This is a genomic window from Arthrobacter sp. 9E16 (assembly GCF_002929435.1).
Classification (GTDB): Bacteria; Actinomycetota; Actinomycetes; order Actinomycetales; family Micrococcaceae; genus Arthrobacter_B; species Arthrobacter_B sunyaminii.
The window spans coordinates 1,054,366-1,167,697 of record NZ_PJIU01000001.1; the positions used below are offsets into that span (position 1 = coordinate 1,054,366).

The following is a 113,332-nucleotide window of genomic DNA, read 5'->3' on the forward strand; positions in this document are numbered from 1 at the left end:
CAGCTCGCCCGATGAGGCGCCTTCCAAGGTTTCCAGTACCCACAATCCGTGCCCATGCTGTTGCCACTCAGCGATGCGGCGTTGGAGGACTGCTTGTGTATGTGTGATCGAGGTGTGAGCGAGCATGGGGTCACATTCAATGAGACGAGTGTCTGAGTACATCCGGAACAGCTCGCCCACATCGCTAGGAACAGGTGGACGCAAGGCCAATCGACCACTTGACGTTTGCATGACCTGTTCGATGATGACTCCCCCTTCAGGCGTTGCTTCTGAAATCTATTCAGTGTCCCAGTATGGTCCGCCAGTGGGTCGCCGCCGCTACCACCTATCCCGCCAACAGATTGTTGCCTCCCAGCGCATGCACCCCTAAGATACCGGGCGGCTTCCTGCTAACGTTCGCGTCGTGGATACCTCATGGCACGTGCCAGCCCCAACCAGCGGAGACACGACTTGGACTCAACTTGCGCAACTAGTCGCAACTAATAACTTTCTGCTGCATGGTTCACAGACGCCAGGCCTCTCAATTCTCGAACCTCGGGCGCCCGTCGACTACAGCCTCGACGAGTTCTCAAAAACGACAGCCGTCTATGCGACCGAAGACCCAACCTGGGCTATCGTATACGCCGTCCGCTCATCATCCTGCCGAGGTTTCTTGAATGCCTGCTTCTACCCGGGCGCAAGTGCCGGGGACCCATCCGAGCGGCGCATTTTTGTCTCATTCGCGGCCAATGAGAACGGCAAGGCTCCTATCAAGGCAGGAGTGGTGACATACTCCCCAGCAAGGGTTTCACCAGGATGCCCAGCTATATGGACCCCATTCTCGGACTGATTACAGAGTGCCAGTTTGTTAGCACCGAGCCTGTCCGTGTCATGGCGGAAATCTCAGTGCAACCCGCGAACTTACCGTTCACTCCGTTACTCCACGATTTCGAAACTGTTTCCAGATGCGCATCTCTGAACCCGCTAGGTTTTCCATGGCTCCATTGAAGGGTTGACCTTCCTCAACGCCTGCCCGCAAGCCAATCCTTCAGCGGGACACTCCGCGCCACGTGTTCCTAGTGGACCTCCCACGGCTAGCCCAAGACCGGACCCCAGAGGGAGAGCTCAACTAAATGTGAAAACGTTCCCAAGCAGACAGCGTCAGTGCCTAAGCCGTGTCCCCCTCAGTCTAGAGAGACAGATTAGATTGAGCGAGCATGTTCCTGGATGGCAAAGCAATTGAGGGTAAACGCACCGTGTTACGGCGCTCCAACGACGAATATACCGGGGTCATCGTCTAAGTTTCTTACCGCAGGCATGATCAGAGGCTCGGGTCTTGGACCTTCGACAAGCCCATCGCGAGAAACATAGGTTTTAGTAGTTTCAGAGAAACCGTCATAGACAATGAGCTGTACTTCTTCAAAAATGTCCGCCCTGTCATCATTGAAAAAACTTACAGCGTTGACATTGCATGCGCTAGTCGATACCCCGCCGGGGTATGCGCTGCTGATAGCAGAAGTTGGAGTGAATCGACCGCCTCGTGGTGATCCGGTTCCGGCAAAATATTCTTCCCTTCCGTACCACCATCGCTTTTCAGCGTGGGCCAGCGCCGTATAGCAATCTACTTCTACGTCGAGAATTTTTAGTTTTTGGTACTCTTTTGCCGCAAGCCAGATGTAATACCGATTGACAAGTTCAGACCACGATAGCGTTCCCTCGATAATGACATTGACCTTGTCCTCTAGCGATCTCCTGACGATGGTGTTATGTAAGTTGGCAGACTCTGTGTGTACAAGTGAAGCCAATTCGTTGGGAAGGAGCGGACGATCATCAGGAAGAATGAGCCCCAGAAACGAATCGTAGATGCCATCGGCAACCGCACGATCGATCAGGACATTCTTAATCTCATCGGCGTCTATCCGACGGTAGCTGGAGAGGTCCTCGCCGAGATGCTCAATTTTGGTTGACTTGCCGGCCCCGGGAGGGCCGGCAGTCACTATTGCAGCTAACCCGTCTTTGCCAACGTGAGCCGAATCTGACAAATAAGAGTCGATAATCTCGTCATGAAATCGCCGCCTGACACGATCCTCGAACTTATAGCGATTTGAAGTCGCGTTCTCCGACGTCCGCGCCATAGGGGCATTCTCGGAGGTCAGCTCGTTTAGACGCCTCTCAGTCTTTCTCCGAGGGGTGTCATGCTCATGCGCTGGGGGGCCGGACGCGCTCGAGGAGGTAGTCATAATCGTCATAGTCTACGAGACCGCGATGCATTGCGTCAGTAACTTCGTCCCACGATCCGGAGGTCCGTACCGTGAGTGGGTTTTCCGGCTCTGCATCTCGAGCAAAGCTGTACGGCCAGTGCGTCAGCTTTTCCATCATTTCGTGATGCCCTATGTCGCCGGCAACAAACTGAAGGATGACCTCACCAGGGGAAAGATCTAGCATCTGAGGGGCGATGCTGACTCGTTTCACGATGCGTGAAACCTCCGCCTGTGACAGACCCGCGTCTTTTGCGATGGCGGTCTGTGACTTGCCTTCTTTCACGTGCGCGCGGTAGACCGCACGCAGCTTGTTGAGGCGCGCGAGTTCCTCTCGAGCGTAGGCGATTTGAAGCGGGTTGGTAGTCCGCTTTGCCTCTGTGCTGGGTGCGCGCGTAGGACGGTTAGCGATCCTGGTCACGATTGCACTCTCTCTGTTGGGAGCTATACCAAATGTATAGGTCCCCCCTAGTCTGTCCGCGCGGAGGCTTCATGTCAATCTCCTATACATGGTCTCTCTCGCCCAAGAGAGTGTAGAGGTCAGCGCGAGTGATGGCAGTAGAGGACCACGGCTGCCACCTCTTGGACGGCCCCTGGCTAGGCGGCGCTACCGGTGACCAGCAGTGGCCACGCCAAGTAAGGGTGGGAGACTTTCTTCACTGACGGGTGGCCACGGCAGGAATACTGGAACCAGTGGCTGTTGCCCCCCGATCCATCGTTCCACTAGCTGAAAGTAACTCCGATGACAGACGACCAGATGAAGAAGTGGCTCCAGGACGGGGACTCACCACAACTACAACCTGGACGCGATCTGTCTGAAGTCCCTCTACAGCGGTTGCGCTTCGCTTTCACTAGGGCCAGCGCCTTCTACGCATCCCAAGTTGCCTGGTTCCAGGAATATATCCCAGATATACGGCACGTTTCGAAGTCTGGCGGCACGATCCATGAGTTCTCCCTCACGGTTCAACCCCCAGTTGAAGAGTGGGCACTGCTTGCGGGCGAGATCCTCAACCAGCTATCGAGCGCAAGGGACAACCTATTTAAAGATGTCGTGAAACGTGCGAGTGATGGAGAAGAGGGAATCACGAAGAACCTCAAAGGGGGAGCTCATCACTGGCCGTCGTACTTTGACGAGCGCCAGTGGGAACCCTTCGTGAGGCGGTATCACTTTATCCCCGAGGTGATCCTAGACCGGATAAAGTCATTCCAGCCGTTCCTCGATCTGCACCCAGATGGAGGGACAACGGACAGAGAGTGGATGAAGGCTGGGGCGTCAACTTGGGCAAGGCAGTTGAACAATCATGACAAACACGATGAACCGATGCGTGTAGCTGCCCACCACTATCTAGGTAGTGGTGTCACAGCTTTGTCGGAGATCACTCTCCGCGGCGAGGTCCAACAGCGTTGGGATCATACGGACCCTCACTCATCTGAGCCGCTGATCTCGATCCATTGCGAACCCGTAGACGACCTTCGCCTCACGGTTCCAACCATTGACATTGTTCTGATGAGCATGGGGCCATCAGAACTCAAGTGGGACCCGCTCAACAGTGGCTTGTGGTCTGCGCTATGGGAAAGCCAGTGCGTGATAAATACGGTGTACTACGGAAGGGAGAGAGCACGGGAGCTCAGCATCCCTTTCATGGAGTACGCGTCACGAGAAAGCTGGACAGATTTTCGATACGTGCTCAAACCTGGAGGCGGGTACGACCTGCTCATACGAGGCAACTACGCTCAAGAGGCTCTGAAGCAATGCTTCGTATAGCGATCTCCAGATCTTTCCACCACAAATGTGGACCGGCCTCGCGCTGCCGATGAGTCATCGAACCCGACCAGCAGCGCCATCCCCTGCAGGTTAGAAACAGCAATAGACGTTTTGTCCCCATTACGACGAGACAGGTTCTCCTGGCACGTCCCATCTCAGTCGCTGGTGTCTCTAATTCCATCGTATTCGTGCACACCCGTGCGGCAGCGTGACATGTAGTTCGTTCTCCGGTTTGCGTTCCAGTCGGAGAGATTGGCCGAGACGGAATTTAGGGCGGTGCTTCGTATCGTTATCCGTGTCCGATTGCCAAGGGGAAGTTCGGAAGGCGTCGCGGTCAGGGATCCCTCACCGTGCATTTCATAGTGAGTATCCAAGAGTTGAATGTCAGACGTCGCCTGTACCTTTGCAAGTATCAGCTCCGAGTAAAGGAAGAACATGATGTTGCCTGATGGCTACCCCAACCCAGTTGCGATCTCGCGGCTCAGTGAGGGCGAGATGTCCCGTGAACCTCAGAACGTGCGCGCGATCAATTGGTTGCTCGCACAACCAGGTGGCCCCGTTGTCGTTGTGACGCCGCGGAAAGACTTTGAAGGAGCGAGCCTGAAGAGGCTGGTGTCACGCCCACGCGTGACACATCGGGCCTGGCGGGGTTTCTCCCGAGGATTACTCTCCGGTGCGCGGGTTATCTACGCTTGGCCTGACCGTCAGCACTTGGACGATCTTTGGGGGTGCGGAGCAGATGCAATCGCGGTCATCGAGTGGAACGAGCGGGACACTGCTGAATGGATTGCTGATGCCAAGCCGGTGCAGCTTTTTCACGAACAGACGGTGGAAGCGAATGGGCTCGCTGAGGGCGAGAAGGAACAAAAGCCGCTTCCGAACGGCGTGGAGGGCATCTTGGAACATATCGCGCACATGGCTGCCGGCTACTCGTCCGGTCTGAAGTGGAATGAAGAAGACAAGCTCAAGGCAGACATGATGAATCGTCCCGATCGATGGATGCCAATCTCAGTCGACCAAGTTCGCAATAAGTGCCGCGAACTTGGGATGAGACCTAGGGATGTAGATACGATCGCAGGCTTCCTTCAGCGCCGCAAAGACGGGCGACGTTTCAACGTGCGCAGCTCTTATCGCGGGTTTCAGTTCAACTCAGAGTCAAACTAGGACCTTCTGGCTTACGGCGATGAGATGACGCAAGGAGACAAAGCGGCCCGTAGCAACGGCACCGAGACGTGGAACGGCAAACTCCCTTTGATGAACGCAGGCGGCGCTCAGGGTGTTTCTCACAGGGTTGCGTCCGCAATCTCTTTGTGCCCGCAAGCCGGTCGCTCAGCGCGACATGCTGCCGCCGATTCCCCTCCGGGGACGTCGCCACGTTCGCGACCGGCGCCGAGCATTTGCATATATCCCGCCCGCAAACGGGTCCGATGAGCGTGGGTCAACGGTACGGCCCGTGCTGTTGCATGCGTTCCCGGAAACGATGCCGGTTGAGACCACCATCGTTTGCGTGCACGTTCTATCACCCTCAACTGTCTGGGACTAAGCAACCGGAGCTACTTGCTGTCACTTCCAAAGTCCCGGCGCCGTTATTGTTGGCCCATGACCGGTTTCCCGCAGCTGCTCCACACCGTTTTGGACACACCCAATGTGCGGGGACTGGCGGAGTTCTACCGCCAGCTGCTAGGGCTGCAGTATCGCCACGGAGATGAACCCGCGCCGGAAGGCGCCCCCGACGACGTCGATTGGCTGGTACTGACCGACGCGCACGGCAACCGAAAACTCGCTTTTCAGCACGTGGAACAGCTTGAGCGGACCACCTGGCCCAGGCCTGATGTGCCCATGCAGATGCACCTTGACCTCACCGTTCCCGACCGCGGGACGCTCGAAGACCAGCACTCCAGGGCAATGGCGCTGGGTGCTGAACTCCTTTTCGACCGGACGGATGATCCCGAGGAGCCGTTATACGTCTACGCCGACCCGGCCGGGCACCCGTTCTGCATCTTCGTAGCCTGAAGCGGACTCAAGGCCCCGCATTTGGGCGGCGGGCCCGTGAAAGGCAGACTGGGCGTCATGGGGTTCATGACTAAGATTCAGCGATACCTCGGCGTGGAGCCGGTAAAGGTACTCGACCAGTATGAGAAAGCAATACGCGCAGCACATTTAACGTGCCGGAGGTGCGGAGCCTTTATCGCAGCTGAGCACCAGATGTTGCACAACAGCTGGCACGCGGCCCACGACGGGTAGGGGGCTGATGCCCCTACCCGCCCACGTGTTTCCGGGTTCCTAGTCCGCGGCAGCCAGCTGGCCGCAGGCGCCGTCGATCTCCTTGCCGCGGGTGTCGCGCAGGGTGGTGGGGATGCCGGCGTCGATCAGGTGGTTGATGAACTCGCGGGTCACGTGCGGTTCCGGCGAGGTCCAGATGGAACCCGGCGTGGGGTTCAGCGGAATCGGATTCACGTGCACCCAGCCGCGGCCGCGGGAGTTCAGCTTCTTGGCCAGCAGGTCCGCGCGCCACGGATGATCGTTCATGTCCTTGATCAGCGCATATTCGATCGAGACGCGGCGGCCGGTGACGCGGTAGTAGTTGTACGCGGCGTCCAGGGCCTCGTCCACCTTCCAGCGGCTGTTCACCGGAATCAGCTCGTCACGCAGTTCGTCATCGGGAGCATGCAGGCTCAGAGCGAACGTCACCGGGATGTTCTCCTCGGCCAGCTTGTTGATTGCCGGCACCAGGCCCACGGTGGAAACGGTGATGTTCCGGGCGCTCATGCCCAGGCCCTCGGGAACCTCTGCGGCCATCCGGTGCACAGCATTCATCACGCGCTTGTAGTTGGCCAGCGGCTCACCCATGCCCATGAAGACAATGTTGGTGACGCGCTCGGCGTCGTGCCCGCCGTCGCGGCGCTTGCCGCCGAGGCCGCCTTCCTTGATCACCCGGTTGGCCTGGACAATCTGGTCCAGGATTTCCGCCGTGGACATGTTCCGGGTCAGACCGGCCTGGCCGGTGGCGCAGAACGGGCAGTTCATGCCGCAGCCGCACTGGCTGGACACGCACAGCGTGATGCGGCCGGGGTAACGCATCAGGACGGACTCCACGAGGGAACCGTCGAAGAGGCGCCACAGGAACTTGATGGTGTCGCCGTTGTCCGTGGTCAGGCGTTTGACCTCGGTGAGCAGCGTCGGGAACATTTCCTTCACCAGGTCATCGCGGCGCTCCTTGGGGAGGTCGCTCATGGCTTCGGGGTCCGTGGTGTAGTGCTGGAAGTAATGCACTGAGAGCTGCTTGGCGCGGAACGCCGGGAGGCCCAGCTCTTTAAGCTTGGCCTGGCGCTCGGGCAGGGTCAGGTCAGCCAGATGGACCGGGGGCTGCGACACCCGCGGGGACTTGAACTGGAGCAGCGGGCGGCCGTCGGGTTCCTTGGCCTGTTCCCAGCCCTCGGTGGCGGGCCGCACCTGCGTCTTCCGTGCCTGCAGCTGGGCCTTGGAGGTGCCAACCGGTCTGGACGGGTTTGCGGGGGAAGTATCGAGGGAAGTCATCCCTTCCATTTTTGCATGCATCCGGATTCTCCGCTTCTCTTAGCCAACTTGCCATGCAGCTGAAACACCGCTGAAACGGCACGCCCCTAGATTGAAGGAAAATCCCGTTCCGGAGCACCCTCAGCAGGAGGCCCTATGCTTGCCGATCAGCCGCCGCACCTCACCATCCGCGAAGTGCCCTGGAGCAACCCCGTGGGCGCTGACCTGCGCGCCGCCCAGCAGGCAGAATTGAACAGCCGTTGGGGAACATCCGCACCCGAACCGGCGCCGCCCACCGCCGAAGACGTGGCCGTTTTCCTCGTCGCGTATGAGAAGAGCTCCGGCCAGCCGCTTGGCTGCGGCGGGCTGCGGCGGCTGGATGACTCGACGGCCGAGATTAAACGGATCTATGTTCTTCCCTACGCCCGGGGTTCCGGGGTGGCCACCGCCGTGCTGACCGCCCTGGAGTACCGGGCGCGGGCCGCCGGATATGCAGTCATCGCCGCCGAATCAGGGTCGGCCCAGCCCGACGGCCAGCGCTTTTACCGGCACGGCGGCTACACCGTGGTGCCCAACTTCGGCCCCTACGCCGAGGTGGCGGACTCGGTGTGCTTCGCGAAGACCATCGGCCCGGGCGTCCAGCCGCCGATTCCTCCGGCGGCCGCTCCCTGGGGCAGGCTCGGCTGAGGCGTGGCCAACCGGCCGAGCGCAACCGTACGTCAGTAGTCGACGCGGTTCTCCGCAACAGTCCAGGCCTCAAACGGGGCGGTTGCCGACACGTCCTGAGCCGCAGCCTGCGTCACCTGAAGCGAGCGCTCCGCAACCGGCTTCTCAAAGTACTCGTAGAACACAGCATCATCGAAGCCTGCGCGGGCCGCATCATGGCGGTCCGCCGCAAAAACCACACGGTCCAAACGAGCCCAGAGTGAAGACGCCAGGCACATGGGGCAGGGTTCGCAGCTGGTGTACAGCACGGCGCCGCTGAGGTCGTGGGTTCCGGTGCCGGCACCGGCGGCCCGGATGGCCGTCACTTCGGCGTGTGCCGTTGGGTCGTTGTTGGCGGTGACCCGGTTGAGGCCCTCAAAAACCGAACCGTCGGCCGTGACGACGATGGCACCGAACGGACCGCCGCCGGCGGCAACGTTGGCGGTGGCCAGGTTGATGGCACGGGCAAGGTACTGAGCGTCACTGGTGGTCATGGATATCTCCTTGAATGCGGATGGCGGCAACAGCTGCCGGATCTGCCAGGTAGATAGCACCATGCGGTGCCCGCCTTCGGCAGCACAAGGCTAACATCGCAGGCCGATAAAGGGCTGCACCGTGATCCGGCTCTGGACGGGGCAGCGCAGCTGTGACAGCGTTCTTAGAGGGGGACGGATGGCTGCACCTTCGAAAGGACATGGCCGTGGAGCGCATGATTTTTCCCAATCTCCCTGTTGCCGACCTTCGCAGATCCACTGAGTTTTATCTGGGTTTGGGATTCAAGCAGAGCCCTCAATTCAGCAACGAGGACTGCGCCGCCGTAATCATTTCCGACACCATTGTCGTCATGCTCCTGCAGCAGGAGTTCTTCTCGGGGTTCCTTCCCGAAGGCGACACCCCGCACCTGCGCGCGGCGGGCAAGGAAGTGCTGAACTGCCTGAGCTGCGACACCCGCGAAGAAGTGGACACTTTCCTGGCGAACGCCGCGAAGAACGGCGGAGCCGTGTTTCAACCCGCGCGCGAACAGATGCCGGGCATGTATTCCGGCGCCGCCACCGACCCGGACGGGCACGTCTGGGAGTTCATGTGGATGGATCCGTCCATCCCCGAGTAGAGACCCGGCAGGACCTGGGAGGGCTTCGCTTGTATCCCGTCATTTATCCGCACCTCCCGGTGTCCGACCTGGACCGGTCCACCGGCTTTTACATGGGCTTGGGCTTTACCCTCAATGAGCGGCTCAGCAATGTTGATCTCTCGGCCCTGAACATTTCTGCCGCCATTGTGCTGGTGCTTTTGCCCAGGCCGGTCAGCCAGGAAGGCCGCACGGCCCTGGCCTTTCCCACCCGCGGCGAGGTGGATGAGATTCTCGCCGCCTGCGCGCCGAGCGGCGGCAGGGTGGTGTCCCGTGCCCGGCTCCGGGACAGGGGCGTCTATCTGGGAACGGCCGCGGATCCGGATGGGCACTTGTGGGATTTTTTATGCCGGGACGGCGAGCCGTGGGAGGGGAACCTGTAGCCTCAGGCGGAAGTACTGACACTTACCGAAGGAACCCACGGGCATGGCCATCAGTCCAGGAACCGCAGCGCAGACCGGCTCCCCGTCTGCGCATGCAGCCGACAGCCAGGACGTGATCCGGGTCTCCGGAGCACGGGAAAACAACCTCCGGGGGATCAGCCTTGAGATCCCCAAGCGCCGCCTCACTGCCTTTACCGGCGTCTCCGGCTCCGGCAAGAGCTCGCTGGTCTTCGGCACGATTGCGGCGGAGTCGCAGCGGCTGATCAACGAAACCTACAGCGCCTTCGTGCAGGGCTTCATGCCCAATCTGGCCCGCCCGGATGTTGATTTGCTGGAGGGGCTGACCACGGCCATCATCGTGGACCAGGAGCGGATGGGAGCCAACCCCCGGTCCACCGTGGGCACCGCTACAGACGCCAACGCCATGCTGCGGATCATCTTCAGCCGGCTCGGCCAGCCGCAGATCGGCTCCCCCAACGCGTATTCGTTCAATGTCCCCTCGGTGAAGGCCAGCGGAGCCATCACCGTGGAACGCGGCGGCCGGACCAAGGCAGAGAAGGCCACCTTCAACCGGCTCGGCGGCATGTGCCCGCGCTGCGAAGGAATGGGGTCTGTGACTGACTTCGATCTGACAGCGCTCTACGATGACAGCAAATCCCTGAATGAAGGCGCGCTCACTATCCCCGGCTACAGCATGGACGGCTGGTACGGCCGCATCTACAGCGGCACCGGCTTCTTCGATCCGGACAAGCCGATCGCCAGGTTCACGAAGCGGGAACTGCACGACCTGCTGTACAAGGAACCCACCAAGATCAAGGTGGACGGCATCAACCTGACCTATGAGGGGCTGATTCCCAAAATACAGAAGTCCATGCTGTCCAAAGACCCGGAGGCCATGCAGCCGCACATCCGCGCGTTTGTGGACAGGGCCATCACGTTCACCACCTGCCCCGAGTGCGGCGGCACCCGGCTCAGCGCCGAGGCCCGTTCCTCGAAAATCAACGGCAAGAACATCGCCGACGCGTGCGCCCTTCAAATCTCCGACCTCGCGGAATGGGTCCGCACCCTTAACGAGCCGTCGGTGGCACCGCTGCTGGCCGGGCTGCAGCACCTGCTGGACTCCTTCGCTGAAATCGGTCTCGGCTACCTCAGCCTGGACCGGCCCTCGGGAACGCTTTCGGGCGGGGAGTCCCAGCGCACCAAGATGATCCGCCACCTAGGATCCTCGCTGACGGACGTGACGTACGTTTTTGATGAACCGACCATCGGCCTGCATCCGCATGACATCGAACGGATGAACCGGCTGCTCCTGCAACTGCGGGACAAGGGCAACACCGTGCTGGTCGTCGAGCACAAACCCGAAACCATCGCCATCGCCGACCATGTCATCGATTTGGGTCCCGGAGCCGGGAGCGACGGCGGAACGGTCTGTTTTGAAGGTACGGTGGCGGACCTTCGCACCAGCGGCACCGTTACCGGAAATCACCTGGACGACCGGGCACGCCTGAAAGACAGTGTCCGCACCCCCGACGGCGTACTGGAGGTCCGCGGCGCCGGAACGAACAACCTCCGGGACGTCGACGTTGATATCCCGCTGGGCGTGTTCTGTGTGCTCACCGGGGTGGCAGGTTCGGGCAAAAGTTCGCTGATCTCCGGATCGGTGGCCCGCCGGGACGGCGTCGTCGTCATTGACCAGGGGGCCATCAAAGGGTCCCGGCGCAGCAACCCGGCCACCTACACCGGACTGCTGGAGCCGATCCGCAAGGCCTTTGCGAAGGCAAATAACGTCAAGCCCGCACTGTTCAGTTCCAATTCAGAAGGTGCCTGCCCAATCTGCAACGGGGCAGGCGTGATCTTCACCGACCTGGGAGTAATGGCCACGGTGGAATCCACCTGTGAAGAATGCGGAGGCAAGCGTTTCCAGGCGGCAGTCCTGGAATACACCTTGGGCGGCAAGAACATTTCCGAAGTGCTCGGCATGTCCGTCACCGACGCCGAGCTCTTCTTTGGCAGCAGCGGTGAAGCCTCCACCCCCGCAGCCCACCGGGTCCTCGTTCGGCTCGCCGACGTCGGCCTGGGTTACCTGCACCTGGGCCAGCCGCTCACCACGCTCTCCGGCGGGGAGCGGCAGCGGCTGAAGCTGGCCGCCCAAATGGCCGAAAAGGGCACTGTCTATGTCCTGGACGAGCCCACCACCGGACTGCACCTCGCGGATGTGGAACAGCTGCTGGGGCTGCTGGACAGGCTGGTTGATTCCGGTAAATCGGTGATTGTCATTGAGCACCACCAGGCCGTAATGGCGCACGCCGACTGGATTATCGATCTGGGGCCGGGCGCCGGGCACGACGGCGGCCGGATAGTTTTCGAGGGCACCCCGGCGGACCTCGTTGCCGGCAAAACCACGCTCACCGGCCAGCATCTGGCGGCTTATGTGGGCGCGTCGGTTTAGCCGGCCGGCTGCACGCAGATGGTGTCCATGGTGACGGTTACCGCGCCGTCGCCCTCTTCTGCGGTGAGCGTGACCTGGATGCCGCCGGTCTCCTTCAGGGAGGCAGCGTGCGTTCCGCCGCAGGGAATGGAAACAGTGCCCCCGGGCAGGTCAACGCTCCAGCGGCGCATGTCGGTGAGGCCGACGCCGTCGCACTCGATCCGAACCTCTGCCCCGGTGGCGGTCCAGTCCGCCAGGATGGCATTGATACCAGCTTCCGCAGCGGGCAGGTCCGCCAGCAGGGTGTCCGGGACAAAGCCCTTGCGGCGCAGGGATTTGCCGAGCCGGTACACATCGGTGGAGCCGTGCTCGGTGATGGTGGAGGTCTCGATGGCCAGGGCGTCGAAGTTCGGGTTGCCGGCGGCATCCGTCAGGACGTCCTTTTTCCAGGCCTTGGCAAGCTGCCGGTTCAGGGCCAGCGACGCCAGGTGGCAGGCCGTGTGTCCCGCAGACAGGGCGCTCCGGTAGGCGGCGTCCACGTCAATCCGCACGGAGTCCCCTTCCCGCACGGCCGCACCGGCCGGGAGCAGGTGGGCAACCGTGAAGGCCCAGCCTTCGGTGCCCTTCTTCACCGGAACATCCGCACCCAGGAACAGATCGGTTCCGTCGGTGGCCGCCACCACGGCGTCGCGGATTTCATGAGAGGTGCCGTCGGCAGTGGTCAGCACCGCACGGTCCGCTCCCTGGTCCGGCCACCCGGCATCCACCGGATGTACGGCGGTGGTGTCCAGCAGGACCACGCGGGCGCCGTCGGCGTCTGAAACGTGCAGCACGGTGCCGGAGGACTCCACGGCGCCGGCGGGATAGGTGACAGTTGTATCTACGGTAGGCAGGCTCACAGCCCCACCCTACCGAGGAAACATTGCCGCCTCGAGCGTGACGGCGGTCACTGGATTCTTCTTCCCGGCTCACATGGGGGTAGAGTTCTAAGTACGACGCGGGGTGGAGCAGTTCGGTAGCTCGCTGGGCTCATAACCCAGAGGTCGCAAGTTCAAATCTTGCCCCCGCAACCAAGAAGATGGTCCCCATCGGTGAAAACCGGTGGGGACCGTTTTGTTTAAGCGGACAGGACGGTTGTCGGCATCACACCGCCTCCGGTAGGTTTCAGCACCAATGGGACTCTACTCAAGGGCGGTACGTAAGTGGATGCTGAAATAACCCTGCAGGTGGACGGCAGTGAACGGACACTGACCGTGGACACCCGCACCACCGTACTGGACGCGCTGCGGGACCGGCTCGGAGTGACATCCCCCAAGAAGGGCTGCGACCACGGGCAGTGCGGGGCCTGCACCGTGCTGCTGGACGGGCGGCGGGCGAATTCCTGCCTGACCCTCGCGGTGGCGCACGACGGCGCGGAGGTCATCACGGCGGAGGGACTGGCCGATGTGGTCCCGGACGGTCATCTGCATCCGGTGCAGCAGGCTTTCCTGGAACAGGACGGTTTCCAGTGCGGTTACTGCACTCCGGGGCAGATCTGTTCCGCGGCCGGAATTATCGAAGAAGCCGCTGCCGGGCATCCCTCCACCGCCACAGATCCGGCAGCCGAGGGCGGCATCGACCTCACCGATGATGAGATCCGCGAGCGCATGAGCGGGAACCTGTGCCGCTGCGGCGCCTACGTCAACATTGTGGCCGCAGTGCGGCAGGCGGCCGAGGCAGCCGCTTCCCTCCGCAAGGGACTGCCCGATCCCGCCGAACCTGCCGTCCCGGATTCCCCCACCGCAGCATCAATGCCCTCCCATCCGGAGGACCGGTCATGATCCCCTTCGACTACCGGCGTGCCCAGGATGCCGCCTCCGCCGTTGCCCTGGTCTCAGCAAATCCCAACGCCGCCTTCCTGGCCGGCGGCACCAACCTCGTGGACCGGATGAAACTCGGGATTGCCTCCCCCGCCCTGCTGGTGGACGTCAGCCGGCTGCCGCTGGACACCGTGGACGTGCTCGACGACGGCCGGGTACGGATCGGCACCAATGTCCGCAACGCCGACCTCGCGGCCAACACCCACATCCGCCGCCGCTATTCCGCGCTGTCCTCCGCACTGCTGTCCGGGGCCTCCGGACAGCTGCGGAATCTGGCCACCACCGGCGGCAACCTCCTGCAGCGCACCCGCTGCGTGTACTTCCAGGACCCCACCACCCCCTGCAACAAGCGCGAACCCGGGACCGGCTGCTCCGCCGTCGACGGCTACACCCGCTACCACGCCATTTTGGGCGCATCGGAGGACTGCGTGGCAACGCACCCCTCGGATATGGCGGTGGCCCTGGCCGCACTGGACGCCGCCGTGGTGGTCCTCGGGCCGGCCGGGGAACGGATCATTCCCCTGAGCGACTTCCACCGGCTGCCCGGGAACGAGCCGCAGCGGGACACGGTGCTGGAACACGGCGAGCTGATCACCGCCGTCGAACTCCCCCCGGCACCCGCCCGGTCCGCCTACCGCAAGGTGCGGGACCGCGCGTCGTACGCCTTCGCACTGGTCTCCGTGGCGGCCGCCCTGGAACTGGAGGACGACGGCGCGAACCCTCCGGTGATCCGTGACGTGCGCATTGCCCTGGGCGGCGTGGCGCACAAGCCCTGGCGCGCACTTCAGGCGGAGGCCGCACTGCGTGGAACGGAGGCAACCGAAGAGAATTTCCGCGCTGCCGCGGACCTCGAGCTGGCGACGGCTGAACCGCTGCGCGAGAACGGCTTCAAGATCCCCATGGTCCGCAACACTCTGGCCGCGGTGCTGCGGGATCTGGCCGGGGCCCCTGCCCCCGACGCAAGCGCTGCAGGAACTGATCATCCCGAAGGCCCTGACGGACCCGGGGACACCGGCTGGGAGGAACTGGATTCATGAGCAACCTGCTGCCCGGGAGGGCCATCGGCACGCCGTATGAACGCCTCGACGGCGAACTAAAGGTCAAAGGCACCGCCCCGTACGCGTATGAGCAGCCGGTTCAGAACCCGCTGTATCTGTATCCCGTGCTTTCGGCCATTGCCCGCGGCGCTGTGGAGCGGGTGGAAACCGCCGCCGCCGAAGCCATCGACGGCGTCTTCACGGTCCTTACCTCCGAGACAACGCCCCGTCTGGAAGACCCGTCCGACCGGGAGCTGGCAGTCCTGCAGGACAAGGCCATCGGCTACCGCGGGCAGATTGTTGCCGCGGTCCTGGCCGAATCCCCGGAAATTGCCCGGGAAGCCGCGGCTGCCGTCACCGTCACCTACACCGAGGAGCCGTTCTCCGCCCAACTGCGCGCAGATCATCCGGAATTGTATGCACCCGAGGAACTCAATGCCGGCACGCCTACGGACAGCAGCGAGGGGGACGTGGATGCCGCCTTTGACACCGCTGCGCTGAAGATCGACCAGACCTATTCCACCCCGGCCGAGCACAACAATCCGCTGGAACCGCACGCCACCGTGGCGCAGTGGGACGGCGCCGTGCTGACCCTGTGGGACTCCACCCAGGGCGTGCATGCCGTGAAGGGCACGCTGGCGCAGGTGCTCGGGCTGGAAGAGGAACAGATCCATGTCATTGCCCCGCATGTGGGCGGCGGTTTCGGTTCCAAGGGCATGCCGCACGTCCATGTGGTGATGGCCGCCCTGGCGGCGCAGGTCACCGACGGGCGGCCGGTGAAGTTTCCGGTCAGCCGCCAGCACATGTACACGCTGACCAGCCACCGCACCCCCACCCTCCAGCGCATCCGGCTGGGAGCCGCCGACGACGGCCGTCTCACCGCCATGTCACTGGACATCGCGGAACACACCTCCCGGATCAAGGAATTCGCCGAGCAAACCCCGGCGCCGTTCCGGATGATGTACGCCGCCCCCAACCGGAGCACCACCACCCGCCTGGCGCCACTGGACATCCCGGTGCCCTCGTGGATGCGCGCACCGGGCGAGTGTCCGGGCATGTTCGGTCCCGAAGTCGCGATGGATGAACTCGCCGCCGCAGCCGGGCTGGATCCCATTGAACTGCGGCGCCGGAATGAGCCGGAGGTGGATCCGGAGACCGGGAATCCCTGGTCCAGCCGGCATTTGCTGGCGTGCTTTGACCTCGGCGCCGATCGCTTTGGCTGGGACCGGCGGGTCACCCGGCCCCGCTCCGTGCAGGAGGACGGCTGGCTGGTGGGCCTGGGCACGGCCAGCGCCGTCTACCCGTTCATGCGCCAGCCGTCCAACACCGCGCGGATCCGCTATGAGCAGGACGGCATCTACTCGGTGCAGATTGGGGCGGCGGACATTGGCACCGGCGCCTGGACGGCCCTGACGCAGATCGCCGCCGACGCGCTCGACGCGCCGATCGACCGGATCCGGCTGGGCATCGGCGACACGGCCTTCCCTGCCGCCTCGGTGGCCGGGGGATCTTCCGGAACGGCCAGCTGGGGCGGAACAATTATTGCCGCCGCGCGTGCGTTCCGGGCCGACCACGGAGAACATCCCTCCCCCGGGGCGCAGACCGAGGCGAACGCTCCGGAGGACCCCGAGGCGGAGAACCTGGCCCTGTATTCCTTCGGCGCGCATTTCGCCGAGGTCCGGATCTCCTCGGACACCGGCGAAATCCGGGTACCCCGCATGCTGGGCGTTTTTTCCGCGGGACGGATCATCAATCCGCGCACCGCGCGGTCCCAGTTCCTGGGGGCGATGACCATGGGGCTGGGCATGGCGCTGCATGAGCAGAGTGTCCTGGATCCGAGGTTCGGGATCTTCGTGAACCATGACCTGGCCGAATACCACATTCCCACCAACGCTGATGTGCTGGACATGGAGGCACTGTGGATTGAGGACGTGGACGAGCATGCCGGCCCGCTGGGCGCCCGCGGCATCGGCGAAATTGGAATTGTGGGCAGCGCGGCGGCGATCGCCAACGCCGCGTACAACGCCTCCGGGATCCGGGTCCGGGACCTGCCGCTGACGCCGGATAAGTTTCTGCTCTGACCGTCCGTCATAAAGGGTGCCGGGAGGAGCCGGCGTCTTAGGCTGACTGCATGACTGCCGTGCGCCCCGCCTCCTCCGTGCTCACCGGCCGGTTTGTCCGGCTTGAACCGCTCACAACCGGTCTGCTTCCGGAGCTGCACCGTGCCATCGCCGTTCCGGAAGTCTTCGCCGGGGGCTACGGCGGCGGCCCCGCGGGACTGCACCCGGAGCCGGACGCCTTCGCCGCCTGGGCGCAGACCTACTACCGGTGGGATGCCCTGCCATTCGCGGTGCGGCTGCTCCAAGACGGCAGGCCCGGTCCCGTGGCGGGCACCAGCACCCTCGCGGACCTGGACCTGCGCCAGGAGACGATTCAGCTGGGGTGGACTGCGTACAGCCCTTCTGTCTGGGGCACTGCCGTCAACGCCGAGACCAAGCTCCTGCTGCTGGAGCATGCCTTTGACGCGGGATTTGGCCGTGTCAGTCTTCAGGCTGATGCTCTTAATGTCCGGTCGAGGGCCGCAATCGAGAAACTCGGCGGGACGTTCGAGGGGATCCTGCGCCGGGACCGGCTCCGAGCGGACGGCAGCTGGCGGGACACTGCGGTTTATTCCATCCTCGCGCCGGAGTGGCCCGGAGTGCGGGTGGCCCTGGAAGACAGGCTTAGCCGTTTCTCCGGCGTGGCGAACGCCGGTCCGACCGTGCAGGGGCAGCGTCAGCGCTGATCCGGGCCCGGTCCACCCGGCGTGGTGGAACCAACTGCCGGCTCAGGCGCGCTCCGGCGGACTCCCGGGTATCCGGACCGAGGCCACCACGGAGGCAGCAGATACACCAGCGAACCCAGCCAGCCGTCGACGTCGTTGTCCCCGGAGACTACCCACTGCTCAATCCATGCCGCATAGGCGCCGCCCAGATACGCGGCCGTTGCTTCAAGATTGACTGCCGGCACCACGCCATGCGCCTTCCAGACGTGCAGCGACAGGAGGAAGCGTTGGGCCAACCCGCCGGCCATGACGCCCAGGAAGGTTTCGGTATGGAACAACGCCCGATAGACCCGCTCCTCCTCCCTGGTGTGCTGGAGGATTCGGCGCACGGAATCAATGTAGAGCACGTTGATTTCCTCCACGGTCCGCCCCGTGCCGCGCTGATCCACGTCCACGGTGCCTAGCCGGTCCACGACGCCGGCGTAAACCGATGCCGCAAAATCGAAAATATTGCGGTGGTGGCCGTAAAACGTGGTGCGGTGCACCCCGGCCCGGCGGCATAGTGCCGCCACGCTGATGTCCGCGAGTTCGTGATCGCGCAGCAATTCCCACAAACCGGCTTCCAGAGCTTCCCGGGTGCGGGCTGTCCGGGGTTCATCGTGAGAAGAACGCCGCTGGGGCTTGGGGTCTTCCGGTTCAGGCATGGAACTTATCTTCTCAGATACACGAAAGGGCCCCGCCGAAGCGAAGCCCTTCCGTGCCGCGGCGCTGGGGGACGCCGCAAGCTTATGTAGTTGCCGTTAGTGGTTGGCCAGGCCGGCCGTTTCGCCGCCGTCCACCACAAATTCGGCTCCGGTGGAGAAGGAGGAATCGTCGCTGGCCAGGAACAGGATCATGTTGGAGACTTCCTCAGCCTCGCCCATGCGGTGAAGCGCAACATGGTTCATGGAATTCTCCATGCCCTCGGTCATCGGCGTCTTGATGACGCCGGGGTGCACCGAGTTAACGCGGATGCCGTACTTGCCCAGATCCAGGGCCACCGACTTCGTCAGGCCGCGCACTGCGTACTTGGTGGCCGTGTAGCCGGGAAGCTCCACAAAGCCCTGCAGGCCGGCGGTGGAGGAGATGTTGATGATGGAACCGCCCTTGGACTCCTTCAGCGCCGGGATGGCCGCCTTGATGCCCAGGAACACACCGGTGAGGTTGATGTTCATGATGGCGTTCCACTGATCCAGCGTGAAGTCCTCGATATGGCCAAAGTTGGCAATACCGGCATTGTTGACCAGTACGTCCAGTCCGCCGAACTCGGTCACTGCTGTCTGGACGGCAGCTTCCCAGTCCTCGGGCTTCGTGACATCCAGGTGGACGTAGCGGGCGTTCTCGCCAAGCTGTTCGGCGGTCTTCTGCCCCTCGTCATCGAGAATGTCGCCGATGACAACCCGGGCGCCCTCGTCCACCAGGCGCTTGGCGTGGGCAGCGCCCATGCCCCGTGCACCGCCGCTGATCAATGCCACTTTTCCGCTGACGCGTTCCATTACAAATCTCCTTAGGTGTGAACACGATGTTCTTTGCTATTCAACACCTGTCGAAAAGATTCTAGTCCCAATTGAACCCGTTTGTGGCACAGGGAACAACGCGGCGTGTCGCGCGCACCTCGCCCGAAAGACCGCTGCCGACCTCTAGCCGGCCTCCGCCGCAGGCCGCAGCCCTTGCCGCGGCGGCAGCGGAATGATGGCGGACGTTCGGTACTGGTACTGCACATAATCCGGGTAACGGGACCGCGAGATGCTCTCCGTGAACACGGTGGATCCCATAAAGAGCAGGGTGAGCAGCAACGCCCCCAGGACGGTCCAGTGCAGCCACGCCCCTGTGGCTGCCACCGCAAAGCCGTAGAACAGCCACCACTGCGCCTGCTCGAAGAAGAAATTCGGATGGCGGGAATACCGGAAGAGCCCGGTTTGCAGGAAGCCCGGCTGCGGAGGGCGGCCCGCCCTGCGCTCGGCGCCCTTCCACTGCTGGAAGTTCCACTGCTGCTGGTCAGCAGCAGTTTCTCCGGCCAGGGCGCCCGCGAACAGCACTGCGAGGATCCAGTCTCCGGCATTGAGCGGGGCAGGGTTCTGGTACACGGTCAGGGCCGGCAGGGTCATCAGGAAGATGATGATGTTCTGGTAAATGCTGATGAACGCGAGGTTGAAGACGGCAAACTGCCACGGTTTCATGCGCTGACGCAGGATCGCCCACCGGTAGTCCTCCCCGCCGGGCGCGTAGCCGCCCTTGCGCGCAAAATTGAAGGTCAGCCGGGCACCCCACAGAGTGACCAGCACAGCCATCAGGACCAGGCGGCCCTCAAAGCCGGAAGCCACCGCAAAGACCCACACATAGGCGAGGGGAACCAGGGACCAGATGCGGTCGGTCCAGGAGTACTCCCGCGTGATGAGCGAGAGCAGCCAGGTCCCGGCGCAGACGGCGGCGAAGATCCACAGACAAACCATGACCGGATTCATCTTTGGAGACTACGCGCGGGAGCAGTAGCGGGGGAACGGTGGATGCCCGTTCACGAGGCGACGGCAGACGGTCCGTTCCGCACGGACCCCTGACGACGGCGGCTGGTAGCCTCGGCGCATGACCTCACTTTTGCTGCGGCCCTGGCGGCAATCCGACGGCGGCGCGCTGGCAGCCGCCTACCGCGCAAGCTCCGACTTGGACCGGCAGCTGGACCCGGACGCGGAAACACCCGCCGGCGCGGAACGGGTCATCGGGGAGGATTTGGGCTGGGATTCACAGACGGCCTACAATCTGGCCATCGTGGCCGATGGTACGGCGGTGGGCAATGTGGGCCTCAGCCGTATCGATCCTTGTCACGGCACGGCATGGACCTATTACTGGTTGGCGGCACCGGCCCGGGGACGGGGATTGGCGGCACGCGCAACGGCAACCCTTGCCCACTGGGCAGCGGAGGAACTGCAGCTTCACCGGTTGGAGCTCGGACACCGCACCAACAACCCTGCGTCCTGTCGAGTCGCCCGGTCCGCTGGGTTTGCCGCCGAGGGAATTCAGCGGGACAAGCTGCACTATGACGGGGAACGGTTTGATGTGGAGATCCACGCCCGGCTGGCGACCGATCCGGTTCCGGCGCTTCAGCTGCTCGAGTTGAGGCTGCCGTGAGCGGAGAAGGGCGTAGGCACGAAGCCTCGCCGACCGACAGACCGGGCCTGATCGCGGTCTCCTACGTCATCTTCCGCAATGGACCTTCAGTGCTGCTGCAGCGGCGCGGCACCACCGGATATCTGGACGGTTTCTGGGCGACGGCGGCAGCCGGGCATGTGGAGGCGGGTGAGTCCGCCGTCGGCTGCGCTGTGCGCGAGACGCGGGAGGAACTGGGACTCACCGTGGGCGCCGATCAGCTGGCACCGCTGACAACCCTGCACCGCAAAGACCCCGGCCGCCCGGACCGGGTGGACTTCTTCTTCCTCTGTACCGGATGGACCGGGCAGCCAGAGCTGCAGGAACCGGAGAGGGCTACCGATCTGCACTGGTTTCCTCTCGCAGCACTTCCCACTTTGATGGTTCCGCACGAGCGGATGGTCTTTGAAGCCCTGTCACAGGATGCGGTGACGCCGCTGCTCACCCTCGGGTTCTCGCAGGACACCGGGACGGGTGATGCAGCGCTGACCTGCTAGCCTGTCCAGACCGGCGGCTGGGGAACTGCACGGAGCACTGTCCCACTCCTTACACGTTCCGCACGTACAGCAGTGAAAGGGCAGCATGCAGACAGGGCTTTTCCGTTTCCGCCGCAGGACAACCACCGGGCGGTTTCGCAGGCGCGGACTCGTGGCCGGATTGGCCGCCGCCCTGGCACTCTCGGTGACTGCCTGTTCCAGTACCGGGGCGCAGGCAGAACCGGAATCCCAACCCACCGAAACCAAAAACGCCACCGAAGCAGCTCTGCAGCCTGCGGTAGGGCTTCCCGATACGCCTGCGGGTCTCCAGGCACAGTGGGTCCTGACACTGATCAACAGTGAAACGGCGGTCGCAACTGATGGCTTTGCGGACAAGTTCGCGGACGTGATCCTCTCCGAACTGTCTGCAGAGCAACTGGCGGAGGTGCTGGAACAGGTGCGCTCCCAGGGCCCCTGGACGCCCATCACTGTCAACGCGACGGACGCCCAGGGCGTCTTCACGATGGAAAGCACCCCCGGTGACCTCATGGACCTGCAGCTTTCGGTCGATGAGGCAGGACTGATCAACGGCATTTTCTTCGGTCCCGGCACCCCGGCCCGCACGCCCGCTGCCAGCTGGGAAGAAGTGGAAACCAATATGGCAGCCCTGCCGGACGGCTCCGCCATGGCGGTTTACCGCAGAGCGGACGGCTCTGCGGACGGCACCTCAATCCTGGATATCGATGCCGACACCGCCAAGCCCGTCGGCTCCATCTTCAAGCTCTACGTGCTGGTGGCGGTCAGCGATGCGGTGGCTGCCGGCACGCTGTCCTGGGATGCCAAGCTCACCGTCACCGATGACCTGCGCAGCCTGCCCTCCGGGGAACTGCAGGACGCACCGGCCGGGACCACCGTCACCGTCCGGGACGCGGCGCAGAAGATGATCTCCATCAGTGACAACACCGCCACCGACCTGCTGATGCACGCCGTCGGCCGTCCCGCCGTCGAGCAGGCGCTCAGCGATGCCGGACACGCGGATCCGGACCGCAACACCCCGTTCCTGAACACCCGGGAACTTTTCCAGCTGGGCTGGGGCGTGGAGGATTCCGTGCGCGGGCAGTGGGCGGAGGCCGACGACGACGCCCGCCGGGAGCTGCTGCAGACCCTGCCGGGCGGCGTGCTGGACATTCCGGCCGCGGCGGTCACCACCCCGGTATGGCAGCAGGACCTGGACTGGTTTGCCACCGCGGAGGATCTGATGCGGGCGCATCTGGCTCTGCAGGAGCGGGCCGCAACCGACGCTGGTGCGCCGCTGCGGGACATCCTCGGCGCCAACAACGGACTCAACCTGGAAATCGGCGGCGACTGGACCTATATCGGGTTCAAGGGCGGCAGCGCACCGGGCGTGATGGCCGGTTCCTGGTACCTGGAACGCAGCGACGGCGAGCGCTTTGTCGTGGTGCAGCAGGGTGCTTCCTCATCTCCGGCAGAGGTAGCTGATCCCCTGACGTTCTTCGGACCGGCGCAGGACGCCATTGCCCTGCTGGCGACGGAGGGCAGGGACTGATCCCGAGCGGTGCTTCGGTTCATAAGCCACGGTCCGGATCCCCTTACCCGTGGCCACTGTCATTCTCCTCCAGACGCTCCCTGCGGCCGGCGGACACCACTTCAACGTCGCCGCGGACGGAGAATCGGCCCAGCGCTGCCGCCGCACCAATGCTGAGGATCCATCCCATGACCGGCAGGTCGGTGCTGAACCCGGTCCAGGCCCACAGCATGGCCGCCGGCACCGCGAAGAACACGACCACGTGGATCCACTGCCCGCGCACCGGGCGCAGCAGAAGACCTAGGACCACGGCCAGGGGACCGCCCAGCAACAGGGCTCCGCCGGCTCCCCACGTCATCAGCGCCAGCCAAAACATGAAGGCTTCCATGTCCCACGCAGGCTCGTCCCGCCCCGCGAGGATGGCCGCCACGATGTACACGACCGTTACCAGCCCCAGCCACAGCGCGGTGGCAACGAACCACCCCTTGATCAAGGCAAGGTTGCCCAGCACAATCCGGGTTCTTTGCGTGGACAGGTTCCTTTCGCCCATCATGTTCCCCCCGTCCCGTCACAGTCCCGTTTCCCCTGAACCTACACGGTGCATTGCCTACACCGTGCGTCGCGGGCCGGGGTCGTAAAGTGTGCCGTTGGAGAAGCGGTCGCTGAAATTGCCCAGGGCAAAGTCGCGCAGTTCCCCGTCTCCGGCAAGCTCAGCAGCCGCCGCCACCTGAAGCGACAGGGACGCGCGGTGCAGCTGCGCCCGGGACACCAGGTCCGGATCAGCAATGTCAGTAACCGCAGCAGCGCCAAAGGCGCCGATCAACGGCGCCAGGTCCATCGCGGGATCCCCGAGGCAGGCGTTGTCAAAGTCCACCAACCCTGAAACCCCGGGGCCGTTCCACAGCACGTTGTGCAGGCCCAGGTCGCCGTGCACGACGGCGGGAATCACCATTTCCTCGGCTGCCAGGACGTCCGCCACCACGCGGCCGGCTGCTTTGGCTTCACGGCCCGGCAGGGCCACGGTGATGCCGGCAACTATGGCGGGCCACTCCCCCGCACCGCACCATTCCCGGACCGGGCGGAGGCTGCCTCCGGACCGCGGAATGACGTCGGCCAGCGCCGCCAAGATCCGCGCAAGGGGCTCGCGCACCGCGGTCCATGCTTCAAGCGGCCGGTGGTCGCCGGGAACATAGCTGTTGAGCTGTGCGGACCAGCCGGAGCCGTGAAACGGTGTCCGCAGCACGGCCGGGATGAGAAACGGCAGCCCCGTATGGGTAAATGCGGCCAGGTTGCCCGCTTCACCCTCTGTGCTCTGCACATGGCGTGGCCCGTAGACAACGCGGACAACTGCGGCTTCTCCGAGCACCGCCACGTGATGAAAGGCTCCGCGCCGAAACTGCGCCGCGTCCCAGGGAAGATCCGGCCAAATGGAGCGGAGCGCTGTCCAGGGGTCGGACGGTCGGCTGTCCCTTCCGGGCAGGCTGGCATCAGCGCTGTGCACGGGACCGGGGACCCCGGAGCTAATCTTCAGCGCCGGTCAGGCTCACTTCAAGGCGGCCCTCGCGGACCCGGGTCCGGAACACCGGCTGCGGCGCAGTAGCCGGACCGTGCACCACTTCCCCGCTCTCCACAGAGAAGACACTGCCGTGCCAGGGACACACCACGCATAGCTGGCCGCGGTCTTCCTGCAGGTGTCCTTCATGCAGCGGTCCGCCCAAATGGGAGCAGGTATCGGCCAGCACCGAGATGATGCCGGTTCCGTCTTCGCCGTCCGTGCCCTCACGGCGCAGCACTATCAGCGGAACGCCGCCCAGTTGTGCCGGGCGCGGCCGCCCGTCGGGGAATCCCTCCACCGGGCCCAGCGAATGCCATCCGGACGGAACCTCCTCAGGAAGGTCTTCGTTGCGGTTCACGCCCGCTCCCTGCCGGTAGGAAAGGTGTCCGCCCAGGAAGCCTCCGATGCCTGCGACCGCCAGTCCGGCGAACCCGAGCAGCTTTCCGCTGCCGTGGTTGCCCCGGTTCCTCGCCAGCCACGATGCTGCGTACAGCACGGTGGCAACGGCGGTGCTGGCCTCGTGGACCACGCCCGTCCGTTGCTGCTGCGTGTCGAGCTGCGAGAAGTCAGTGACGCCGGTCAGCGCGGTGGGCATCGCCGACAGCACGCCCAGGGCCACCAGGGTTTTGGCGGCCCGTTCGTTGCCCGGCAGCACATCCAGGACGGCCGCTGAAACCCAGGCCCCCAGCGGCACGGTCACCATCAGCGGATGCACCGGGTGCCCCAGCGGAACGCCGTGAAGCGCATCGGTGACGCTCCCTTGCGGCAGCACCCTCTTCACGATGCGGGACACTGTGCCGGCGGCGGGATCCAGCCAGGCTGCGCCTTCCAGCTTGTCAACGGTACTGACCAAAGGCAGACGCGGCATGATTTTCTCCTCAGACGTGCTGGCGGAATGGTCATCAGGCTAGCCACCGCACCGGCCGGGCACCACCCGTAAGCTGGATTTCATTCTCGGCAGGACAGGAGCAGGAATGGGGCACATCGGATCCTATGTATGGGAACTGCGGCAGAAAGTCGGAAAACGCCAGCTTCTGCTGCCGGGCGCGCAGGTCCTGGTGCTGCGCACCGACGGCACAGCTCTGCTTCAGCGGCGTGTGGACAACGGCGTGTGGGAACTTCCTGCCGGTGCCTGCGAACCGGGCCAGAGCTTTGCCGGAGCTGCCGTGGCCGAGCTCTTTGAAGAGACCGGCATCCGCACCGATCCCGCCGATCTGGTGGCTTTTGCCAGTCTTTCCGACCCGGACCTGCATCAGCTGGAGTATCCCAACGGAGACCGGGTGCACGCCTTCGCGCTCTGCTTCTGCCTGACCGGCTGGGAAGGATCAGTGACCCCGGAAAAGTCCGAGGTTTCCGAAATTGGCTTCTTTCCGCTGAGCAGGGTTCCTGACCCGCTCCATCCCCCCACCCGCGAAGTCCTCCAGCTCTACGCGCAGTACCTGCAGACGGGGATCTTTCAGGCCCGGTAACTGCGGGAACATGGGAATTCGCGACCACTTTGGGCATTCACCGCCGTTTTGGGATTTCGCTGCCGGTACGCACCGGCAGCGAAATCCCAACACGGCAGCGAAAGGACAAACCGGGCACTAATCCGGCAGACTGGCCCCATGACTTCGGGGGAAGAAACTCAACCAAGAACGTTCCGCACGGCCATACCGCTGCGCTACCGGCTGGTCCTGGGACTCCTGGGGCTTTCGGGCGCGGCCGCCTGTGTGCTGGCCGTCGCCGAGGGCGGACGGGCCGCCGTCATCACCGGTGTGCTGGTGGCCGTCCTCTTTCTCGCCGTCATTATGATCACCGTTCGCCTCCACGTCGGTGAAGAGGGCCTGCGGATCCGTGTGGCCGGAATCTTCTCGACCGAGGTTCCCTACCGGGAGATGACGGCCGTCTCCCGGGGCCCCGTGACCGGCATGCGGCACGGAATGGGCCTGCGGATCCTGCCGGATGGCACCGGCTACCTCGTCGGCGGACCTTCGGTCCGGATCGAGTGCCGGACCGGGAACCTGCTCGTGTCCTGCAGCCGCCCCGATGAGCTGCTCGCCGCCCTGGCTCCGCGGCTTTCGGCCAATCAGGCGGCGGAGTAGTTCAGGCAGCGGAGTAGTTCAGGCGGCGGAGTAGCTAGTAGCGGCCGCCCGATGCCGCCGGCGCGCTGTCCAGCATCATCAGGTCCTCGCCGCTGAGCATCAAATCCCCGGCGGCCACGTTGTCCCGCAGATACTTGGGGGTCTTGGTGCCCGGAATGGGAATGATCCGCTGTCCCTGGGCCACCACCCAGGCCAGCGCCACCTGGGCCGGCGTCGCACCCACCCGTTCGGCGACGTCGTGCACCCGCTGCACAATGGCCAGGTTCGCCTTGAGGTTGTCCTGCTGGAAGCGGGGAAGCCTGCGGCGCATGTCATCGGCGGGCAGCTGGTCAAAGGAGGTGAACCGCCCGGTGAGGAAGCCGCGGCCCAGCGGCGAGAACGGCAGGAACGCCATCCCGTGCTCCTCACAGTAGGGCACGACGTCGGACAGACGGTCCCGCGTCCACAGTGACAGTTCGGATTGCACCGCGGTCACCGGATGCACCGACTGCGCCAGTTCAATCTCCTCCACACTCGCCTCCGAGATCCCGATCGCGCGGGCCTTGCCGTCCGTGACCGTCTGCGCCATGGCCGCCCAGGAATCCTCCAGCGGCACCTCCGGATCCACCCGGTGCAGGATGTACAGGTCAACGTGGTCGGTGCCCAGCCGGCGCAGACTGGCATCAATGGACGTGCGGATGTGCTCGGGACTGCCGTTTTTCACCAGCCCGGGCATGGTTCCGGCCGCGGGAGCGGCGCTGCTGACTTCCAAGCCGACCTTGGTGGAAAGCACGGCCCGGTCCCGGTAACCGTTACTCAATGCCCGGCCCACCAGCTCCTCATTGGTGTACGGCCCGTACACATCCGCCGTGTCAATCAGGGTGGCACCAAGTTCAATGGCGCCGCGGATTACCGAGATGGACGTTTCCTCGTCCCGTTCGGCGTTCATGTCGTAGGCGTAGGTCATGCCCATGCAGCCCAGGCCGATGACACCGACCTCCGGTCCGTTGATTCCCAGCGTGGTGGTGCGCATAGCAGGCTCCTCTGGTGGTTTGGCCTGAGGCCGTTTGGGCCGCGGAACACGGGCCACTTCAAGGCTAGGAGGGCGAACCGGTCCGCGGGAAGGGTCCGCGGCCACCCGGGCGGGCACGCGCCGGGGAGGTTAAGCGAAGGTGCCGCCCTCCTCCGACCGGAGAAGAGCGGCACCTTGGCACTGCAGCGGGTGAGGCAGATCAGCTGCGGGCAGTCACGCCGTCGGCCTTCGCGGAAGGAGTATCTTCCCCTGCTTCCCCCGTCTCATGCGGGTGGCGTCGTTCCAGGGACGCGCCCTCGACGTCAACATCCGGCAGGATCTTGTCCAGCCACTTCGGCAACCACCAGGCCTTGTCTCCGGCCAGGTGCATCAGGGCCGGGATCAGCAGCATCCGCACCACAAAGGCGTCCACAAGGACACCGAAGGCCAGCGCGAAGCCGATGGGCCGGATCATGGTGCTGTGCGAGAAGATGAAGCCGCCGAACACCGACACCATGATGATCGCGGCCGCGGTGACCACGGAGCGTCCGTTGCGGAAGCCCTGCATCACGGCCACGCGCGCCGGCGAGCCGTGCACGAAGGCTTCGCGCATGCCCGAGCCCAGGAAGAGCATGTAGTCCATGGCCAGGCCGAACAGGATGCCCACCAGGATGGTCGGCAGGAAGTTCAGTACCGGGCCGGGGGTCTCCACGCCGAAGATGCCGGCCAGCCAGCCCCACTGGTAGATGGCCACCACGCCGCCGATGGCTGCGAAGTAGGACAGGATGAAGCCCAGCGTCGCGATCACCGGGACAAAGATGGACCGGAAGACCAGGATCAGGATCAGCAGGGACAGGCCCACCACCACGCCCAGGTAGATGGGCAGCGCTTCGGAGAGCTTCTCGGAAATGTCGATGTTGCCGCTGGCGGTGCCTGCCACGCCCAGCTCCACCTCACCGTTCTCGGTGTCGATCGGGGACAGGTCACGCAGCGTGTGCACCAGTTCCTGGGTGGACTCGCTGGTGGGACCTTCAGTCGGGATGACCTGGAAGGCGGTGACGGTGCGGTCCTCGGAAGAGCCGATGGGAGCCACCGCCGCCACGTCCTGCTGGTCGAACAGCGTACGGGCGATCTCGCCCTGTGCCACCAGTGCTTCTTCCTCGCTAGGGTTGCCGGGCAGGTCCGCTACCACCAGCAGCGAGCCGTTCTGGCCCTCGCCGAACTTCTGCGAGACGGCTTCGTACGCCTGGTACTGGGTGGAGTCGTGGGCCTCGGAAGATCCGTCGGGCAGGTTGGTGCGCAGGTCCATCGCCGGGATGGCAATAACGAGCAGCCCCGCGATGGACACCACCACGGTGAGCACGGCGCGCAGGGTGGACATCTGCTTCACCGGGATGGATTCCGGCTTGCCGGCGGAGGCGGAGGCCTCCTGGTCCTTGTCCAGTGCCGCGCGCTCCTTGCGGCTGAGGATCCTCATGCCGGCCAGCTTGAGCAGCGCCGGAGTCAGTGTCGTGGCGATCATGACCGCAATGGCCACACAGGCCGCACCCACCGTTCCCATCAGGCCCAGGAAGGGGATGCCGGTGATATTCAGCGCCAGCAGGGCGATGAAGACCGTAGCGCCGGCAAACACCACTGCGTTGCCGGAGGTGCCGTTGGCCAGGGCAATGGATTCCTCCAGGCCGTAGCCGGCCTTCAGCTGGCGGCGGTGCCGGTTGACGATGAACAGGGCGTAGTCGATGCCAACGGCCAGACCGAGCATGACACCCAGGATGGGGGTGACGGACGCCATTTCGACGACGCCGGAGAAGGCCAGCGCGCCGGCGGCCCCGATGCCCACACCGATCAGTGCGGTCACCAGCGGCAGGCCGGCACCGATGAAGGTGCCCAGCATTACCACCAGCACGACGGCGGCAACCGCGAGGCCTACCACCTCGCCGACACCCAGGATGCTGGGGACGCCGGCGGAAACCTCGGAGGAGAAGTCCACCTTGACGCCGTCGATCGGCTCATCCTCAAAGGCTGCGACCAGGGCGTCCTTGGTGTCCTGTTCGACCTCCATCTGCGTTTCGCTGAAGACCACGTTGACCACTGCCGCACTTCCGTCCTCGGACACGGTACGGATTTCAGTGGCCATCTCCAACAGAGCGGCGCCCTGTTCGGCCTGCACGGCACCGGCTTCCAGCTCGGCGCTCTGCGCGTCAAGCTCGGCACGGTTGGCGTCCAGGACCTCCTGCTGAGCATCCAGCTCGGCAATCATCGGCGCCGGGGCACCGGCCGCTTCGGCCTGCTCCCGCGCGGCGTCGAGCTGGGTTTGTCCGGCCTCCAACTGGGCCCGGCCGGCGTCGATCTGGGCTCGGCCGGCCTCGATCTGGGCCAGCCCGTCCTGAAGCTGCTTAGCCTGCGCGGCACGCTCCGCCTCGGTGGCGAACGGGTCGACGACGGTTTCCACGCCGTCCACGTCACCGGCCTTGGCTACCAGCGCGGAGATGTCCTCACGCTGGGCATCGGTGAACGCCGAACCGTCCTCGGTCTGGACCACCACGGAGCCGGAACCGCCGGAAGCCTGCGGAAGTTTCTCCTGCAGGTGGTCAGTGACCTGAGTGGTGGGGGTATTGGGAATCGAGAAGCCGGTGGCAAGCGTGCCGCCGAAGAGGGCGAAGGCCGCTCCGGCAAGCACCAGCACTCCGATCCATGCCGCGAGCACGGTTTTCGCGCGGCGGGCGGCCGCGGCTCCGAGGCGGTAGAGGAATTCAGCCATTTGAGGGTCTGTCCTTATATGGGAATGGGTGGGAACTACGGGTGGAGTGTTTGTGGGGAGGCCGGGTCGGAGACATAGCCCGATCGCACCTTTTCCAGGAGCGCATCAAGCAGGTCCGACCAGACCCGGCGCGCTTCGGGGGTATCCACGGCCCCGGTGGCACAGTGCCAGTGATGATAAAGAACGCCCAACCCGCTGGTCAGTGAACCAACGAGCAGGTCGACTCCCAGCCGGTCCGCTTCCGGATACCGGCTAAGCATCGCGACGGACAGCCGGTCATTCAGTTCGGTGAACGCACGCAGGGCGATGGGATGGGCCTGCGCCTGGCGCGGTGTGGAGTCCGGAACTGCGCCCGGGCCAAGCAGGCGGGTGAGATACGCCATGGGCGCTACAAGGTCGGCGGCACGGAAGGCTTCGGCAATCTCGGCGAACATGCCTGGGCGGGCAGCATCCACCGGTGATACCGCGGTGAGGCTTTCCACTGCGGAGCTGAGGACGCCGCTGCACACCTCGGACACAATGTCACGGATGGAAGCGAAGTGATTGAACACGGTGCGGCGGGAAACGTCCGCACGCTGCGCCAGTTCGTCAACGGAGAAATCCGTGGTTTGACCCTCGTGCATCAGCGCCGCCGCAGCCGTTATGATCGCCTGCCGGTGGCGGTCCTTGAGCGCCTGGCGGCGGTCTTCTGCGGGCACGGAAGTCTGCACGTTTCATACACTACGTGCAACGATGCACCAAGTGCAATTTGCCTTCGATACCCTCGGTGCGACGTTTATTCGACGCCGTTGACCACCCTGGCAACACCATCCAGTGCAGCCCGGGCTTCGGGGGTGAAGGTGGCGGCAACGTAGACATGGAATCCGTCGGGGGCGACCTGCAGCTCCACCGGCGATGACGCCGCGGCCGCTTTGACCGCGAAGCGTTCTGCATCCGGCAACAGCAGATCCCGTCCTCCCTGGAACAGATACACCGGCGCCAGCCCTGCCAGGGTGTCGTTAATCGGGCTGACCCGCCAGGAGTCCAGCGGAAGGCCGCGGGCCCAAAGTTGGGCGCAGTACACCAGCCCGGGGATGTCCAGCATGGGATCCCGCCGTTCCAGCACGGGGATGCCCGGGTTGGACATGGTGCAGTCCACCCAGGGGGCGAACAGAAACACAGCCTGTGGCTGGCTTTCGCTCCGGTTGCGCCGGTCGATCACGTGCGCCAGAGCCAGTCCGCCGCCGGCTGAATCACCCGCCAGGAAGACGCGGGCGCCGGCTGCCCGGCGGGCAACGGCCCGGTGCACGGCCTCGACGAACGGCAGGGCCTCTGCCACCGAGTGCCACGGTGCCAGCCCGTACAGCGGCACCGTAACCGTGGCTCCGGTACGGCGGATGAGGGCGGTGATGATCCACCAGTGGGCCTCCCGCAGCGGGAAGACGTAAGCACCGCCGTGAAGGTAAATCAGCTCCCGTCCCGACGGTTTTCTGGGGGTCAGCGTCATCACCGGAAACCCGGCCACGACTTCCTCCCGCACCCGGCACAAACGGCGAAGAGTGAGCGGAACGGAAGGCCGGCGCCGCCGTGCAGCGGTGCGCCGGACCACCTCCGGTGTCCGGAAGGCCCGCGGCGCCGCACGCAGGGCCAGCCCGGCCAACCTCATTGAAAGCGACATGGAAACTCCGGTTTTGCCGTTGCTCGTCTGAGTGGATTCAGCCTAGGGCACCGACAAAGGAATCCCCCACCCCTAGTGCTGACGAAACCTCTCCCAGGCGGATTGCCGGGACATCCCCAGGGCCGAACCAATGCTGGCCCAGCTGATTCCGCGCACCCGGGCGGCTTCGACCCAGCGCCGGAGATGGGCTTCGACCTGCTCCCGCGCCTCGGCAACCTGCGGCAGCCGGGCCATCAGTTCGTCATCGGAGAGCCCGCCCCAAGGAGTATCCGGAAGCGTTTCCCCGGAAACCGGGGCGGCATCGAGCAGAGCGGTGGCGCGAGCGGCGCAGTCACGGCAGATGGAGGCTGTAGGCGCCCCGGCCAACAGTCCCGTTTCCTTCCTGGAACGCAGACAGAAAGAACACATGAACGGTGCCGCGGTGGATGCCGGCACTAATGCATCTCTGGAGGAGTCGGGCATAGAGGTCAGTCTATTCGTTTGCCGGATGCTGAAAATGACCCCTTGTTCTGTCAGGAATTACCTGACAGTATATCGGACGTCAGGAGTGGCCTGACAGAACGCTTCGGGGGAACCATGGCACGACAACAAGCAATCAGCACCGACCTACCGGGCAGACAAAAGGCTTCGTTCCGGTTCCTGCTCGGGTCAAACACTGTCGAGGGGTTCGCGGACGCCCTCACCCGAACCCTGCTGCCAATCCTCGCGGTGACCGCGCTTGGGCTGGGCTCGGAATTTCTGGGTGTGCTCAACGCAGCAGGGCTGGCCGCCTTTCTGCTTCTGGGCGTGCCGGCGGGTGCCGTAATCGATCGGTTGAAGGACCGCCGGCGCGTCATGACCGCAGCCACATGCCTGCGTATCCTTGTCACGGCAACGCTGGCCATCTCCACTTTCACCGGCTGGCTCAGCGGCCCGCTGCTGCTCGGGGCAGCCGTCACGGTGGGGATCGCCGATGTTGTCTTCACCACCGCTCTCAGCACCGTGATTCCGCGGGTGACACCCGCCGGCACATTGAAACATGCCTACTCGCAACTGGCTGTTGCCACCCAGACCGCGTCAACGGCGGCCGCCGCCGGCACCGCAGCACTGTTGGGCATCCTGGGCATGGGCGCGGCCCTGGCTGCCGCCGCAGCTTCCTACGGCATGTCTGCGATGCTGCAACTGGGCATCAGGCTCGGCGCTGCACCGGCTCCTGCCAAGGGAGGGACAGCAAAAATCCGCCGGGATTTGGGCAGCGGCTTCCGCACACTTCGGGCCACGCCCGCACTTTGGGCACTGACAGTTTCGGGGGCACTTACCAATGCCGGAGCAATGCTGGGCAACACCGTGTTGCCGGTGTTTATTCTCCGGGACCTGAACATAGCCCCTCCCCTATTCGCGGGGTTGGGCGCATTGGCTGCCGCAGGAGCCATCGGCGGCGCCGCAGCGGCACCGTTTCTAACGGCTGCATGGGGTTTGCGTAACCTGCGGACAGGCGCCGCGGCGGCGTCGGCGCTGTGCGTCTCCGGAGCAGCCCTCTGCCCCTGGCTCCCCGGGCCGGAACTGGCCTGGCTGGTGGTTCAGTCACTGGGCTGGAGTTTTCTCGTGTCAGTGTCAGGCGTGGCAGGAGCCGAGGTGCTTCCGCGGAGCGTTGCGCCCGGCAAACTGGCGTCCGTGGCCGCGGCGCAGCGGACAATCACGCTGGGGGTGATGCCGGCCGCCGCCCTGCTGGGAGGAGCTGCGGCCGGGCTGGCTGGCACCCTCCCGCTGCTGGGTGTGTGGATCGTACTTGCCGGCGCCGCCGCTGTTCCGGTGATTCGCTCGCGGGAACTGGCGGAGTATCGGTGAGCGATATGCAAGGGTGGAGGGTACTGAAAGTCTCATCCTTTGACTTCACGATCAAACCATCGGCAGGAGAACACCATGAGCAACCAGGACCAGCCCATCAATTTCGGAGCCGACGCCACCGAGAACAACCTCGCCGGCACCCGGGACGAGTTTAATGACGAGGTGACTGCTCAGCTTCTCGACGAAGTGAAGGCGGAGAAGCAGGCAAAGGCGGAGGACAACAACGAGGAGTCCCCCAGCCGGGAGGCTGAAGAGCGCGAAGAACGCGAGGAGCAGCCGGCTCTGGAAATTGATGAGGAAAGCCCCGCCTCCGAGGCGAAGCCTGCCTCCTGATTCCCCGTGCATGAGGCGTTTCCGGGTTGCGGGGCCTGGATCTGCTGATCGGCTGTTCGAATGAGTTAGTAAGCGCCCTGTGTTTTGGGCCTCATTCTTTCTATTCTTGAGAGAGGGGTTCTCGGAGGCGCCCATATACCCAGCAACCGCAAGGAGTCCTCCCATGAGTACCAGCGCAGGAGCGGCGGGGCAGCCTGCCCGCAAACCAAACCGGGCCGGCACGGGCCAGGGGGCAGCAAACCCGGCTGCCCGTGACGGCGGAACCGAAAGCCGCGAACGGGTAGTCGGCCGGGAGAAGGAACAATTTGGCGGCGTCAAGATCGGCTCCGCCTTCTTCGGCTGGCTAGCAGCAGCGGGAACCACTGTGCTGCTGAGCGCGATAGCCACCGCTTTTGGGGCGGCACTGCTCGCCAACAACGTTGATGCCGCCGGGGAGGCCGCAGCGAACCCTCAGGGCGCAGGCGTGGCCGGAGTCATCCTCCTCATGGTCATCCTGTTTGTGGCCTATTTCTGCGGCGGCTACGTCGCTGGGCGGATGGCCCGGTTTAACGGCGTTATGCAGGGCGTGGCCGTGTGGATTTGGGGAATCGTGATCGCCCTTGTGCTGGCCCTCATCGGCGCTGTGGCGAGCAGCGAACTGGACATCAACGCCCAACTCAACACCTACCCCCAGCTCTCCGGCGACAACACGGCAGCGGCTGTCATCTCCGCGGTCATTGCTGCCCTTGTTGCCCTGGGCGGCGCCATCCTCGGAGGCTTGGCCGGCATGCGCTTCCACCGCCGCGTCGACAAGGCCGGGCTGGGCGACTGAACACAATGCACCCACCACAGCGTTCAGCACAGCACTGCCCATTTTCGGCGGACCGGTGAAATCAGACAGTTTTCCGCCATGGATACGCCGGACAGGGATCGAAGTTGCGGGCTGGCTGCTGATCGCCTTCGGGCTTGTCGCCCTGGTACTGCCCGGCCCCGGGCTCCTGGGCCTGGTCGCCGGCCTGGCCGTCCTGTCGCTGCGGTACCGGTGGGCCAACCGCCTCCTGCGTCCCGTTAAGGCCAAGGCATTCAAAGCGGCGGAGCAGGGTGTGCAGACCTGGCTGAGGATCAGCGCCAGCATCACCGGCGCACTCCTGGTTATGGCCGCCGGCGTTGTCTGGGGCGTGTGGGCCAGGCCGCCGCACTGGTGGCCCTACAGCCAGAGCCTGTGGCTGCCCGGCGGCTGGGGCACAGGGACGGGCCTGATTCTTTCAGGGCTCATTGCACTGGCACTGATTGCGTACAGCTACCGCCGGTTCCGCGGGACAGGATCGCCGCAGCGGGCGAAATCCAAAGATCTTAGCTAGAACCCGGGAAGGTCTGGTCTGACCGCAGCCGGGAGTTCAGCGCCTGAAGCGCCTGTACGGCATCATCCAGCGCGGCGGCCTGCGCAGCATCCAACCCCGCCAGCGCCTTTCGGATGGGCCCTGCCCATGCATCCCCAATGGCCTCATCCTGGGCCATTGCTTTGTCCGTCGGAAACAACCGGCTGATACGCCGGTCACTTGCACTGCTCTCTTTGGTCACCAGTCCGCGGTCGGCGAGTGTCCGGACAGCCGCACTGGTGTTGCTCTGCTTCAGTGCCATGTGCCGCGACAGTTCAGTCACCGTCATCCCGGGCGCCTCCAGCACATGCTTCAGCACGGCAAGATCCGTCGAGGTCAGCGGCTCGATCCCCGTGACATCGGGAACCCGCCGATGGATGGTCCAGGAAAGGTCCCGCAGGAGCATGGCCAATTCGCGCCGTCGCGCCGCAGCCTCCGTGTTGTCCACCATGCGCCAATCCTAGCTCATATCTTGACATACATATGTGCACATATGTATAGTTGAGCGCTCCCCCACCGCCCCCTCGAAAGAAACCATGCCTGATTCCAGCACCACTCCTCCCTCCGCCGTGCACCGCACGAGCGGACAACTCATTCTTCTCCTGGCCCTGCTGACCGCGCTGGGCCCGCTGTCCATTGACCTATACCTCCCCGCATTCCCGGGCATGGCAGCTGATCTGGACACCACCGCAGCCGGCGTCCAGCTGACCATGACAACCTTCCTGGTAGGCCTTGGCCTGGGGCAACTGTTTATTGGTCCGCTGTCGGACGGCATCGGACGGCGCAAGCCGCTGCTGGTGGGCACCTTTGTCTGCGCCGCGGCCAGCGTTGTCTGTGCGGTTGCTCCGAACGCGGAAATCCTGGCCGGCGCACGGTTCCTCCAGGGGCTGGGCGGTGCTGCCGGCGTCGTCCTCGCCAGGGCCATTGTCTCCGACACCGCCCGCGGTGCCGCCGCTGCCAAGCTGCTGGGCGTACTGACCATCATCTGCGTCATCGCCCCCGTCATTGCACCTCTGGCCGGCGGTGCGATCATTGCCGCCGCAGGATGGCGTGCGGTGTTCTGGACCCTGGCCGCCCTGATCCTGCTGCTCTCCGTCTGGGGCCTGTTTGGAGTCAAGGAGACTCTGGCCGCCGAAGACCGCAACCGCGGCGGCATCAAGACCACTCTGCACGTTGCCGGCGTCGTCCTTAGCAACCGCAACTACACCGGCTACCTGCTGACCTTCTGCTTCGCCTTTGCCGGGCTGTTTGCCTACATTTCCGCCTCCCCGTTCATCATCCAGAACATCATGGGCCTGTCGGAAACCCGGTTCTCCCTGGTCTTCGCCATGAACGCCCTGTGCATCACGATTGTCAGCGTCATCGCCGCTGCGCTTGCCGGCAAGGTCGCCTACCGCACAATGATCTCAATCGGCCTGGTGGTGGCTGTGCTGGCGGCTGCCGGACTGCTGATTTTCGCGCTTTCCGGGACACCCATGGTTCCGATGCTGGTCCTGTTCGCTGTGTTCCAGGGATCCCTGGGCTTCATTTTTGGCAATGCCACAGCCCTGGCCCTCGAAGAAGCCGGCCATCATGCCGGAACGGGCTCAGCCTTCCTGGGCTGCCTGCAGTACGTGCTGGCAGCTGCAGTGGCACCCCTGGTGGGTCTCGGCGGAGAGGAAACGGCCGTGCCGATGGGCATCGCCATGGTCAGCTTTGCCCTGCTGGCGGCCATCTCCTATGTAACACTGACCCGCAAAACCAGCACAGCCCCCGCCGGTGATGAATCCGATCTGCCGGTCAAGGATGCCCTCCGGTCCGCCTCCTAGTTAGTGCCTGCACGTGGGCTAACCTGCCGGACGCCCGCGTCCGCACCTCGCTGATTCCCTTCCGGACGCCGTCAAGGCAACCGGAAGGGAATCTGTTTAACCGGCCACCCGGCCGGCCGCGACGGTCATGCACACAGGACGGTCATGCACACAGGAGGCACCGGCACGGCAGCGAGTCCGAACTGCCGCCTCCCCCGGACATTTGCCCCACGCCGCTGAGACTGGTCGATTCGAAGAGCCGGTCCAGGAATTCACCCACTAAGCCTTTGGCACAGCACCGGGACGGAGCCAGAACCGGAGGCAGCGGATACATCCGCTGCATGTCGAGGTCTTCCACGTCGGTGTTCAGGTCTGCTGCCAGCACTTTCAACAACCTGCCCTCGACCCCCGGACTCATGGTTCGCCGCTTGGAAATCCGGTCAATCCTGGGGCCGAGCCCGCCTGCTGCGGCGCAGAGGTCCACGTGCAGGCGCAGTACGTACTCCATAGCGATCAGATCCACCTCGTGGAGCGCGGGACCGTCGGTCCAAGCCACGTCGATGGTGGCAACGTCGTAGGCCACGAGAGGGAGGACCTCGAACTGCACTCCGGAGAAGGCACCCTCCAAAAAGGTGCTGAGCCTGCCGGCAACTTCCGCCGCCCACCAGTGGTCTTTCATGTGCCTTGCCGATCCGTAAATGTTGGCTGACCAGCTGCGGGCCGCGGTTGTATCAGCCTTGCCGGCGAAAATGTCGTCGTCGGCAACGTATTGGATTGTAAGGCTCGGCAACCGTCCGCAAAAGAGGGACCGGACACATGCCGGTTCTCCACCCGCTCCCCGTGCCACGAGAAATCGACTTCCGCTGTGACGGTGTCGAGCCGGCATCAGGCAGCGCGCTCCGCGCATGTCTCCTGCGGGTGTTGTACCCCTTTTTTCCGCAGGTGCAACTAGTTTCTCGGTTTTGAAGATAATTTGAAAAAGTCTCTGGTGGTTACGGCGTGGCTGCTGGAAGGATGTGAGCCTGACGGCATCACATCTTCATCCAGCCGGCAGACATTTTGTATCCGTATCCAAGCACCCGTCTAGTTTCCACCCTCCGGCCGGCGCGGCAAGTGAAATCTTCTGATTCATGGCGCAGGCGCCGGATCCCGCCCGATGGCGACCCCCACCCCAACAGTGGTTCGACAGCGCCACCACTGTGTCCGCACCGCCGCCCGACTTGCCCCAGGCCGGACGGGCAGCGGTTTTCAATCTCTTTTCTCCAAAGGCCGGAAATCACCTTCGGCATGACGCAAACGGGAGGATCTCCAATGAGCCAGTTAGCAGCAGCACAACAGGTTAAGCCGCTGACCAACGGAGCCGAGTGGTGGTCACTGACCATCCAGCCTACAGATACGGACTTGTGCGACGCCGTCCTTGCTGACGTTGTCATCCCGCTGGCAGCTCAGGGCAGGTCCTGGGGCGCCCAGCGGTGGTTCCATACGCGGTGCATGGATCCGGCGCACCCCTTCATTCAGGTCCGGATCCTTGGTTCTCCCCGGGTCCTGGACCGGCTGGAATCCCTGATGCGCGCACTCGTTGACCAGGCCGCCCCCCGCCTCGGGGAGCTGCAGACTTCCGAATACCGGGAGGATGCCGTACCCACCCGGTGGGACTACGGGCCCGTCTCCCCACGAGCCGAATCCGATCTGGCAAAGTACGGCGGGGCCGAAGGACTGGCTCTGGCGGAAGAGGTCTTCGAGCTGTCCTCTGATCTGGCAGCTTGGGCAACATCCCGCTTTCCGAAGGTAAACAGCCGGTCTTCCCTGGCCGCCCTGCTTCTCTTTGATGCCGGCTACGCCATGATGCGCGGGCCGCGGTCCCCGGTTTGGGCGGACCGCCGGGCCATTTCGTGGGACTTCTACTGGGACAGCCATCTTCGCAGCTGCACGGCGGGATCCGGCCCCCAGGCTGCCCACATGCGCAACGCCCTGACGTCCCAGTTGGCGCCGCGGATCCTTCCGGCCCACCGACTGATGGCCGCAACAGCTTCGGAGCCGGCCGTGGACAATTGGCGCAAGCGCTGGTCCCGGGCCATCGACACCTACCTGTACCGGGCGGACAAGGTCAGGGCCAGCCGAAGCGCCCAGCAGCTGACCGTGTATCAAAGCCGCCTCATGCTCAACCGGCTGGGCATATCCGTCCGGGACGAGGCCGGGCTGGGACTATATGCACGGTCCTGGAGCAAGGAACGTGAAGCGGACTTCCTTCGGATGGCCCCCTAGGGAAAAGCCTGCGGCGCCCGCCGTTACCGCAGCACTTTCAGGATCTTCACAGGTCAATTGGTAATACTAATAGGGCAACGCGAGGGGCGCTTCCGGAAGTGAGACCACCGGAGGCGCCCCGCCTCTTTAACCCGTCCTTTAACCGGTGAACTAACCGGTGAACGCCGGTTTCCGCCCCGTTTTTCCCCGTCTGTTCACTTTGACAAAATATGAAGGGACGAAGCGGCGTGCCCTCCAGCGGCACGCAACACGGTAAACGGGAATCTGAAAGGCGGCCCCGGGCATGCACTTCTCCTGCACCTGCATTTACCATCCCCATCCGGTGACTGCCCGGCTGGAGATTGAGGTCTACGACCCCTTCTGCACTCAGCGGGTGCACCGCGTCTCCGGCTCCACCAAATACGAGCCCAACTACATCTTCCGCGGTTAGCCTTTCACACACTGCCGGGCCGGTCAGCGGCCGGCGACATCTGCGCCTCAACCGGCTCAGGAGGCTGCGGCTGAGGTCCGTGAACCTCGTCCGCCCCGGCCGCAGCGGGCACCTCACCCGACACGGCGGCGTTGGCCGGGGTCAGCGACTGGTCCCGCAGATACCGCAGCACCACAATGCCGACGGCGGTAGCCGGGACCGCCAGGAACGCGCCGACGATGCCAAAGAGTGTGCTTCCGACGGTGACGGCTCCCAGCACGACGGCGGGATGCAGCTTCAGGGTCTTGCCCACGAGGAAGGGCTGCAGGATGTTGGACTCCAGCTGCTGCACCACCAGCACCAGACCAAGGACAATCAGCGCTGTCACCCATCCGTGCGCCACCAGGGTGACCATGGTGGCCAGGACCCCGGTGGCCACGGCTCCGACAATGGGTATGAAGCTGGCAAAGAAGATCAGCACCATCAGGGCCAGGGCCAGCGGCACGTCCAGGAACCACAGGCCGAGGCCAATTAAGACGGCATCTGCCAGAGCTACGGTTGCCTGGGCAAAGATGTAGGCGGACAGGGTTTTCCATGCCTCTTCGGACACCCGGACCGCGTGCACAAAGGCTTGGTTGTTGGTCCAGCGGCTGGCCCAGGGCAGGAATTTGTCCCCGTCCTTCAGGCAGAAGAACGTGAACACCAGGGTCAGCAGGAACACCACGGTGACAGAGGTGACGGTTCCCAGCCCGGCGGTAATACCGGAAATGATGTCGCTGCTGTGTTCCTGCAGCTGTGCCAGACCGGCGTCGAGCAGTTCATTGAAGTCAACCGTCTGGACGGCGAAGGGAAGCCCGGCAACGAAGTCGCTGAGATCCTGAAGATTCTCCCCTGCCCGCCGGACCAGTTCTTTCGAGCCGGACGAGATTGAGGGAAGCACCAGAACGGCCACGGCGGCGACGGCAGCCAGCAGGCCCACGAGGGAGAGCAGTGCGGCAATCCCCTTGGGCAGCGCCTTTCGCAGAACCCGGTTCACCGGCCACAGGATTGAGGACAGCAGCAGGGCCAGCAGGCCGGGAAGGGCGATGGACCACAGCGACCGGATACCGAACCACACCACCACCAGCCCGGCCAGCACGATCAGCCCCCGGGCAACCCATACCGATGATGCGGCGAGGCCGCGGGCAAAGGTGCCGCGGGGCTTCAACCTGCCGCTGCCGGAAACCGCACCGGCCGCAGATGACGCTTCGACAGAAGATTTTTGGGGCGGCGAGGCTGGAGAATCGGTCGTAGTCACCGTTCCATCTTGCCTCACCCGGCAGGGGAAGTTATTCCGTCAGCTGCGGCTGGGTTTCGATGAAGACCCAGTCCCGTTCCCCAAGAATCGGCTCAATCACCGGGCCGCCCGCTTCCGCGATGCGGTCCTGCACCTTTCGTGGGAGGCCTTCGTCACGAAGGTTCTCCCGCAGCCACATTTTGGCCGAACCGTCTAGATACGGCCACCAGCGCTCGATCTGGATCGGTTGCATTGCTGCCCCCTTAAACTCGCGGTGAAACAACGTTGCCACCGCGGTCCGGACCGCGCAAGGGGGGTTGCCTAAGTGGCGGCCGCCCAAGGTGACAGGCGGCCGATGCGCCCAGCTAGGGCAGGGTGCCGATGCTTTCGATGGACTCGCGGGCCTGTTCCGCCAGGGTTGCCGGGATGGGAGCACTCTTGGCAGCGTCCTCCGAGGCCGCCTGTCCTTCGTCGCTGACCACGTACAGCCCAAACGCCTTTACCAGCTCCACCGTGTTCGGATCCTCATAGCCGCTGCAGTAGATCTGGTAGGAAACAAGAACCAGCGGATAGGCGCCGGGGACCGTGGTGGTGCGGTCCAGGTGGAGGGCAATGTCATGGGGGCCGCGGTCCGGAACGCGGCTGGCCTGTTCGACGGCGATTGACGCGCCCTCTGCACTGATCGGGACGTACTCCTCCCCGACCAGCAGATTGACGGTGCCCATGGAGTCGTCGATAACGGAATCGTCCGCGTAGGTCACGGCACCCTCGGTGCGGGTCACCGTGCTGACCACACCGGCGTTCCCCTGTGCGTTTTCACCGCCCAAACCGCCCGGCCATGTCCCCGAAGGGCTGTCCTGCCAGGCATCAGGAGCGGCGTCATGCAAATACTCGGTGAAGTTCTCGGTGGTGCCGGAGTCATCGGCCCGGCTGACCGGAGTTACCGGGAGGTCAGGGAGATCAACCCCGGGATTCTGCCCGGCAATGGCGGGATCATTCCACCTGACAATTTCGCCGCGGAAGATCCGCGCGATGGTTGCGGCGTCCAGGTTGAGGGAATCGATGCCCGGCAAATTGAAGGCCACGGCAATCGGTGAAATGTAGGCCGGAATATCCAGGGCGCCTCCCGGGCCGCAGACTTCGCGGGCCTGCTCCAATTCCTCCTCCTGCAGATAGGCATCCGAGCCGGCAAAATCCACGGCCCCGGCCAAGAGGGCGCTGCGGCCGGCACCGGAGCCGTCCGGGGAATACTGCAGCTGAACCTTCGGGTGTAGGAGGCCGAAGCCTCCAATCCAGGCGTCCATGGCCGGTCCCTGGGCGCTGGACCCGGAGCCGGAAAGAATGCCGGAGAGAGTGGAGGTGCTGTTTTCCGCTGCTTCGCGCTGCGCGTCGCCCAGTGGATAGTCCGATCCGCAGGCGGACAACGCCAGCGCGGCGGCGGCAACCACGGCAAGAGTGCGGGCGGGACGGGGTTTCGGCACGGAGGCTGTCCTTCCGGGGACTGTGACTGTGGGCCGGTTTAAGTGCCCACACGAGCTCCCGGAGGAAAGACCGGGCGCCTCTTCAAGGCTAGCGGCCATTCCCGCTCCTCCGCCAACCGAAAGACCTTCCGGCCCTTGGCCGCCCGCAGTGCCGGTGAAACGATGGAAAGACCGCGACGGCTGCCTCTTTGGTTCCCGGACGGAAATCCGGACCCGGAATCAGCTGTCACCGGCCCAGGAGGAGTCAAAGTGCTCATTACCGCAGCCGTCTTTGCCGTGATTGCCGCGGCTATTCATCTGTACATCTTTGTGCTGGAGTCCCTGCGCTGGACTGCGCCGGCAACCATGGCGGTGTTTAGAATCTCCACTCCGCAGGAAGCTGCCTACACCCAGGGCCTGGCCTATAACCAGGGCTTCTACAACCTCTTCCTGGCCGTGGGAGCGATGCTGGGTGTGGTTCTGCTCGGGGCCGGCAGTCGTGTGGCCGGGCTGACCCTGATGAGTTTTGCCGCTGCGTCAATGGTGCTGGCCGCTTTGGTCCTGGTGTTCAGCAACCGCCGGATGATCCGTCCGGCCCTTATTCAGGGCGGGCCGGCCCTTGTCTGCCTCGCGTTCACCCTGCTCGGTGCCTGACGGTGCTCTTATCGCTTGGCTTTTCCGTTCGGGCAGCCCCGTAGGCAGCTGCAGTCCACAGGTGGAACAGGGCATAGGCACGCCACGGCCGCCAAGGTTCGGAGAGCGCCGCCGCCGCACGCGCCGTCGCAACTCCCAGCGCCCGCTTAAGCACCAGGTCGTCGGCCGGATACGCGTCCCGGTCACCGAAGACACGCACCGCAAGATAATCGGCGGTCCAGGGCCCAACTCCCGGCAGCGCCAGCAGCGCGCTCCTGGTTGATCCGGCGTCAGCTTCCGGGCTGATCTCCAGCCCGGAAGCAACTGCTCCGGCCAGCGCGGTGACGGTGCGTGCCCGGGCGTGTGTCAGCCCCACGGCCAGCTGCAGTTCCGACGGCGGCACGGCAGCCAGCTCTTCAGGCGAGGGGAAGGCACGCAGCCCGTCCCGTTCGGCACCGCCGTAGGATGCCGCGAGCCGGGCGCCGAAAGTACGGGCAGCCGCCAGCGAGACCTGCTGGCCCAGCACCGTCTGGACTGCGGTCTCGAAGCCGTCCACCGATCCCGGCACCCGCAAACCCCGGGACACCGCCACCAGCGGAGCCAGAAGGTCAAAACCGGAGAGAAACGGATCGATGACGGCCGGATCCGCCTCCAGATCCAGCCAGCGCCGAACCAATGCGAGCACCGCGGCTTCTTCCTGCCCCCGGGCCTTCGCCGGAGTCGCCCCATCCAGGGAAAGCTCTGCCTCCACGGCGCCCGGATGGCCGAACCGGACGCGGACCAGAGCCGGCCCGGACGGCGCGGGCACCAGGCGCTCCACCCAGGCCCCGCCGTCGTCGTATTCCGCCCGCTCCACCCCGGGCACTGCGTGGGCCGCAAGAGCGCGGAACAGCGGCTGCCAGGCGAACGGTTCGGCGCAGGGCAGAACGTGCCGGACACTCCGGGTCAGCGCCGGCATCAGGACAAACCGGTCATGCGCAGGGTGATGTTGATCCGGCCCCGGGCAAGTCCGGAAGCGGGGTCGGCTGTGTCCGGAAAGGTCTTCGGCACACCGTGGTATGCAAACCGGGAGGGGCCGCCAAACACGAAAAGATCGCCGGAATTCAGCTCGATATCGGTGAACGGCCGGGTCCTGGTCAATGTATTCCCAAAGCGGAATATACAGGTGTCGCCGATGCTCAGGGAAACCACAGGGGCGCTGGATTTCTCATCCTTGTCCTGGTGCATGCCCATGTGGGCGCCGTGCGCGTAGTAATTGATCAGCGCCGTGTCCGGGGTGTAATCCTCGGGTTTCCACAGCTCCGGGGCGTATCCGGGCCGGCCGGGGGTGGCGTACGCTTCGGCCAACGCCCGCCGGCCCAGGGTGATCAGCCAGTCGGGCACGTCGGCCACCCGTCCGCCGCCGGCGTCGTCCGCAGTGCGGGTGTACTTGTACGGCTGCCAGTGCCAGCCCAGGCATACCGTCTGCACCGACATCGGATGCCCGCCCGGCATGACGGCGGCGCGCATGGGCACCGGTCCCACCGCCCACTGCCGGCAGGCCCGGACAATCTCCCGCTGGGCCGCCAGGTCCAGCCACCCGGGTACGTGGACGGCGCCCGGCCCCGGTTCGGTACGTTCGGGCGGAAAGAGTGCACTGTTCATGCGGCTGCCTCCAAGTTCAGCAGAAGCCGTTTGGCAGCAGGGCCGCCGCGGTAGCCGCCCGTGCTGCCGTCCGAGCGCACCACCCGGTGGCAGGGCACCACCACGGGCAGCGGGTTCAGGGCGCAGGCGGTCCCGACGGCTCGGACCGCGCCGGGGCTTCCTGCCAGGGCGGCAACGGCCGAATATGTTGCAGTGGATCCGTAACCAATGTCCCGCAGATGCTCCACGACGGAGCGGCGGAACCCTGCCGTTAGCCGCAGGTCCAGGGGCAGGTCGAAAGTGCGGCGGGTTCCGTCAAAGTACTCGGTGATCTGAGCGGCGGCGGCTTGGAGCCGGTCCGGTGCGGCCAGGATCCGGGGGCTGATGCGTTCGGCCAGCAGGGCCAGCACGGCGTCATGGTCTTCGCAGTCAAAGGCCACCCGTACCAGGCCTGCATGCGTGGCGGCCAGCAGCAGCTTCCCCACCGGGGTCTCAACAACTGTGTACCCCACATCCAGCAGCCCGGCTTGCTCGGCGGCAGCCCCCAGACGTTTCTGCAGCCGGTCCAGGGTGTCGCGGTCGGCCATCTCCCGTCCGGGTCCCGGCGCCTGAATCAGTCGTTCCAGCGGGCTTTCCTGCATTGGGTTGTCCTGCAGCGGGATCATCGGGACTCCTCCAGGTTCAGGCTGCGCAGTTTCTTCATGCCGTCCGCTGCCGACCGGCGGCACGCTGCCTCCGTTCCACCCAGCAGCACTGCCACCTCGGCATAGGGCAGGCCCGCCAGGTGGTGGTAGGCAAGGGCTTCACGCTGGCGCTGCGGCAGAGTTTTGAGTGCCTCCCACAACGGGTCAAAGCACTCGGAGCCCTCCGGTGCACTGCCGTTTCCAGGGGCACGGGCAACGGGCCCCGGGCGGAACGCGGTCTCGGGCAGTTCACCGACGGGCACAGGCCGCCGGCCGGCGGCACGGTGGACGTCTATGGTCTTGTGCTTGGCGATCGTCACCAGCCAGGCCTGGATGTTGGCCCCCGGCGGCAGCCCGGGATAAGCGCGCAGCGCGGCCAGGAACGTTTCCGACCAGGCGTCCTCGGCGTCCTGCGGGCCCAGCACGGCACGGCAGACCCGCAGCACGGCCGGGCCGTGCTCCCTGACAATGGCTTCGAACGGTTTCACTTCCACACCCGGTAGACGTTTCCGAAACAGCTTTTGTGAGCCGGCTCCGGTTTCAGCTCCCATGGTCTCACCGCACGGGCTCCCCGGCCTGCGCCCGCGGATTTCAGAACAGCACGTCCTGGACCTGCCGGGGATCCTCCAGCCCCAGCAGAAAGTGCTTGCGCTGCAGCCCGCCGGCATAGCCGGTCAGCGCACCGGCCGCGCCGACGACCCGGTGGCAGGGAATGATGACGGAAACCGGATTGCGCGCATTGGCTGAACCGACGGCCTGAGCCAGGTTTTTATCGCCCAGCTCGCGGGCCAGGTCGCCGTAGGACCGCGTTGCGCCAAAGGGAATCTCCTGCAGGAGGGCCCAGACCCGCTGCCGGAACGGATTTCCCGCCGGGGCGAGCGGCAGGTCGAACTCCCGCCGGTCACCGGCGAAGTACTCGCCCAGCTGGTCCCGCGTCCGCGCCAGGACAGCGGCAGCGTCCAGGGGTACCTGCGCGCCCAGCGTGTCCGGCGCAGGTCCGCGCCGGTGGTTCTCCATGTACACCGCCGTGAGGGCACCGCCGTCGGCCACCAGGGTCAGTAACCCGATGGGCGAAGGGATGACGGCATGCACGGCACTCATGAGCCGAGCGTAGCGCCTTAGTCGCCCAGCTGGCCGCTGAGCCGGGAACGGATGGCGTCGGAGGAGTCATTCAAACCGGTGATGCGGACGGTCTTGCCCCGGCTCCGGTACTTTTCCGTGATGGCGTCCAGCGCGGCTACGGTCGAGGCATCCCAAACATGCGAGGCGCTGAGGTCAATCAGCACGTCATCCGGATCCAGGGCGTATTCAAACTGGGTGTAGAGGTCATTGGAGGAGGCAAAGAACAACTCGCCGCGCACCGTGTAGGTGACTGTGCCGCCGTCGTCCGCCGCTGCCCGCTGCACGGTGACGAAGTGCGCCACCCGGCGCGCGAACAGCACCATGGCGGCGAGGGTTCCCGCTCCGACGCCGATGGCCAGGTTGTGGGTGAACACCGTGGCCACGACGGTGATGGCCATGACGGCTGTTTCGGACTTGGGCATGCGGCGCAGGGTGGAGGGCCGGATGCTGTGCCAGTCAAAGGCCGCCCAGGCGACGAAGATCATCACGGCCACGAGTGCCGCCATGGGGATCAGCGCCACGATGTCCCCGAGTGCCACCACCAGGATGAGCAGGAACACTCCGGCCAGGAAAGTGGAAATCCGGGTGCGGGCACCCGAGGCCTTGACGTTCATCATGGTCTGCCCGACGACGGCGCAGCCGCCCATGCCGCCGAAGAAGCCGGTGACGATGTTGGCGATGCCCTGACCGGCCGCCTCACGCGGCTTGGAGGACCGGGTGTCGGTGATGTCATCGACCAGTTTGGCGGTCAGGAGGGATTCCAGCAGGCCCACAAAGGCCATGGCGAGGGCGTACGGAGCGATGATTTGCAGCGTCTCGAGGGTCAGCGGCACGTCGGGAAACAGCAGGGCGGGGAGACTGTCGGGCAGCGCACCCTTGTCCCCGACCGTGGGGATCTCCCAGCCCGCGGCAACGGCGGCAACGGTCAGCACCACAATCGCCACCAGCGGTGCGGGCACCGCCGTCGTCAGCCGGGGCAGGCCGAAAACAATCACCAGCCCGACGGCGACCACCGGGTAAACCAGCCAGGGCACGCCGATCAGCTCGGGCAGCTGGGAGGAGAAGACCAGGATGGCCAGGGCGTTGACGAAGCCCACCATCACGGAGCGCGGGATGAAGCGCATGAGCTTGGCGACGCCGGCAAGCGCCAGCAGGATCTGCAGGATGCCGGCCAGGATGACCGTTGGCACCAGATACTGCACGCCGTGGCTGGCCACCACCGGGGCGATGACCAGGGCGACGGCGCCGGTGGCAGCGGAGATCATGGCCGGGCGGCCGCCCACGAAAGCGATGGTGACTGCCATGGTGAAGGACGCGAAAAGACCCATCCGCGGATCCACGCCGGCGATCACGGAGAACGCGATTGCTTCGGGGATCAACGCCAGGGCCACCACGAGTCCGGCCAGGACCTCGGTTTTCAGCAGCCGCGGCGAGCGCAGCGTGGACAGGACAGACTGCCGGGCGGCCGGGGCAGGTGCACTTGGTGTCATTGCGGGCAAGGCTGTTCCGTTCGGATGTGCTGGGAGGATCCGGTGGCCGGGACGGGGTGTGCGGGGCCGTGCGTCGAATCCGCTTCCAGATTACCGCCGCGCAGGCACCCTCCGATCCGGCTCCGCGGCGCGGGCGGCCGATGTCACACTGGCCCGGGCTCTGCGAGGAGGGCGGTGATGTTCTGCTGACAGGACCTGACCTATCCGGAACGTCTTTGTCTGGGAACATAATGCATACTAATGCGCAGAGGAAAGTGTGTTCGCTGCACATAATCGGAGGGAGCGTGCATTGTTTACCGGCCTGAGCGCTTTTCCCCTGACACCGCTGCACAATGACGCCGTGGATGAAAGTGCTTTTGTCCGCCTGATGGTGCGGCTGGCCGAGTCCGACGTCGATTCGATCGCAGTGCTGGGCTCCACCGGCTCCTACCCCTATCTGAGCGCCGGGGAGCGCCGGCGCGTGGTGCAGCTGGCCGCGGCAAGTGCTGGATCGAAGCCGCTGATCGTCGGGGTCGGGGCGCTGCGCACTTCCGAGGTCCTGACCCATGTCCGGGCTGCGGAAGAAGCAGGCGCCGCAGGGATCCTGCTGGCTCCGGTGAGTTACCAGGCCCTGACGGACGACGACGTTTACGGCCTTTTCCGGGAAGTCACGGACTCCTCCAATGTGCCGGTCATTGTTTATGACAATCCCGGCACGACCCATTTCACTTTCAGCACCGCACTTTACGGCAGAATTGCGGAGCTGCCCGGAATAGCGTCGATCAAGATCCCTCCGGTATCCGCCGCAGCCGCACCGGAAAGGGTCAGCGCCGTCCGTGCCGTGATTCCGGACCATGTAACCGTCGGTATCTCCGGGGATGCTGCTGCCGCCGGCGGACTCGCCGCCGGGTGCGACGCGTGGTACTCAGCCGCGGCGGGCACCCTGCCCGGCGAGATGGTGCGGATCATGCGTGCCGCACAGGAAGGCCGGCACGCAGACGCGGCAGCCGAGTCTGCACGGATGGCTCCGCTGTGGGAGCTCTTTGCCGAACACGGGAGCCTGCGCGTCATTGCGGCCGTCGCCGAGCAGCTGGGCCTGGCTCACCGAAACTGCCTCCCCCTGCCGGTGCGCGGGCTGGGGGTAGGGGAACGCAGGCACCTTGCCGCCGTCGTCGAGAATCTGGAACTCGCGTAACCGCCCCGCAGTCTTATACCTTCCGGGCCAGGTCGTACAGCTGCTGCAGCGCCGCGGCTTCGGTCTTTTCCAGCACTTCCGTCGGGTCTCCGTCAAACAAGTACTCGGAGTGACCTGTTTTCCCGTGCAGGCTCCAGCCGATGAAAACGGTTCCGGCCGGTTTCCCTTCCAACGGTCCCGGTCCGCCCGCCCCCGTAGTGGAGACGGTCAAATCGGCGTTGAACAACCGGGCAGCTCCCGCGGCCATTTCTTCAGCACACCGCGCACTCACAACAGGGCCTTCACTGACACCCAGCACGGTCTGCTTGATTTCCGTCAGGTAGGCAACGATCCCGCCGCTCAGCCACTCGCCGGTGCCCCCTCCGCGGCCCAGGGCGCCGGTAAGGTTGCCGCAGGTCAGCGACTCGGCGGTTGCCACCGTCAGGCCGGCCCGCTCCACTTCATCAGCGATCAGCTGCGGGAGTTCCTCCAGGGGGTTTGTCACCGCGTCCATATACAGCTTTGCCACCTTCCAGCGTCCGTATGCTATTGATTACTAACGGTACTTACTATTTCATCTCCCGCGCCGCTCCCGGTTCTTACCGGGCACGGCGCCTTGAAGAAGCGGGGTCACAGATTGCAGCCGCGGAACTCCATACGGGTGGCGAGTATTCCTTCCGGACACGTCTACGTCCGCCATCTGGACCCCCTGCCGGGAACTGCGCCGGAAACCCCCGAGATTGTCCGCCTCCCGGATCCGGACCCGGACTCACCGGACAACCCGGCCACGGGCAAATGGTGGCCCCCGGTGATGCTCTCCGCCCAGTGGATTGACGCCAACGCGGATCTCTTCGATGTGTTCCACATCCACTTCGGCTTCGACGCCCTGGACCCCCGGGACCTGCAGGAGGTGGTGGCGGCGCTCCGGCGGAACGGCAAGCCGCTGGTCTACACCGTGCATGATCTGCGCAACCCGCACCACGAGTCCCCCGCCGCCCACGACGCCCACCTGGATGTCCTGATTCCCGGCGCTGACGCGCTGATTACCCTGACCGAGGGTGCCGCGGCGGAAATTGAACACCGCTGGGGCCGCCGCCCGGACGTCATTGCCCACCCGCACGTCGTCGAACCCCAAACCATGGCGCATTATGCCCGGCGCGCCGAGGAGGCCGGGAGCGGCGGCCCCTACCGCGTGGGCGTGCACGTCAAGAGCCTCAGGGCCAGCATGGACCCCCTTCCGGTGATCCGGGTGCTGCTGGAACTCGCCCGGGAAGACGGCGGCATGGTGGTTCAGGTGAACGGGCACTGCGATGTCCTGGAGCCCGGCGGCGCACGGTACGACGCCGAGCTGGCGCAGTTCCTGGAACGAAAGTCCCGTTCCGGCGAACTCGAACTGCACATCCACGACTTCCTGCCGGATGATCAGCTCTGGGACTATCTCGCCGGGCTGGATCTGTCAGTGCTCCCCTACCGCTTCGGCACCCATTCGGGCTGGCTGGAAGCCTGCCGGGACCTCGGCACCGCGGTGGCCGCACCCGACTGCGGTTTCTATGCAGATCAAGGTCCGGTGTTCGGTTACTCCCACAATGAGGACGGACTGGATGCCGCCTCCCTGAAAGCAGCCGTCCGGGCCGCACGGCACGCCGGCCCGCCCGCGCCGCTTAAGCCCCGCGCCCGGGCCGAGCAGCGGAACGCCATTGCCGCCCGTCACGCGGAACTCTACGCGGAGCTCCTCGAGCGCAGCGGTGTGCTGCAATGAGGCTCTGCATCATCGGCCCCTCCCGCTTCCCCATCAGCGAACCGTTCGCTGGCGGCCTGGAGGCGCACACCCACGCCCTGGTCTCCGCCCTGACGGCCCGCGGGCATGAAATCACCCTCTTCGCAGCGGCCGGTTCCGACCCGGAGCTCCGGGTAAACTTCCTCGACATCCCGGTCTTCGAAATGAGCCAGACGGCGCGGAACGACGTCGGAGCCCTCCCCGAGCAGTGGATGGCAGAACACCATGCGTATCTCTCGCTCATGCTCGATCTGGCCGAACACGGGCATGAAAAGTACGACGCCGTCCTGAATACCAGCATCCACCACCTGCCCATTGCCATGTCCCGAATGCTCCGCGTTCCGCTGATCACCACCCTGCACACGCCTCCGGTGGGATGGATCGAGTCGGCAATCCGTGTGCGCGGCGACGCCACACGGTTTATTGCCGTTAGTTCCCACACCCGAAATGCCTGGGCGGACCTGGTGGACAGCACGGCCATCCTGAACGGTATCGACACCGGGCGCTGGCAGCAGGGCCCCGGCGGCGGCTCCGCCATCTGGTTTGGCCGGATTGTGCCGGAGAAGGGAACGGCCCTTGCCATCCAAGCGGCCAAAGCGGCGGGAATCCCCCTGGATCTGGCCGGCCCCGTCTTCGACAGCAGCTACTTCGAATCCGAAGTCCGCCCGCATCTTGGCACGGACATCCGCTACTTGGGACACCTGGACCATTCCCATCTGCGCCGGGCCGTCCAGGGCGCCTGCGCAGCGCTCGTAACCCCGCGCTGGGATGAGCCGTACGGCCTGGTGGCGGCCGAAGCCCTTGCGGCAGGCACCCCGGTTGCCGCCTTCGAGCGGGGCGCCCTGCCCGAAATCCTCACTCCGGACTGCGGTCGCCTTGCACCGGCGGATGACGTCGGCGCCCTCGCCGTGGCCCTGCGCGAGGCGTCAGCTCTGGACCGGAATGCCGCGCGGCGCCGGGCTGAGACGTTCTGCTCCCATGAGCGGATGGTGGACGAGTACGAAGCACTGCTTCTTGAAGCCAGCCGGCAGATGGTCACAGCATGATCGGCTACTACATCCATCATCAGGGCATGGGGCACCTGCGCCGGGCCCAGGCAATCGCAGCGCATCTGCCGGCCGGAAGTGTGACGGCTCTGTCCTCCCTCCCCCGGCCCGGCGGCTGGGACAACCCGTGGATCCAGCTGGACCGGGATGACACCGGTTCGGAACCGGCATCCGTGGATGCCAACGGCCGGCTGCACTGGGTGCCGCTGCACGACGCCGGGCTGCGCGAACGCATGGGACAGCTTTCGGCCTGGCTGCGGGAGGCTGCTCCGGCTGTTCTTGTTGCCGACGTCTCGGTTGAAGCCGCCGTGCTGGCACGGCTGCACGGCGTTCCCGTGGTCTCCGTGGCGCTGCCCGGGCTGCGCAGGGACCCTGCCCACACGCTTGGTTTTGGAATTTCGGACGCCGTGATTTCGGCCTGGCCACCTGAAGCACCGGACATGCTCGCCGTCTCAGATGACTGCCTCAGCGGAAAACTGGTCCCTGTCGGCGCGATCTCCGGCATCCCGGTCCGGCCCGGACGCCCGCCCGGGCCTGTCACCCGGGTCCTGGTGCTGGGCGGCGCCGGCGGCGGCGGGATGAATGACGCCGACATCGAGGACGCCCGGCGCCAGACACCCGGTGTGGACTGGGTTGCGCTGGGGACAAACCCCGGAAACCGGACCGCGGATCCTCTCCCGCATCTCAGGGATGCTTCCCTGGTGGTTACCCACGCGGGGCAGGGCGCCGTTGCGGATGCCGCCGCTGCCGGTGTACCCGCAGTGGTCGTCCCCCTGGAACGGCCCCATCAGGAACAGTTCACCACCGGCCGGGCACTGTCCCGGATGCCCGGACTCCCCGTCATCGTCTCGCGCAGTTTCGCCCGGGGTGACTGGGCCCAGGTACTGGCAGCTGCCGAAAAACTGGACGGCCGCGGCTGGGCTGTCTGGAACGACGGTCAGGGAGCGGCCCGCGCCGCGCAGGTCATCGCGGACGTGGCCGCACCAAGACCCGTCCCGGCGGGAGCGGCGCCGTGAAGGTCACTGTCATCACCTTGGTGCACGGCCGGCACGCACATCTGGCGGCCCAGCAGCAGGCGCTGCTTCGCTCCTCGCAGCTGCCCGATGACTATGTAATCGTCGCCATGGATGACCCCGGAGTTGCAGCTTCCTTCCCCGACCCGCGTCTGCCCGGAACCGTCGTCGAACTCCCCCGGACGGGCACGGCGCTGCCGCTGGCCAAGGCCCGGAACGCCGGGGCGCGTGCAGCACTGCAGCGCGGCGCTGACCTGCTGCTCTTCCTGGACGTCGACTGTCTCCCGGGAACGGACCTGGTGGCTGGCTACGCAGCGGCAGCCAAGGATGACGCCGTCGCAGCGCGGCTGCTCTGCGGCCCGGTCACCTATCTGGAGCCGCCCGGGCCTGAGGGCTACTGCCTGGACCGGCTCCAGGATTTGGACTCGCCGCACCCCGCCCGGCCTGCCCCGCAGCCGGACGAGATCATCCCTGAGGACAATCCGGATCTGTTTTGGTCCCTGTCCTTTGCCGTCACGGCGGCAACATGGGACCGGATCGGCGGGTTCTGCGAGGACTACACCGGCTACGGCGGCGAGGACACCGACTATGCACGCCTGGCCGGACGCGCCGGTGCCGGCCTGGCCTGGGTCGGAGCGGCTCGGGCCTACCACCAGTTCCACCCCACTCAGGATCCACCCGTCCAGCACCTGGCGGACATTGTGCGGAACGCCAACCTGTTCCATGCCCGCTGGGGCGCCTGGCCGATGGGCGGCTGGCTGCAGGGATTCCGTGAACGGGGACTCATCAAGGGCGGGCACGGGACAACGCCCTGCACCCTCACCGATCAGATGGGACAACCAGCCTGAACGGAGCGTGTTCCGGCGGCGGAAATTTTCGCCGCACCACCCCGTCGGAAGATGTCCGGGCAGGTTACACTGCGTACATACCGCTCAGTATGTGATGCTGGTCACCCATTTGGCCAGTTGGATGCTGACCTGCGTTCCATGTCTGATCAAAGGAGATCTTCATGCAAAACCTCGCCGGAATTCTCACCGATACGGCAGCCCGGATTCCGGACCGCCCGGTCCTGAAACTCGATGACACCTCGGTCACGTATTCGCTGCTCGATGCCATGAGCGCAAAAGTCGCCGGCGTCCTCGCAGACCGCGGGATTGAACCGGGAGACCGGGTGGCCCTGATCATGCCCAACATTCCCCAGATGGCTTTCGCATACTACGGGGTGCTTCGCTACGGCGCCGTGGTGGTGCCCATGAATCCGCTTCTCAAAGCACGCGAAGTGGCTTATCACCTGCAGGATTCCGGCGCGAAGCTGGTTTTTGCCTGGGAGGGTATTGCCGCCGAAGCAGTGGGCGGCGCCGAGGAGGCCGGCGGCATCGAGGTTATCCCCGTGGACGGCGGCGGCTTTCTGCAGCTGCTGGCTGAGGCTGACCCGGTGATTGAGGTGCAGGACGTGGACGGGGAGGACATCGCCGTCATTCTCTACACCTCGGGCACCACGGGACGGCCGAAGGGCGCCGCTCTGACACACAACAATCTGGTCAGCAACGCCGAGATCTCACGGAACCTGCTGCACACCCTGGAATCGGACGTCATCTTCGGCGGACTGCCGTTCTTCCATGTGTTCGGTCAGACGTCAGCGCTGAACTCCGCGGTCATGGCCGGAGCCTCGATCAGCCTGCTCCCGCGGTTCGATGCCGGAAAGGCACTGGAGATCATTGAGCGCGACGGCGTCACCATCTTTGAGGGCGTCCCCACCATGTACGTGGGCATGCTGCGTCATCCGAACCTGGCTGCGACTGATGTTTCCACTCTCCGCGGAGCGATAACGGGCGGCTCGGCCATGCCGCTGGAGGTGCTGCATGAGTTCGAACGGGTTTTCGGCACTCAGCTGCTGGAAGGCTACGGCCTCTCCGAAACCTCACCCGTGGTCTCCTTCAATCTGCCGGGCCCGGACCGCATGGCCGGCTCCATCGGCAAGGCGGTGGACGGCATGCTGGTGCGCGTGGTGGACCATGACGGCGCTGATCTGCCGGTGGGGGAAGTGGGTGAGCTTGCTGTCCAGGGCACCGGCGTGATGAAGGGGTACTGGAACAACCCCGAAGCAACGCAGGCGGCCATTCCGGACGGCTGGTTCCGCACCGGAGACCTGGGCCGGGTCGACGGGGCCGGAAACATCTACATTGTGGACCGCAAGAAGGACGTCATTCTGCGCGGAGGTTACAACGTCTATCCCCGCGAGGTTGAGGAGGTGCTGTACGAGCATCCCGCCGTCGCGGAAGCTGCCGTCATTGGTGTCCCCGATGAACTGCACGGTGAGGAAATTGTGGCAGTGGTGGGCCTGAAGGAGGACGTCCTGCCTGCCGACGACGGTGCCCGGGCAGCGTTGCTCGCTGAGATCCGTGACTTCGCCAAGGACCGACTGGCTGCCTACAAGTATCCCCGGCGGGTCCTGCTGACCGACGCCCTGCCCAAGGGGCCCACGGGCAAGATCCTTAAGCGCGAGATCCGGGTGGATGCGGCAGCGGGTGCGAACGAGGCGCAGGTCGAACCGCAGGTTTAGTTGACGGGCCCGCCGCAGCGTGCAACCGGGCGGCGGGCCTCAGGCCGACGGGTCCGGCTCCGGCAAAGCCTCCCCGGGCATACCGGCGGTTTTGTCGGAGCGAACCAGCACCACACCCAGCACAATCAGGGCACCGCCGATCAGCTGCACGGTGCCGGGCAGTTCGGACAGGAACAGCCAGGCCCAGAGCACCGCAAAAAGCACTTCGGTCAGCGACACAAAGGAGGCCACGCGGGATCCGAGGGTCCGTGCTGCCACAATCCCGGTGACATAGGCCAGCACCGTCGAGAACAACACCAGACCCGCCAGCGGAACCCACCACGGGGCCACCCGGCCGGCCAGCACCACGTCGCCGGTGCTGAAACCGGTGGGAAGAATGCCCACGGCGCCCAGCACCACCATGGTGGCCGCCCCCACGATCATCCCTCCGGTGGCCAGCACGAGCGGCGGCAGGGAGTCGTTCTGCCTGGCGGTAAGGAAGAAGTAGATGGCAAGGCACACTGCCGCCGCCAGGCCCCAGAGGACACCCACCGGATCCAATTGCACCTCCCCGCCGATGTCCAGTACGAGCACAAGTCCGGCGATTGCCGCCAGGGCTCCGCCGATGGTCTTCAGCCCGGGCCGCCGCCGCGTGGCGGCCCAGATCCACAACACCATGAGCACGGGTGCCAGGAACTCCAGGAGCAGCGCCACACCTACTGACAACCTTTCCACTGCATTGAAGTAGAAGAATTGACAGCCCGCGACGCCAATGAATCCGAACGCAAGGATGGTTTTCCAGTTCTCATGGACCTGATGCCAGCGGCCGTGCAGCACAAGCAGCGCCGGGATGAACAGCACCAGGGCGGCACCGCCCATGCGGACAGCAACGGCCGAAGTGGACGTCCACCCCGTTTCCAGCAGAGATTTGGCAAACGACCCCGAGAGACCAAAGACGGCAGAGGACAAGAGGGCAACCGCAATGCCCGTGCTGCCCGGCTTCCCTCCGGTGCTCCCGGAACTGTCAGCCATCGTGGGCTCCTTGCCCGCGTAACGTTTCACGATGCCTCCAAGAGAGCAGAAGAGAGTCCCTCGGGACCTGTCAGGTTCATTCTGACCCCTAGACCATTACACTGAGAAGACCTGTTACCAACATGTCAGGAATCATAATGGCTTTAGGACATGACACTGCGGACTCGCTCAGCACGGCGGCAGCGCTTATCAACACCGCAGCAACCGGTCCCGATGCCCTGCTCACCCCTGCCGATTTGGACGTGTTCCTGGCCCGGGAGCGTTTCAGCGGGTCCCGCACGCACACCGCTGCGGAACTGCGAGCGGTCCGGCATCTCCGGACCGGACTGCGTCAGCTGTGGACCGCGGACGAAGAGCGCCTGGCAGTCGGCGTGAACCAATTGCTGCGCAACGCCCGCGCTTTGCCGCAGGTGGTTCGCCACGACGAGTGGGGATGGCATCTGCACTGCACCTCGCCCGCGGCGCCCCTGGAGGAACGGCTGGCCACAGAGGCTGCCATGGCGCTGGCGGACGTCCTGCGCGGCGGCGAGCTGGACCGGCTCGGAACCTGTGCCGCTCCGGATTGCACGGCGGTCATCCTCGACCTGACCCGCAACCGGTCCAAGCGTTACTGCGACACGGGAAACTGTGGAAACCGAGAGCATGTTCGCTCCTACCGCAGCCGGCGGGCGGCAACACAGAAGGCCGCCCGCTGACGCCCGCAGCTTTCTTGCCTCCACTCTCCCCAAAACTGGTAAGTGCTCTTGTTAGTTTAGTCACCTGAAGCTATGATCACGTTGAGCTTCGTCCGCCGTCTCGGCGAACGGCTATTCAACACAGTCTCGATTCCGCGATGTTCCGGCCAGGGTTACCCCTGTGCCAATTACGGAGATGCGGTCTGTGCCAGTACAAAATGGGGGTTTCAATTGCAGGACAACTCGAGCGCGTTTTACAAACGCGTGGGCGCCTTGGGCGCCGCAACAGCACTGGCGGTGAGCGGAGCGTTTATCGCTTCGCCGGCCATCGCCTCTCCGGCCGCAGAGCCGGACATCACACCAGCCACCGCAACCGCCGAAGCGCCGGTTGACGAGACCGTCGTTGAAGAAACGGTTGTCGAAGAGGCCGCACCCGCTGAAGAAGCTCCCGCCGAAGAGGCAGGAACCCTGGCTCCCGGCCTGGCCGAAGCCCTTCTGCGCGACCTCGGCATGACAGTCGAGGAATTCGAGGCAGCCGGCGAGCTGGGCCAAAAGGCAGCAGATGCCCTTCCCAAGCTCCAGGCCACCGAAGGCTTCGTAAGCGTTGTCATCGAAGACGGCAAGATTGTCATCACCGGTTCGGGAGAGGCCCTCGAGGCCCTCGCCCTCGAGCTGGATGCCACTCTGGTGGCCCCCGCAGCCAAAGAAGGCGACGTTGAGGCCGCCGAGCCGGAGGCCGAGGCCACCGAGGCAGCCACCGGGGCTCCCAGTGCCGAGCCGACCGAAGCTGCCGAAGAACCGGCGGCAGAGGAAGAAATCGCTGCTCCGGTAAGCCTCTCGGGCGACCCCCGCGAAGTCATTAGGAACCTTCGCACCGAATACATCTCCAGCGTCGGTGTGGAAGGCCTGCAGTCCATCATGCTGACGGCTGACGGCTATGTCATCAAGGCGAAGAAAGCTGCGCCCGCTGTTGTTGATGGTTCGCTGCTCGCCGAGCGCCTTGCCAAAGCAGCCGGAACCACTCCGGCCGACGCCTTCGCCAAGAACAATCCCAGCGTTACAGTCATCGACGCGTCCGGTCCGGCCAATGCCCTGGAGGACGTTGTCAACGGTCACGGCTACGCCACCTTCACCGGCAACTCCGGCGGATCGTGCTCTATTGGCTTCAACGCCTTCAATGCCGAAGGTGCTCCCGCCGTGATCAGCGCCGGACACTGCGCCGATGACGGCCAGGCCACGGACACCATCCTTACGAATCCGGCAGACGACCCCGCAGGCAACGGCACCCAGCCTTCGCTGGGTTCCGATCTGGGCACCTGGGGATTCTCTCAGTTCGGCGGCGAGAACAATTCACCCACCGAGCTCGGCTCCACGGAGAACATCGGCACCGATATTGGTGTCATCAACGGCATCAACAGTGACCTTGACCTGCTGCCCGAGGTCACCCAGTGGACCAATCCGCAGGACCTGACGGCCGACACCGTCAAGGTCACCGGAACCACCGACCCCGTTGTCGGCGCTCCGATGTGCAAGTCCGGCCGCACCACCGGCTGGAGCTGCGGTGACGTCTCCGCCATCGGCGAGTTCTACGTGGGCGCCGCAGATGGAGCCCGCGGCGTATGGGGTTTTGAATCGACGCTTGAGAAGAACGCCGCCCCGGGTGACTCCGGCGGCTCCGTGATTTCCGGTTCCAATGCCATGGGCCTCGTCAGTGCCGGCCCCGAGGATGGAAACTACTTCTTCTCCACCACTCTTTCCGACGGCATGTTGCGCCTGCCCGGCTACTCCGTTGCCGTGTTCGTTGACGCGCCGGCTCTGACTTCGCATGAGGACAAGGGCACCGTTCTGACCGACGCGGCCATCAGCGGCACGGCTCCGGCCGGCAGCACGGTCAAGCTCACCGTCAACGGTGAGACCGCGGACCTCGACGTCGTGAACGGAACCTGGAGCTTCCCGGCTCCGGCCACCGTTCCTGACGGCGGAAAGCTGGAATTCACGGTTCAGGCAGTGAACGGCTTCAACGAGTCCAAGACCGTCTCTTACGAACTGACGGTCAAGGAAGCTCCGCTGCCTGCTCCGGTTATCACCAACCCGGCTGCCGGCGATAGAATCATCGATTCACTCACGACCATCAAGGGCACCGGCGCCCCCGGCGCCACGGTAACTGTAGAGGTCGCAGGTGCGTCCGCCGCTGACACTGTAGACGCTGCGGAGGAAGCTGCTGCGGACGCGAAACCTGGCACCGCCACCGTCGATACCAAGGGAAACTGGGAGTACACGCTTGAGGACGCACTGTCCTACGGCAACTACACGGTAACCGCACGTCAGGATGGCATCGAGGGCAAAAATGTGTCACCGAAGGCAACCTCCAAGTTTGCGGTCATTCCGAACAAGCCGATCATCACCTCACTTAATGACGGCCAGGACTTCGCTGAGGATTCAACACCCGAAAAGATCTCCGGCACCGGCGTTGCAGGCGCCGAGCTTTCAGTCATGATCGGTGATTTCAAGGCCAACGCTGAGGTTACAGAAGACGGAAGCTGGACCGTTGGTCTTCCGGCCCTCTCTCCAGGAAGCTACTCGGTACGGGCGTCACAGACCCTCAACGGAGCAACCTCTGAGGACGCATATTTGGTCTTCACGGTCACTAAAGTCGTCGTCGAAGAGCAGGCACCGCCCGTAGCTCCCCAGCCGGGCGACCCCACACCGGTACCCGCACCGGACAACAACGGTGACGGCCTGCCCGACACCGGCGCTGCCGGCATGGGCCTCTTTGCCGGAGCAGGCGCACTGCTCACCATCGGTGGCATCAGCGCCCTGCTGATGAACCGCCGCCGGATGCAGGACGCCTAATCTGCGGCTAGCGTGAAAAGACCAAAGCGGGTCCCGGCCTTGTGCCGGGGCCCGCTTTGGTATTTCGTACTTGGAAACCCAGGAGGCAAGATGTCCATCCCGAAAAAGACCCGCGGCGCGGCTGCGGCACCGGTTGCGGCGCTGGCCACCGCTGTCCTGTTGCTCCTCAGCGGCTGCGGGCAGGATCCACAGTCTCAGGGGCCCTCTGCATCCCCGGCTTCCGCGGGCGCAGACTCATCAGCGAATCCCAAAACCCCGGCAACCGCTGCCGCACCGGACAGCACCGCCGCCGGGACGACGGGCGCCGTTCCGGCCACTCCCTCTGGCCCCGACACAGCAATGGATGAAAACATGACCCAGCTCCTGCAGCTGCACACACAGCTGAAAACCGATCTTGGTTCCGCATACTCCGATGCCTGGATCGAGGACAACCAACTCCACGTGGCCGTTACCACCCCGGAAGCCGAGGCGGCAGTGACGGAAGCCGGAGCCGTTCCCTACCTGACCCAGTTCACGGCTGACCAGCTCAAGGATGCTGTGGATGCGTTCAAGACCTGGCTGGGCACGGACTCAGCTCCGCAGGTCCAGCTGCACTGGCTCGGCACCAGCGGACGGACCGGAAGCATCACGGTCCGAGTTCCGGCAGACCAGGTCCAGCCCCTGACCGATGCCGTAGCTACCCAGCAGCCTACCGGGGCGGTAAAGGTCATTGTGGAGGAGTCCAGCGGCCCCGCAACCCCCCTCGCCACAAACGGACCGTAAACGGGCAACTGGCTGGTCCGGTCCGGTTGGGCCTGCCTAGACTTGAGGGCGTCGAGCAGACGGCACCACGGCCTCTTCCTAGGACCTGTTCATGGATCAGAAGCTGCAGAACCTGTTCTTGTCCCTTCCATCCCGGACCGCCTGGATCATCATCGGCAGCTGCGCAGCGTACTGGCTCGCCTGCCTTACCGGCCTTTTGACGCCTCCCCTATCGGCGCCTCCGAACCTCGCGCTCTATTGGTTTTACGCCATGCTGATGCTGGCCCTGGCCTCCGGCCTTGCCGCCGTCGCGCTTGGAGGCCTGCTTGTCATACGGGGCCGGCGCGGCACTGTTGTATCCGCCGCCGCACAGCCCGGGTCAGGGGTGACGGATCGCGAGGACCGGGACCAGCTCGCCGGACTCGGCCGGATGCTTGATGGTCCCGAGAACCTGCGGGCATCTGAAAGTCCCGCTCCCCCGGTTAAAGACCCCGGAGGAAAGCAGCGTAAGCGGCGCCGCTAAGGGCGGCGACTGACTAGGCGGTGGGGTCAGCAGGCCGGGATTCGCCGCCGGCTTCCGGCTGCGTGCTTTTGCTGCTCTCCCGGGCGGTGCCCTCCCCGGCCTTTGGCCCGGTGGCTGAGCCGGGGGCGCCGATGGAACCGGCCCCACCGGGAATCTTGGCGGAGCTGCGGTGTACGCCGGATCCTTCGCTGAGGTGGTCCGGGTTCGGCTTTTCCGTCATGAGGAGCAGCGAACAGATCAGGAGCGAGGCGATGAACGCGATTCCGGCAGCCGTGAGACCCAGATCCACCCGCAGTTCCTTCTCGGCGCCGCCGGTGGCAAAGATCATGGTGGCAACACCCGCAATCACAGCCAGCACGGCAGAGAAAATGAGCGGGGCCTTCACGGAGTTCCGCTTCTGCGGCCTTCCGGATGAGCTGTTCGCCACTGTTGTTCCTCCTGCTGCGTTGAATGTTCTCAGTTCTACAGTAGGTAGAACCGGAGTTGTCTAGTTTACGGCTTTTGTCGGACGGCGGGCGACTGGCTCGGCTGGCCGCTGCCCTGTGACCGGGCATCCCACCGGGCACCGAGTCCCGACGTTGCCAGCATCACGGCAATGATGATCGCCGAACCGCCGGTGACCCCCAGCATTGCGTGTGCCCCGAGGCCCATCAGCTGGACGACAGCCAGGATCAGGGCCGTTCCCAGGCTCACTGCCCCGGTGATCAGCCAGTCCCGTGCGGGCAGGAACGTTTTGCGGGACTTGGCCCAGAGGTAGAGTTCGACGACGCCCCCCACCACCAGGGCCAGGCCGGCAGCTGCAAGGAACGCTTCAACGGACCGAAGTGCCAGGACGGCCAGGCCTGCCAGTGCGTAGCCGGCGGCTTCCAGCAGCTGCAGGCTGCGGATCCGCGGTTCACCGCTGGTGCCCGCGAGGACGGCCATCCGCCAGACGGACACCCCCGTCAACAGCAGGTACAGGCCGCCGGCAACGGAGAGTACGCCCACGCCGGGTGACTGCCAAAAAACCGTAAGGATGGCAAAGGCAGCCGCCGTTGCGGACCGTAGGAGGATTGGTACCCACGGGGTGCCGTGGTTGGAATCGCCCACTGCCGAGCCTCCGCTTTCATGTCTGCGCATCGTATGGCCGGTTGGCCATCCACAAGCTTAGTCGCTTACGGCGCCCGGTGCCGCCCCGGTGACCATCCACGCATCCTGGCGCACCCGCCAGGTCAGGGTCACGGCACGTGCACTCATGTAGCCGAGGGCAAAGGCCGCCCACAGCCAGGCAATCCCGCCCGGGCCCTCCAGCCCCGACGCGTGGACCCACCACAGCAGCGGCAGGTAGGCCACAAGATTCAGCACACCCGTGACCGCCAGGTACCGGGCGTCACCGGCACCGATGAGTACGCCGTCGAGCACAAAAACCAGCCCGCAGATTGGTTGGGACGCGGCCAGCACCCACAATCCCGCGGTGAGCGCGGACTGCACCCCGGCGTCGGGCGTGAAAATCCATCCGGCAAAGGGAGCGGCGGCCGCCAGCAGCGCTCCGGTGATGATGCCGAAGCCCACACCCCAGCGGATCATCCGGCGGGTCATCTCCCGTGCCAGTGCCCGGTTGCCGGCGCCAAGTTCCTTGCCGATGAGCGCCTGCGCGGCTATCGCGAGGGCATCCAGGGCAAAGGCCAGGAACGTGAACATGGTCATGACCAGCTGGTGGGCGGCGAGGGACTGTGGCCCCTGGGCGGTGGCGACGAGCACAGCGGCCAGCACGGCCAGGCGCAGGCTAAGCGTGCGCAGCATCAGCCAGGAGCCAACGTGGGCGGTAGCCCGGATGCCGGCGGCCGAGGGACGCAGCGGCACCCCGGCCCGGCGCACCATCCGTCCCACCAGAAGCAGATAGACGCCGGCCATTCCCCACTGGGTGATGCTGGTGCCCAGCGCGGACCCGGCCACTGAAAGGTTGAAGCCGTACACCAGCAGATAGTTCAGCCCGATGTTGACGCCGAAGCCCACGGCGGCGACCGCCAGCGGAGTGCGGGTGTCCTGCAGGCCGCGGAGCACTCCGGTGGCGGCCAGGACGACGAGCATTGCTGTCAGGCCCGGCATCGAATACTGCAGGTAATCCACGGCGAAAGCGTGCACTTCCCCGGTGGCCCCCAACGCGGTGGCGAGGGCGGGCGCAGCCAGGATGCCGGCGGCGGAGAGCAGCACCCCCAGGATGAGGGCCAGCCCGATGCCGTCCCGGCCGGCGGCCACGGCCTCGCGGTGGCGGTTGCCGCCCAGATGCCGGGCCACGGTGCCGGTGGTGGAGTAGGCCAGGAAAACCATGAGGCCGACGGCGGTCTGCAGCACGGTGGATGCCAGGCCCACGCCGGCCAGCTCATTGACGCCCAGGTGGCCCACGATGGCGGAATCCGCGATCAGGAACAGCGGCTCGGCGATCAGCGCACCGAGTGCGGGTACGGCCAAGGCAAGGATGCGCCGGCCCAGGGAGGAGCCGGAGGTTTGTGCTGGAGTGCCCACCTTCAAAGTTTACGGTCCTCCGGGTGGCCCGGCCGCGCCGGCTGAATCAGCAGTGGAACCCGTGCCTGACTCCGGCGTGAGCACCACGGCAGCGGTTCCGGCTGCGAGAGCCATCAGGGCGCCCACAAATCCACTGAGTCCGGCCCAGCCCCAGGTCTGAAAGAAGATGCCGCCGACCCAGCCCAGCAGGCTCGATCCGGCGTAGTAAAAGAGGTTGTACAGCGACGAGGATTGGGCCCGGCCCGCAGTGGCGAGGAACGGCGCCCAGCCGGAGGCAATGGAGTGGGCAGCGAAGAATCCGCCCGTGAACACCACCAACCCGGCAATCACTGCGGGCAGCCACGCAGTGAGCGTGAAGGCCAGCCCGGCGGCCATGACGGCAATGGAACCCAGCAGCACCGTTTTGCGGCCGCCGCGGCTGGAAAGCCGGCCGGCGAGAACTCCGGCGGACCGCGAGGACCAGGTACCGGCAAGGTAGGCCAGGAACAGGAAACTGGCCACACTCTGCGGCAGCGAAAACGGTGCGGCACCGAGCCGGAAGCCCAGATAGTTGTAGACCGCCACAAAGCCGCCCATCAGGAGGAACCCCTGCAGGTACAGGCTCAGCTGCCGCGGGTTGCGCAGATTGGCCAGTAGACGCCCGCCCAGTCCCGGACCCGGATCGGACCGGCGAAGCGGAGCAAATCCCTGCTGTTTCGGTGCGGTGAGCATGAACACGACACCGGCGCCGGCGGCCAGGAGGCTGACGACGCCGACGCCGACGCGCCAGTCCGCCGCATCGGCCACCGGAGCGGCAACCAGTCGCCCGGCCAGCCCGCCGATGGTGGTGCCGGAAACGTAGCTTCCGGCCGCAACGGCGGCGTGGACGCGTGATACTTCCTCGTTAAGGTAAGCCAGGGCAACAGCGGGAATCCCGCCCATGGCCGCACCTTCGGCGAACCGCAGCACCAAAAGCACGGGCAGATCGGGGCTGAACGGCACCACCAGACCCAGCACCACCGCCGCGATGATCGCCAGCCGCATCACGGGCAACCGGCCAAACCTGTCCGCTGCAGCTGACCAGGGAATGACTGCTGCAGCCAGGCCCAAAGTTGCAGCCGAGACCGTAAGCGCGGCGGACGATGCGGTGATGTCCAGGTCCCGGGCCATTCCGGGCAGGATCCCCTGCACCGAGTACAGCTGCGCGAAGGTGGCCATGCCGGCCGCGGCCAGACCAATCAGCACACCCCGGTAACCCCGGCTGCCTTTGGCGTGCCCGGCCCACGGCTGGTCCCTGCTGCTTCCCGCTCCTGTTTCTGTCCCCTTGCGCACCATCAAACTGTAGGCCCTCCCCCTCCCAGCCTGCACCGCGGTCAGACCCGCTGCGGCAGTTGTTCCCCTTCGGACATGAGGTTGCTGCGCGCCTGCTCTTCCCAGCGGGCGCGGGCAACGGGTGCGGAAAAGATCGGATCGAGTTTCAGCAGGTCGGCCACCACGCGGCGGCGGCCCGCTTCGAAGGCTGCATCATTCAGATGCGGATACTCCAGCCGAACATCAGCCAGATACCGGCGGTAAGCCTCCGGGCTTCGGCCCAGGACCGACAGATCTGCATCGCAGAGCAGCGCACCCGACACATCCCCGGGTTCCGGGCGGTGGCCGGCCGTCAGCCGGACCAGGCGCTGGACCTCACGGATTTCCCGCGCCGGGCTTCCGGCTTCAGCGAGCAGGCTTCCGGCGAGGGAAGCTGAGTTCTCCTCGTCGTCGGCGGCGCCGCGGTACACGGCGTCGTGGAACCAGGCGGCCAGCAGCACCGTCCGCGGCGGCTCCCCGGAGAGCTGTTCCGCTGCTTCCAGCACCGCGAGCAGGTGCCGCCGGTCATGGTAGCGGCGGTGCGGTTCGCCCCAGCGGTTGAGCAGTTCCATGCCGATCTCGCGCGCACCCGGAACCAGCACGTCCCAGCGGGCCAGAAGCGGATGCACGAGTGAGGCATTGCGCTCCCGCGCCTTGATCCGCAGACCGCTGCGGATGAGCACGCGCACCAGCATGCCGCCGTCGACCTCCACCGCCCCGCTGGCCACCAGATCCCGGTAGCGGTGCCGCGGTACGTCATAGTGGTCCAGGTCGAAGGCACGGGTGCTGATCCCGGCGGCTGCGGCGAAGGCGTGGAGCTCAGACAGCGACGTGTCCGACACCAGATGTGAAAACACCGTGCCATGGGCGGGCCACCGCGGCGGATCAATATAGATCATCGCGCTGCGGGCCGGGACGGAGACAGGAAAGCCATATCCCATACCTACCGGACCCCCGCCCGGATTTCCACGCGAACCTTTCGGCATGCCCTTGTCCATGCCGCGGGTCCATGGTCCAATACCTGCATGAATGAAGGGGACACTGCCGTCCTAGCCATCGGAACACGCAAGGGTTTGTGGCTGGCGACCAGTACCGACAGGCGTGATTGGAACCTGACCGGGCCGCACTTTTTGATGGAAGAGGTTGCTTCCGTGGCCCTGGATACCCGGGGTCCGGTTCCGCGGATCCTCGCGGGCATCATGGACTGGCACTGGGGCCCGTGCGTGGTCCACTCCGATGACCTTGGGCAGACCTGGAGTGAGCCGGAGGACGGCGCGGTCCGGTTCCCGCCGGACACCGGAGAAGGGCTCACGCGGGTCTGGCAGCTGCAGCCGGACAGTGCCGGGCGCCCCGGCGTGGTCTGGGCAGGTGCCGAACCCATTTCCGTGTGGAAATCCACCGATGGCGGAGAGCACTTCGAGATGAACCAGCCCTTCTGGGACCACCCGCACCGCAGCGGGTGGGGGGCCGGGTTCGGCGGAGCAGCCGCGCACACCGTTCTGCCCAGCCCGGACGATGACACCGTCCACGTGGCGATCAGCGTCGCGGGCGTCTACCGGACCGACGACGGCGGAGCGTCCTGGATACCGCGCAACACCGGCATCGGCGCCTATTTTCTTCCCGACCCTAATCCGGAGTACGGCCAGTGCGTGCATAAAGTGGCTCGTGATGCAGGTAATCCTGACCGGCTGTACGCCCAGAACCACCACGGCGTGTACCGCACTGACAACTCGGGCGATTCGTGGCAATCCATTGCGGACGGGCTGCCGGCGGATTTCGGTTTTGTCATGTTGGCGCATCCCACCAGGTCCGGCACCATCTGGACTATCCCCTTGAAGGCCGACGGCGAGCGCATTGCCCCTGAGGGACATCTGGCGGTGTACCGCAGCACGGACTCCGGGGATTCCTGGACGCGGCTCGACGACGGTCTTCCCGAGACCGATTTCAACGCGGTGCTGCGTGATGCCGCCGCTGTGGACAGCGCCGATCCTGCCGGAGTGTACTTCGGCACCCGCGGCGGGCAGGTGTTCGGCAGCGCCGACGAAGGGGACAGCTTCTCTCTCATTGCCGGCAATCTTCCGGACGTGCTCTGTGTCCGGGCCGGCATTGTGCCGGCGGGTTCCTTGAGATGACAGCGCCGCCGGTCCGCGTGGTTCTTCCTGCCGCACTCTCAGCCGATGCCGGAGGGCAGCGCGAACTCGTCCGCCCCGCGGGCCCGGAACTGACCGCAGCCGCCCTGCTGGACGGGCTGGCCGCCGATTATCCGCGGTTGGAACGCCGGATCCGGGATGAGGCAGGGAAGCTTCGCCGCTACGTGAACGTGTATCTCGACGGCGAAGAACTGCGTGCCCTCAACGGCCTGGACAGCCAGGTGCCCCCGGGCTGCGAGGTTTTGATCCTGGCGTCCGTGGCCGGTGGCTGAACGGCGGAGACATCCCTGATGCATCATCCCTATTTAACGTGTGAAGGCGCCCCGCCGATGGCGGAGCGCCTTCACACTGTCATTTTCCGGTTCCCTGGCGATGCCGGGAACCCGGCTTAGACCTTCATTAGGCCGGCAACTGCAGGACCTGGCCGGTGAGGATCAGGTCTTGGTGGATGAGCGAGTCGGCGTTGGCGTTGTACAGCGCCTGCCATCCACCTTCAATACCCAGCTTCTCGGCGATGGCGGAGAGCGTGTCACCGGGCTGGATGGTGTAGGTCTCACCGCTCACCGCCGGAGCAGGGGTCTGCACCGGTGCGAGCTCCTGGACCTGGGCTTCCGGCAGCACCGGAGTCTCAGGCACGACAGCCTCAGGGGCAACCTGGGTTTCCGGCTGGACCGGAGCTTCGGCTACGTATTCCTGCGTGGTCTGCGGCGCGGTGTACTGCTGGGTCTGCTCCGGAACGGTGGTCTGACTCTGGGTGCTCACCGAGCCGGTGGCACCGCCGGACAGGCCGAGCTTGGCGGAGCAGGCGGGCCATGCACCCCAGCCCTGGCCGGCGAGAACGCGCTCTGCCACGGCGATCTGCTGTTCGCGGCTGGCGGAGGCGGGGTCACCCGTGCCGCCGTAGGCTGCCCAGGTGCTCGGAAGGAACTGGAGGCCCCCGGAGAATCCGTTACCGGTGCTGATGCCCCAGTTACCGCCGCTCTCGCACTGTGCCAGTGCATCCCATGTACTTGCGTCGGCAGCCTGGGACGGTGCTGCGGTCAGTGCTACGCCTGCACCTGAGATGGCTGCTACTGCGAGTCCCCGGCGCACGGTTCGGCTGATCTTAGACTTGGTCATTGGTATTGGCTGCTCCTAGGGCCCACCTGCGTTCCACCCTTCCCAGGGCTTCCTTACGCCGTCGCCAACCCCCTGACGAATCGAGGTCATGGTACGGTGCCTGACGATGTGGCGACGTGAGATGGCTCGAGGCACCGAGCGCTGCGGCGGCACCTGGAACGGCGCCCGCCTGATGCCGGGACTTGGATGCCCGGCGGGGTTCGTTTTTTGAACCGTTAACCACGTTAGGGCAACTGCCCTTAGATAACAAATTGATATCGGTCACGCAAAACTGTCTGACCCGGGGCACCGCGATCGACGGCTGATCGCCTGCTTCAGGCCGCTCCACCTGCCGTTTCTAGACAGCGTGCCAGCGGCAGGTCTAGGGTTTGACCTCGTGCTGACATTCTTCAATGCGCTCAAACGCGTTCTGGTCGGGCGCCCCTACGGCAATGAACGGCTGGCGCACACCCTGCTTCCCAAGCGCATCGCACTGCCGGTCTACGCCTCCGATGCCCTCTCTTCCGCAGCTTACGCTCCGGACGAAATTCTGCTTACCCTGGCCCTCGCCGGTGTCACTGCGGTAACGCTCTCACCGTGGGTCGGTCTTGCTGTGATCATCGTCCTACTGACGGTAGTGGCGTCTTACCGGCAAAACGTCCATGCCTACCCCTCCGGCGGCGGGGACTACGAAATTGCCAGCACCAACCTGGGCAAGCCCGCCGGATTGACAGTTGCTTCGGCACTGCTGGTGGATTACGTGCTGACGGTCGCCGTCTCGATGTCCTCGGCCTCCCACTATCTGATAACGGCGGTGCCTGCCCTGAACGGACTCCAGGCACCGATTGCCGCCGTTGGCGTGGCCGTCCTGGTCCTGGTCAACCTGCGCGGCATCCGTGAAGCGGGAGCGGTATTCGCGGTGCCCACCTACGTTTTCATGGCCTCGGTGCTGGGCATGTGCGCTATTGGCGCGTTTCAGGCAGCCACCGGCAGCCTGGGCCAGGCGCCGTCGGCAGGCTTTGACCTGGTGCCGGAATCGGGACTGGACAGCGGCCTGGTGGGACTGGCCGGCGCGTTCCTGCTTCTGCGGGCCTTCTCCTCGGGGGCGGCGGCCCTGACCGGGGTGGAAGCAATCAGCAACGGAGTTCCCACCTTCCGCAAGCCCAAAAGCACCAATGCGGCCAGTACCCTGCTGCTCCTGGGTGGAATCTCGGCGGCAATGCTGGCGGGAATCCTGGCGCTGGCCAACGCCACCAACGTCCGCGTCGTACAGGATCCGGCCACCCAGCTGATCTATGACGGCAGCCCGGTCGGTTCTGAATACGTGCAGCATCCGGTCATCAGCCAACTCGCGGAAACGATCTTCGGTGACGGCAGCCTCGCCTTCTACATCGTGATTGCCGCCACCGGACTGATCCTGGTCTTTGCCTCAAACACCGCCTTCAACGGATTTCCCGTACTGGCCTCCATCCTTGCCAAGGACGGCTTCCTGCCGCGTCAGATGCGCACCCGCGGAGACCGGCTCGCCTTCAGCAACGGCATCGTGGCCCTGGGATTGGGTGCACTGGTTCTGATCCTGCTTTTTGACGCCGATGTCACCCGGCTGATCCAGCTCTACATTGTCGGAGTGTTCGTCTCATTCACAGCCAGCCAGCTGGGCATGATCCGGCATTGGACGGCCCGGCTGCGTACGGAACGAAGCCGGGACGCGCGGCGCGGCATGAAGCGCTCCCGCATCATTAACGCCGTCGGGTTCGGCATGACCGCGCTGGTTCTGGTGATTGTCCTGGTCACGAAGTTCACCCACGGCGCCTGGATTGCCCTGCTGGCCATGGGCATGCTGTACCTGCTGATGTTCCTCATCCGGTCCCACTATGACTCGGTAGCCCGGGAACTGGCCGTGGATGACGACGTGCAGGGCCTCGCACTGCCGTCGCGGGTCAATGCCGTGATCCTGGTGTCCAAGGTCCACAAACCCGCCCTGCGGGCGCTGGCCTACGCTCGCGCGTCGCGCCCTTCAAGCCTGAACGCCATCATTGTGGACATCGACCCCGAAGACACCAAGCGGGTGATGGAGCAGTGGGACCGGATGCAGATCCCGGTGCCGCTGACCGTGCTGTCGTCCCCGTACCGCGAGACTGTGTCCCCCGTACTCACGTATCTTCGCGAGGCCCGGCGGAATTCTCCCCGTGAACTCTTTGTGGTCTACATCCCCGAGTACGTCGTAGGGCGCTGGTGGGAGCAGCTGGTACACAACCAGACCGCGCTGCGCATGAAGGCCCGCCTGCACTTTGAACCGGGCATCATGGTGGCCAGCGTTCCCTGGCAGCTGGCGTCCAGCCGGGATCGGAACGCTACGCCCACACCGGGTTCCGGGCTGTAACGCCCCCGGAAACCGGGCGTCCCGCAGCCTCTGCGGTTCCTGCGGACGTCAGCTGTCAGCGCCGGGGGCGGACAATCCCCTGCCGGCGAGGACCGACTGGTAGGCATAGTCCGTGAGCCGGCTCTCTGCGTGTGCCTGCACCACGTTCTCGAAGGACCGCGGCTCGGATTCGGCCGTGTACGGGAAGTGGATCAGCTCAGCGATCAGCTCCCACTCTTCGGCAATGGTGTCGATAAGGTCATCGGGGGTTTCCTCCGGGCCGGGGCCGCCGCCAAGGACAGTCCATGTTCCCTCCGGAACGCGGTAGGCCTCCAGCCGGTCCAGGTCGGCAACGAGTTCTTCCAGGGACCCGTATTCGGTCTGGGCCTCGGGCGGGACGGAACCGTCCGGCGTCGCCAGCTGGCTCACGAATCCGGTTTCCAGCGGGAAGACGGACGTCGGCACGGGCTCGCCCTCCTCCAGATAGGCGGGCAGCTGCGACGGCATCCAGTACCAGGCGTCGCCGTCGAGCGCGCCGCCGGGCTGGTTCCGCTCGCTGATCCAGCCGCGGGACGTCAGCAGAGCCTCACCCTCGTCACTGGTAAAGGATTCGGTGTTGCCGAAAATCCGGTTCGTTTCATGCTCGGCGCGGCGGGCCTGCTTCTTCTTGGCGACTGCCTTCTTGCGGGGCTTGGACTTGGGCACGGAACTCCTTGGATACGGCTGGTCGGGGGTGGCACCGTGAGCGGACACGGGGCCGACCGGCAGCACCAATTCTAGTCGGGCGGCGGCTAGAAGCCTGAGCCGCCCTCCACCGCCATGTTGGAGAAGCGGGAGTAATGGCCCTGAAAGCCCACCACGATGGTTTTGGTGGGCCCGTTGCGGTGCTTGGCCACAATGACGTCTGCCTCGCCGGCGCGCGGGGATTCCTTGTCATAGATGTCTTCACGGTGCAGCAGGATGACCATGTCGGCGTCCTGCTCAATGGAGCCGGATTCACGGAGGTCGGACACCATGGGTTTCTTGTCGGTGCGCTGCTCAGAGCCTCGGTTCAGCTGGGAGAGCGCAATCACCGGCACTTCCAACTCCTTGGCCAGCAGTTTCAGCGCACGGGAGAACTCCGAAACTTCCTGCTGCCGGGACTCCACCTTTTTGCCCGAGGACATCAGCTGCAGGTAATCCAACACCACCAGCTTGAGATCATGGCGCTGCTTCAGACGGCGGCACTTGGCCCGGATCTCCATCAGGGACATGTTCGGGCTGTCATCGATGAACAGCGGGGCGTCATTCATCCGGCCCATGGTGGTGGCAATCTTGCCCCACTGCTCGTCCTTGATGGTTCCCTTGCGCAGGTCCTGCAGCCCGATGGTTGCCTCGGCCGAAAGCAGGCGCATGGCAATCTCGTTGCGGCCCATTTCCAGCGAGAAGAAGACAGTGGTCATGTTGTTCTTGATGGCCGCGGACCTGGCGAAGTCCAGCGCGAACGTGGACTTACCGACAGCCGGACGGGCGGCAATGACGATCATTTGTCCGGGGTGCAGCCCCTGGGTCAGCTCGTCGAGTTCGTAGAAGCCGGTGGGCACACCGGTCATGCCTTCGCCGCGGTGGCCGGCCGACTCAATCTCGTCCACCGTTCCTTCGATGATGTCCTTGAGCGGTACGTAGTCCTCGGCCGTGCGGCGCTCAGCCACGGCGTATACCTCGGCCTGGGCGGCGTTGACGATGTCGTCGACTTCCATGCCGTCGCTGGAGTAGCCCAGTTGGACGATCTTGGTGCCGGCGTCCACGAGCCGGCGGAGGACCGCACGTTCACGCACAATCTCCGCGTAGAAACCGGCGTTGGCAGCGGTGGGAACCGACTGGATCAGGGTGTGCAGATACGCGGGCCCGCCGATGCGGCCAATCTCACCGCGCTTGGTGAGTTCATCCGACACGGTGACGGCGTCCGCAGGCTCGCCGCGGCCGTACAGGTCAATGATGGCTTCGAAAATGGACTCGTGCGCAGGGCGGTAGAAGTCAATGCCGCGCAGGACCTCAACGACGTCGGCGATGGCGTCCTTGGAGAGCATCATGCCGCCCAGCACCGACTGCTCGGCAACCAGGTCCTGCGGCGGTGTCCGCGCAAAGTCGGAGCCCGAACTCGATGCCGGTGAGTCAGTATGCGTGAGCGACACTGTGTAACCCTTTCCCAAGGTACTGCTGTGGTGCGATCCCTGCCCGGTGGGCAGCTGCTTCAGGTCTATCCCGCCGCGGTGACACTTTCGTGTGCGGCGGCTGCCGGTCCAACGGCACCGTCCCGGTAAGGGGCAAGGAGTCGAATAGGAGGGATTCACCCGCAACCGTAGTCCTGAAACCGCCTGCTCCCAAACGAGTTATCCACAAGCCTTGTGGACAAGGTGTTCATAACTGGGCGTGTCTTGTGCACAGGTTGGGTATAAGGGTGTGGATAAACTATTAATTTCTCTCAAAACATGGCTCTGACATGGGGAAACGTTCATCCACACCTGTGTATAGAAGGTATTTTTCGTCAACATTCATCACCTGGTTTCAGGTTGACAGATGATAAAAACAGGCCTATGGGGTGAAGTTATCCCCGGCGGGCAGGCAATTTTCCACAGCCGATATCCACAGACACGCCGCGGTGACGCCGCCCAGGGGTGCACAACGTCCGCTGAGGCTTCCGGGCATGCAAAAGCGCCCCCCGCTAACGCGGAGGGCGCTGACGCTCTACACGCCCTCAGGGCGTGTTGACGGCCGAATTACTAGCTGGCTACGACGTTGAGGTCGATGACAGCAGCAACGTCGTCGTGCAGACGAACGTTGGCCTGGAAGGAGCCAACCGACTTGATGTGAGTCGGCAGTTCAACCTTGCGCTTGTCGATGGTGCCGAGACCGGCAGCCTCGACAGCAGCAGCAACGTCGGCGGGCTTGACCGTGCCGAAGAGGCGTCCGGACTCGCCGGCCTTGACGGTCAGGGTGACCGGCTTGGCGGAGAGTGCAGCAGCCTGCTTCTGAGCATCTTCCAGGGAAGCGTGCTCGCGGGCAGCGCGGGCAGCCTTGATGGACTCAACCTGCTTCTCGCCACCCTTGGTCCAGGTCAGAGCGAAGCCACGGGGCAGCAGGAAGTTACGTGCGTAACCGTCCTTTACCTCGATGACGTCGCCGGCAGCGCCGAGACCGGTTACTTCGTGGGTCAGAATGAGCTTTGCCATGTGTTTAGGTTCCTTTCCTTAGCCGCGGCCAGCGCCGGAGTACGGCAGGAGAGCAACTTCACGGGCATTCTTGATTGCCTGTGCAATTTTGCGCTGTTCCTGCACGGTTACGCCAGTTACGCGACGGGCGCGGATCTTTCCGCGGTCGGAAATGAACTTGCGCAGCAATGCTACGTCCTTGTAGTCGATGACAGTGATGTCAGCGGCCTTCAAGGGATTGGACTTTGGTTTGGGCTTGCGAAGTTCAGCCTTAGCCATCGTGGAGCTCCTTATGTCTGGTGGAGCCCGTGGATCATTCCACGGGATGGGCTCGACGGCGAATGCCGTCTGAGGTTGCGCCCGAAGGCGCAGGGGTGAAGTGCTGCACGCTTACCGCGAGGCAAACGTGCCGCTCCTCGGTTGAGATTAGAAGGGAGGATCGTTGGAATCCGGTCCGTTGCCCCAGCCGCCGGCGTTTCCGCCGCCTGCAGGAGCACCCCAGGGATCGTCAGCCGGCGCAGCCTGTGGCTGCTGCTGGCCGCCGCCCCATGCGGGGTTGGAATTGCCGCCGAAGCCGCTGTTTCCGGAGTTTCCGCTGTTGCCGCCAAAGCCGCCGCCACCGCCGCCGGAGCGCTGGGTGCGGGTAACCTTCGCGGAAGCGTACCGAAGCGAGGGGCCGATCTCGTCGACCTCAAGCTCCATTACGGTGCGCTTTTCGCCTTCTTTGGTTTCATACGAACGCGACTTCAGGCGGCCCTGGCAAACAACACGCGTCCCCTTGGTCAGGGATTCGGCCACGTTCTCAGCAGCTTCGCGCCACACAGATGCCCGGAGGAACAGCGTTTCGCCGTCCTTCCAGTCATTTGACGTGCGGTCGAAGGTCCGCGGAGTCGAGGCAATGGTGAAGTTGGCCACTGCCGAACCTGACGGCGTGAACCGGAGTTCCGGATCATTCGTTAGGTTGCCGACGACGGTAATAGTTGTCTCGCCTGCCATGTTGCCTCCTGATATCGGTTTGGTTTGCAGAAATTACTCTGCGGAAACCTTTGCAGCTTCAGCCTTAGCGGCCTTCTTGGCATCCTTCTTCGAGATCTTCTGCTCTTCCGGGCGGATGATCTTGGTGCGCATGATGGTCTCGTTCAGGCTCAGCTGGCGATCCAGTTCAGCAGCAGCTGCAGGCGTCGCGGTGAAGTTAACCACTGCGTAGATGCCTTCAGTCTTCTTCTGGATTTCGTAGGCGAGGCGGCGACGGCCCCAGATGTCGACCTTGTCGATGGTTCCACCATCGTTGCGGACAACATTGAGGAACTTGTCGAGCGAAGGCTCGACTGTACGCTCTTCTACCTCGGGGTCGATGATAACCATCAGTTCATAAGCACGCATTTGTGAACCCACCTCCTTTGGGCTATACGGTCACGGCATTTCCGTAACAGGAGGTTCTTTTGCGTTGTCGTCCCGCCGGGCCTGGGTGACCAGGGGGCAGGAAAAGCGTCGGCGAGGCCGACAGCACAGACTTAGCTAGTCTACCGGACGGCGACAGGTGTTTCTGACGCCGCGCACCCGGAGCCGGCATCTGCGCCGGTTGGCGTCAGCGGATAAAGAACACTTCACTCACCCGTGAAAGGTAGAAGGGATCCTGCACACCGGCCATCTCCCGGGCCGAATGCATGGACAGCAGCGGAATACCGACGTCGACGGTACGGATCCCCAGACGGGTGGCGGTCAGCGGCCCGATGGTGGACCCGCAGGGCATCGAGTTATGGGAAACGAACTCCTGGTAGGGAATTCCGGCGTCCCGGCATAGCCGGGCCCAGCGGGCGGCACCGGGAGCATCTGTGGTGTAGCGCTGGTTGGCATTGATTTTGAGCAGCGGACCGCCGTTGAGCACGGGATGGTTGGCCGGATCATGGCGCTCGGCATAGTTGGGATGCACGGCGTGGCCGGCATCCGCGGAGATGCAGAACGACGCCGCGAAAGCCTGCTGCCGCTCCGCCTCCGACGCGCCCAGCCCGGCCGTAATCCGGTTCAGCACATCTTCCAGGAAGGGGCCTGCAGCACCGGACCGGCTCCCGCTGCCCACCTCCTCGTGGTCGAAAGCAGCCAGCACGGCGATGGAGCCGTCCGTCTTGTTCTCCGCGGCGGCAATCAGCGCCGCCAAACCGGCATGGACCGAGGACAGGTTATCCAGCCGTCCCGAGGCGAAGAACTCATTCTCGGCGCCAAAGGTCCGCGGCTCCTGGGTGTCTGCGGCCACGATGTCGTAGCCGCCGATCTCCTCCGGCGCCAGGCCTGCTTTCGCGGCCAAAAGGCCCACCAGGTCTGCGGCGGAGGGGTCCCCCAGGCCCCAGACCGGGTTCATATGCTGCTGCTTATCCAGCTTCAGGCCCTCATTTACGGCGCGGTCCAGATGGATGGCCAGCTGTGGAAAACGCATCAGTGGTCCGGTTTCCACCAGCCGCTCCTCGCCGTCGAAGGTGACCAGACGCCCGGCGAGCTGGAGTTCGCGGTCCAGCCAGGAATTCAGCAGCGGTCCCCCGTACACCTCCACGCCGGCCTGCAGCCACCCCAGCCGTCCGGTGGTGGGGCGGGGCTTGAGCTTGAAGGACGGCGAGTCAGTGTGGGTGCCCAGGATCGAGAATCCCGTTCCGGGTCCGGCTCCTTCCGGAACGATCCAGGCGATCAGGGCACCGTCCCGCACCACGAGGTACTTCCCGGGCCCGGCCGGCCAGGACCGGTCCTCGCCGAGTTCGGTGAACCCGGCAGCCGCGAGGCGGCGCGCGCCCTCACGGGCCGCATGGAAGCTGGAGGGGGAGGCGCTGACAAAAGCGCCAAGGTCATGAATGTGATCCAATGCATCAGGCATACTCCGATTCAACCAGAGCCTGCTCCGCGCGCGTAATGGCTGCCCGAAACCGTGGACCGCCAACTTGTTAAACACAAAAACTCCCCGCTGTGGAGGAGTTTGAGTGCCCGGCAACGGGGATCCGGGGAAAGAGGCTGCGGCCGTTCTTCCGCATCCTCCGTCCCCGAAGAATTCAGTCCCTAGACGTCGCGGCGTTTGGCCACGAGCAGGGAGATGATCAACAGCGCCACAGCCCAGGCCGCCATAACCAGGCCGCCTTCGAGGGCGGTGAGCTGCCCGGCTTCATCAGCTGGAATCAGGAGCATCCGGTCCCCGGCGTTGGTGGGGAGGAAGCGGGCGGCGTCAGGGATCCAGTCGGCCAGCCCCTGAATGAGGTTCACGATGATCACGGGGAAGACGAAGAACAAGCCAATGGCCGTCACCACGCCGCCGGCAGTGTTGCGCAGGAGCGTGCCGATCCCCATGGAGATCACTGCGATGAACGCCAGATAGGTTCCGGTGTTCAGGATGGAGCGCAGCACCCCGTCTGCAGCCAGGTCGAACTCCAGATTTTCCGCGGCGAGGATTGGCTGGGCCAGGAAATAGGAGATGAATGCCGCGCCGGCACCCAGGACAAAGGCGATGAGGGCAATCACAAGGTTCTTGGCCAGCAGGGCAGGAATGCGGGTGGGAACGGCCACCATGGTGGACCGGATCATGCCGGTGCCCCACTCAGAGGCGATCAGGACAACCGCCAGTGAGGCAATCAGCAGTTGGCCGAAGATGTAGCCGCTGGCCGGTGCCATCAGCGCCTGCTCCCGGAGCATGTCCATGCCTCCACCCATCTGGGCCTGCATTTCCGGAGAAGCGTCCGCCATGAACTCAACGGACATTGCTATCTGCCAGGCATAAAGGGCGCTGAGTCCCACCATGACGACGAGCGTGATGCCCAGGAGGATCACGGTGGAGGGCACGGTGGTGACCTTGATCCACTCCGAGCGCAGGATGCGCCCGAAACTCAGGCCCGAGCCGTCCCGGCTTCGAGCCGGAGCAGGTGTTGGTGCTGTTTGGATGCTCATGCTTACTTTCCTCCGCCGCTGATCAAAGTGGCTTCGGCTGCGGGGGCCTGTGCCTCTGGCTGCTCGATGGCCTGTGACTGGTATTCGATCTGGTCCCGGGTCAGTTCCATGTACGCCTCTTCGAGGGAGGACTGGCGGGGTGTCAGTTCATAGATCAGGATCTGCCGGGCCAGGGCGGCCTCGGCGATGCTGCGCGGATCCCGGCCGGTAATCTCCAGGAGGTCCGGTTCCAGCTGCGTGAACGTGGTTTCACGGTTCTCGAGTTCACGGCGCAGTTCTTCCGGCTGGTCTGTGCGCACCAGCGTGCGGATCTTGTCCTGCCCGGCAATGATCTCGGTAATCGGTGCATCAGCAATGATCCGGCCGCGCCCGATCACGATCAGGTGATCGGCGGTGACGGCCATTTCGCTCATCAGGTGCGAGGAAAGGAACACCGTGCGTCCCTCAGAAGCCAGTCCCTTGGCCAGGTTGCGGACCCACAGGACCCCCTCCGGGTCCAGTCCGTTGACCGGCTCGTCGAAGATCAGGGTCTGGGGGTCGCCCAGCAGTGCGACGGCGATGCCCAGCCGCTGCCCCATGCCCAGCGAGAAGCCGCCCACCCGCCTCTTTGCCACCGGACCCAGCCCGGTCAGTTCAATGACTTCGTTGACCCGCTTGTTGGAGATGCCGTGGGTGGCAGCCAGGGCGCGCAGGTGGTTGTACGCAGAGCGCTTGGTGTGGACGGCCTTCGCATCCAGCAGGGCCCCCACCTCATGCAGGGGCGCCTTGTGCTGCTTGTAGGGCTTGCCGTTGACGGTGACGGCACCGCCGGTGGGACGGTCCAGTCCCACGATCATGCGCATGGTGGTTGACTTGCCGGCGCCGTTCGGGCCGAGAAAGCCGGTGACTTTGCCCGGCTGGACGGTAAATGAAACGTTGTCCACGGCGGTTTTGGCACCGTAGCGTTTCGAGAGGCCGAGTGCCTCAATCATGGTGATCCTCACATTGGGCGGAAATACATTGGGCGGAAGAAAATCTTGGGGGGCTTCCCCCACCCTAGAGGAGCGGACGGCAGCCCGCACCGTCCTAGAGGATGATTTCGGTGCTTTTCCGGGTCCCCCCGGAGGATGACTCAGGGAAGACCCTGAGTCCGTTCAGGCGCCCGCCCCTGGTCCCGCTTAGACGTCCCGTTTCTTGAGAACGACGACGGCGGCGGCGAGCAGCACCACGGCCCAGCCGGCAAGAATGAGGCCGCCTTCCGCCTGGTTGAACGCATCCGGCTGGACCCGTGTGGCTACCAGCGCGGCAGAGGCGCTGCTGGGCAGGAAGCGCTCGGCGTCTTCCACCCAGTCCGCAAGGCCGGAGAGCAGTCCGGTGATAATCGGCAGGACAAATAGTGCTCCGACGAGGGTCACCACTCCCCCGGCCGTATTGCGGAGCAGGGCACCGATGGCCACGCCCATGACGGCGATCAGGGCCAGCACCGTGCCGGTGTTGATGATGGACGGCAACACCCCTTCAGCATCCAGCCCAAAATCCAGGTCGGAACCGGACAGTATCGGCTGGGCCACCAGATAGGTGGTGAACGCCGCCAGGACACCAAGAACGAAGGAAATGACAGCGATCACGAGGGTCTTGGCCAGCAGTGCGGGGGTGCGGGTGGGCACGGCCACCATGGTGGAGCGGATCATGCCCGTGGTGTATTCGGATCCGATCAGCACCACGGCCAGCGCGGCGATCAGCAGCTGGCCGAAGGGCAGCCCCGATGCCGGGATGTCATAGGCCAGGCTCTGCGCTGAGGTGCCGAATCCTTCGGGAGGGCCGGCCGCCGGGTCATTCACCAGCTGAACCGTTCCCCAGGCGACCAGGGCGCCCAGCCCAACCATCACCGCGAAGCTCACCGCCAGCAGGATAACGGTGGAGGGGACCGTGGCGGTCTTGATCAGCTCGGAATGCAGCACCCGGGCGAAAGTGACACGGCCGGCGGCGGAACTCCGGGGCCCCCGTGCGGCCGCTGCTGCTGTGCTCATGATTGTTGTCCTTCTCCGGCCGGCAGATAGGGGGCGGTCCTCTGCTGTGACTGGTACTCAACCTCGCCGCCGGTCAGCTCCATGTAGGCGTCCTCCAGGGAGACCTGCTGCGGGGTGAGCTCGGTGATGAGGATCCCCCGGGAAAACGCCGTTTCAGCGATGCTGCGGGTGCTCAGACCAAGGATCTCCAACTGATCCGCCTCCTGTCTGCGCACTTCCACTCCCGGCGAGCCGAGGGCGGCGGCCAGGGCACCTGTGTCGTCCGTGCGCACCAGGACACGCTCCTGCTTGCTGCCGGCGATTACCTCGTCGATGGGAGCATCGGCCAGGATCCGGCCGCGGCCAATCACTATCAAATGGTCGGCGGTCACCGCCATCTCGCTCATCAGGTGGGAGGAGATGAAGACGGTGCGGCCTTCGGCTGCCAGTCCCCGGACCAGGAAGCGCACCCATTTCACGCCTTCCGGGTCCAGTCCGTTAACCGGCTCATCCAGGATCAGGGTTTGCGGGTCCCCCAGCAATGCCGCTGCCAGACCCAGCCGCTGTCCCATGCCCAGCGAGTACCCGCCGACCCTTTTCCGCGCCGCGGATCCGAGGCCCGTGAGCTCGATGACTTCGTTGACGCGGGCCGCGGAAATGCCTTCGGTGGCGGCCATGGCCCGCAGATGGTTGTAGGCGGTGCGTTTGGGATGTGCTGCCTTAGCCTCCAGCAGGGAGCCCACCTCATGGAGCGGAGACCGGTGCCCGGCGTACGGTTTTCCGTTGACGGTCACGGTGCCGGCGGTGGGATGGTCCAATCCGACGATCATCCTCATGGTGGTTGATTTTCCGGCACCGTTCGGCCCAAGGAATCCGGTGACCTTGCCCGGCGGAACCGAAAAGGTAATGCCGTCGACGGCGGTTTTGTCGCCAAAGCGCTTGGTGAGTTCGCGTGCCTCGATCATGGTGTGTCCTCACACTTGGTGTTTCCATCTTGCAGCCTGGGGTTCCTACCGGGAACTCACGGACTCAAACTTCCTCACGGCAAGCGGAACAAAGATGAGCAGCATTACCGCCGATCCGATCAGCACCGTGGCCACCGCGTGCTGCATGGGCCAGGTGTCGGGCACCGGGGTGGTTCCCAGGTTTCCGAACAGCTCCCGGACGGCCTGGACCAGGGCTGAGACGGGGTTCCAGTCCGCGAAAATGCGCAGCGGCGTGGGCAGCGTGGAGCTTTGCACAAACGCATTGGAAATGAAGGTGATGGGAAACAGGATCATGAAGGAGGCATTGTTGATGGTTTCGGGGGTGCGCACGGTCATGCCGAGCAGCGCCATGACCCAGCTGAAGGAGTAGGAGAAAAGCAGCAGGAGCCCCACGGCGGCCAGGAAGGACGCAAAGGACGTATTGACCCGCCAGCCCACCAGTAACCCCGTGCCCATCATGATCAGCACCGAAATCGCGTTGAGCACCAGGTCCGAGTTGGTCCGTCCGATCAGTACTGCGGAGGGGCTCATGGGCAGGGTGCGGAATCTGTCGATGATTCCCTCCTTCAAGTCCTGGGCCATGGCGGCACCGGAGAAGGTGGAGCCGAAGACCACGGTCTGCGCAAAGATCCCGGCCATCAGGTACTGCGTATAGTCCGTGCCGGCGACGTTGATGGATCCGCCGTAAACCTGGCTGAACAGCAGCACGAACATGACCGGCTGCAGGACGGCGAAAATGATCATGTCCGGGGAGCGCTTGATCTTGATCAGGTTCCGTTTGGTGACCGTCCAGCCGTCACCGGCCCAGTTGGCCGCGGCCGAGTTACCGCGGGCGGCGGCTGCAGGAAGCCTGGTTGCGGCGGCACTCATCGGCGCGCTCCTTCCCTGTGCCGGGCTGCCTTGCCGTGTCCTTCAGCGGTGACAGGGGCCTCCGGTTCCTGTTCCTCCTCCGCCGGCCGGCCGGTCAGCTGCAGGAACACGTCATCGAGGGTGGGCCGTCGGATGCCGGCGTCGTGCAGTCCAATGTCCTGGGTTTGAAGGTCCGCCAGAACCAGCTGCAGGGAGGCCGGACCGTTCTGAACCGCCACCTCCAGGGTCCTGCCGTCATCAGCGGTGTGGGGTGCAGCGGATCCGTGCCGGGCGAGTATCTCCCGTGCCGCGCCGGCGTCGTTCCCGTCCATCAGGGCCACCGCAACACTGTGACCGCCAATCCGGGACTTCAGCTGGTCCGAGGTGCCCTCGGCGATCACTACACCGCGGTCGATCACGGCCACGGCGTCGGCAAGCTGGTCCGCCTCCTCCAAATACTGAGTGGTCAGCAGCAGCGTGGTGCCGGCGGCAACGAGGTCCTTGATGACCTGCCACAGAGCCAGTCGGCTGCGCGGGTCCAGCCCGGTGGTCGGTTCATCCAGGAACAGGACCCGGGGGCTGTTGACCAGGGCGCCGGCCAGGTCCAGGCGGCGGCGCATGCCGCCGGAATAGCCTTTCACCGGCCGGTTGCCGGCATCCGTCAGTTCGAACATGTCGATCAATTCCGCGGCCCGTGTCCGGGCCTCTTTGGCGGACAGGTGGTAGAGCCGGCCCACCATCCGCAGGTTTTCCTGGCCGGTGAGGTTTTCATCGACGGCGGCGTACTGGCCTGAGACGCCGATGATGCGGCGCACTTCCTTGGGGTCGGCCAGCACGTCGATACCGTCAATGCTCAGTGTGCCGGCGTCGGGTTTGATCAGGGTGGTGAGGACTTTGACGGCCGTGGTTTTCCCGGCACCGTTGGGGCCCAGCAGGGCCATGACGGTACCTTCCGGCACGGAGATATCCAGGCCGTCCAGCGCACGGACCGGACCCGATTTGGAGGAATAAACCTTCGTGACTCCCTGTGCCTGGATCAGGCCCTGAACGGGGCCGGGCAGCCCCGAAGAAGAATTGGGGGTAGTGGACATCGTCCGAAGGTAAACCGTGCGGTCAGCGTTCGGAACCCCTATTGCGGACAGCTCCGGTCCGCTGGAGCAAGACCCGACCGGCTGATCAGGGCTCCTGGATCGAGACCTTTTTTTGCTCGGCGGCGGCAGGCGCAAAAATGATGGAAAGCAGCATGGCTGCGCCCACCACCAGCAGGGAATTACGGATTCCCCAGTGTTCGCCCAGGAAGCCGAGCACCGGCGGGCCGATGAAGAAGGCCGAGTAGCCGATGGTGGAGACAACGGACACCCGGGCCGCAGCGTGCGCCGGGTCCTCGCCGGCGGCCGACATGCCCATCGGGAAGCCCAGCGCTGCGCCGATTCCCCACAGGACGGCGCCAAGCGCGGCCAGGGGAAGGTTGGGTGCCAGGACAAAGAGCAGCAGGCCCACGAGGGACGCGCCCATGCAGATCCGCAATGCCGGCACGCGGCCCATCCGGTCGATCAGCCGGGCGCCGAACCAGCGCGTCAGAGTCATGGCGGCCACAAAGGTTGCGAACATTACGGCGCCGGCGGACTCACTGCTTCCCAGCCCGTCCACGGTCGCCTTGGCCACCCAGTCATTGGCGGCGCCTTCGGTCAGCGCCGCGCCCAGAACCACGACGCCGATCAGCAGCGTGCGTCCTTCTTTCCAGGCGCCGAAGCGGGAGGGTTTCACAGCCGCGCCGGTACCGTCGGTGCCGTGGACGGCATGGGACAGCTGCAGGAAGTTGCGCGGCACGATCAGCACCGCAATGCAGACCACGGTCAGGATGGCCAGCAGATGCAGGGACAGCGAGATACCCAGAGCGGACAGGCCGGCGCCGATCAGGGCGCCCACAAAGGAACCACCGGAGAACGCCCCGTGGAATTTAGGCATGATGTTCCGGCCAAGCCGGCGCTCCACGTCCGCGCCCTCCAGGTTCATCGCGACGTCCCAGCCGGCAATGCCGACGCCAAAGATCAGCAAACCCACGGCCGTCAGCGGAATCGACCCCAGGTACAGTCCCGCGGCGATGATCAGGGATGCGGCCGACGTCGTGATCCCGCCGGCACGCACAGTGCCGGCGGTGCCGATCCGCTGTGCCACCGAACCGGCCAGCGGAAGGGCCGTTACCGAGCCGATCGCGGAGAACAGCAGCAGCAGCCCCACGCCGGCCGCACCAATACCGAGGTCCTGGGCCGCGGCGGGAATGCGGGCCGCCCAGCTGGCAAAGACAAGGCCGTTGAGGCCGAAAACTACGAAAACGGCAATGAGTGCCTTGTTGAGGGCAGTCTCTCTTTGGGCAGTGTCAATCGGGTTCTTTTCGGTCACGGCAATATTGTCCCCTACCGCGCGCGGACCACGCGTTTCTCATCCCAGACCGGAGTCTCGGATTCATAGACCTTCCCGTCGGAACCAAACACCAGGAACCGGTCGAAGCTGCGGGCGAACCAGCGGTCGTGTGTGACGGCCAGAACGGTTCCTTCGAACGCCTCGATGGCCTTTTCCAGGGCTTCGGCGGAGTGCAGGTCCAGGTTGTCGGTGGGCTCATCCAGCAGCAGCAGCGTGGCACCGGAGAGTTCCAGCAGCAGGATCTGCAGCCGCGCCTGCTGCCCGCCGGAAAGCGAGTCGTATTTCTGCTCGGAGGACGCCGCCAGGCCGTAGCGGTCCAGGGCTCCGGCGGCGGCTTCGCGGCCGAGGCCGGAGCGGTGTTCATCACCGCGGTGCAGGATGTCCAGCAGGGTTTTTCCGAGCAGGTCCGGGCGCATCATGGTCTGGGCGAAGAACCCCGGCCGGATGCGGGCGCCGAGCTTGACGGAACCCTCGTGCGGAACAGGAGAGATTTCCACCTCGGACACCGGCTCGTGTTCCTTGTCCGGGTCGGTGCCGCCCAGGGCCAGCAGGCGCAGGAAGTGGGACTTTCCGGACCCGTTGGAGCCGAGCACGCCCACCCGGTCGCCAAACCAGATTTCCGTGCTGAACGGCTTCATCAGCCCGGTCAGCTCCAGTTTCTGCGCGACGACGGCCCGTTTGGCGGTGCGTCCGCCGCGCAGGCGCATCTTGACGTTCTGTTCAATCGGCAGGGCCTCCGGCGGACCCGCTTCGAGGAACTTGGCCAGCCGGGTCTGGGCGGCCTGGTACCGGTTGGCCATGTCGGACCGGAACGCCGCCTTGTTCTTGTACATGTTCACGAGCTCTTTGAGCTTGAGGTGCTCCTCGTCCCAGCGCCGGCGCAGTTCCTCGAACCGGGCGTTGCGGTCCTCGCGCGCCGTGACATAGCTGCTGAAGCCGCCGCCGTGGATCCAGGCCGACGCGCCGTTGATGCCCGGTTCCAGGGTGACGATGCGGGTGGCGGCGTTATCGAGCAGCTCCCGGTCGTGGCTGACAAACAGGACGGATTTCTTGGACTCAGCGAGTTTGGCTTCCAGCCAGCGCTTGCCGGGAACATCCAGATAGTTGTCCGGCTCATCCAGCAGCAGCAGCTCATCCGGGCCGGAGAACAGTGCCTCCAGGACCAGGCGTTTCTGTTCGCCGCCGGACAGGGTGGAGGCCTTGCGGTACTGGGCGCGGTCAAAGGGCATGCCCAGGGCCGCCATGGTGACCTCGTCCCAGACGGTTTCCTGCTCGTAGCCGCCGGCGTCTCCCCAGTCGGCAATGGCGGTGGCGTAGCGCATCTGGGTGGGCTCGTCGTCGTGCTCCATCATCGCCAGCTCCGCATCATCCACGGCTTTGGCGGCCGCGGCGAGCGCTGGCGGGGCGGCAGAGACCAAAAGGTCCCGGACCGTGCTGTCATCGCGGACCTGGCCCACGAACTGGCGCATGATGCCCATGGATCCGGATTTGGACACGGTGCCCTCGTCGGCCCTGATGTCCTCGGCGATGATGCGCAGCAGGGTGGTCTTGCCGGTGCCGTTGGGTCCGATCAGGGCCGTCTTGTGCCCGTCCCCCACCTTGAAGCTGACGCCGTTGAGCAGCTGCCTGCCGTCGGAGAGGAAATAGTCAATGTTGGATACGTCGAGGTGTGCCACACTTCCATCCTCCCATCCCGCCGGGATGGACAGCCGCGGCCCTGACGTGCCTAGGATGAAGGCCGCGTGTCTCCGCCCGGGACACGCCGGAAATACCCCGCTAAGGAGCGAAGATGATCTTCATTACCGTCAAGTTCAACGTCAAGCCGGAATGGGTGGAGCGCTGGCCGGAACTGACCAAAGATTTCACCGCCGCCACCCGTGCCGAGCCCGGCAACCTGTGGTTCGACTGGTCACGCAGCCTGGAAAACCCCAACGAGTTTGTCCTCGTGGAAGCCTTCAAGGACGACGCCGCCGAGGCTCACGTGGGCAGCGACCACTTCCAGCAGGCCATGAAGGATATGGTCCAGGCGCTGGTCGAGACTCCGAAGATCATCAACACGGTCATCGAGGGCGAAGACTGGTCCCGGATGGGTGAACTGACCGTCGAGTAGCCACCGGCCACGGGCCGGCGGATCCTACTTGGTGTCCAGCGTGTATCCGGCCCGGGTCAGCATTTTGCGCAGGTCCACAACGGTCTGCTCGTCAATGTCCTTGCCCCGCGGAGGCTCCAGATAGTCGGTTTCACCGGCGAGGGTAACCTCATACTTGCCGTTGTGTTCCCGCGTGGTGTCGGCCACGGCCTCCAGCAGGGAGCGGACTCGCTTCCACTCAATGTTGGAACTGGTGGGATGCCGCAGGATCTCGTCCAGGGTGTCCCGGTGGTGGTTGTTCAGGTGCACGGTCATCGGTAAACCTCCTGGTTCCAGTTGCCCATGCCGGGGTCCTGAGCGCAAGGGATGCAGGCCAGGTCACGGGCGGACGGTGTCAGTTCCCGGGGGTCCCGCTGAAGAATGCGGCCATCCGCCGCGGCACCAGGTGCCCCAGCTGGGGGGCCAGTGTCCGCGAGCCCGCTTCGATCACCAAACCCCAGGCGGCCATGACCAGGAACGTCCACCAGGCGGGGCCAACGGTTCCTGCTCCCGGGCCGAAGCCGCTGCCCCCGGCGGTGCCTTGTCCCGCCGCCACGAGGCTGATGACGGACAGCACCGCGCCGCCCAGACCGAAAACCGCCGGCAGGGTCAGCCATGATTCCCGCCCTGCCGGCTCCCCCCGGTTACGGCCCCGGCTGAGGGACCAGAGGACTGCCGCCGCCGTGGCCAGCAGCAGCACCAGGACTCCGACGGCGGCACTGGCCCAGACGGGCAGGTCGCCCACGGTCAGCGGAAAGAGTCCCGACAGCGGCAACCCCAGGTTCGCCACTGCGGACAGATGGCCGGTGGCGAAGGCCCAGGCCGACGCTGTCGGCAGCCAGAGCGGTGCGGCGAAGGCCACCGCAGCCCCGCCGTGCACCAGGGCCGTGACGAGCAGCGCCAGGCCGATCACGCAGGTGTAGGCCAGATAGTGGCAGCCGGCCAGGCGCAGCGCCGGCCGAAGTCCCGGCAGCGCTGCTTCAGCCCGCCTGAACCAGCGAAGCTCCGTACCGGCCTCGCGTTTCCGTCCCGCCCAGCTGGCCGCCGTCCCCAGCAGCACGGCGCCGGCCACCAGGCTCGGTGAGGCAGCGGTCAGGAACGCGTCACCCGTGTCAGTGGTTCCGCGCAGTGAAACCAGGAGGCTCAGCAGCACGGAGAAGGCAGCCAGCGCCAGTCCCGTGAGTCCTGCGTAAAGCCAGCGGGCCCCGTCTGATTCCAGTGCCGCCTTACGTTCCGCGCGGCGGCCAAGACGCCAGAGTGCTGCCGTTGCCACAGCTGTCAGCGCCAGGGGAAGGACCCCCACCCACACGCTGACCAGCGGCGCGCCGAAGTCAGTTACGGTGGAGGACACTGTCAGGACCGTTGTTCCGCCCAGCGCCATCGCGGCCAGGAAAAAGGGATAGATCGCCAGGGCCGAGGGGCCGTCAAGCCTGGCCCCCATGCTGCCGGCCGAATCATTCATGGCGTTCAGGGCACCTGCCCCGCCCAGGAAGAATCCCAGGACCAGCAGCGCCATGGTCACCAGGGCGGCGCCCAGGGTCAGGCCGTAGGCAATCAGTGCCGACTGCACTGCCAGCCACCAGCGCGGGCTCAGGGGCCCGGTTACGGGAGGCGGGACGAGGGTGTCCGGATTCGCCGGCTCCCCGTTGTCCTGGTTGTGCATGGTCCATTCCCTCTGCAGAGCGTGAGCGGGGTTCCGCTGGATTTAAACATACAAGCTTGCAGCGGCGTCAGCTGTTTACCCCTAGGTCCGGCATCGGCAGGGCATGCCGCCGGCGCAGTGCCAGCCCGGCGGCATGAAAGCCTCCCATACCGTGGACCCCGGGTCCCGGCGGCGTGGACGCCGAGCAGAGATAGATCCCCGGAAGCGGCGTTTGCCATGGATTCACTGCCGGTACGGGGCGCGCCGCCATCTGCCACAGGTTCACTGCGCCGCCGCCAAAGTCACCGCCCACATAGTTCTCGTTGTAGCGCTCCAGGTCCGCCGCCGTCGTCACCTGCGAGCGCACGACGACGTCGCGGAAGCCGGGTGCGAACCGTTCAATCTGCGCGGTGACGGCTTCGGTCATGTCCACCGTGGAACCGGCCGGAACGTGGCAGTAGGTCCACAGGATATGGCGGCCCGCCGGTGCCCGGGAGGAATCGAAGGTGCTGGGCTGGGACAGCAGGACGTAGGGCTTGTGCGGATGCTTTCCCGCTGCGACCTGCGCCTCCGCGGCTGCAAGTTCGGCGCGGCGCCCGCCCAGGTGCACCGTTCCGGCCCGTCCCACTTCCCGGTTGGCCCACGGCACCGGGCCGGAGAGGATGAAGTCCACCTTGCAGGCCGCGTTGCCGTACCGGAACCGCTGCAGCGCTCCCGCATACCGTCCCGGCAGCTCCGGTCCGGCGAGCTCCAGCAGGGTCTTGGGGGAAACGTCGAGCAGGACGGTCCTGGCGCCGCGGACCTCATCGAGTGAGGACACCCGATGGTCCGTGACCAGCTCTCCTCCGTGTGCCTGCAGGTCCTTCACCATGGCATCGGCAATTGCCTGGGATCCGCCGTCGGGCACCGGCCAGCCCACGGTGTGGGCGAGCAGGGCCAGGAGCAGGCCGCCGCCGGCCGACGGCAGGGAGGGCATGCGTCCCACCGGGTGGGCGGCGACGCCGGTGAGCAGGGCCGGCGCCTTGTCGGCGGTGAACCGCGTGTTCCACAACGGGGTGCCCTGGTCCAGGGCGGCGCGGCCGAACGCCAGTGCCGCACCGGGCTGCCGGTAGCCCCGGATCAGCGGGGACATCAACAGCTCGGTGATGGCTTCGCTGCGCCGGACCAGCGGCGACATCAGCTTGCGGAAGGCAGGCCCGTCCGCCCCCAGCCCCTCGACGGTGCGTTCCAGGTCCTTGTAGGCCAGTCCGGCGTCGCCCCCGTCCAAAGGATGCGCATAGGAGATCTCCGGCACCGTGAGCTTGATGCGGTCCGCCAGTTCAAACCGGCGGAAGAAGGGGGACGCCAGGGCCATGGGATGCACGGCCGAGCACACGTCGTACCGGTGGCCGGGCTCCAGCAGTTCCTTGGTGCGGCTGCCGCCGCCGGCCGTTGGCCCCGCTTCGAAAACCTGCACCGACAGCCCCGCACGGGCCATGATGACCGCAGCCGCCAGACCGTTGGGCCCGGAACCGACCACCGCGACATCGTTCATGGTGTTCCTGCTTCCTTCGGAGTGGATGTCCGGGGGCCGGCTTCCCCAGCTGCCGTGCCGCTGATCCTGCGGCGAAGCCGGAACCGGTCGGGTGCGTGGTCGAAGGGCCCGCCCTGCGGATCATCGATGTTCAGCCGACGCACCGGATCGCGGGCGGGCACCAGGATGTCCCTGACCACCTGGGACATCAGCCAGGCCGTGGCCAGCACGTGCCCGGCCACGGCCCACACGTAGTAGGCGGCGTCGATATTGTTCTGGGCGGAGCCGCCGGAGGTTTGCGCGCCCAGATACATCCAGATGGCCCACCAGTGGAGCACTTCGAAGAACTGCCAGATCAAAAAGTCTCTCCACCGGGGACGGGCAAGCGCCACCAGCGGAATCAGCCACAGGACAAACTGGGGCGAATACACCTTGTTGGTCAGGATGAAGGCGGCAACAATCAGGAACGCCAGCTGCGCCAGCCGGGGCCGCCTCGGAGCGGCAAGTCCCAGCAGTGCAATGCCCGCGCAGGCCGCGGCGAACAGGAAATAGGCCCAAAAATTGATGAACCCTGAATCCGCCTGCGGCTGCCCCCACCGCTCCGCCAGCACGTTCCACGCAAACCATACGGAGGAATACCCCGCAGGCCGCTCCCCGGTGAAGGTCAGGAAGAACTTCCAGCCGGTGAAGTCGGCAACCATGAACGGAACGTTCACCACCAGCCATGCGGCCGCAGCTGCGCCCGTTGCCTGGAAGGCCGGGCGCAGCCGCCCGGTCCGCAGTGCCAGAACCAGCACTGCGCCGAGGATCAGCACCGGATAGAGCTTCAGCGCCGCCCCCAGACCCAGCAGCACTCCGGCGAGGACCGGGCGGCTGCGCGCAAAAGCCAGCATGCCCAGCGCCGCCAGCAGCACGGCCCAAATGTCCCAGTTAATGAACACCGACAGGATCATGGCGGGGGCCAGCGCCACCATGGCAGCGTCCCAGGGCCTGCGGTTGGCCATCCGCATGGTCGCGATAACCGTGCCGATCCAGGCCAGGACCGCCAGGACCGCATTGATGTCAAAGTAGGCCAGCGCGCGTTCCTGCGATCCGCCGTCGGGCACCAGCAGGGCAACGGCGCCCGCCAGCAGCCCCAGCAGCACGGGGTATTCGAAGGCGGCGTCCGGGGTCAGGAAGGGAAAAACGCCCTGCGCCAGACCGCGGGAGTCGAACAGGATCGGCCAGTCCGAGTAACAGGCCTGATAGAAGTGGGTCGGTGCGGTCCAGCCGCCGGTGCGGCACGGCATTTTCACCAGCACCGCCACCAGAGCTGCTGCCGTGGTGAGCAGGATCAGGACCCGCTCCACGGTAAAGAACCCGGGCGTCACGATGCCCGGGGCGGTGTGGCGGCCCAACGGACCGCCAATGCCCTCGGTGAGTTCCCGCAGCAGCGGGTCATTGCGGCTGGGCACCACTATCCGCAGCGGCTGGCGTCGGGGCTTGGGCTCCATGGTTACCAGTATGCCGCTCCGCCCCGGCTTCTCCGGGTGCCGGACGGCACCGCAGTCTCCGCTGCTGCGCGAAGCTGTGATGCCAAACACTAATTGCTTGGGTAGAGGCCGTAGACTGGGCCCGGTCTTGCCGCCGCAGGTGCGGCGGTTGATAACTCGTCTTCAAAGGAGAACCGTGGCTAAGAACCCCATTCGGGTCGCAATCGTTGGTGTGGGAAACTGTGCGGCATCGCTGGTGCAGGGCGTGCAGTATTACCGCGATGCAGATCCGGACCTGACGGTCCCTGGTTTGATGCATGTGGAGTTCGGAAGCTACCACGTCAATGACGTGCAGTTTGTCGCCGCCTTTGACGTCGACAGCAAGAAGGTTGGCCTGGACCTGGCCGACGCCATCGGCGCCAGCGAGAACAACACCATCAAGATCGCTGATGTTCCGGAAACCGGCGTCACCGTGCAGCGCGGCCACACCCTCGACGGCCTGGGCAAGTACTACCGCGAGACCATCGTCGAGTCCGACGCCGAAGCCGTGGACATTGTTGCCGCGCTGAAGGACAACGCCGTTGACGTGATGGTCTGCTACCTGCCCGTGGGCTCCGAGCAGGCTGCCAAGTTCTACGCCCAGTGCGCCATCGACGCCGGTGTTGCCTTCGTGAATGCCCTGCCCGTTTTCATTGCCGGTACCAAGGAGTGGGCGGATAAATTCACTGCCGCCGGCGTGCCGATCATCGGTGACGACATCAAGAGCCAGATCGGCGCCACCATTACGCACCGCGTGATGGCCAAGCTGTTCGAGGACCGCGGTGTGGTGCTGGACCGCACCTACCAGCTGAACGTCGGCGGCAACATGGACTTCAAGAACATGCTTGAGCGTGAGCGCCTGGAGTCCAAGAAGATTTCCAAGACGCAGGCCGTCACCTCCAATACCTCAGCCGATTTGAAGGCCGACGACGTCCACATCGGCCCCTCGGACTACGTTGCCTGGCTCGATGACCGCAAGTGGGCCTTTGTGCGCCTTGAGGGCCGCAACTTCGGCGATGCTCCGGTGTCCCTGGAATACAAGCTGGAGGTCTGGGACTCCCCCAACTCCGCCGGTGTCATCATCGATGCCATCCGGGCCGCCAAGATTGCGCTGGACCGGGGTGTTGGCGGACCGATCCTCTCGGCGTCGAGCTACTTCATGAAGTCCCCGCCGGAGCAGTACAACGATGACATTGCCAAGGAAAAAGTGGAGCAGTTCATCCGCGGCGAGGTGGAGCGCTAAGCCCGGCGCTTCCCCGCCTCGGCACGCCCGCCGGTTATGACAGGCCGGAGGGCGTGCCGTCCGCGGCAACGTCCATGCGCATTGCTGCCGGAGCCTTCGGCAGTCCGGGCATGGTCATTACGGCACCGGTGAGTGCGACGACGAATCCGGCTCCGGTCTTCAGGATCAGGTCCCGCACGTGCACGGTGAAACCGGTCGGTGCTCCGAGCAGGTCCGCGTTGTCCGAGAAGGAGTACTGGGTCTTGGCCATGCACACCGGCAGCGAGTCCCATCCCCCGGCCTTGATTTCCTCCAGCCGGCGCAGGGCCGGCAGGGAAAATTCAACGTCGTCGGCTCCGTAAATGTCCCGGACCACTGTCCGGATCTTCTCCTCGACCGGCATGTCCAACGGGTACAGATGGTGGAAATCCGCCGGTTCCTCCAGGGCTTCCAGGACCTTGGCGGCCAGCGCATCACCCCCGCTTTCCCCTCCGCCGTTGGCCCAGACATCGGCTGCGGCCGCGGCGACGCCTTCGCCTGCACACCACTGCAGCAGCCAGTCCACCTCTTCCTGCGTGTCCGTGGTGAAGGTGTTCACCGCCACGACGGGGCTCAGGCCGAACCTGGCGATGTTGCGGATGTGCCGGCGCAGGTTGGCCGTTCCCGCCTCCAGGGCGGCGAAGTCCGGCTCACTCAGCCGGTCCTTCGGCACGCCGCCGTGCATCTTCAGGGCACGGATCGTTGCCACCAGGACGACGGCGTCCGGGGCCACGTCCGCGGCCCGCGAGGTGATGTCCATGTACTTTTCGGCGCCCAGGTCGGCTCCGAAGCCCGCCTCGGTGACCACGATGTCGCCGACGGTGCGGGCCAGTTCGGTGGCAATCACGGAGTTGCAGCCGTGTGCGATATTGGCGAACGGGCCGCCGTGGACCAGCGCCGGCGTCCCGGCGAGGGTTTGGACCAGGTTCGGTTTCACGGCGTCTTTGAGCAGCAGTGTCAGTGCGCCCTCCACGCCCAGATCCCGCACCGTGACCGGCCGCCGGTCGTAGGTGTATCCCACCGTGATCCGGGCCAGCCGCTCCTTGAGGTCGGCGAGGTCGCGGGCCAGGCAGAAGACGGCCATGATTTCCGAAGCCACGGTGATGTCGAAACCATCCTGGCGCGGCACACCCTGCACCGGGCCGCCCAGGCCGATCACGATGTCCCGCAGCGAGCGGTCATTCATGTCCATGACGCGGCGGAAGGTGATCCGGCGCGGATCGATCCCCAGCTCGTTGCCCTGGTAGATGTGGTTGTCCAGCAACGCCGTCAACGCGTTGTTGGCGGTGGTGATGGCGTGGAAGTCGCCGGTGAAGTGCAGGTTGATGTCCTCCATGGGCACCACCTGCGACCAGCCGCCGCCCGTGGCTCCGCCCTTCATGCCCAGTACCGGCCCCAGTGAAGGTTCGCGCAGGGCTATGACGGTGTTTGCTCCGGCTTTGGCCAGTGCATCGCCCAGTCCGACGGTGACCGTGGACTTGCCTTCTCCGGCCGGGGTGGGGCTCATGGCGGTGACCAGCACCACCTTCCCGCGGGTGCTGCGTGCGGGCACCAGTGCCGGGTCAATCTTGGCTTTGTACCGTCCGTACAGTTCCAGGGCTTCTTCGGGGATGCCGGCTGCACGGGCGATGTCCGTAATGGGCTTCATCACGGCCCGGCGGGAGATTTCCAAATCGCTGGTCATGTCAGCGGCTGCGCGCATCATTGCGGTCCTTCCGGTTCCCGCCGGTGGTCTTCATCGACGGTGGTGGCGTATCACCAAGCTATCAGCGCACGGAGTGCGCCGAGAACTGTTCGGCGGCCTGCAGGTAGCTCTGCGCCGTGAGTGTGGCTGTGCGTTTCCAGCCAAACGCGGCAGCGTGCACTGCGGCGCCGTAGCCCAGCGCCCGCCGCATACCCTCGTCGTCGTACAGCCGTTCCAGCTCGGCGGACCAGCGCCCGCTCTCATGGCCGTCCACCAGAAGCCCGGTGCGGCCGTGTTCCACAGCCTTGGGCAGCCCGCCCACGTTGGCAGCCAGCACTGGAGTGCCGCAGGCCTGGGCTTCAAGGGCCACGAGGCCGAAGGATTCGCTGAAGGAGGGCACGGCAACCACGTCGGCGGCCCTAAACCAGTCGGCCAGCACGGCGGCCTCCACGGGCGGATGAAGGGTCACCTGTCCGTGCAGCCCCAGCGAATCCGCCAGCGGCGCCAGGTCCAAAACATCGGCGCCGCTGCCGGCGCCGAGCACGGTGACGTGCAGCGGGATGTCCGGACGGCGGGCGTGCAGTTCCGCGGCGGCCCGGATCAGCACCTGGGGGCCTTTCATCCGCTGGATACGGCCGGCAAAGACGACGTGGAACACGCCGCGGGGCACGCCCAGCCGGGCGCGGGCCGCGCCGGAGTTCCGGCTCGAGAAAACCTGCAGGTCCACTCCCGGCGCGACGACGTCCACGGCGCGGGGGTTGGCTCCGTACAGCGATTCCAGCTCGGCGGCTTCAGTGCTTGTATTGGCTATCAGGCGGGTGGCACCGCCCACGATGTCCTGTTCCCCGTCAATCCGCACCCGGGGCTCCGGCTTCTCTCCGGCCTGCAGACGCAGGTTCTTCACCCGGGCCATGGTGTGCATGGTGTGCACCAGGGGAAGGTCCCAGGCACGGGCCACAGCCAGGCCGGCTGTGCCGGAGATCCAGTAGTGCGTATGGATGACGTCAAAGTGCCGGTGGGAAGGGAATGGATGGCTGCCCGTCACGGATGCTGCCAGGGCAGCTTCCAGCCCGGGGAGAGCTTCTTTGGCAATCTTTCGGCGCGGTCCCGCTTCAACGTGGCGCACCGTCACACCGGGAACAAGTTCCACGGACGGACGCTGGTGCCGGTCGGTTGCCCGGGTGAAAATCTCCACCTCTACGCCTGTGGCAGCCAACTCCACGGCCACGGAGCGCACATAAACATTCATGCCGCCGGCATCACCGGAGCCTGGCTGCTCCAACGGTGACGTATGCAGGGAGAGCATGGCGACACGCTTTACCTGAAGCAACAGCTCTCCCTTCCTGGCCGGCCGCTGTCCTTGTCCCCTACTGACTTTATAACGACACTGCGCAGAGCATGGTTTCCAGGCAGGCTGCGCCCACCACATAAAACGGGTGAGTCCGCACTGCAGGACAGCGCGGACTCCCCCGGTTTTGTTCCCGTCGGTTCGGGTGGCTACTTCGCCGACCAGGTGTTGTGGGCCATCAGATACCGGTGCGGACCGTTCCAGCACTGGTCCAGGCGTGCCTGATGAACGGCGTCGGAACGGGCGAAGGACGCTAACAGTCGGAAAAACATGGCGGACACCTCCTTTCGCAGCGGTGTTGGGACGCGGGCCGGACCGGATGATTCGCGCACCCCGGTGGGGTTAGGGGCGTCGGTGGCATCGAGTGCTTGAACTGCTTCGCGTGCTTCAGGCGAAGCGAAGGGTTTTATCGGAACTGAAAAGGGCAGGCTGGATTTAGGCACAGTAAACTCCGGAAAAGGCGCATGTTTTTGGGTGCGCAAAAGGAAACAATGGAACAAGGAATGACCCAATGAGGCCGCAGGGAAATGAAGAGAATTACCCTGAAAAAGAACGTGCGGGAAATGGGAGTCCATACACGGGAACACTGCCTCCCCGGCCGGCCGGGCACCTGCGGTTCCTCACAGCGAGCGCATCACTTGAAGCTTCACGGCAGGGCCGCACCACGAGCACCGCGCAGCGGACGCCGGGAAGTTCAGTGAGTTGTCGAAGGAAGGATCAGCGCCGCACACCGTCCGGCGCAAAGCCAGGGCGGTGGCGTGCACACGCTTGGAGCCGCCGAACTGCGGCTACCAAAGACTCGGCAGCCAGCGGCGGGGCAGTCAGCCCGCGGTTACCCGCCGGATGATCGGCCAGGGATTACCCGCGGCCACCGTCGAACGGGGGCCGTCGCCAGGAGACTCCAAAACCCGCCGTGCCGGTGCCGGCCACCCGCCGTCCAAGGGGCCGCATCAGCGGCCCTGCAGTCGAAGGGATGGACGTGCGGGCCTGCGGGCAGGCAACCGTCGTGGCAGTGAGGAATTTGTGGATGTTCATTACCCCACCTCCCTTTCATGAGTGCATGGACTTGCGGATGGACCGGTCACAGAGCTGCGGACCGGAATAACACGTATTCACTGGCTGGTGCGGTATCAACCTGTAAGAAAGGTGGCCGCAGGAAAAACATACAACAGGTTTCCGTTCCCTGCCAAGACATTTACGGAAACTTTTTTACATTCTTTTTGCGACTAATAGTCCCAGCGCACTATCGCGGGAGTGTGCTTGTCCCAGCCCAGTGTGCAAACCGCAGCGGTTCCGAGGACAAAATGCCGTCCCTGGTCCGCCCGAAGACCGAGCCAGCGGGCGGCGAGGATTCGCAGGAAATGTCCGTGCGCCACGAGGAGGACCTTCTCCACCGGGGTGGCGTCCGGAGTGCGGTCCATCGGTGTTCCGCAGCCGGCCTGGACGAGCGAGATGATGCGGTCGGCCCGCTCCGCCACCTGGTCCAGGGTTTCACCGTTGGGTACGCCGTCATTCCAGATGAGGTACCCGGGGTTCTCGGCACGGACCTGGGTGCTCTTTCGGCCCTCATTGTCTCCGTAGTCCCATTCATGGGCGTGCGGAAGGATCTGAGGATTGGGGTAGCCCACCAGTTCGGCGGTGCGCCGCGCCCGGGCCAGCGGAGAGGACAGGACAAGATCAAAGTCCACGGCCCCGATCTTTTCCCTGGCGGCCCTGGCCTGGGCCTCGCCCGCCTCCGTCAGGGGGATGTCCGTCAGACCGGTGTAGTTGCCCTCCCGGGACCACTCCGTTTCACCGTGGCGCAGCAGCCACAGGCGCGGCAGCCGGGTACCTGCCGGCGTCGTATCCGGAACCGCGGGACCGAAGTCCTCAGCGTTACTCATTTACTTCCTTCCGCTTGTCAGGACGGATTTCCGTCCGACTCCATTTTGGCACCGCCGCGGGCGGCGGCATTGCCGGAGCTGTCAGCGGAAGGCTCTGCGGGCGCCGCGGGAGTATCGGCGTCTCCGGCGGCGGCGGCAGCGGAATTGTCGGGATTCTCGGGCTGGGAAGCCCACCAGCTGCGCAGCAGATCCGCCGCTTCAGCCTCGCTGGAGGGCCCCTTTTCCATCCGCTCTTCCAGCAGGAACCGGTAGGCGCGGCCCACCACGGGGCCCGGCCGGATGCCCAGCAGGGCCATGATCTGCTGGCCGTCCAGATCGGGCCGGATCGCGGCGAGTTCCTCCTGCTCGGCGAGCGCAGTGATGCGGGCTTCCAGGTCGTCATAGGCGAAGGCCAGGCGTTCGGCCTTGCGCCGGTTGCGGGTGGTGACGTCGGAGCGGGTCAACCGGTGCAGCCGCTGCAGCAGGGGGCCGGCGTCGTTGACGTAGCGGCGGACGGCGGAATCGGTCCAGCCCGCATCGCCGTACCCGTAGAACCTCATGTGCAGCTCCACCAGCCGCGAGACCGCTTTGATGGTGTCATTATCGAAGCGCAGCGCTTTCATCCGCTTGGCGGTGAGCTTGGACCCGACGGCGTCGTGGTGCAGGAAACTGACGGAACCGTTCGGTTCGAAACGGCGGGTGGCGGGTTTGCCGACGTCGTGCATCAGCGCAGCGAAACGAAGGACAAAATCCGGACCCGGCACTGCGCCGTCGGCGTCCGTCTCCTGGCCGCAGGCCTGCCGGAGCACCGTCAGCGAGTGCTGGTAAACGTCCTTATGGCGGTGGTGCTCGTCGATCTCCAGCTTCAGCGCGGACACCTCCGGCAGGACATGCTCGGCCAGTCCGCTTTCCACCAGCAGGTCAATGCCGGCCCACGGCGCCTTGCCGTTAATGAGTTTGACCAGTTCGTCGCGGACGCGTTCGGCGGAAATAATGGTGATCCGCCCGGCCATGTCCTTCATTGCCTCGAAGACCTCGGGCGCCACGTCCACTTCCAGCTGGGAGGCAAAGCGTGCGGCACGCATCATCCGCAGCGGGTCGTCGGAGAACGACGTCGAGGGGGCGCCGGGAGTGCGTACGAGGCCCGCGTGCAGGTCCTTCGCTCCGCCGAACGGATCGACCAGTTCCATGGAAGGCAGCCGCAGAGCCATCGCGTTCATGGTGAAGTCGCGGCGGAAGAGATCGTCTTCGAGCTTGTCTCCGAACGCCACGGCCGGTTTGCGCGAATCCGGATCGTAGGCGTCGGCCCGGTACGTGGTGATTTCAATCTGGAAGCCGGCCTTGCGCATACCGATCGTTCCGAACGCACGCCCGATCTCCCAGTAGGTGTCACACCAGCGGCGAATCACGCTGATGATGTCATCGGGGCGGGCGTTGGTGGTGAAATCCAGGTCCGGGGATACGCGCCCCAGAAAGAGGTCCCGCACCGGACCGCCCACGAGGGAAAGCTCGTAACCGGCGTCGTGGAACAACTGCCCGAGGTCGCCGACAACGGAGGGAAGGGGAGTTTTCAGGGCCGAGCTGTCAGAAAGGTGCGCCATAGTGCTTTAAGCGTGCCAGATAAAAGGTCCGGGGGTGCACATCCGGCTCCTTCCGGAACCCGGACACGCCGGGCATTCCCGCTTCCTCGCCGGGGTACCGCTGCCCAGTCATCATCCCCGGACAAAGATCGTTAGAGTGGTCCTATGGCCCATCCCGTACCGAGCGCACCCAAGCGAACCCCGTTGACGGCGTCAATGGGCAATGCCGCCGCGCATCCGGTGCATGCTTCCCTTCCAACAGTGGAAGAGGTCTCCGCGGGGGGAATCGTGGTGGATGCCGCTTCAGCGGACCTGCCCGTGGCCATTATTGCCCGTCTGAACCGCGGCGGGCGGCTGGAATGGTGCCTTCCCAAAGGCCATCCGGAAAATGATGAAGACAGCCGGGAAGCAGCCATCCGGGAAATCGCCGAGGAGACCGGCATCGACGGGCGGATCCTGACAGCCCTGGGAAGCATCGACTACTGGTTTACGGTGAGTGGTCACCGCGTGCATAAAACCGTGCACCACTTCCTGCTGGCTGCCACGGGCGGTCACCTGACCATCGAAAATGATCCGGACCACGAAGCCGTGGATGTCGCCTGGGTTCCGCTGGCGGAACTGGGCAAGCGGCTTTCCTTTCCCAATGAACGGCGCATCGCTGACCTGGCGCGGGAAATCCTGCCCCGGTACCTCTGACGGCACCGGTCCGGCATGCCGTGTTCCAGTGCTGGTGCAGTGCTGCGTTTTATCGGCTGCCGCACTGAAGTGAGAGCATAGGGACACCATGGCCGAAAACAATATTGCTCCCAGCACGGCGCGTTCCAGCGCCGTCATGGCAGCCGGAACCCTCGTCTCCCGTGTCCTCGGCCTCGTCCGAACCGCTCTTTTGGCCGTGGCCATTGGCAACACGGGCCTGGTAACGGACATCTTCAGCTCTGCCAACGTGCTGCCCAACTTTATCTACCTGCTGCTGGCCGGCGGCGTTTTCAACGCCGTGCTGGTTCCGCAAATCATCAAGGCCAGCAAGCGGCCGGACCGGGGCCGGGAATACGTCTCGTCGATCATGACCCTGAGCCTGCTCGGGCTGGGCGTCCTGGCGCTGGTTGCAACCCTTGCCGCCCCGTGGATCCTGCCATTGGTGACACAGCTGGACGAAACGCAGCTTCCGCTGGCCACAACCTTCGCCTACTGGCTCTTTCCGCAGATCTTCTTCTACGGCGCGTATGCGGTCATCGGACAGACGCTCAATGCCAACGGCCGCTTCGGAGCTTATATGTGGGCTCCGGTCGTCAACAATGTGGTGGCCATCGCCGGAATCGTGCTGTTCATCGCGCTGATCGGACGGGAAGAGACCAGCGCCTTCTCGCCGGAGAACTGGACCACGTCCGCCACCGTGCTGCTGGCCGGCAGCACCACCCTCGGCATCGTTGTCCAGGCCCTCGTCCTCTTAATTCCGCTGCGCAAACTCGGCCTGGGCCTGCGCCCCAACCTGCGGATGCGCGGCATCGGCCTGCGACAGACCGGAAAAGTGGCCAAGTGGACGATCATCACCATGCTGGTGGGCAACGGCGCCTATCTCGTTTACACCAACATTGCCACCATCGCCACGGCCGCACGCCCGGCCTATGCGGCGATGAACCCGCCCGAGGTCATTGCCGGGCACCTGAACCTTGAGACGGCTTCCATGTTCTACATGATCCCGCACTCCGTCATCACGCTTTCGCTGGCCACGGTGCTGTTCAACCAGATGTCCCACGCCTTCACCGAGGGAAACCTGAAGGCAGTACGGGACACCGTTTCCTCCGGCCTCCGCGCCATCGGTGTGGCAACCGTCTTCTGTTCCGCCGTGCTGGTGGTGCTGGCCGGTCCCCTGAGCATGTGGTTCAGCGGCGGATCCATTGCCTCCGCCGTGGTCCAGGGCCAGGTGCTGATGCTGCTGGCGATCAGTGCACCTTTCCTCAGCGCCACTTTCCTCATGAACCGTGCCTTTTACGCCGATGAGGACGGCAAGACACCGATGATCATGCAGATCATCCTGTCCGTTTTCGGCATCGCGCTGGCACTCGGTGCCGCCGCTCTTCCGCCCAACCGGATTGTCTTCGGTCTTGCCGTTGCATATTCGCTCGGCAATGTTGCCGGCGTGATCATCAGCCATATCTTCCTGACCCGGAAGCTGGGTTACTACGGAGCCGGCGAAATCTTCGATGTCCACGTCCGGCTGACGGTCGCTGCCCTGGGCAGCGCCGTCCTCGGATCAGCGGCGCTGGGACTGCTGGGCGGCTATTCCGCTGACGGTTTCGCCTGGTCGTCCCTCACCGGTTCGCTGGTGGCTTTGCTGGTCTGCGGATCGCTGATGGCCGGGTCCTACTTCTTCATGCTGCGTGCCCTGAAGGTGAAGGAGCTCGATGCCTTCCTCGCACCGATTCTGGCAAAGGTGCGCCGCTAGGCAGGCATGCCGCGCCCGGGAACCGGCGTTGCCTTCTGAAGGATTTCCCATTGCCCGCGGGTAGCATGGGTACAAAGCATGCGATGCAGTCTCGTCACGAATAATCAGCAGGTCAGTCCGCAGCAAAAATGAACGCAGTAATTTGCCGTTTCCATGGGAGGAACACGTGCCACAGCCGGTAGACGTTGGCTCAACGCTGGGAGGCCGCTACAAAGTGACCGCCTGGGTCCTGGCCTCTGCAGAAGATGATCTGGTCCTCGACGGCGTGGACCAGGTGCTGAACCGTGCCGTAAGCATCCTCCTGGCTGCACCCGAAAACACCTCCCAGGTCAGTGCCAGTGCCCGTGAAATTGCCACGGGTGAACGTGCCAGCAATGTGCAGGTCCTGGATCTCGGCGTGAGCGACGGCCGCACCTATCTGGTGACCAACAATGCAAATGCAGCGGATTTGCTGGACCTGGTCATTGAGCGGGACGCACCGTATGTTGAACCCTTCTTTACCGACACCCTCGGCTCCGAAATTTTCGGCATGCCCCGTTCGCGGGAACCAGAGAACGAGGAAGAGGACAGGTACGTCGAGGAACCTGCCGAACGTGCACCGCGCAAACCACTGATGTCCGGCCGTCCGCTGCCCAGGCTTCCCAAGTTTGGGCGAGGGGCTGCCGCGGCAGGAACCGGTGCCATGGTCTCCGGCGCCGAAGAAGCCGCCGCCGCACGCGACCTGGAGTTCGGCGAAGCCGAAGACGCTCCCGCAGAAGCAGCCACCGGTGCAGCCACGCTGCCGCCGCCGCCTTCCGCACGCCCCAAGGGTCCCCGCGTCCAGGAACGCGGCACGGCACCGGCCACCGGCCAGACACCCAAAGTTTCACGCTGGACGGACACCGACTACTCCGAGGAAACCGCTTCCGACGACGATGACACCGCCGCGGGCCGCATGTCGGAGACAAATCATCCGGTGCAGGATTCCGGCCGCCGGCCCTCCAACTTCCCCAGGTCCGCCGTGGCTGCGACCGCCGCAGGATCCGGCAATGATTACAGTGAGAACTACCCGGACGACGGCAGTTACGACGAAGACGAGGATGACGCCCCGCCGCGCACCAACCGCACCATGGGGCGTGTCCTCGTGGGGACCCTCCTGACGCTGGTCCTGATCGTCGCCGTCGTCCTGTCCGTCAGCACCCTCGGCAGTCTCAAGGACCCGGATCCCCTGGCCGGCTCCGACACAACGCCTACGGCAGCCGCGCCGGAGCAGGCACCGGCTGCCGAAGCCCCTGCTGAGGAACCCGCAGCCCCGGCTCCGGTACCTGCAGGGGTCAGCCGGCTTGTCCCCGCCAACCCCGCACTGGATGCTGAACATGACGGCGAACTTCCCCAGATCCTTGACGGCAATCCGGCAAGCTACTGGTCCAGCTACGAATACGCTAATGACACCTTCGGCGGGTACGCTCCCAATCTGGCCCTCGTCGTCGAGCTGGAGGAGGAATCCGCGATCAACAAGATCGACATCACCCAGCTCAACGGCACCGGCGGCAGCTTCTCCGTGCTGCTCAACGATTCTCCGACTCTGGACGGTGCCGTCACCGTAGCCGAGACCGGGTTCACCGGCCCGACCACCAGCATTCCGGTACCCAAGACGAACGGTGAAACAGCCACCGCACAGTACGTGATTGTGAACTTCACGCAGCTGCCGCGTCTGACCGGGGTGCAGACCGCCTTTCCGTGGGGCCTGCGGATCGCCGAAATCGGCGTCTCCTAACCCCGGCATCGTCACGGATCGGGCCGGGAGGCACCCGGCCCGCTCTCCTGACATGTGCGGGACGCGCTGCCCGGAATAAGCTGGAGCCTGGAACGGTTGTGCCCAGTGATCCCGGAGTAAGCACACAGAACATGATTCGTCAGGACTACTGCAGGATCGCTGAAGTTTTCAACAGGAAGAGGAACACCTAACCGTGAGCATCGAAACCCCCGCAGCCGCCGACGGCGTACGCGACGTCATCATTGTCGGTTCCGGTCCGTCCGGTTACACCGCCGCCGTTTACACGGCGCGCGCCAACCTCAAGCCGCTGCTGATTGCCAGCTCGGTTACCGCCGGCGGTGAGCTGATGAACACCACGGACGTGGAGAATTTCCCCGGCTTCCCCGAAGGCGTCATGGGTCCGGACCTGATGGCCCAGTTCGAGAAGCAGGCAGCGCGCTTCGGTACGGAAATCCTTTTCGAGGACGTCACCTCCCTGGAGCTCGACGGCGACATCAAGAAGGTCACCATCGGCACCGGAGAAACCTTCCTGGCGCGGGCCGTCATCATCTCCACCGGCTCCGCCTACCGCGAGCTGGGCCTCGAGGACGAGAAGCGCCTGTCCGGCCGCGGCGTCAGCTGGTGTGCCACCTGCGACGGTTTCTTCTTCAAGGGCCAGGACATCGCCGTCATCGGCGGCGGCGATTCCGCTCTGGAAGAGGCCCTGTTCCTGACGAAGTTTGCCTCCAGCGTGACCGTGGTCCACCGCCGCTCCACTCTGCGTGCGTCCAAGATCATGCAGGACCGCGCCCTGTCCCACGAGAAGATCCGCTTTGTCTGGGATTCGGAAGTGGCTGGCATCCACGGTGAAGACAAGGTCACCGGTCTGCGCCTGCGCAGCACGGTGGACGGCTCCGAGTCCGACCTGGCCGTCACCGGCGTCTTCGTCGCCATCGGCAACGACCCGCGGACCGACCTCGTCAAGGACCAGCTGGAGCTGACCAGCGAAGGCACCATCGCCGTCGCCGGCCGCACCTCCAAGACCTCCCTGCCCGGCGTGTTCGCCGCCGGCGACGTCATTGACCCCACCTACCGCCAGGCGATCACCGCTTCGGGTTCGGGCTGCGTGGCTGCCATCGACGTTGAGCATTACCTGGCTGACCTGGGCGATTCGGTGGCCACCGCTGCCGAAGTGCCTACCCCGCCGGCTGAAGCCGTATCCGAACACGCCGCCCTCTAAGTTCGCAGAAATCTGTAAGGAGCACCACATGAGCAACGCTAAAGATGTCACCGACGCTTCCTTCGGCGCCGACGTCCTCACCGCCGACAAGCCCGTCATTGTTGACTTCTGGGCAGAGTGGTGCGGCCCGTGCCGCATGCTCTCCCCCATCCTCGACGACATTGCCGCGCAGTACGCGGACAAGGTGGACGTCGTGAAGGTGAACGTGGATGACAACCCCGCCATCGCCGCCAAGTACGGCATCACGTCCATTCCCGCTGTCTACGTTTTCCAGGGCGGTGAAGTGGCTGCCACGTCCATCGGCGCCAAGCCCAAGCAGGTCCTGGAACAGGAATTTGCGGCCTTCCTGAAGTAAGTCACCGACCATGCACCCGGCAGGAGAAACCCTGCGGAGAATGGACGCCGGCCGGCGTGTCAGGGCGCTTCGCGAAGCGCTGCTGAGCGCCGGCATCTCCATGTCCTATTTGGCTCCGGACTCCGTCAACAACCCCGATCTCTTTGACGATCACGTGGACGCCGCCGTCCGTTCCTTCCAGCAAAGCCGCGGGCTCATCGTGGACGGCGTGGCCGGACCCGACACCCTGCGTGCCCTGGCTGAAGCACAGTTCCGCTTCGGGGACCGTGTCTTGGCCCTGGTCGAAGGCCAGCAGCCAATACGGGGCGATGACGTTGCAGAACTCCAGCGGCACCTCTCGCACCTGGGGTTCTACTACGGCCACATCGACGGCGAATTCAACGTCCGTACCCGTTATGCCGTTGCCGAACTGCAGAACAACCTCGGCATTCCCGGCACCGGCGTCTGCGACCAGGACACTATTCGGGCCATGGCCCGGGTTAACCGCGCCATCACGCCCAGCCAGGCATTTGCCCTGCGTGACTATGAGCGGCTGGACCGTTCCACCGCTGCGCTGCGCGGCCGTTTGATCGCCCTCAGCACCGGAAGCTCCGAGCTGGCCTCGCCCCACGCCGTCGACCGGCTGACATCCCGGCCACTGACCGAAGCCATGGTTGCCGCCGACATCGGGCAGCGCGTGGAGCGTATTCTGCGCGAGTTCGGTGCCGGAGTTGTTTCCCGTGCCTCCGCCTTCGCCGGTGTGGACGGCGGCGGCGAGAGGGTCCCCAGCCTCAGCCTGGATCTCCACTGTGACTGGCTGGACCAGCAGGCAGCTTCCGGAATCGCCGCCTTTTACTGGGGCTTGCCCGGAACCGGTGAAGCACGATCGCCCATCGGTCACCGCGCCGCCATCCTGCTGATGAAGGAACTGGCCGCCCGGACCGGTATGGACAGCCTAGGCGTCCACGGCCGCACGTGGGACACCCTCAAGCTCTCCGGAATCCCCTCCGTCGGCCTGGACCTTGGTTACCTCAGCAACCGCGGCGACGCGGAACGGCTGGCAGATCCGGTTTTCCGGCAAACGGTGGCCGATTCCATCGTTATCGGCATTCAGCGCCTCTACCTGCTCGAAGAAGAGGACCAGCCCACGGGAACCTTGGCTCTGGACGATGTGTTCCGTTTTAATCCGGCGGAAGTTCCGGAGGAACGGCGCGTAGCCGGACTCTAACAGGCATCCACCGCACAATACGACGGCGGCGTCCCCTTCGCGGGGGACGCCGCCGTCGTTGTTTAGGCGGCTACTGGCAAGTGCCCGGCTAGGAGGTGCCGGCTGTAGACCCCATAGTCGGTACGCATGCCGTTGCGCTGCCAACCATCCAACGCGTCCGCAGCCTCATTCCCGAGGCGTTAGCCGTGGTGAAAAGTATCCTCGCGAAAAGCCGCTGTTCGTTCGAATTGCACGTTGCGGTGGTGGGCATGGGCTACGTCTACGTCGGGCTGCCGACTTCCCTGGCTTTCCGGAGGCCGGCTACCGGGTGCTGGGGATTGACGTCAACTCCCGCCGGCTGCAGGCCATTCTGGGCCAGCGCGCCGACCTGCTCGAAGGCGACCGCGACCGTTCGGACCGTGCGTTGGTGGACCCGGCGTTCGATCTGACGTGCGATCCGCCGCGGCTCTCCAGCGCCGCTGCTGTTGTCGTGGCCGTTCCCACGCCGGTCGACACATGTCTGGTGCCGGACCTTTCCATCCTGTCCAGCGCCTGCCGCACGGTGGTGGAACACGCCGTTCCGCGCCAGCTGCTCGTCCTGGCGTCATCAACCTACGTGGGCAGCACCCGGGCTCTTTGTGGGCCCCTTGGCAACCCGCGGGTTGGATACAGGAAGGCACCTGCATGTGGCGTTCAGGCCGGAACGCATCAATCCGGACGTGGATGATTTCAGCCAGGAGGATGTCCCCCGGGCTGAACAAATACGTGCCCGCCGTGCATCTGGTGCCAGCGGCCGAGGCCGCGGAAATGACAAAGCTGTTGGAGAACACCTTCTGTGCCGTGGCTATCGCCCTGGCCAACAAGTTCGCCGATATCTGTGGGGCTCTGGATATCCCGGTGATGGATGTCATCGACGCCGCAGACACCAAACCGTTCGGGTTCATGCGGTTCAATTCGGTGCCCGGGGTGGGCGGGCACTGCATCCACACGCCGCACACCGACTTCGACCCGTCATGGCTGGCCTCGGTACCCGCCGTCCTGGGCGCCGCCTACAGACTTTCCGCAGGCCCCATCATCATTGCGCTGTGATTCTCAGCCGCACCACTTCTTTGCAGGGAATACACCTCCATGAAAACAGCAGTAGCGGGCGGCGCCTGCTTTATCGGCAGCCATCTTTCTGAATACCTACTGGCCGCCAGCGACCACGTGACGGTTCTTGATGATCTGTCCACCGGCTCCCTGGAAAACCTCCGCGGAGTGCCGGACCACCCCGGCGTCCGCCTTGTCGAGGGAACCATTTTGGACCGGACCGCCGCTGACAGTGTGATCGCCGGTGCGGACCGATTGTTCCATCTGGCCGCCGCCGTCGGCGTCATACTCATTGTCGAAGACCCGCTCACAAGCCTGCGCCAATTTCCAGGAACCGAAGTGGTGCTGGACGTCACCCTAGCTGCCGGTGCGTGCGGCTATTGCGTGGCTTTTCAACCGCCAATGTTGCTGCCGGAACCCCGGACGGTGGCCAGGATGGTCTCCTCGCCGTCGCGTGCCAACGTTTAGGAAGGAGGCTGAACCTGCCACCGGTGGGCTGGTTCAGTTCGAGGGTCTTTGAATATGGGCACCAAGTCTGCTCGTCGACTGCCGTCGCACCGCAAACATAAACGGTCCCTGCAAACCTTTGCCGCTCTCCTGGTGCTGTCTCTTCCCATGGCCTTCCTGATCTTCGAGGCCAATGGCTGGCAGCGGCCGACTGGGGTTCCCCGGACAACACACGTGCCGTCGCGTCAGCACAGCCCCTTCCGGCTTACATACCCTCCAAGTCGCTCCCCTTCGCCCCCGGGCAAACGCTAGTGAGCCTGACGTTCGACGACGGGGTCAGCGGTGCGGCACGTGCGGCTGAAATCCTCAACACCGTGGACATGAAGGGAACCTTCTACATGAAGTCAGGTTTGCTGGACGAAACCGGATTCATGGCCCTCCGGCAGGAGGCGTGGCCGGCCCATTGATATAGAGGAGCCCCTGCTTTATGCAGTTTGTCGCCTGGCTGGCAATACGGGAAACCATCAGTCCGACTGTGGTCCTCTCAGTGCAGGAGGTTATGGGCGGGCCTTTGCTGGTCCCGGGCCACTGCGGAAGCAACACCACGGAGTTGACCAGGGCACCGGGCCCCGCGGGGAGGCACGGGTGCGCTGGTGTGACCGTGCGAGGCTATGAAAGAGGTGATGCCAAACTGACACAGACGCAGGATCTGGGTACGTTTTCCCCTGCCGTCCAACCTGGTCGCCGTTACTTGTTGAGACTCTCCTGCACTGCCGATGTGCCAACCCAGCTCAGTCTTTACTATCGGGCCAATTTGGGTGAATGGCAGAATGGACGGCCGGTCCCTTCTTGGAACCCTCCGGAGACTTCACTCCCACGGCATGGACAACCCCTCCGGTTCCCGAAGGCGCAGCCGGCCTGACGCATGGTCCGTCATTGAGCGTCCGGGAGTCCTGTGGATGCATCTACGGAGGGTGTGACGGAGCGGTGATCGACAATAGCTGCGAAGCCGAGCTGCGGGCAGAAGACGAGGGTTGGTTGCATGGGTATATGCTCCCCGCCGCGAAAATCCGTTCTGCCTTGATCTCCCGTTCGACGACGTCAACGTTCCCCGGGCCTTCGCCATGAGGGGTTCCGTCATCCCATGGGCGGACGAGCCGGAATACTACAGCCAGATCCATGACGCGGGGCCAGCCCTCTACGACGACGTCGCTTACGTTTTCGGGGATGACGACGTCCGTCCCGCCAACACCCTTCACAACGGTGCCGGCCTGGACGTCTCACCCGCTCTCAATGGCTGCCTGGGTTTTGAATCTCTGAACGCCGCTGACCGTGTGAGTCGGTAATTGCTGGACCAGACGCACGTTTCGGCCGGCCCCTGGCGGGAAGTCGTCACCGCCAGCCAGGTGCAGCATGAGTGAACCAGCAGCCACGCCGTCCGCAGTTCGAAGTTCATCTAAAAAGTCTTCGGGGGTAGGAACGTGGAACCATGGGCAATATTGGTCATTGCACTGCTGATGCTGGGGATCGCCACTCCCCTATCGAGCACGGTCGGCCTGCTTCGCCGAATCGGGGAATTACATAACCCAAGCATCCCGAACCAAGTTGGCCGCCCACAGACTGACACTGTCTTCCCGAATCAGGTTGCCGTCAGATAGCAGCACACCATGAAGAACTCGTGATCGCGGAAACCATCGCCTGAGCCAAAGTGCTCGTCCTTACCTCCAACCTTCACGTTGTTTCGGATGGTTCCACCGGCGCAACTTCGGTAATCGCCGAAGCCGAAGGGGTGAACTGTCTGGAACCGCATCCGAACCGGGGAAAGGCCGGTGCGCTTGCCGCCGGAATTGAGTACTACGCTCTGGCGTCCAATTATGAAGGCATGCTCCTTCTCGATGCTGATACACGGTTGATGCCGGATTACGTCAAGACCAGGCTGCCTCGGTTCGCCGCACCTGACGTCGTCCGCAATCGCCGGCCGGGCGAAGTCCCTCCCTGCAGCGGATGCCGGAAACCAGTGGGTTGGGTTTTGCTCTCATGCCGGGAGCGCACTAAACAGCATTACTCGACGGAACCGGGAGTGAACTGGACATCCCTCTCGGACTAACTCACTCGGTTCGTTGGCTTGCACACAAACAGCGGTACTACTCAGGTAGTTACTCATGCACTGCATCGAAGCTACCTACGGACACCCCCACGAGATACGCCCGACGCAAACATTGACGATGGTCATCCATCCACGATGCCTCAGCACTCAGGCTAGCCAGATCGCCGCTCGACTGAGGTGAAAGTGCCGCTACCACCGGTACCCGACGCCCGGTCACCGCCTTCAATATCGTGAAGACCGCAGTCTTCCGTAAACTCGACGGTTCACTGCCGGGCTCGCGCCAGGTGACAGCGTTTCACGTGAAACAAGGAACTGTGGTGGGGGTCGCCGAATTGCCATAGCTACGGCGGAGGACGGCGAGCACGTCGAAGTTCATCTAAACCGGTTGGAAGCGGCATGCAACACCTGGGTAGGACGGTGGCCGCGGACAACAATGGCATCTCCGGAATTCATAACGGACTCCACGCGTGCGGCTACCCGGAGAGAAGCTCGACACTTGTTTCACGTGAAACAGACATAGAGACCTAAGGGATTCGTCCCCTGGCAGGTGTCGAGCGGCGATGTCAGGACCGGGGACCGGAGCCAGCGACGAGTCAGATAGCCTGCCAGACCCCGGCCTTCACCCGGCACGCGTCCGCGGCATACCAGCTACACGTACACCGACAGGCCAGCGGACGGGGGGCGATGAGTACCGTGAAAGACAGAGGCATGCAGTCGAGCCGACACGATCCATGCCCAGACCGCACGCGGGGACCCAGCGGAGTTTGGGGCCTTCCGACACGGCCGAGACCAGAGGCGCCCGCCAAGCGGACCGTATCTCCACACCCCGTGGCCTACCACTCCGGGATGAGGCCCCCGACAGTGCAGGTCGCCACTGGCGCACATTCTTCGGGGGCACTTCCTACCAGGGTGTGCTGCTTCAAGGCCAGCAAGGAAAGTGCGGCGTGTGCCGGCCGCGGATGGGGACGGGCGCCGTGGCACGGGCAGTCAATGACGTTTCACGTGAAACAAAAGGATCTCATGGCGGCCAGTACAAATGGTGCGGTCCCTTTGTAGTAAATCGGGTGGTCCGTATTCGCTGAGCCTCGGACATCCGCCGGAGCCGAACATGGGAAGCCGACGGGTAAGCAGGGTCTGCTTGTTGATACCCCAGAGACTGACGAGACACCTCCGGCTCGTGAGCCACTGTGACACGGATTTATTTCTGCGCCCAGGAACCGACCGGACGTCGACCATGCGTCACCCAGCAGCCAGAACTCACGTGGTCGTACCGTTTCACGTGAAACGGATGAACAGACGGCTACGGACCTTGCTGTGGGCGACTACGCATTATGTCGGGAGCTGGGATCAAGCGCTCACGGACGACAGCACATCTAACGTACTTCTGTTGTTCGCGGGTCTGTTCTCCATCCACACATGGCCTGAATCAGAGGTAGCCGCGAAGCGAAGAGGTTAATTGCCTATCCAGGAGCAGCACTACCCTGAGACCCTGACCCACTGGGCAAAGCGGATAACTGGCGGCGACGCAGCCGCCCAAAAGAGCATGTTCCACGTGAAACACGGGCGCCGGCACATCCCAAACCCGCTAGGGCGAGAGGGATGGGGCAGGGATGCAACGAGCGAACAAAAGAAAAGTCGGCTGTAGAGCGCACCCAGAAACTGGATCATGCCGGTGTTCAGGACTGGCAGGCGGCAACCAGCCTTCTAGTCATCTCCAACCGATCCTGCTGCTCTATGAGCCACGACTCGCTGCGCGGAACAAAAGCTTTCCGTCGCACCACCTGCTTACCGTGCGTCCGGCAAACGATTTCGTTCCGCGATCAGCGTGCAGTCCTCGGATGCCGTGTCGCCATTACCTCGATATCAGACGTGCAGTACTGACGCCGCGAAGGCGGTACAGAACAGCTGACCTGGCGGGTGTTTCACGTGAAACACCTCATTGGCCCTAGTTCGCCGGCGGGGCCAGCACTCCCATAATCCGGTTCAGATCATCAACACTGGCGAACTCAATGCTGACTTTGCCCTTGCGCGCACCCAGCGTGATTTTCACATTGGTATCCAGCCGGTCTGAAAGGGAGGTGGCAAGGTAGTCAAGGCGTTCATGCCGCGCGCCGGTTTTCGGTTTTGCAGCCTTGGCGGGACGCCGAAGCCCGTCGCTCAGAGCCACGATCTCCTCAGTTGCACGGACGGAAAGACCCTCAGCGACAATACGCTGCGCCAGCTTTTCCATCTCCGCCGCATCGGCCAGTCCCAGCAGTGCTCGTGAATGCCCGGCGGATAGTATCCCGGCTGCAAGCCGGCGCTGTACAAGAGGAGGAAGTTTCATCAACCGCAATGTGTTGGTAACCTGCGGCCGCGACCGCCCAATGCGGTCCGCCAATTCCTCGTGCGAGCATTCAAAGTCGTCCAGAAGCTGCTGGTACGCTGCCGCTTCTTCCAGCGGATTGAGCTGGCTCCGGTGAAGGTTCTCCAGCAGGGCATCCCGGAGCAGATCCACGTCCTGGGTGGAGCGGATAATTGCCGGAACAGCTTCCAGTCCAGCCTCACGGCTGGCCCGCCATCTGCGTTCACCCATGACCAGTTCATAAGGGTGCTCGGGATCATCTTCAGCGGAGGGCCGGACCACGATCGGCTGAAGAACACCGATCTCGCGGATCGAGTGAACCAGCTCGGCCATGTCCTCTTCATCGAAGACCGACCGAGGCTGTTTTCTGTTCGGGTGGATGGAGTCCACCGGAATCTCGGCAAAGGTCGCTCCGGGCACCTCCACGAGTGTTTCACGTGAAACGCCGCTGCCCTCAGTGCCCTGTGCGGCGTCCTGAGTAGGCTCGACACCCTGGGAGTCGCCGTTGCTCTGGGAAGCGCCGTCGGGGGCCTTCACGGCCTTCGCAGCACGCTTGGCAGCACCGGACGTGGCGGATCCCGTGGGCGAAGTTTCTTCGCCGGCACCCCCCAAGCCGTCCTCATGACCCGACGGCTGTGTGCGGTTCTGCTGGCGCGGCGACGACGCAGCCGAGCTCTTGGAAGCGGGGCCCCGGAGGGCATCCTTGTTGATGCCGCTGCCTCTCCGGACGCCCTGGGCGGCCGGCCGAGAAGGCGTTACGTTGTCTGCGGCGGACGGGAAGAACACATCGACGGGACGCCCGGCACGTGTAGGCACTGAAGATGTGGATGCAGGTTCCTCGGGTGCTGCACTGCTGGGGATTAGTGCCCCCAGGCCTCTTCCCAAACCACGACGCTTTTCGGTCATGGGTATGTCCTTCCCTTATGCACACAAGCGGCATGGATTGTTTGTGACTGTATTCTACGATTCATCGCGTCCGTAACGGCGCAAGGACCCGGGGATGTCTAACCGCGCTGGGCGATCTCTGCTGCGGCCTCAAGGTAAGACAAGGCGCCGCTGGAAGACGGATCATATGTCATGACCGTCTGCTGGTAACTCGGGGCTTCAGAAATACGGACCGACCGCGGCACCACTGCACCCAAAACCTGATCCGGGAAATGTTCCCGCACTTCGGCTGCCACCTGCGCCGCCAGGTTGGTGCGTCCGTCGTACATGGTCAGCAGAATCGTGGAGACAACCAAGTCAGCGTTCAAGTGCTTCTGAATCATCTCAATGTTCTTCAGGAGCTGACTCAGGCCTTCGAGTGCGTAGTACTCGCACTGGATAGGAATAAGGACCTCCCGCGCCGCGACAAA

The 113,332-nt window shown here is 64.8% G+C and carries 114 protein-coding genes and 1 tRNA gene (2 of these 115 running past the window's edge); 52 read left to right on the plus strand and 63 right to left on the minus strand.

The window, feature by feature from the left end:
• From CXR00_RS05045 to CXR00_RS05055, 3 genes are all read right to left on the minus strand, one after another.
• Positions 1-231 carry the start of a GNAT family N-acetyltransferase gene (locus CXR00_RS05045; RefSeq protein WP_104053378.1) on the minus strand. It extends 321 nt beyond the left edge of the window, so 231 of the gene's 552 nt are visible here — the first part of the coding sequence; it begins with the start codon at positions 229-231; the stop codon falls past the left edge of the window.
• A 1,007-nt stretch (positions 232-1,238) separates the two neighbouring features.
• Positions 1,239-2,114: a zeta toxin family protein gene (locus tag CXR00_RS05050; protein ID WP_181032476.1), complete on the minus strand. Its 876-nt coding sequence runs from the start codon at positions 2,112-2,114 to the stop codon at positions 1,239-1,241.
• 64 nt (positions 2,115-2,178) lie between these two features.
• Positions 2,179-2,658 (minus strand): hypothetical protein, encoded by a 480-nt coding sequence (locus CXR00_RS05055; RefSeq protein WP_104053380.1) that lies wholly within the window; start codon positions 2,656-2,658, stop codon positions 2,179-2,181.
• Between the two features lie 321 nt (positions 2,659-2,979).
• Between CXR00_RS05055 and CXR00_RS05060 the strand changes: the two genes are divergently transcribed.
• The 3 genes from CXR00_RS05060 to CXR00_RS05070 all read left to right on the plus strand — a co-directional run bounded on the left by CXR00_RS05060 (position 2,980) and on the right by CXR00_RS05070 (position 6,015).
• On the plus strand, positions 2,980-4,002 hold the full coding sequence (locus CXR00_RS05060) for a hypothetical protein (protein WP_104053381.1): 1,023 nt from the start codon (positions 2,980-2,982) through the stop codon (positions 4,000-4,002).
• A gap of 435 nt (positions 4,003-4,437) precedes the next feature.
• Positions 4,438-5,166, plus strand: coding sequence for a hypothetical protein (locus CXR00_RS05065; protein WP_219815981.1), 729 nt, complete (start codon positions 4,438-4,440; stop codon positions 5,164-5,166).
• A gap of 435 nt (positions 5,167-5,601) precedes the next feature.
• Positions 5,602-6,015, plus strand: coding sequence for a VOC family protein (locus CXR00_RS05070; RefSeq protein ID WP_104053382.1), 414 nt, complete (start codon positions 5,602-5,604; stop codon positions 6,013-6,015).
• Positions 6,016-6,285: 270 nt separating this feature from the next.
• Here CXR00_RS05070 and rlmN read toward each other — a convergent pair whose 3' ends face one another.
• Entirely contained in the window at positions 6,286-7,539 is a 1,254-nt protein-coding gene (rlmN, locus tag CXR00_RS05075) for a 23S rRNA (adenine(2503)-C(2))-methyltransferase RlmN (RefSeq protein ID WP_237685545.1), read from the minus strand.
• 135 nt (positions 7,540-7,674) lie between these two features.
• Between rlmN and CXR00_RS05080 the strand changes: the two genes are divergently transcribed.
• On the plus strand, positions 7,675-8,205 hold the full coding sequence (locus CXR00_RS05080) for a GNAT family N-acetyltransferase (protein WP_104053383.1): 531 nt from the start codon (positions 7,675-7,677) through the stop codon (positions 8,203-8,205).
• 32 nt (positions 8,206-8,237) lie between these two features.
• On the opposite strand, the gene CXR00_RS05085 is transcribed toward CXR00_RS05080, so the two are convergent.
• Complete coding sequence (locus tag CXR00_RS05085; protein WP_104053384.1) at positions 8,238-8,717, minus strand: nucleoside deaminase; 480 nt, start codon at positions 8,715-8,717, stop codon at positions 8,238-8,240.
• Between the two features lie 215 nt (positions 8,718-8,932).
• Here CXR00_RS05085 and CXR00_RS05090 point away from each other — a divergent pair, with 215 nt between their 5' ends.
• The 3 genes from CXR00_RS05090 to CXR00_RS05100 are packed head-to-tail and all read left to right on the plus strand — an operon-like array spanning position 8,933 to position 12,184.
• Positions 8,933-9,334: a VOC family protein gene (locus CXR00_RS05090; protein ID WP_258060303.1), complete on the plus strand. Its 402-nt coding sequence runs from the start codon at positions 8,933-8,935 to the stop codon at positions 9,332-9,334.
• Positions 9,335-9,363: 29 nt separating this feature from the next.
• Positions 9,364-9,735 (plus strand): VOC family protein, encoded by a 372-nt coding sequence (locus CXR00_RS05095; RefSeq protein ID WP_104053385.1) that lies wholly within the window; start codon positions 9,364-9,366, stop codon positions 9,733-9,735.
• 43 nt (positions 9,736-9,778) lie between these two features.
• Positions 9,779-12,184 (plus strand): excinuclease ABC subunit UvrA, encoded by a 2,406-nt coding sequence (locus CXR00_RS05100; RefSeq protein ID WP_104053386.1) that lies wholly within the window; start codon positions 9,779-9,781, stop codon positions 12,182-12,184.
• Here the strand turns inward: CXR00_RS05100 and CXR00_RS05105 are convergent.
• Positions 12,181-13,062, minus strand: a complete 882-nt coding sequence (locus CXR00_RS05105; RefSeq protein ID WP_104053387.1) for a metal-dependent hydrolase — start codon at positions 13,060-13,062, stop codon at positions 12,181-12,183. The two genes, CXR00_RS05100 and CXR00_RS05105, sit on opposite strands and share 4 nt — an antisense overlap.
• A gap of 97 nt (positions 13,063-13,159) precedes the next feature.
• On the opposite strand from CXR00_RS05105, the gene CXR00_RS05110 reads away from it, so the two are divergent.
• From CXR00_RS05110 to CXR00_RS05130, 5 genes are all read left to right on the plus strand, one after another.
• Positions 13,160-13,236 (plus strand) — tRNA-Met (locus CXR00_RS05110).
• 129 nt (positions 13,237-13,365) lie between these two features.
• Complete coding sequence (locus CXR00_RS05115; RefSeq protein ID WP_104053388.1) at positions 13,366-13,983, plus strand: (2Fe-2S)-binding protein; 618 nt, start codon at positions 13,366-13,368, stop codon at positions 13,981-13,983.
• Positions 13,980-15,059 (plus strand): xanthine dehydrogenase family protein subunit M, encoded by a 1,080-nt coding sequence (locus CXR00_RS05120; RefSeq protein ID WP_104053389.1) that lies wholly within the window; start codon positions 13,980-13,982, stop codon positions 15,057-15,059. Before CXR00_RS05115 ends, CXR00_RS05120 begins: the two co-directional genes overlap by 4 nt.
• The gene (locus tag CXR00_RS05125; protein ID WP_104053390.1) at positions 15,056-17,140 is read left to right on the plus strand and encodes a xanthine dehydrogenase family protein molybdopterin-binding subunit; all 2,085 of its coding nucleotides are present in this window, start codon (positions 15,056-15,058) and stop codon (positions 17,138-17,140) included. Before CXR00_RS05120 ends, CXR00_RS05125 begins: the two co-directional genes overlap by 4 nt.
• A gap of 50 nt (positions 17,141-17,190) precedes the next feature.
• Positions 17,191-17,844, plus strand: a complete 654-nt coding sequence (locus tag CXR00_RS05130; RefSeq protein WP_104053391.1) for a GNAT family N-acetyltransferase — start codon at positions 17,191-17,193, stop codon at positions 17,842-17,844.
• Here the strand turns inward: CXR00_RS05130 and CXR00_RS05135 are convergent.
• The 3 genes from CXR00_RS05135 to CXR00_RS05145 all read right to left on the minus strand — a co-directional run bounded on the left by CXR00_RS05135 (position 17,835) and on the right by CXR00_RS05145 (position 20,327).
• Positions 17,835-18,527 (minus strand): TetR/AcrR family transcriptional regulator, encoded by a 693-nt coding sequence (locus CXR00_RS05135; protein ID WP_104053392.1) that lies wholly within the window; start codon positions 18,525-18,527, stop codon positions 17,835-17,837. The two genes, CXR00_RS05130 and CXR00_RS05135, sit on opposite strands and share 10 nt — an antisense overlap.
• 96 nt (positions 18,528-18,623) lie before the next feature.
• The gene (locus tag CXR00_RS05140) at positions 18,624-19,358 is read right to left on the minus strand and encodes a glucose 1-dehydrogenase (protein WP_104053393.1); all 735 of its coding nucleotides are present in this window, start codon (positions 19,356-19,358) and stop codon (positions 18,624-18,626) included.
• 144 nt (positions 19,359-19,502) lie between these two features.
• Positions 19,503-20,327: a DUF1295 domain-containing protein gene (locus CXR00_RS05145; RefSeq protein WP_104053394.1), complete on the minus strand. Its 825-nt coding sequence runs from the start codon at positions 20,325-20,327 to the stop codon at positions 19,503-19,505.
• A 118-nt stretch (positions 20,328-20,445) separates the two neighbouring features.
• Between CXR00_RS05145 and CXR00_RS05150 the strand changes: the two genes are divergently transcribed.
• The 3 genes from CXR00_RS05150 (at position 20,446) to CXR00_RS05160 (ending at position 23,049) form a co-directional block, all read left to right on the plus strand.
• Complete coding sequence (locus CXR00_RS05150) at positions 20,446-20,988, plus strand: GNAT family N-acetyltransferase (RefSeq protein ID WP_104053395.1); 543 nt, start codon at positions 20,446-20,448, stop codon at positions 20,986-20,988.
• Positions 20,985-21,503, plus strand: a complete 519-nt coding sequence (locus tag CXR00_RS05155; RefSeq protein WP_258059788.1) for an NUDIX domain-containing protein — start codon at positions 20,985-20,987, stop codon at positions 21,501-21,503. Before CXR00_RS05150 ends, CXR00_RS05155 begins: the two co-directional genes overlap by 4 nt.
• Before the next feature lie 151 nt (positions 21,504-21,654).
• Positions 21,655-23,049 (plus strand): Cpe/LpqF family protein, encoded by a 1,395-nt coding sequence (locus CXR00_RS05160; RefSeq protein WP_181032477.1) that lies wholly within the window; start codon positions 21,655-21,657, stop codon positions 23,047-23,049.
• A gap of 43 nt (positions 23,050-23,092) precedes the next feature.
• Here CXR00_RS05160 and CXR00_RS05165 read toward each other — a convergent pair whose 3' ends face one another.
• The 3 genes from CXR00_RS05165 to CXR00_RS05175 all read right to left on the minus strand — a co-directional run bounded on the left by CXR00_RS05165 (position 23,093) and on the right by CXR00_RS05175 (position 25,451).
• A complete protein-coding gene (locus CXR00_RS05165; RefSeq protein ID WP_104053397.1) occupies positions 23,093-23,581 on the minus strand; it encodes a hypothetical protein in 489 nt (162 codons plus the stop codon).
• Positions 23,582-23,635: 54 nt separating this feature from the next.
• The gene (locus CXR00_RS05170; RefSeq protein ID WP_181032200.1) at positions 23,636-24,400 is read right to left on the minus strand and encodes an aminoglycoside phosphotransferase family protein; all 765 of its coding nucleotides are present in this window, start codon (positions 24,398-24,400) and stop codon (positions 23,636-23,638) included.
• Between the two features lie 148 nt (positions 24,401-24,548).
• Positions 24,549-25,451: a Rieske 2Fe-2S domain-containing protein gene (locus tag CXR00_RS05175; protein ID WP_104053399.1), complete on the minus strand. Its 903-nt coding sequence runs from the start codon at positions 25,449-25,451 to the stop codon at positions 24,549-24,551.
• Between the two features lie 106 nt (positions 25,452-25,557).
• On the opposite strand from CXR00_RS05175, the gene CXR00_RS05180 reads away from it, so the two are divergent.
• A complete protein-coding gene (locus tag CXR00_RS05180; RefSeq protein WP_104053400.1) occupies positions 25,558-26,052 on the plus strand; it encodes an NUDIX domain-containing protein in 495 nt (164 codons plus the stop codon).
• A gap of 138 nt (positions 26,053-26,190) precedes the next feature.
• Positions 26,191-26,667 carry a hypothetical protein gene (locus CXR00_RS05185; protein WP_104053401.1) on the plus strand — a complete coding sequence of 159 codons (477 nt, stop codon included), beginning with the start codon at positions 26,191-26,193 and terminating at the stop codon, positions 26,665-26,667.
• A gap of 34 nt (positions 26,668-26,701) precedes the next feature.
• Here CXR00_RS05185 and CXR00_RS05190 read toward each other — a convergent pair whose 3' ends face one another.
• The 5 genes from CXR00_RS05190 to CXR00_RS05210 all read right to left on the minus strand — a co-directional run bounded on the left by CXR00_RS05190 (position 26,702) and on the right by CXR00_RS05210 (position 32,538).
• Positions 26,702-27,679, minus strand: a complete 978-nt coding sequence (locus tag CXR00_RS05190) for an aldo/keto reductase (RefSeq protein WP_104053402.1) — start codon at positions 27,677-27,679, stop codon at positions 26,702-26,704.
• Between the two features lie 199 nt (positions 27,680-27,878).
• Positions 27,879-30,419 carry an MMPL family transporter gene (locus CXR00_RS05195; RefSeq protein WP_104053403.1) on the minus strand — a complete coding sequence of 847 codons (2,541 nt, stop codon included), beginning with the start codon at positions 30,417-30,419 and terminating at the stop codon, positions 27,879-27,881.
• Positions 30,420-30,454: 35 nt separating this feature from the next.
• Positions 30,455-31,129, minus strand: a complete 675-nt coding sequence (locus tag CXR00_RS05200; RefSeq protein ID WP_258059786.1) for a TetR/AcrR family transcriptional regulator — start codon at positions 31,127-31,129, stop codon at positions 30,455-30,457.
• Between the two features lie 65 nt (positions 31,130-31,194).
• Positions 31,195-32,076: an alpha/beta hydrolase fold domain-containing protein gene (locus tag CXR00_RS05205; RefSeq protein WP_104053404.1), complete on the minus strand. Its 882-nt coding sequence runs from the start codon at positions 32,074-32,076 to the stop codon at positions 31,195-31,197.
• 72 nt (positions 32,077-32,148) lie between these two features.
• Complete coding sequence (locus CXR00_RS05210) at positions 32,149-32,538, minus strand: ClpX C4-type zinc finger protein (RefSeq protein WP_104053405.1); 390 nt, start codon at positions 32,536-32,538, stop codon at positions 32,149-32,151.
• Between the two features lie 114 nt (positions 32,539-32,652).
• On the opposite strand from CXR00_RS05210, the gene CXR00_RS05215 reads away from it, so the two are divergent.
• The 4 genes from CXR00_RS05215 (at position 32,653) to CXR00_RS05230 (ending at position 35,576) form a co-directional block, all read left to right on the plus strand.
• A complete protein-coding gene (locus tag CXR00_RS05215; protein WP_104053406.1) occupies positions 32,653-33,903 on the plus strand; it encodes an MFS transporter in 1,251 nt (416 codons plus the stop codon).
• Between the two features lie 75 nt (positions 33,904-33,978).
• Positions 33,979-34,236, plus strand: a complete 258-nt coding sequence (locus CXR00_RS05220) for a hypothetical protein (protein ID WP_104053407.1) — start codon at positions 33,979-33,981, stop codon at positions 34,234-34,236.
• Between the two features lie 163 nt (positions 34,237-34,399).
• Positions 34,400-35,047 (plus strand): hypothetical protein, encoded by a 648-nt coding sequence (locus CXR00_RS05225; protein WP_104053408.1) that lies wholly within the window; start codon positions 34,400-34,402, stop codon positions 35,045-35,047.
• Between the two features lie 55 nt (positions 35,048-35,102).
• A complete protein-coding gene (locus CXR00_RS05230; protein ID WP_104053409.1) occupies positions 35,103-35,576 on the plus strand; it encodes a PGPGW domain-containing protein in 474 nt (157 codons plus the stop codon).
• Here CXR00_RS05230 and CXR00_RS05235 read toward each other — a convergent pair.
• Complete coding sequence (locus tag CXR00_RS05235; RefSeq protein ID WP_237687198.1) at positions 35,569-36,045, minus strand: MarR family winged helix-turn-helix transcriptional regulator; 477 nt, start codon at positions 36,043-36,045, stop codon at positions 35,569-35,571. The two genes, CXR00_RS05230 and CXR00_RS05235, sit on opposite strands and share 8 nt — an antisense overlap.
• Positions 36,046-36,130: 85 nt before the next feature.
• Here CXR00_RS05235 and CXR00_RS05240 point away from each other — a divergent pair, with 85 nt between their 5' ends.
• On the plus strand, positions 36,131-37,402 hold the full coding sequence (locus tag CXR00_RS05240) for a multidrug effflux MFS transporter (protein ID WP_104053410.1): 1,272 nt from the start codon (positions 36,131-36,133) through the stop codon (positions 37,400-37,402).
• 142 nt (positions 37,403-37,544) lie between these two features.
• On the opposite strand, the gene CXR00_RS05245 is transcribed toward CXR00_RS05240, so the two are convergent.
• Positions 37,545-38,171, minus strand: coding sequence for a hypothetical protein (locus CXR00_RS05245; RefSeq protein ID WP_104053411.1), 627 nt, complete (start codon positions 38,169-38,171; stop codon positions 37,545-37,547).
• Between the two features lie 521 nt (positions 38,172-38,692).
• Between CXR00_RS05245 and CXR00_RS05250 the strand changes: the two genes are divergently transcribed.
• Both CXR00_RS05250 and CXR00_RS18195 read left to right on the plus strand, forming a co-directional pair.
• Positions 38,693-39,646, plus strand: a complete 954-nt coding sequence (locus CXR00_RS05250) for a lantibiotic dehydratase C-terminal domain-containing protein (protein ID WP_181032198.1) — start codon at positions 38,693-38,695, stop codon at positions 39,644-39,646.
• Positions 39,647-39,929: 283 nt separating this feature from the next.
• Complete coding sequence (locus tag CXR00_RS18195; protein WP_181032197.1) at positions 39,930-40,076, plus strand: hypothetical protein; 147 nt, start codon at positions 39,930-39,932, stop codon at positions 40,074-40,076.
• Positions 40,077-40,080: 4 nt separating this feature from the next.
• On the opposite strand, the gene CXR00_RS05255 is transcribed toward CXR00_RS18195, so the two are convergent.
• The 3 genes from CXR00_RS05255 to pstS all read right to left on the minus strand — a co-directional run bounded on the left by CXR00_RS05255 (position 40,081) and on the right by pstS (position 42,812).
• Positions 40,081-41,352, minus strand: a complete 1,272-nt coding sequence (locus CXR00_RS05255; protein WP_181032478.1) for an AI-2E family transporter — start codon at positions 41,350-41,352, stop codon at positions 40,081-40,083.
• A gap of 31 nt (positions 41,353-41,383) precedes the next feature.
• Entirely contained in the window at positions 41,384-41,584 is a 201-nt protein-coding gene (locus CXR00_RS05260) for a hypothetical protein (RefSeq protein ID WP_237685543.1), read from the minus strand.
• A 112-nt stretch (positions 41,585-41,696) separates the two neighbouring features.
• Entirely contained in the window at positions 41,697-42,812 is a 1,116-nt protein-coding gene (gene pstS / locus CXR00_RS05265; RefSeq protein WP_237688626.1) for a phosphate ABC transporter substrate-binding protein PstS, read from the minus strand.
• A gap of 249 nt (positions 42,813-43,061) precedes the next feature.
• Here pstS and CXR00_RS05270 point away from each other — a divergent pair, with 249 nt between their 5' ends.
• The gene (locus CXR00_RS05270; protein WP_237688627.1) at positions 43,062-43,445 is read left to right on the plus strand and encodes a DUF1304 domain-containing protein; all 384 of its coding nucleotides are present in this window, start codon (positions 43,062-43,064) and stop codon (positions 43,443-43,445) included.
• Here CXR00_RS05270 and CXR00_RS05275 read toward each other — a convergent pair.
• The 6 genes from CXR00_RS05275 to CXR00_RS05300 form a co-directional block, all read right to left on the minus strand.
• Positions 43,426-44,382: a DNA-3-methyladenine glycosylase gene (locus CXR00_RS05275; protein ID WP_104053415.1), complete on the minus strand. Its 957-nt coding sequence runs from the start codon at positions 44,380-44,382 to the stop codon at positions 43,426-43,428. The two genes, CXR00_RS05270 and CXR00_RS05275, sit on opposite strands and share 20 nt — an antisense overlap.
• Positions 44,382-45,068 carry an alpha-ketoglutarate-dependent dioxygenase AlkB gene (locus tag CXR00_RS05280; protein ID WP_104053416.1) on the minus strand — a complete coding sequence of 229 codons (687 nt, stop codon included), beginning with the start codon at positions 45,066-45,068 and terminating at the stop codon, positions 44,382-44,384. The genes CXR00_RS05275 and CXR00_RS05280 overlap by 1 nt, the downstream gene beginning before the upstream one ends.
• A complete protein-coding gene (locus tag CXR00_RS05285) occupies positions 45,065-45,634 on the minus strand; it encodes a methylated-DNA--[protein]-cysteine S-methyltransferase (RefSeq protein WP_104053751.1) in 570 nt (189 codons plus the stop codon). Before CXR00_RS05285 ends, CXR00_RS05280 begins: the two co-directional genes overlap by 4 nt.
• A gap of 74 nt (positions 45,635-45,708) precedes the next feature.
• Positions 45,709-46,218: an RNA polymerase sigma factor gene (locus CXR00_RS05290; protein ID WP_258060272.1), complete on the minus strand. Its 510-nt coding sequence runs from the start codon at positions 46,216-46,218 to the stop codon at positions 45,709-45,711.
• 103 nt (positions 46,219-46,321) lie between these two features.
• A complete protein-coding gene (locus tag CXR00_RS05295) occupies positions 46,322-46,831 on the minus strand; it encodes a methylated-DNA--[protein]-cysteine S-methyltransferase (RefSeq protein WP_104053418.1) in 510 nt (169 codons plus the stop codon).
• Positions 46,832-46,848: 17 nt separating this feature from the next.
• Positions 46,849-48,342 carry a SulP family inorganic anion transporter gene (locus tag CXR00_RS05300; protein WP_104053419.1) on the minus strand — a complete coding sequence of 498 codons (1,494 nt, stop codon included), beginning with the start codon at positions 48,340-48,342 and terminating at the stop codon, positions 46,849-46,851.
• A 289-nt stretch (positions 48,343-48,631) separates the two neighbouring features.
• Between CXR00_RS05300 and CXR00_RS05305 the strand changes: the two genes are divergently transcribed.
• Complete coding sequence (locus tag CXR00_RS05305) at positions 48,632-49,516, plus strand: dihydrodipicolinate synthase family protein (RefSeq protein ID WP_104053420.1); 885 nt, start codon at positions 48,632-48,634, stop codon at positions 49,514-49,516.
• Between the two features lie 13 nt (positions 49,517-49,529).
• On the opposite strand, the gene CXR00_RS05310 is transcribed toward CXR00_RS05305, so the two are convergent.
• Entirely contained in the window at positions 49,530-50,000 is a 471-nt protein-coding gene (locus CXR00_RS05310) for a CinA family protein (protein WP_258060273.1), read from the minus strand.
• A gap of 156 nt (positions 50,001-50,156) precedes the next feature.
• On the opposite strand from CXR00_RS05310, the gene CXR00_RS05315 reads away from it, so the two are divergent.
• From CXR00_RS05315 to CXR00_RS05335, 5 genes are all read left to right on the plus strand, one after another.
• Positions 50,157-51,254, plus strand: a complete 1,098-nt coding sequence (locus CXR00_RS05315; RefSeq protein ID WP_104053422.1) for a glycosyltransferase — start codon at positions 50,157-50,159, stop codon at positions 51,252-51,254.
• Positions 51,251-52,318, plus strand: coding sequence for a glycosyltransferase (locus tag CXR00_RS05320; RefSeq protein ID WP_104053423.1), 1,068 nt, complete (start codon positions 51,251-51,253; stop codon positions 52,316-52,318). The genes CXR00_RS05315 and CXR00_RS05320 overlap by 4 nt, the downstream gene beginning before the upstream one ends.
• A complete protein-coding gene (locus CXR00_RS05325) occupies positions 52,315-53,334 on the plus strand; it encodes a glycosyltransferase (protein WP_104053424.1) in 1,020 nt (339 codons plus the stop codon). The genes CXR00_RS05320 and CXR00_RS05325 overlap by 4 nt, the downstream gene beginning before the upstream one ends.
• Positions 53,331-54,179 (plus strand): glycosyltransferase family 2 protein, encoded by an 849-nt coding sequence (locus tag CXR00_RS05330; protein ID WP_104053425.1) that lies wholly within the window; start codon positions 53,331-53,333, stop codon positions 54,177-54,179. Before CXR00_RS05325 ends, CXR00_RS05330 begins: the two co-directional genes overlap by 4 nt.
• Positions 54,180-54,340: 161 nt before the next feature.
• Complete coding sequence (locus tag CXR00_RS05335; protein WP_104053426.1) at positions 54,341-55,894, plus strand: long-chain fatty acid--CoA ligase; 1,554 nt, start codon at positions 54,341-54,343, stop codon at positions 55,892-55,894.
• Positions 55,895-55,933: 39 nt separating this feature from the next.
• Here the strand turns inward: CXR00_RS05335 and CXR00_RS05340 are convergent, their stop codons facing one another.
• On the minus strand, positions 55,934-56,905 hold the full coding sequence (locus CXR00_RS05340) for a DMT family transporter (RefSeq protein WP_104053427.1): 972 nt from the start codon (positions 56,903-56,905) through the stop codon (positions 55,934-55,936).
• Positions 56,906-57,042: 137 nt separating this feature from the next.
• Here CXR00_RS05340 and CXR00_RS05345 point away from each other — a divergent pair, with 137 nt between their 5' ends.
• From CXR00_RS05345 to CXR00_RS05360, 4 genes are all read left to right on the plus strand, one after another.
• Positions 57,043-57,600, plus strand: a complete 558-nt coding sequence (locus CXR00_RS05345) for a CGNR zinc finger domain-containing protein (protein ID WP_104053428.1) — start codon at positions 57,043-57,045, stop codon at positions 57,598-57,600.
• Between the two features lie 210 nt (positions 57,601-57,810).
• Entirely contained in the window at positions 57,811-60,432 is a 2,622-nt protein-coding gene (locus CXR00_RS05350; RefSeq protein WP_181032479.1) for a hypothetical protein, read from the plus strand.
• A gap of 90 nt (positions 60,433-60,522) precedes the next feature.
• A complete protein-coding gene (locus tag CXR00_RS05355; protein ID WP_104053430.1) occupies positions 60,523-61,194 on the plus strand; it encodes a hypothetical protein in 672 nt (223 codons plus the stop codon).
• Between the two features lie 91 nt (positions 61,195-61,285).
• Positions 61,286-61,696 carry a hypothetical protein gene (locus CXR00_RS05360; protein ID WP_104053431.1) on the plus strand — a complete coding sequence of 137 codons (411 nt, stop codon included), beginning with the start codon at positions 61,286-61,288 and terminating at the stop codon, positions 61,694-61,696.
• Positions 61,697-61,709: 13 nt separating this feature from the next.
• Here the strand turns inward: CXR00_RS05360 and CXR00_RS05365 are convergent, their stop codons facing one another.
• The 5 genes from CXR00_RS05365 to CXR00_RS05385 form a co-directional block, all read right to left on the minus strand.
• Positions 61,710-62,123 (minus strand): hypothetical protein, encoded by a 414-nt coding sequence (locus tag CXR00_RS05365; RefSeq protein WP_181032194.1) that lies wholly within the window; start codon positions 62,121-62,123, stop codon positions 61,710-61,712.
• Between the two features lie 65 nt (positions 62,124-62,188).
• Positions 62,189-62,785: a hypothetical protein gene (locus tag CXR00_RS05370; RefSeq protein WP_104053432.1), complete on the minus strand. Its 597-nt coding sequence runs from the start codon at positions 62,783-62,785 to the stop codon at positions 62,189-62,191.
• 57 nt (positions 62,786-62,842) lie between these two features.
• On the minus strand, positions 62,843-64,201 hold the full coding sequence (locus CXR00_RS05375) for an MATE family efflux transporter (RefSeq protein WP_104053752.1): 1,359 nt from the start codon (positions 64,199-64,201) through the stop codon (positions 62,843-62,845).
• 9 nt (positions 64,202-64,210) lie between these two features.
• Entirely contained in the window at positions 64,211-65,512 is a 1,302-nt protein-coding gene (locus CXR00_RS05380; RefSeq protein WP_258060274.1) for an MFS transporter, read from the minus strand.
• 41 nt (positions 65,513-65,553) lie between these two features.
• Positions 65,554-66,471: a DUF4031 domain-containing protein gene (locus CXR00_RS05385; protein ID WP_258060275.1), complete on the minus strand. Its 918-nt coding sequence runs from the start codon at positions 66,469-66,471 to the stop codon at positions 65,554-65,556.
• Between the two features lie 84 nt (positions 66,472-66,555).
• On the opposite strand from CXR00_RS05385, the gene CXR00_RS05390 reads away from it, so the two are divergent.
• Positions 66,556-67,662, plus strand: a complete 1,107-nt coding sequence (locus CXR00_RS05390; RefSeq protein ID WP_104053434.1) for a glycosyl hydrolase — start codon at positions 66,556-66,558, stop codon at positions 67,660-67,662.
• The gene (locus CXR00_RS05395; protein WP_104053435.1) at positions 67,659-67,952 is read left to right on the plus strand and encodes a MoaD/ThiS family protein; all 294 of its coding nucleotides are present in this window, start codon (positions 67,659-67,661) and stop codon (positions 67,950-67,952) included. The genes CXR00_RS05390 and CXR00_RS05395 overlap by 4 nt, the downstream gene beginning before the upstream one ends.
• Positions 67,953-68,079: 127 nt before the next feature.
• Here the strand turns inward: CXR00_RS05395 and CXR00_RS05400 are convergent, their stop codons facing one another.
• Positions 68,080-68,799, minus strand: coding sequence for a transglycosylase family protein (locus CXR00_RS05400; protein ID WP_104053436.1), 720 nt, complete (start codon positions 68,797-68,799; stop codon positions 68,080-68,082).
• Between the two features lie 376 nt (positions 68,800-69,175).
• On the opposite strand from CXR00_RS05400, the gene CXR00_RS05405 reads away from it, so the two are divergent.
• The gene (locus CXR00_RS05405) at positions 69,176-71,161 is read left to right on the plus strand and encodes an APC family permease (RefSeq protein WP_104053437.1); all 1,986 of its coding nucleotides are present in this window, start codon (positions 69,176-69,178) and stop codon (positions 71,159-71,161) included.
• A gap of 48 nt (positions 71,162-71,209) precedes the next feature.
• Here the strand turns inward: CXR00_RS05405 and CXR00_RS05410 are convergent, their stop codons facing one another.
• The 15 genes from CXR00_RS05410 to CXR00_RS05480 all read right to left on the minus strand — a co-directional run bounded on the left by CXR00_RS05410 (position 71,210) and on the right by CXR00_RS05480 (position 86,175).
• Positions 71,210-71,845 carry a hypothetical protein gene (locus CXR00_RS05410; protein WP_104053438.1) on the minus strand — a complete coding sequence of 212 codons (636 nt, stop codon included), beginning with the start codon at positions 71,843-71,845 and terminating at the stop codon, positions 71,210-71,212.
• Positions 71,846-71,931: 86 nt separating this feature from the next.
• Positions 71,932-73,314 (minus strand): replicative DNA helicase, encoded by a 1,383-nt coding sequence (gene dnaB / locus CXR00_RS05415; protein ID WP_104053439.1) that lies wholly within the window; start codon positions 73,312-73,314, stop codon positions 71,932-71,934.
• A 588-nt stretch (positions 73,315-73,902) separates the two neighbouring features.
• The gene (gene rplI, locus CXR00_RS05420) at positions 73,903-74,352 is read right to left on the minus strand and encodes a 50S ribosomal protein L9 (protein ID WP_104053440.1); all 450 of its coding nucleotides are present in this window, start codon (positions 74,350-74,352) and stop codon (positions 73,903-73,905) included.
• Between the two features lie 18 nt (positions 74,353-74,370).
• Positions 74,371-74,610: a 30S ribosomal protein S18 gene (gene rpsR, locus CXR00_RS05425; protein WP_003800144.1), complete on the minus strand. Its 240-nt coding sequence runs from the start codon at positions 74,608-74,610 to the stop codon at positions 74,371-74,373.
• Positions 74,611-74,757: 147 nt separating this feature from the next.
• Positions 74,758-75,327 (minus strand): single-stranded DNA-binding protein, encoded by a 570-nt coding sequence (locus tag CXR00_RS05430; protein WP_104053441.1) that lies wholly within the window; start codon positions 75,325-75,327, stop codon positions 74,758-74,760.
• Positions 75,328-75,360: 33 nt separating this feature from the next.
• The gene (gene rpsF, locus CXR00_RS05435) at positions 75,361-75,714 is read right to left on the minus strand and encodes a 30S ribosomal protein S6 (RefSeq protein WP_104053442.1); all 354 of its coding nucleotides are present in this window, start codon (positions 75,712-75,714) and stop codon (positions 75,361-75,363) included.
• Positions 75,715-75,919: 205 nt separating this feature from the next.
• Positions 75,920-77,194 carry a M18 family aminopeptidase gene (locus CXR00_RS05440; protein ID WP_104053443.1) on the minus strand — a complete coding sequence of 425 codons (1,275 nt, stop codon included), beginning with the start codon at positions 77,192-77,194 and terminating at the stop codon, positions 75,920-75,922.
• Between the two features lie 179 nt (positions 77,195-77,373).
• Positions 77,374-78,252 (minus strand): ABC transporter permease subunit, encoded by an 879-nt coding sequence (locus tag CXR00_RS05445; protein ID WP_104053444.1) that lies wholly within the window; start codon positions 78,250-78,252, stop codon positions 77,374-77,376.
• A gap of 2 nt (positions 78,253-78,254) precedes the next feature.
• Positions 78,255-79,223, minus strand: a complete 969-nt coding sequence (locus CXR00_RS05450; RefSeq protein WP_104053445.1) for an ABC transporter ATP-binding protein — start codon at positions 79,221-79,223, stop codon at positions 78,255-78,257.
• A gap of 186 nt (positions 79,224-79,409) precedes the next feature.
• Positions 79,410-80,261, minus strand: coding sequence for an ABC transporter permease (locus tag CXR00_RS05455; RefSeq protein WP_104053446.1), 852 nt, complete (start codon positions 80,259-80,261; stop codon positions 79,410-79,412).
• Positions 80,258-81,205, minus strand: a complete 948-nt coding sequence (locus CXR00_RS05460) for an ABC transporter ATP-binding protein (RefSeq protein WP_104053447.1) — start codon at positions 81,203-81,205, stop codon at positions 80,258-80,260. Before CXR00_RS05460 ends, CXR00_RS05455 begins: the two co-directional genes overlap by 4 nt.
• Positions 81,206-81,250: 45 nt before the next feature.
• Positions 81,251-82,096, minus strand: coding sequence for an ABC transporter permease (locus tag CXR00_RS05465; protein ID WP_104053448.1), 846 nt, complete (start codon positions 82,094-82,096; stop codon positions 81,251-81,253).
• The gene (locus CXR00_RS05470) at positions 82,093-83,166 is read right to left on the minus strand and encodes an ATP-binding cassette domain-containing protein (RefSeq protein ID WP_104053449.1); all 1,074 of its coding nucleotides are present in this window, start codon (positions 83,164-83,166) and stop codon (positions 82,093-82,095) included. Before CXR00_RS05470 ends, CXR00_RS05465 begins: the two co-directional genes overlap by 4 nt.
• 85 nt (positions 83,167-83,251) lie before the next feature.
• Positions 83,252-84,478: an MFS transporter gene (locus tag CXR00_RS05475; protein WP_258060276.1), complete on the minus strand. Its 1,227-nt coding sequence runs from the start codon at positions 84,476-84,478 to the stop codon at positions 83,252-83,254.
• Between the two features lie 14 nt (positions 84,479-84,492).
• Positions 84,493-86,175, minus strand: coding sequence for an ABC-F family ATP-binding cassette domain-containing protein (locus tag CXR00_RS05480; protein WP_104053450.1), 1,683 nt, complete (start codon positions 86,173-86,175; stop codon positions 84,493-84,495).
• Between the two features lie 113 nt (positions 86,176-86,288).
• On the opposite strand from CXR00_RS05480, the gene CXR00_RS05485 reads away from it, so the two are divergent.
• Positions 86,289-86,609, plus strand: a complete 321-nt coding sequence (locus CXR00_RS05485) for a putative quinol monooxygenase (protein ID WP_104053451.1) — start codon at positions 86,289-86,291, stop codon at positions 86,607-86,609.
• A 24-nt stretch (positions 86,610-86,633) separates the two neighbouring features.
• Here CXR00_RS05485 and CXR00_RS05490 read toward each other — a convergent pair whose 3' ends face one another.
• The 4 genes from CXR00_RS05490 to CXR00_RS05505 form a co-directional block, all read right to left on the minus strand.
• Complete coding sequence (locus CXR00_RS05490; RefSeq protein WP_104053452.1) at positions 86,634-86,903, minus strand: hypothetical protein; 270 nt, start codon at positions 86,901-86,903, stop codon at positions 86,634-86,636.
• Positions 86,904-86,982: 79 nt separating this feature from the next.
• The gene (locus CXR00_RS05495) at positions 86,983-88,290 is read right to left on the minus strand and encodes a hypothetical protein (RefSeq protein ID WP_104053453.1); all 1,308 of its coding nucleotides are present in this window, start codon (positions 88,288-88,290) and stop codon (positions 86,983-86,985) included.
• Between the two features lie 67 nt (positions 88,291-88,357).
• Positions 88,358-89,803 (minus strand): NAD(P)/FAD-dependent oxidoreductase, encoded by a 1,446-nt coding sequence (locus CXR00_RS05500; RefSeq protein ID WP_104053454.1) that lies wholly within the window; start codon positions 89,801-89,803, stop codon positions 88,358-88,360.
• On the minus strand, positions 89,800-91,275 hold the full coding sequence (locus CXR00_RS05505; protein WP_181032480.1) for a glycosyltransferase family 87 protein: 1,476 nt from the start codon (positions 91,273-91,275) through the stop codon (positions 89,800-89,802). Before CXR00_RS05505 ends, CXR00_RS05500 begins: the two co-directional genes overlap by 4 nt.
• Before the next feature lie 175 nt (positions 91,276-91,450).
• Between CXR00_RS05505 and CXR00_RS05510 the strand changes: the two genes are divergently transcribed.
• Complete coding sequence (locus CXR00_RS05510; RefSeq protein ID WP_104053455.1) at positions 91,451-92,536, plus strand: inositol-3-phosphate synthase; 1,086 nt, start codon at positions 91,451-91,453, stop codon at positions 92,534-92,536.
• A 34-nt stretch (positions 92,537-92,570) separates the two neighbouring features.
• Here CXR00_RS05510 and CXR00_RS05515 read toward each other — a convergent pair whose 3' ends face one another.
• The 6 genes from CXR00_RS05515 to CXR00_RS05530 form a co-directional block, all read right to left on the minus strand.
• Entirely contained in the window at positions 92,571-94,256 is a 1,686-nt protein-coding gene (locus tag CXR00_RS05515) for a formate--tetrahydrofolate ligase (RefSeq protein ID WP_104053756.1), read from the minus strand.
• 64 nt (positions 94,257-94,320) lie between these two features.
• Positions 94,321-95,568 (minus strand): D-inositol-3-phosphate glycosyltransferase, encoded by a 1,248-nt coding sequence (gene mshA / locus CXR00_RS05520; RefSeq protein WP_104053456.1) that lies wholly within the window; start codon positions 95,566-95,568, stop codon positions 94,321-94,323.
• Positions 95,569-95,735: 167 nt separating this feature from the next.
• Complete coding sequence (locus CXR00_RS18495) at positions 95,736-95,858, minus strand: hypothetical protein (protein WP_258059776.1); 123 nt, start codon at positions 95,856-95,858, stop codon at positions 95,736-95,738.
• A 586-nt stretch (positions 95,859-96,444) separates the two neighbouring features.
• A complete protein-coding gene (locus CXR00_RS18200) occupies positions 96,445-96,621 on the minus strand; it encodes a hypothetical protein (protein ID WP_181032192.1) in 177 nt (58 codons plus the stop codon).
• Positions 96,622-96,812: 191 nt separating this feature from the next.
• Entirely contained in the window at positions 96,813-97,469 is a 657-nt protein-coding gene (locus CXR00_RS05525) for a histidine phosphatase family protein (protein WP_104053457.1), read from the minus strand.
• A 17-nt stretch (positions 97,470-97,486) separates the two neighbouring features.
• Positions 97,487-99,049: a CCA tRNA nucleotidyltransferase gene (locus CXR00_RS05530; protein WP_104053458.1), complete on the minus strand. Its 1,563-nt coding sequence runs from the start codon at positions 99,047-99,049 to the stop codon at positions 97,487-97,489.
• A 144-nt stretch (positions 99,050-99,193) separates the two neighbouring features.
• On the opposite strand from CXR00_RS05530, the gene CXR00_RS05535 reads away from it, so the two are divergent.
• From CXR00_RS05535 to CXR00_RS18770, 12 genes are all read left to right on the plus strand, one after another.
• Positions 99,194-99,724, plus strand: coding sequence for an NUDIX hydrolase (locus tag CXR00_RS05535; protein ID WP_104053459.1), 531 nt, complete (start codon positions 99,194-99,196; stop codon positions 99,722-99,724).
• An 88-nt stretch (positions 99,725-99,812) separates the two neighbouring features.
• The gene (gene murJ, locus CXR00_RS05540) at positions 99,813-101,474 is read left to right on the plus strand and encodes a murein biosynthesis integral membrane protein MurJ (protein ID WP_104053460.1); all 1,662 of its coding nucleotides are present in this window, start codon (positions 99,813-99,815) and stop codon (positions 101,472-101,474) included.
• Positions 101,475-101,640: 166 nt separating this feature from the next.
• On the plus strand, positions 101,641-103,230 hold the full coding sequence (locus CXR00_RS05545) for an ABC transporter substrate-binding protein (RefSeq protein ID WP_104053461.1): 1,590 nt from the start codon (positions 101,641-101,643) through the stop codon (positions 103,228-103,230).
• A gap of 193 nt (positions 103,231-103,423) precedes the next feature.
• Positions 103,424-104,449, plus strand: coding sequence for a thioredoxin-disulfide reductase (gene trxB, locus CXR00_RS05550; protein ID WP_104053462.1), 1,026 nt, complete (start codon positions 103,424-103,426; stop codon positions 104,447-104,449).
• Positions 104,450-104,477: 28 nt separating this feature from the next.
• Positions 104,478-104,804, plus strand: a complete 327-nt coding sequence (gene trxA / locus CXR00_RS05555) for a thioredoxin (protein WP_104053463.1) — start codon at positions 104,478-104,480, stop codon at positions 104,802-104,804.
• A 10-nt stretch (positions 104,805-104,814) separates the two neighbouring features.
• A complete protein-coding gene (locus tag CXR00_RS05560) occupies positions 104,815-106,011 on the plus strand; it encodes a peptidoglycan-binding protein (protein WP_104053464.1) in 1,197 nt (398 codons plus the stop codon).
• A 307-nt stretch (positions 106,012-106,318) separates the two neighbouring features.
• Complete coding sequence (locus CXR00_RS18205; RefSeq protein ID WP_181032481.1) at positions 106,319-106,717, plus strand: hypothetical protein; 399 nt, start codon at positions 106,319-106,321, stop codon at positions 106,715-106,717.
• Between the two features lie 14 nt (positions 106,718-106,731).
• Entirely contained in the window at positions 106,732-107,079 is a 348-nt protein-coding gene (locus CXR00_RS05570; RefSeq protein ID WP_181032482.1) for a hypothetical protein, read from the plus strand.
• A 39-nt stretch (positions 107,080-107,118) separates the two neighbouring features.
• The gene (locus CXR00_RS05575; RefSeq protein WP_104053467.1) at positions 107,119-107,547 is read left to right on the plus strand and encodes an NAD-dependent epimerase/dehydratase family protein; all 429 of its coding nucleotides are present in this window, start codon (positions 107,119-107,121) and stop codon (positions 107,545-107,547) included.
• 290 nt (positions 107,548-107,837) lie between these two features.
• The gene (locus tag CXR00_RS18210) at positions 107,838-107,993 is read left to right on the plus strand and encodes a hypothetical protein (RefSeq protein ID WP_181032483.1); all 156 of its coding nucleotides are present in this window, start codon (positions 107,838-107,840) and stop codon (positions 107,991-107,993) included.
• A gap of 567 nt (positions 107,994-108,560) precedes the next feature.
• Positions 108,561-108,872, plus strand: a complete 312-nt coding sequence (locus CXR00_RS05580) for a hypothetical protein (protein ID WP_104053468.1) — start codon at positions 108,561-108,563, stop codon at positions 108,870-108,872.
• Positions 108,873-109,234: 362 nt separating this feature from the next.
• Entirely contained in the window at positions 109,235-109,633 is a 399-nt protein-coding gene (locus CXR00_RS18770; protein ID WP_104053469.1) for a glycosyltransferase, read from the plus strand.
• Between the two features lie 1,945 nt (positions 109,634-111,578).
• On the opposite strand, the gene CXR00_RS05590 is transcribed toward CXR00_RS18770, so the two are convergent.
• Positions 111,579-112,883, minus strand: coding sequence for a ParB/RepB/Spo0J family partition protein (locus CXR00_RS05590; protein ID WP_104053470.1), 1,305 nt, complete (start codon positions 112,881-112,883; stop codon positions 111,579-111,581).
• A 98-nt stretch (positions 112,884-112,981) separates the two neighbouring features.
• On the minus strand, positions 112,982-113,332 hold the 3' end of the coding sequence (locus CXR00_RS05595; RefSeq protein WP_258059912.1) for a ParA family protein. It continues 591 nt past the right edge of the window; the window shows 351 of its 942 coding nt (coding positions 592-942); the start codon falls outside the window, past its right edge; its stop codon occupies positions 112,982-112,984.

Bases quoted from the DNA above. Each gene is read 5' to 3' on its own strand.
- CXR00_RS05335 (WP_104053426.1), top strand. From the start codon at position 54,341: ATGCAAAACCTCGCCGGAATTCTCACCGATACGGCAGCCCGGATTCCG.
- CXR00_RS05485 (WP_104053451.1), top strand. From the start codon at position 86,289: ATGATCTTCATTACCGTCAAGTTCAACGTCAAGCCGGAATGGGTGGAG.
- CXR00_RS05505 (WP_181032480.1), bottom strand. From the start codon at position 91,275: ATGGAGCCCAAGCCCCGACGCCAGCCGCTGCGGATAGTGGTGCCCAGC.
- CXR00_RS05135 (WP_104053392.1), bottom strand. From the start codon at position 18,527: ATGCCTGAACCGGAAGACCCCAAGCCCCAGCGGCGTTCTTCTCACGAT.
- CXR00_RS18200 (WP_181032192.1), bottom strand. From the start codon at position 96,621: ATGAACATCCACAAATTCCTCACTGCCACGACGGTTGCCTGCCCGCAG.
- CXR00_RS05590 (WP_104053470.1), bottom strand. From the start codon at position 112,883: ATGACCGAAAAGCGTCGTGGTTTGGGAAGAGGCCTGGGGGCACTAATC.
- CXR00_RS05535 (WP_104053459.1), top strand. From the start codon at position 99,194: ATGGCCCATCCCGTACCGAGCGCACCCAAGCGAACCCCGTTGACGGCG.
- CXR00_RS05190 (WP_104053402.1), bottom strand. From the start codon at position 27,679: ATGCGCACCACCACGCTGGGAATCAACGGACCGGAGGTCGGTGTCATC.
- CXR00_RS05560 (WP_104053464.1), top strand. From the start codon at position 104,815: ATGCACCCGGCAGGAGAAACCCTGCGGAGAATGGACGCCGGCCGGCGT.
- CXR00_RS05440 (WP_104053443.1), bottom strand. From the start codon at position 77,194: ATGCCTGATGCATTGGATCACATTCATGACCTTGGCGCTTTTGTCAGC.
- CXR00_RS05195 (WP_104053403.1), bottom strand. From the start codon at position 30,419: ATGGCTGAATTCCTCTACCGCCTCGGAGCCGCGGCCGCCCGCCGCGCG.
- CXR00_RS05515 (WP_104053756.1), bottom strand. From the start codon at position 94,256: ATGCGCGCAGCCGCTGACATGACCAGCGATTTGGAAATCTCCCGCCGG.
- CXR00_RS05355 (WP_104053430.1), top strand. From the start codon at position 60,523: ATGTCCATCCCGAAAAAGACCCGCGGCGCGGCTGCGGCACCGGTTGCG.
- CXR00_RS05325 (WP_104053424.1), top strand. From the start codon at position 52,315: ATGATCGGCTACTACATCCATCATCAGGGCATGGGGCACCTGCGCCGG.
- CXR00_RS05185 (WP_104053401.1), top strand. From the start codon at position 26,191: ATGACTTCGGGGGAAGAAACTCAACCAAGAACGTTCCGCACGGCCATA.
- CXR00_RS05570 (WP_181032482.1), top strand. From the start codon at position 106,732: ATGTCCCCCGGGCTGAACAAATACGTGCCCGCCGTGCATCTGGTGCCA.
- CXR00_RS05470 (WP_104053449.1), bottom strand. From the start codon at position 83,166: ATGTCCACTACCCCCAATTCTTCTTCGGGGCTGCCCGGCCCCGTTCAG.
- CXR00_RS05450 (WP_104053445.1), bottom strand. From the start codon at position 79,223: ATGATTGAGGCACTCGGCCTCTCGAAACGCTACGGTGCCAAAACCGCC.
- rlmN (WP_237685545.1), bottom strand. From the start codon at position 7,539: ATGACTTCCCTCGATACTTCCCCCGCAAACCCGTCCAGACCGGTTGGC.
- CXR00_RS05395 (WP_104053435.1), top strand. From the start codon at position 67,659: ATGACAGCGCCGCCGGTCCGCGTGGTTCTTCCTGCCGCACTCTCAGCC.
- CXR00_RS05250 (WP_181032198.1), top strand. From the start codon at position 38,693: ATGAGCCAGTTAGCAGCAGCACAACAGGTTAAGCCGCTGACCAACGGA.
- CXR00_RS05240 (WP_104053410.1), top strand. From the start codon at position 36,131: ATGCCTGATTCCAGCACCACTCCTCCCTCCGCCGTGCACCGCACGAGC.
- CXR00_RS05385 (WP_258060275.1), bottom strand. From the start codon at position 66,471: ATGGGATATGGCTTTCCTGTCTCCGTCCCGGCCCGCAGCGCGATGATC.
- CXR00_RS05050 (WP_181032476.1), bottom strand. From the start codon at position 2,114: ATGGCGCGGACGTCGGAGAACGCGACTTCAAATCGCTATAAGTTCGAG.
- CXR00_RS05070 (WP_104053382.1), top strand. From the start codon at position 5,602: ATGACCGGTTTCCCGCAGCTGCTCCACACCGTTTTGGACACACCCAAT.
- CXR00_RS05080 (WP_104053383.1), top strand. From the start codon at position 7,675: ATGCTTGCCGATCAGCCGCCGCACCTCACCATCCGCGAAGTGCCCTGG.
- CXR00_RS05215 (WP_104053406.1), top strand. From the start codon at position 32,653: ATGGCACGACAACAAGCAATCAGCACCGACCTACCGGGCAGACAAAAG.
- CXR00_RS05130 (WP_104053391.1), top strand. From the start codon at position 17,191: ATGACTGCCGTGCGCCCCGCCTCCTCCGTGCTCACCGGCCGGTTTGTC.
- CXR00_RS05065 (WP_219815981.1), top strand. From the start codon at position 4,438: ATGATGTTGCCTGATGGCTACCCCAACCCAGTTGCGATCTCGCGGCTC.
- CXR00_RS05150 (WP_104053395.1), top strand. From the start codon at position 20,446: ATGACCTCACTTTTGCTGCGGCCCTGGCGGCAATCCGACGGCGGCGCG.
- CXR00_RS05320 (WP_104053423.1), top strand. From the start codon at position 51,251: ATGAGGCTCTGCATCATCGGCCCCTCCCGCTTCCCCATCAGCGAACCG.
- CXR00_RS05340 (WP_104053427.1), bottom strand. From the start codon at position 56,905: ATGGCTGACAGTTCCGGGAGCACCGGAGGGAAGCCGGGCAGCACGGGC.
- CXR00_RS05575 (WP_104053467.1), top strand. From the start codon at position 107,119: ATGAAAACAGCAGTAGCGGGCGGCGCCTGCTTTATCGGCAGCCATCTT.
- CXR00_RS05140 (WP_104053393.1), bottom strand. From the start codon at position 19,358: ATGGAACGCGTCAGCGGAAAAGTGGCATTGATCAGCGGCGGTGCACGG.
- CXR00_RS05455 (WP_104053446.1), bottom strand. From the start codon at position 80,261: ATGAGCACAGCAGCAGCGGCCGCACGGGGGCCCCGGAGTTCCGCCGCC.
- CXR00_RS05125 (WP_104053390.1), top strand. From the start codon at position 15,056: ATGAGCAACCTGCTGCCCGGGAGGGCCATCGGCACGCCGTATGAACGC.
- CXR00_RS05360 (WP_104053431.1), top strand. From the start codon at position 61,286: ATGGATCAGAAGCTGCAGAACCTGTTCTTGTCCCTTCCATCCCGGACC.
- CXR00_RS05280 (WP_104053416.1), bottom strand. From the start codon at position 45,068: ATGAACAGTGCACTCTTTCCGCCCGAACGTACCGAACCGGGGCCGGGC.
- rplI (WP_104053440.1), bottom strand. From the start codon at position 74,352: ATGGCAAAGCTCATTCTGACCCACGAAGTAACCGGTCTCGGCGCTGCC.
- CXR00_RS05260 (WP_237685543.1), bottom strand. From the start codon at position 41,584: ATGCAACCGATCCAGATCGAGCGCTGGTGGCCGTATCTAGACGGTTCG.
- rpsF (WP_104053442.1), bottom strand. From the start codon at position 75,714: ATGCGTGCTTATGAACTGATGGTTATCATCGACCCCGAGGTAGAAGAG.
- CXR00_RS05225 (WP_104053408.1), top strand. From the start codon at position 34,400: ATGAGTACCAGCGCAGGAGCGGCGGGGCAGCCTGCCCGCAAACCAAAC.
- CXR00_RS05490 (WP_104053452.1), bottom strand. From the start codon at position 86,903: ATGACCGTGCACCTGAACAACCACCACCGGGACACCCTGGACGAGATC.
- CXR00_RS05285 (WP_104053751.1), bottom strand. From the start codon at position 45,634: ATGGCCGACCGCGACACCCTGGACCGGCTGCAGAAACGTCTGGGGGCT.
- CXR00_RS05100 (WP_104053386.1), top strand. From the start codon at position 9,779: ATGGCCATCAGTCCAGGAACCGCAGCGCAGACCGGCTCCCCGTCTGCG.
- CXR00_RS05345 (WP_104053428.1), top strand. From the start codon at position 57,043: ATGGCTTTAGGACATGACACTGCGGACTCGCTCAGCACGGCGGCAGCG.
- CXR00_RS05300 (WP_104053419.1), bottom strand. From the start codon at position 48,342: ATGACACCAAGTGCACCTGCCCCGGCCGCCCGGCAGTCTGTCCTGTCC.
- CXR00_RS05210 (WP_104053405.1), bottom strand. From the start codon at position 32,538: ATGCCCGACTCCTCCAGAGATGCATTAGTGCCGGCATCCACCGCGGCA.
- CXR00_RS05500 (WP_104053454.1), bottom strand. From the start codon at position 89,803: ATGAACGATGTCGCGGTGGTCGGTTCCGGGCCCAACGGTCTGGCGGCT.
- CXR00_RS05390 (WP_104053434.1), top strand. From the start codon at position 66,556: ATGAATGAAGGGGACACTGCCGTCCTAGCCATCGGAACACGCAAGGGT.
- CXR00_RS05205 (WP_104053404.1), bottom strand. From the start codon at position 32,076: ATGTCGCTTTCAATGAGGTTGGCCGGGCTGGCCCTGCGTGCGGCGCCG.
- CXR00_RS05120 (WP_104053389.1), top strand. From the start codon at position 13,980: ATGATCCCCTTCGACTACCGGCGTGCCCAGGATGCCGCCTCCGCCGTT.
- CXR00_RS05180 (WP_104053400.1), top strand. From the start codon at position 25,558: ATGGGGCACATCGGATCCTATGTATGGGAACTGCGGCAGAAAGTCGGA.
- CXR00_RS05165 (WP_104053397.1), bottom strand. From the start codon at position 23,581: ATGATGGGCGAAAGGAACCTGTCCACGCAAAGAACCCGGATTGTGCTG.
- CXR00_RS05085 (WP_104053384.1), bottom strand. From the start codon at position 8,717: ATGACCACCAGTGACGCTCAGTACCTTGCCCGTGCCATCAACCTGGCC.
- CXR00_RS05445 (WP_104053444.1), bottom strand. From the start codon at position 78,252: ATGAGCATCCAAACAGCACCAACACCTGCTCCGGCTCGAAGCCGGGAC.
- CXR00_RS05090 (WP_258060303.1), top strand. From the start codon at position 8,933: ATGATTTTTCCCAATCTCCCTGTTGCCGACCTTCGCAGATCCACTGAG.
- CXR00_RS05465 (WP_104053448.1), bottom strand. From the start codon at position 82,096: ATGAGTGCCGCCGCAACCAGGCTTCCTGCAGCCGCCGCCCGCGGTAAC.
- CXR00_RS05530 (WP_104053458.1), bottom strand. From the start codon at position 99,049: ATGGCGCACCTTTCTGACAGCTCGGCCCTGAAAACTCCCCTTCCCTCC.
- trxA (WP_104053463.1), top strand. From the start codon at position 104,478: ATGAGCAACGCTAAAGATGTCACCGACGCTTCCTTCGGCGCCGACGTC.
- murJ (WP_104053460.1), top strand. From the start codon at position 99,813: ATGGCCGAAAACAATATTGCTCCCAGCACGGCGCGTTCCAGCGCCGTC.
- CXR00_RS05235 (WP_237687198.1), bottom strand. From the start codon at position 36,045: ATGGTGGACAACACGGAGGCTGCGGCGCGACGGCGCGAATTGGCCATG.
- CXR00_RS05060 (WP_104053381.1), top strand. From the start codon at position 2,980: ATGACAGACGACCAGATGAAGAAGTGGCTCCAGGACGGGGACTCACCA.
- CXR00_RS05460 (WP_104053447.1), bottom strand. From the start codon at position 81,205: ATGATCGAGGCACGCGAACTCACCAAGCGCTTTGGCGACAAAACCGCC.
- CXR00_RS05400 (WP_104053436.1), bottom strand. From the start codon at position 68,799: ATGACCAAGTCTAAGATCAGCCGAACCGTGCGCCGGGGACTCGCAGTA.
- CXR00_RS05295 (WP_104053418.1), bottom strand. From the start codon at position 46,831: ATGAGTGCCGTGCATGCCGTCATCCCTTCGCCCATCGGGTTACTGACC.
- CXR00_RS05525 (WP_104053457.1), bottom strand. From the start codon at position 97,469: ATGAGTAACGCTGAGGACTTCGGTCCCGCGGTTCCGGATACGACGCCG.
- CXR00_RS18495 (WP_258059776.1), bottom strand. From the start codon at position 95,858: ATGTTTTTCCGACTGTTAGCGTCCTTCGCCCGTTCCGACGCCGTTCAT.
- CXR00_RS05495 (WP_104053453.1), bottom strand. From the start codon at position 88,290: ATGCACAACCAGGACAACGGGGAGCCGGCGAATCCGGACACCCTCGTC.
- CXR00_RS05275 (WP_104053415.1), bottom strand. From the start codon at position 44,382: ATGCCGGCGCTGACCCGGAGTGTCCGGCACGTTCTGCCCTGCGCCGAA.
- CXR00_RS05145 (WP_104053394.1), bottom strand. From the start codon at position 20,327: ATGAATCCGGTCATGGTTTGTCTGTGGATCTTCGCCGCCGTCTGCGCC.
- CXR00_RS18195 (WP_181032197.1), top strand. From the start codon at position 39,930: ATGCACTTCTCCTGCACCTGCATTTACCATCCCCATCCGGTGACTGCC.
- rpsR (WP_003800144.1), bottom strand. From the start codon at position 74,610: ATGGCTAAGGCTGAACTTCGCAAGCCCAAACCAAAGTCCAATCCCTTG.
- CXR00_RS05175 (WP_104053399.1), bottom strand. From the start codon at position 25,451: ATGCCGCGTCTGCCTTTGGTCAGTACCGTTGACAAGCTGGAAGGCGCA.
- CXR00_RS05430 (WP_104053441.1), bottom strand. From the start codon at position 75,327: ATGGCAGGCGAGACAACTATTACCGTCGTCGGCAACCTAACGAATGAT.
- CXR00_RS05220 (WP_104053407.1), top strand. From the start codon at position 33,979: ATGAGCAACCAGGACCAGCCCATCAATTTCGGAGCCGACGCCACCGAG.